We start from the raw sequence: 115,343 nt of genomic DNA on the forward strand, positions 1-115,343 counted from the left end.
CCCAATCCCTACACCTGCAGGACCAGCTCCAACAATAATCACATCATAATAATTCTCTTTTTTCATTCTGTCTCCACCTCTATATAAAACGTAATAATTACGATTTTGTAATTACTATTATTCTCTACTTCCCTTTCTCTGTCAAACAAATCATTTTTATTAAATAGGTAATGATATTATAATATATAAATCAGAATGATTCTTAATTACTATTTGAAAGGAAGACAATATGGAAATGAAATTAATACCAAGTAAAGCCGAGCGCCATAAACGTTTTGGCTCAGTGCCTCCGATTAAAGGAGTTAAACCTTTAAATAAAGAAGAGATGACAGACCTTCAAAACACACCAAATGATTTTTTATTTGCAATCGACTCAGTAGGGATTAGTAATGTCAAGCATCCAATCATTGTACCATCCGATTCAAAGCCAAACCGTCAAACATCGGTTGGAACTTTCACATTAACAACAGGCCTTCACCAAATGAGTAAAGGCATTAACATGAGCCGCTTAACCGAACTTCTTCATGAATACCACTTAGAAGGCTTTGTCATTGATTTTGATCATCTTTATTCTTTTACAAAAGATTTGGTAGAAAGAATGGAGCAGTCAAATACTGAAATAAATGTTCAATTTCCGTGGTTTTTTGAACGAACAAGTCCATCATTACAAAAAACAGGTTTAGCCCATGCTGAAGCATTTATAAACGTTAAATATGATCAAAGTAATGGGTTTAGTCATGAAGTTGGGATAACTGTTGCAGTAACAACACTTTGTCCTTGTTCTAAAGAAATAAGTGAATATAGTGCTCATAATCAAAGAGGTTATGTTACTATTACAGCCGAACTTTATAATCCGATTGAACTAACGACCGATTGGAAAGCTACATTACTTGAAGCAGCAGAATCGAATGCAAGTTCAATGTTATACCCTATATTAAAAAGACCTGATGAAAAGTCTGTAACCGAACGTGCTTATGAAAATCCACGTTTTGTTGAGGACATGGTCCGTTTAGTGGCTGCTGATTTATATGAAAATGAAGAAATCAAGTCATTTACAGTCGAGTGTAGAAATGAAGAATCCATTCATATGCATGACGCCGTTGCAAAATTAACTTACTCAAAATCCTAAATAATGGATTTTTAGCACCTACTAAATACAAAAGTGCAAGTGTTATATTTTCTTAATCTCAAAAAAAGTGACTCATTGCCTTTAGTCAGCTTATAAGCTTTCGGAAAACGGTAATGAGTCACAGCTTTTATTAAAATATATTTACTTGTTATATTCTGGTTCATCGCCTAGTGCTCGGTCGAGTGCTTGCCAGGCCATTAAAGCACAATTGTGACGAGCTCTTAACTTATGAACACCTTCTAATGCTAATGCATCACCTAAATCAACTTCAGTAGATATTTCGCCACTCCGTATCATTTTTTCCATCGCTTGTCGCAAATGGGATGCTTCTTTTAAAGAAATTCCTTTTAGTAGTTCTGTCATCATCGAAGCTGAAGCCATACTTATACTGCAGCCTTCACCAATAAAAGAAATAACTTCAATTACCTTTTCTTCTGAAAGCTTTAAATAAAGGGTCATGACATCGCCACAGGTTGGGTTTTTATAATGCTGCTGTTTAATCCGTTCGCCTTCTAACTTTTTATGATTACGTCTATTTTTCGAATGCTCAACGACAAGTTGGCGATAAAGTTGGTCTAACAATCTAAATTCCCCCTTTAAAATTACTCCATCAAATTAAAAAGTAATGATTACGATTTATAATATATATTATACTAAGTTCTTATTATTAAGTCTAATTAGTATTTTCTATATATTTTATTACAAAAAACCTCATTACTACTCGAGGCTTATTGTATGATTATTGCAGAGAAAATGAGCCACTTATGCGGAGTTTTGAGCCAGTCATTGCGGCGTAAAGAGCCACCCTTTGCGGAATGCTGCGCCACTATAAATAGAATAAAGAAAAGCCTCCTGTATAATAACCTTGCATGCTAGCAAGCATGACATTATTATACAGGAGGCTTTTTATGGTTAATTACCGTAAGATTCTGGAACTTTATCTTGAAGAAGTTAGTCAAAGAACGATTAGTTCTAGCACTGGGCACTCAAGGGATACAGTTTCAGATGTTGTTCAACGTGCCAAAAAACTTGGTGTAGAAAGCTTGAATGACACCATGACCAATCCATGGCTAGAAGCGTTTCTCTTCCCAGAGAAACAGGCTGTTGAGAAAGGGTACTTCCCAATTGATTGGGAAAGAGTGCATAAGGAACTACAAAAGAAGAATGTAACCCTGTCCCTGTTACATCACGAGTATTCCACAGAGGCACGGGAAGGCGGCAAGATTCCCTATGCCTATCGTACATTTTGTGAAAACTATGGGAAATATGCGAAAAAGTATAAGTTAACTATGCCTATTCGTAGAAAGCCAGGTGAAGTCATGGAAGTAGATTGGGCTGGGACGACACTAAAGATAAATGATCGTTCTACAGGCGAAACGATTCCAGCGTATGTTTTTATTGCGACCTTACCTTATAGCCAGTTCAGTTATGTTGAAGCTTTTTTAGATATGAAATCAGCTAATTGGCTTATCGCTCATATTCATGCATTGGAGTATTTTGATGGAGTTCCTGAAACAATGGTTCCTGATAATTTGAAAACAGGGGTTACGAAAGCACATCGGGAAGAGCCTCTTCTAAATGAAGCCTATCGTGAAATGGCAGATTACTACCGTACTGTCATTGTTCCAAGCCGTGTTCGAAGGCCAAAAGATAAAGCGAGTGTCGAAGGCACTGTTGGATATATTTCCAGACAGATTATCGCTCCACTAAGAAACTATCAGTGTTTTCATCTTCAAGATTTAAACCAGAAAATCTTTGAAAAATTAGAAGAAATCAATACCACTGAATTTCAAAAGCGACCAGGTTCGCGTAAAAAGGTGTTTGAGGAAGAAGAGAAATCCTACCTTCAACAGCTTCCTCAAACAAGGTATAAACTTGCGGAATGGAAAACAGCAAAAGTTCAACTGAACTACCACATCCAAGTTGATCGAATGTATTATTCCGTTCCATATGATTATGTCCGAGAGAATGTCGATGTTCGACTGACTACGGATTTAATTGAAGTTTACTTCAAAGAAGTACGGATTGCATCCCATAAACGACAACATGGTGAAATTGGCCAGTTAGAGACCAATCCAGATCACATGCCTGACAATCACCGATTATATTTAGATCATAATCCAGAAAATAACCGGAAGTGGGCAGAAACAATTGGACCATCTATGACTCAATTTGTCTCTCATATCTTAGAAATGAATGTAGAGAAAAAAGCATTAAATAGCCTTAGCACACTGAGGAATATAGCTAAGAAATACCCAAATGAAGAAATAGAGAAAGCAACAGAAACCTTACTTGAAATTTCAACAAACCCAACGGTTTCTGTCTTTAAAAGTGTAGTAGAAAGAAATAAGAAGAAAAAACAAACTAAAAAAACGGATATTAACAGACCTCGCACTACATCTGACGACTATGGATTTGTCCGTGGAGCTAAATACTTTGGGAGGGATACAAAATAATGAACCAAGAAACTTTACGTAAACTAGTAGAAATGAAAATGGGTGCGATGGCGGAATTATATCAGCAGCAAAAGCAGAATAACGATTATAGGGACATGGATTTTGATGATAGGTTCAATCTCCTGGTAGATTATGAATATGATAGACGTAAATCGAATCGACTTGAACGACTAATTAAACAGGCTACACTCAGCGAACCAACAGCAGCTATTGAAGATATCGAATATCATCCGGATCGTAATTTGGATAAGAATCAAATATTAGAGTTAGCAACTGGGAATTACCTTCAAAATCACCATAACATCATTTTAATGGGCGCCTCTGGGAACGGAAAGACATGGATATCCAATGCCTTTGGGGTACATGCATGTCGCCAATTTTATAAAGTGAAATATATAAGGTTACCAGAATTACTAGATGAATTAGCTGTAGCAAAGTATGAAGCAGATGGCAGCTTCCGTAAGTTAATTCAGAAATACAAAAAGATTGATTTATTAATCCTGGATGAGTGGCTACTAACAGAGCTTTCAGAGGAAAATATACTGCATGTGTTGGAGATTATTGAAGCAAGGCTCAAAAGAGCCTCTACTATTTTCTGTTCCCAATTCTCACCTGAGGGATGGCATTCAAAACTAGGACAGGCACAAATAGCAGATGCGATTCTTGACAGAATCGTTCATGATTCATATAAGATTCTAGTTGATGGTGAAGTTTCGATGAGGGAACGTCATGGATTGAGGGTATCAAAATGATTCCACTAGAAGTTGAAAATCGTACAGCTGGATATTTTCTTCATAGGTATTTACCTGATGAGATACAGAAGGCTCTAGAGGCAACACTATTACCCTCCTGCATTTGGAACGACGAAGAGGATAGGATGAACTAGTTAGCCGGGCTATTGAGATTATTGATAAGGAATTAAGAGATAAGAGATAAGAGATTTAAATAATAATATAAACAGCCATTGGAGCAAGTGAAGTTCCAGTGGTTGTTTATATTATTAACTACTTTGATAAAAGTGGCTCTCGCCCCCACACTTAATGGCTCAGTTGACCGCAAATAGTGGCTCAAATCTCCGCACTAATGGCTCAATCTGTCCGCAATACTCATTGTACTTCATTAACTTTAACTTCAACTTTAAATTTTAATTTATTTTGAATAAAATTGATAATTATTATCAATAATAGAAATGTAGGGAAACGGAAATTATTGTCTGCATAGAGGTCCAAGATACTAAAATAAGGACAGCATACATCACTGTCCTCATTAGAAAAAAAAATTATATTTCTGGATCAAACGTCTTACAGTCCGTTTCTTCCTGTTTTTTTGCTTGTTTTCCTGTGTGGGAAACAACGTAAATTCGATCCGCATCGCATTTGTTCCCATTAGCCCAATACCTACAATTATTCACTTCACACAATACATCTACAGCCATTTATCTACACCCCCCCTCGACCCTTATCATTTGCTTTCTTTATTACTTTCATACCTTTTATCATTTCGATTCCTTTACGTTCTATTGCAGAAAAATCATCAACTTTTTAAATTCTTTTTAAAAAGTTGTTAGACCCGTCTTCTTTTGTAAACGAAATATTAATCGTTTATAATACGGAAGGAAACATACTATTGTAGGAAAGTATTTTCACTACCGAGACAATATCTATATACATTATAAGAAGATGTATATTATGTAACAATTCGTGTTCGCTAAGCTCCACCTACCCTACAAAGGAACATGGTATATCAAAAGACAATGAAGCTCTTTATAAAGCATCAAGATCTGGTCCGTAACCAAAGTACAAAATAGCTAACAAAATTGGGAGAAGAGGCCCTTCAGATATCCTCCTCTAAATAAAATCGATTTAAATCAACAACGTGTTTATGCAAAAACCAAAAAAGACCCTGTACTCAGGATCTTTTTTGTAAAAACAATTACTTTTGAACGTTAGCAGCTTGTGGTCCACGTTGACCTTGCTCGATTTCAAAAGAAACTGTTTGACCTTCTTCTAAAGTTTTGAAGCCATCGCCTTGAATAGCTGAGAAGTGAACGAATACATCGTCTTGACCTTCTACTTCAATAAAACCGAAACCTTTTTCTGCATTGAACCATTTAACTGTACCTTGTACCATAATCTTGTTCCTCCTGTATGGCTGTGTGCCACATTGTATTACTATTTTTGCTCTTCATATTCATTCAAGGCGAAAATACTTTTTTAAGACTTTTCTTCCTTCAATCATATCCGAACAACAATAAGTTAGTCTTATTATAACAGGTAAAAGCACAAAAAGAAACAATAAATTAGATAAATGGTAAAATTTAAGTATTTTAATGTAGTGAAAAAAACACATTTTTTTAGAGGATTAACCACCTAAAGTTTGTAAAACACTTCTACTTTCCTTGGATAAATTTTCTTGTCTAAACACATTTGTTATCCATAAACTAAAACAAAGAACTGTCCATAATTTACGACTATAGTCTTTCCTACCTAAGGCATGTTCATCGAGTAGATCTAGAATATATTGCTGGTCAATATATTCTTCTATTCGATCATTTTTGATCCAGTCTTTCGCCCAGTCGTACCACTGATTTTTTAGCCATATTCGGATAGGGACTGGAAAACCTAGCTTCCTCCTGTTAACTACATGACCTGGGATCACAGGACTGAAGGCTTGTCTCAAAATTTGCTTCGTTCCGTATTTTGTAATTTTCTCTACAGTTGATAATTGTTTAGCGATGTTCCACACTTCTCGGTCTAAAAATGGCACGCGAAGCTCAATAGAGTGTGCCATAGACATTTTATCTGCTTTAACTAAGATGTCTCCACGAAGCCAAGTCATAATGTCAATGTATTGCATCTTCGTAAATGAATCTAATTTAGAAGAGTTATTGTACAATTGTTTCGTTATATCTTGATAAGTTGAACATAACTCATGTCGAAGAACCCGCTGCTTCTCCTTGTTAGAAAATATTTTGGCATTACCGACATACCTTTCCTCTAAAGGGGTACAACCTCTTATCATATAATTTCTACCTTTAACACCTTCTGGTATGACTCTAACCAGTTGTACTAAAGCACGTTTCATATTTGGCGATAAATAACGAAACCCATGTAAAGCAATCGGTTCTTGATAAATATTATAACCTCCAAATAACTCATCCGCCCCTTCACCAGACAAAACTACTTTTACATGTTGACTAGCTAACTTTGAGACAAAATAAAGCGGAATTGCAGCAGGGTCTGCAACAGGGTCATCTAAATGCCAAATGATCGAAGGTAATTCCTTAATTACTTCTTCAGCACTTATTGTATAAGGAAAATGCTGAACGCCTAATACAGCAGCTGTCTTTTCTGCAACATCCATTTCACTATAACCTACTTCATTGAAGTCTACACTAAATGTTTTTAAAGATGAATATTGCTGACTAGCTAATGTCGCAACAATTGTCGAGTCAATTCCACCAGATAAAAAGCAACCTACTTCTACATCACTTCGTAAATGATAAGAAACAGAATCCTCAATTGTTCCCCTTACTTTAATAACAAGTTCATTATGATCCTGATTTTTCGGCTCAAACGTCGGATGAAAATATTCTCTTTGTTGAAGAGTGCTGCCTGGTTCCCAATCGAAATAATGCCCAGGTTGAATTTTACTAACACCTTCGATCATCGTATCTGTGTCAGGAACGTATTGAAATGTTAAATATTGCTCTAAAGATGACTGCTTAACTTGAGGTTGGTATATTAAAGGAAGCAACGCTTTCACATCAGAAGCAAAACCAACTCCAGTTTCTACTTCAACCACATATAAAGGTTTGATGCCAAATGGATCTCTTGCTCCAAACAATTTCTTTTTTTCTGTATCCCAAATAAGAAAAGAAAACATCCCACGTAATTTATGTACAACACCTTTACCAATGAAAGAATACAAGGCGACAATCACCTCCGTATCACTATCAGTTGATAGATTTATACCCACTTCAAGTAATTCCTTTTGAAGTTCATGATGGTTATATATCTCCCCGTTAAATACAATCCAATAACGTTCATTTTCATAGGATAACGGTTGTTTTCCTCTATCGATATCTACAATACTTAACCGTCTAAAACCTAATGAAACATGCTCGTCGTGATAAACCCCCTCATCATCTGGGCCCCGATGCATTAATTTTTTAGTCGCTTGCTCAATAATTTCTTTGCGAAAAAACGAGTTCTTACTATGTTCAAAACAGCTTACAAAACCACACATTTTGTAACCTCCTAACCATTTATTGTATATACAATAAATTTAACGCTATTTTTTATCAGATTGTTACAATCAATTTGATTTTTTTTATTTGTAATAAATTAATGTTTTTTATATGAAATAAAATTATTAAGATTGACTTATAAAAAAAATAGATGCTAGTAAGCTAGCAGCATATGTAAGTTTGGTTTGCCATTCTTTTTTTGGTGAGTTGTTTAGTTTTCACTTATTTTTTTAGTAATCTAACTAGGGATGACCTATATACAAAATTATTTCTAAAATGTGCGAATTAGTATAAAAACAAATAATAAGAAAATTATGTATACATTGTTTAATATGGGGAACTCTATGATTATTCTAGGCAGGAGGTAATTTCATGGAAGTAAATATGAGTCCCGAAGAAGTTTTACTTGAAATTCAACAACTTAATGCTAACGGTGAGAATTTAAACAAAAAGTCAGTTAAAAAAACAAACCCTCAACTAATGAGAAGCGCTCTGCATTACTATCCAGATTGGGATAGTGCGATTGAAAAGAGTATAACAGGTTAACATGATCGAAAATAAAAGGCTAACCTCAAAAGGTTTGCCTTTTAAACACCCACTAACGTTATCATTAACTTTTTATCGCGGACAGTGAAGCCGTTATTTCTAGAAATCATTAGCTTCCTATGAATTTAATGGACCTTACACATTTTGCGCCTGTTATCATCGAACAAGCATCCGATAGTCTTTAGTTTGGCTGCAACTTCTCCAACATCCAATCCTCCATTTGGTTATTTTATTATTTGCAATTCTTTTGGAAACGACGTTAAACACTCTGAACTGGTATTAGTAATCAATACATCATCTTCAATTCGAACACCACCAATGCTCGGAACGTAAATTCCTGGCTCAACTGTATAAACCATGCCTGTATACAACAAATCACTATTATTGTCACTCATAGAAGGAAACTCATGCACTTCAATTCCTAAACCATGACCTATTCTATGGGTAAAATATTCTCCATAACCTTCACCTGTAATATAATCTCGAGCAATTTTATCAATCTCTCCTATTCTCGTACCTGGTTTACTTTTCGATAAAGATAAACTTTGAGCCTGTAAGACCGTTTCGTAAATATGTTTTTGTTGGTCTGATACAAATTTATACGCTACAGTCCTCGTAATATCTGAACAATACCCTTCAAACACAACCCCTAGGTCAAATAATACAAAGTCACCTGGAACTATTTCTTTTAATCCAGGGTGCCCGTGAGGTTCTGCTGACTTTGCACCTGATAAAACCATTGTTGAAAAAGACATTTCACGTATTCCTTTTTTCTTTAATTCATATTCAATCGTCGCAATAATTTCCATATCTGTCTTTCCCTTATTGATTTCATGAACACCTACCTCCACCCCAAAGTCCGCAAGTTTAGCTGCTTCCCGCAAAATAGAAATTTCATTTTGATCTTTTATCATCCTTATAGATTGTAGTTTTTCATCTACTGATGCAAATTTTGATTTCGGAAACAAAGAAAGAAGCTTCTCACTTCGACTATAGGACAATCCATCTTTTTCAATTGCAATCGAATTTACTTCTTGTATTCTTTCTTTTACAGCTTTTTGTAATAGTTCCCAAACATCGTCAGAGTCTTTATACCCAATAATTTCTCCCTCCCAACCTGATATTTTTGCTGATACTTTCTCCATATATGGACAAATTAAAAACGGTTCCTTATCTGGAAAAATGACTAAACCTAATAACCTTTCGTTCGGTTCACTATTAAACTTAGACAAATAAAATACATTGTGTTTTGATTGAATAAACGCAAAGGAATAGTTTTGTTCTTTTATCCAACTGGTTAAATTCTGCATTCTATTAATCATTAGGGTCACACCTTCTTCTTATTTATTTTCTTTTTAAACCTAGTTTTCATTCGTTTTATATTTCCTGTCAAAACGAATGAGCAGCACTCCTTTACATCTATTTACATCTATAGTATAATAAATAAATTGCTTATAAAAACTTAAAGTTATGATTTTATTCTTCAAACTTAATACGAATATTAACTATAAATGTATAGAAAAAATCAATCTGGCGTCTTGAAACTTCGTAAGCCTTATTTAAAAATGGCACGGCCAAGGAGCCGTAATGACGAAAGAGAGGTAGGGCTTTCGTTATTTAGGGATTTCAAAGAGAACAGAAAGATATGATCGCGGCAAATTTTAAGTATTCATAAGAATATATGAAGAAGGCGGGCACTTTTTGCCCGCCTTCTTTTAAATAGACTGTACTTCCAATTACCATCCTCAGTCATTAATTCCTTCTTGCATACAAATATGAATGAGAAAGATATACTTCCACCAGTGAGGATTTTTCTCTTCCCCCACTTACCCTTCTTTGATTTCTCGAAGTATTGAAGTTGCGTTATTACCGCCAGTGGTTTCAGGATAAAACTAAAATAATAACTCATACACTTCGTTTAATTCATGAGTTCTTACTTGATCATCTTCATTTCGAGCATGGTTCATTTCGTGCTTAAGAATTAATTCTAGTACTTTTATTTCCTCTTCAGCTAAATCTTCTACAAATTCAACCTCAGTTGAATACTTCTTTTGTTCAAGTTTATTGAAAACACCTTGACAAGTTGGGTATTTCTCTATGTAATTAGATAGCGCTTCCTGTAAATATCCAAGTGATTTGTCCACTCACTCATCCTCCTATATGTAACATATTTACTAAATTAGCTTGTGATAAAAAAGCGATATTATACACTTAACTTGAAACACTATCCAGTGATAAACTACTTTAGTACATTTTCATTTGTATGATATACACGCTTGAACTGAAGACACTTTATATCTTATAAACGTTTTATTAAAACTATAATATCAAAAAAACGGACTTTATTAGTTAAAGTCCGTTTCATTCAATAAGTTAACTACTACTACTGAAGCTCCACGATCTCATCAGGTAATACTGCGCCAGCCTCAACTAACATATCTCTCCATAGAAGTGCCATTTCTTTACCTGCTAGTTGTTGACTTTCTAAGTTATCAATCCATTCAAACCAAGTTTCTACAATCGCATTGTTAATGTGGTCTCTAACCTCAGGATTTAGGTCATCCAAGTGAGTGAATTCCCCACCTTTTTCAATATTTGCTTCTTTTCCTCTTACAGTTCCATCTATCCATTGATCTGAACCGTCAAAAATAATTTCATCCGCAGCCGCTTCGAACTCTTCTTGTACATCAGCAGGGAGACTATCCCAAGTTTCCTGCGTCATTGCAGTATGCCCAATAAAGTGCCCGAGATTTGCGCCTTCAATTGTATGTCTAAATAGTTCATCTAATCCAAAGTTAGCCCAGTCTGGTATACTATGAAACATTCCATCTAGAGCGTTACGGCTTAATGCATCATAAGAATCGGTTACTGGCATTGAGATGGCTGTAACTCCTAAATTAGTAGCTAGTATCTCATGTACTCTTGATGGACTTCTCATTCTTAGACTTTCTGTAAAGTCACTTATTGACTCTAGCTTTTGTCTTGTTGTTGAAATTACATAGGGTTCTGTTAATGGATTCGCAAAAGCAACTAAACCTTTATCAGTAAACTCTAGTTCATAGTATGTTTTCCCATCGGCAATGACACGATCACTCTTCATCATATTTTGCATAGCTGTCGAGGCGATCTTTGCGTCTGATTCTAATAATGGTAACATTGCTACTTCTGAGTATGGAAAGCGCTGTGGATCATAAGGACCCATTAATGATAAAGCAACATCGATCGTTCCTTGACGCAGTGCATCATACTCTGTTCCTAAAGGAACAAGCTCACCAGATGTAAATATTTCAAATGATAAATCCCCAGCGGATTGACTTTCAACCCGTTCCATAAGTGAGTAAGTAAAACCAGTATTCCAAGTATGCTCAGCACCCACTCCAGAAGATGCTCTTAATGTAATCGATTCCCCAGTTTGCGTATTCTCACTATTGTCATTATTAGACGGTGTTGTGGATGTATCCTGTCCACCACATGCTATAAGTGATGCTCCCATTGTCATTAGAAACATCGTACTAACTATTGGTTTTAACATCTTTTTCAATATCTTTTCCCCCTATACTTATAGTTTTATAACTAGTATGTAGGTTCTAAGTTGATGGACCATCATTTGAAAGTGTAAACACCCCCTTTACTTAATAAAATGCTACATCAACACCGTTAAACAACACCTTAAAACGCTTTCATTTTTAAGGTTTACTCAACATTTGCGAGCACAAAGTTACCTAATTGAATTTTATAAATTTTCAGTTTATTAATATCAAAAAAATATTTTGATCCTTGTATCCTATTGACAGCATATATTCTACTTTTTGACTTCGTTATGAAAACGCTAATTTTTTATAATTATAAAATTAGCGTTTTCCAACAACTACTTTTTGTTTCTCTTAACAAATGGTCGGATTGCTGATAATAGAACTTCGATTACTATTAGTCCAAAACCAATAGGAATTAAAAAGTAGACGGGATAAACGGGTGTTAATTTTCCACCAACGGCAACGGCCATTTGATCACTAACACCTGCCATCGCAAATTTCCACCCATAGATTGTTAATAAAGTAAAAATGATGATCTCTATGATAAGGATGACCCACGTCGAAACTTTCTTAAAACCTTGAGGAGCTTTTTCTACTAATTCTCCTAGCCTCGGTAGCACACCAGAACTATACGTATAAGCAAGTGCAGGAAAAATTGCCAATGGCATTAGGAAGAACTGTACAATTTCATACGTACCTGATATTGGAGAAGTAAATACATTTCTCATAAATACATCTGCAACAATAATTAACATCATTGCTACCGCTGCTATTCCTCCTGTATATACTCCAACTAATTTTAATTTTTCATTGATATTTTCAACTCTTTGAAAAACTCCGTTCATCACTATCACCTACTTTCTAATTATAAAATTCTAATTCGATTACTTCATCGTTTGTGGTAACCATGTAGCTAATTGCGGGAAGGCAATAAGTAATCCACCGACCACAACTGCGGCAACTACGGCGAATACTAAAGACGTCCGGAAAAGTTTTTCAATAGGGATTTTCGTTACTCCACCTACTGCGTAAACACTTATTCCAACAGGCGGTGTAATAAGTCCGATTGTGCAAATAACCGAAACTAAAATACCGAACCAAACAAGATCGATATTTGCTGCCGTTAATATTGGTAACAGGACAGGTACAGTCATTAGAATAACGGCAACTCCCTCAATAAACATAAATAGGAAGAAGTAAATCAACATAATAATAATTAATAGTAGCACGGGATAATCCATTAACGGGCCAAGCATATCAATAATTTTTCTTGGAAGAAGGGACAATGATATAAATCTGCCAAATAACGAAGCACCAATAACAATTAACATCGCCATAACCGTAACTTTTGTTGTTTCAATAAGAGAGCTTTTAATGAAACTTTTATTTACTTTACCTAATACAAGCGCTACGACTAAACTGATAAAAGCCCCTACTGCACCAGCTTCTGTTGGCGTAAATTTTCCTGTGTAAATTCCACCGAAAATCGATAAAATGATTAAAGCACCAGCCACAATGATAATAATATAGCGGCTAATTGGCGTTTCTTGTTCTTCTACCTCTGGTGGAGGTAGTTCCATTTTTCCTTGATACATCTTCAAATAAACAACGGTAACTAAAGAAAATACTAGCATCATTAGTATCCCTGGAATAAAGGCTGCAACAAATAATGTACCAATTGAAATTTGTACAGTTACTCCGTAAATAATTAAAATTACACTCGGAGGGATAATAGCTGATAGTGAACCTGCAGAAGCGGCTAGTGCCCCAGCAAGTCCATCTGGGTATCCTCTTCTTTTCAACTCAGGAACGGCAACTTGACCTAGTGACGCTGCTGTTGCTGTTCCTGAACCTGAAACAGCACCTAGAATTCCTCCTAAAAATACTGTTAATACACCTAGCAAACTAGTTTTTCCTTTTGAAAGTTTAAAGACGAGATTATAAAAGTCTTTAACTATCCCCGCTTGCATAATAAACTGTGCCATTAAAATGTAAAGAGGAATAGTCGTCAAAGCATAACTCGCAGCACGATTATAAGGTTCACTTTGTAAAAACCCATTAAGAAGGGACATTCCTCCTAGAATATAAATTCCAAGGATTCCTGATGTTAATAGTAGAGAACTAATATATTGTCCTGTTAATAATAAATATAAGAACACAACAATCACAACAATAATAGCAATATTTTCGACCATTCCTTCACCTCACCATCATATAAATAATGTAAAATTGCAAGTAGACTTTCCTAAGCCCTATCTCATAAGAGTTGCAATCTTTTATTTAGTTAAAAGATTTTGAATTTTAAATTTTAAATACAAGGAGCTGTTACAACAGCTCCTTATGTCATTGATACTATTCTAACTCCATGATTTGATCTGGTAATACCCCACCAGCTTCAACAATCATGTCTCTCCAAAGTAATGCCATCTCTTTTCCTGCATGACCTTGACCTTCTAAGCTTTCAATCCATTCATTCCAAGTTTCTACAATTGCTTGACTGATGAACTCTTGAACTTCTGGGTCTAGATCGTTAAGGTGAGTAAACTCTCCACCTTTTTCCATTGTAGACTCTCTATTTTCTTCAGTTTCACTTTTTGTAAGGTTTGCACCATCAAAAATAATTTCATCTGCTGCAGTTGCGAATTTTTCTTGGACATCTGCAGGTAACTTGTCCCACGTTTCTTGTGTTAATACTGTATGACCAACAAAGTGGCCAAAGTTAGCACCTTCAACAGCATGTTTAATTAATTCATCAAATCCGAATGCCTTCCAGTCGGGAACATTATAGAAAAAACCATCTAAAGCATTACGACTTAAAGCATCATAAGCATCTGTAATCGGCATTGAAATTGCAGTAATTCCTAGGTTATTTGCTAAAATTTCATGTACTCGAGATGCTGTACGAAGTCGAATAGCTTCGGAAAAATCACTAACACTTTCCACCTTTTGTCTTGTAGTCCCCATAATATACGGCTCTGTTAACGGGTTAGCAAACGCTACTAATCCTTTATCAGCAAATTCTAATTCATAGTATGTTTTACCATCTTTTAGTTCACGATCACTTTTCATCATGTTTTGCATTGCTGTAGAAGCAATCACTGCATCTGAATCAAGCAATGGTAACATCGCAACTTCTGAATACGGAAAACGTTGCGGATCATAAGGTGCCATGAATGTTAACGCAACATCAATTGTTCCTTGACGAAGAGCATCAAATTCTGTCCCTAAAGGTACTAATTCTCCTGACGTAAACGCTTCAAAACTGATCGCTCCGTCAGTTTCACTGTCAATACGGTCCATAAGCGGCGTGAAGAAACCGCGATCCCAGAAATGCTGTGCGGTAAGTCCAGAAGACGCTCTTAAACGCATTTCTTCAACCGCCTCAGTTTGTGCATTTTCACCATCATCATTACTATCAGCTGGAGCCGATGCTCCTTCATTGCCACCACCACATGCTACGAGTCCTAATGCCATTGTCGCAGCAACTGCGGCACCAACTATTGGTTTCACAATTCTTTTCATTTTTTTCATCTTAATACCCCCGTATTCTTTTGTCATTTCTATTTATTTATTTGACAAGTACCAATTTTAATAGTATCTAATACCTGAATACTAGTAGTCTACTTTAAATCGTCTTTGTCGTATTGCGTAATTCTGTTTTCAACACTTTTCCACTTGCATTTCTTGGTAGTGCCTCAACAAATTCAATTTCTTGTGGTACTTTATATTTTGCTAAACGGTTTAAGCAATAATCTAAAATTTGCTTTTCGTCTAGTACCATACCTTCCTTCTTTACTACATAACCTTTTGGCACTTCTCCTAGAACTTCATGTGGTACACCGATGATAGCTGCTTCTAATACCTCAGGCATTTCGTAAAGGACTTCTTCGATTTCTATTGGATAAATATTCTCACCGCCACGGATGATCATATCCTTTTTACGATCAACGATATAAAGTAATCCATCTTCATCAAAGCGACCTAAGTCCCCACTATAAAGCCAGCCATCCTTTACAGTTGTTCTTGTAGCTTCATCATTTTTTAAATACCCTTTCATGACTTGTGGCCCTTTTACAACAATTTCTCCAACTTCACCAGTTGGTAATTCTTCTCCATTTTCATCAACGACTCGTACTTGTGTTTGCGGTAACGGTTCTCCAACAGAACCCACTTTGCTAAGCGCATGATGATCCTTTAACGTTGTTGCTGCTGGAGAATTTTCAGTTTGCCCGTATAGATTTTGTACTTTTACATTAGGATAAAATTCCTTTACACGTTTTACTAACTCATACGGCATTGGTGCGGCTCCATAAGTAAGTAAACGTAAGTTAGGTACAGAAGCATCTTTTAAACTTGGAGTATTCAATAAAATGTTATACATCGCAGGTACTCCGAAGAAGATCGTTACATTTTCATTTTCCATTGTTTTAATAGCTTGTTCTGGAGAAAATCCTTCCTCGATAACAAGTGCTCCACCTGCATAGACTGTAGGTATCATAAATACATGACTTGCAGCACAATGGAACATAGGAGCAACTATGTGCATTCGATCATTGTTGTTCATCTCCATTGATTCGCTCCAAATTTTTGCAGTAGAAATTAAATTTTTATTTGTTAACATTACACCTTTTGGTCTACCAGTTGTTCCAGATGTGTAAAAAACAACTGCTGTATCATTATCGTTAGCTATTACTTTTTGCACATTCCGTTCAGGTCCATTTATGATATCTTCTAAACGATTGGAACCATTTTCATACCCAGTCGTTACTACATCCTTAAGAGCAGGAAGGTTAGGAATAATGTCTTGGATCGTTTCTTCAAAACGTTGGTCATAGACTAAAGCATCTGCTTCTGAATGAGTTAAAATATACTCAATTTCCCTAGTTGCCAACTTTGTATTAATTGGCAATACTGCAAAACCTCCAATTTGACAAGCATAATAACATACCATAAAGAAGTCTGAATTTGGAATAAAAAGGGCCACAATATCATCTTTTTTATATCCTTTTTCTTGGAAATATCCCGCTAACTTCTCTGCTTGTTCGTATAACTCTTTATATGATGTTACACGACCTTTATATGAAGAGATCACTGCATTAGGTTGACTTTCGACTTTACTTCTTAATTCATCTGCAATGTACATATAACACCTTCCCCTTTCAAGAAGTTCTATTTAATGTAAGCGCTTAATTTTTAGGTTTTTAAAAAACAACTCCAAAATCCCTTACATATTTACATTCTTCTAAAATTTTGTAATATTCTTTAAACACTGTTCAAAAACAGTGTATAGTATCCCTAGTTTTCAATCATCACCCAAAAGGATGAAAAAAAGGATTATTTGACTATCTTTATTAAATATTCTGAATAAATTTCTGATATTTCTTCTTTACTTCGCTTTCCTGCTGGAGAATACCATTGCTGAACCCAGTTCATTGCACCTAATAACATCATTCTTGCCATCGTTGTTTCTTGTATTTTAAATTCTCCATTATCGATACCTTGTTGAATGATAGCATCAAAAATTCGTGCATAATCTAAACGTTTTTTTAACATTGGATGTAGACGATCTAAAGAAAATGTATGTTCAGGCTTAACAATTAAATTGAACGTTTCTTTTTCCTTTATAGCAAAATCAATATGAGTAATAATTGCCTTTTTGAGTTTATCTTCAGAGGATATGTTTTCTTCTAAATAACTTTCTAGCGTGCAAATAGCCTCAGAAAGAATTAACTCATGACATTGATAAATTAGGTCTTCTTTACTATTAAAATAGTAGTACAAAGCTCCTTTAGTCATTAATAACTCAGCAGCTATATCCTCCATTGTAGCTCCATGATACCCTTTGCAGGTAACTATTTTCGCTGCAGAACGAAGTATTTCTTCCTTTTTCTTTGCATTTCTAATTTCTTTTAGCCCCATTTCTCCCTCCCCTTTATATAACATTAAAGTATCTTCGCAAACCAAACGATTTTAAATTTTGGTTTGAGAAATATAACCTTTATAACTCTAGATTTTTTGCAATAATTAACTTCATTACTTCTGTTGAACCTGCATAAATACTGGCAACTGGAATATCACGAAATCTTCTTGCAATCTCATACTCTTCCATGTACCCATAACCACCATGTAGTTGTAAACATTCAGAAGCTACCCGTTTGGCCATTTCACTTATCCACCATTTAGCCATTGAAACTTGTGTCGTAATATCATCACCATTCATATGTTTGACGATTAAATCATCAAGGAAAGTGCGACCAATTTGAATTTCGGTTGCCATTTCTGCAATTTTAAATTGAGTATTCTGAAATTGACTGATCGATTTCCCAAATGCTTTTCTATTTTTGACGTACTCCATTGTAATTTTTAACATCACTTCAGCTTCAACTTGACATTGTATGGCAACCACGAGTCTTTCCTGTTGGAGTTTATTCATTAAATAATAAAATCCTTTACCTTCTTCTCCTAAGAGATTTGTAGCAGGAACACGCGCATCTTCAAAAATTAATTCACCTGTATCACCACTATGCATTCCAATCTTATTTAACTTTTTCCCGCGAGAAAAACCAGGAGTATCACGCTCAACAACTAGAAGACTGATTCCTTTATATGCAGGACTTGCTTTTGGATCTGTCTTACAGACAACCAATACAAGATCTGCATTATTACCGTTCGTAATAAACGTTTTTTCTCCATTTAAAATATAGTGATCACCATCTCTTACCGCTGTCGTTCGAATTCCAGCAAGATCTGATCCGGCTCCTGGTTCTGTCATTGCTACTGCGGTAATAAGATCACCAGTTAGACAACCTGGTAGCCATCGTTGTTTCTGTTCTTCACTTCCGTATGATGCAAAATATGGGGTGACAATATCATTGTGTAAGCAAATTCCGCTCGATACTCCTTGACCTACTTTCTCCAACTCTTCGTTTAGAATAACAGAGTAAGCAAAATCTGCGTTTAACCCACCAAACTTTTCATCAACCCAAGGACATAGAAATCCATTTTCACCCAGTTTTTTCCAAAATGCTCGTGGTATTTCCCGTTCCTTCTCCCACTGCTCAAAATTAGGATAAGCCTCTTTCTCTAAAAACTTCTTAAGTGTGTTTCGAAAAATAACATGTTCTTCTTGAATATATTGGGACACTTTAAAGCCCTCCTCTAAAGTTTGAAAATTCTTATATCTTATAATAAAACATATCATTTATCATTTTATAAAAAATCACCCATAAGAATGAATTTCTGTTCAACATTTAAAATTTAAACAAGATTCAAATAAATCTGGACATTTTTTTGAACTTTATTATAATAAGGATTATAACCCTTTCTTAATTTAAGTTTATTTTAAATAAACTACTTAATAGAGATAACGTATTTTTTAAAAACTCGTTCAAAAAATTTATTTAAATAGGAGGGGCTGCAAGTTGCTTAAAATAGAAGAGTACGAAAAAGTCTTAAAGTTTGTTTCCTTAATTCAAGACGATCATGAAGATTACTTCCAAACTATTTTAAATTCACTTAAACACGCTTTTGGTTATACTAACTTATCCTTGTATATAAACGACAAGTCCATTCAAAGTTCAACTACTTTTTATTCCGAAATGAATGTGAGTGAAGAAGTTAAAAATTATTATTATAGAGTGGATTGGTTTAACAAGGAAAACATTCAGCATAAAAGTTTAATTTCTATTGAAGAAATTGTGACTTATGCACAGCACCATGGAATTGAATACTATACAAACTTTGTAGAGAAGAAAAAACTCTATCATACTATATTCATACCTTTAAAATGGGAATCTAATATAATTGGGGTTATCGGTATCCATAAAACCATTCAAACTGGTGATTTTACAGAAAATGAAAAAGAAATCCTTGAAAGTGCCTCCAAATTTATTTCAAATAACCTAAAACGTTATATAGAATACAATCAATTAACTTTTTTAAAATCAATATTAAACCATTCGATGAGCAAGCTCCCCCTTGGAATACTCGTACTTGATCATGAATTGTCCATCGTTTATAATAATCAATTAGTTTATGATTACTGTCCAGAATTACACTCAAATAACAGTATCCTACTTACTAAAATCAAAGAAATTCTATTAACAAAACTTCATCTAGAAGACGAATCTTCAATAAAAGATTTACAGTTCAACTTTGAAGAACTTTCAATTAAAATTAGTCCTTGGATGAAAGAAACCCGCGATTTGGTGGAACAGCAATTCGTCATCTATATCTATCCACAAAATCAATTGAAAGAAGACCCTCTGAAGAAAGCAACTATTGAATTTGGGTTATCGAAAAGGGAATCTGAAATCATTGACCTCATCTCAAAAGGATATAGTAATAATGAAATTGCTAGTAAACTTTTCTTAAGTATAAATACTGTAAAGTCTCATCTTAACAACATTTTTAACAAGTTAGGTGTAAATAATAGAACATCAGTTATTCATAAAATATCTGCCAACTTTTAACTTTCCTATCTACTTCATAAAACATGAAACCATTTACTATAGGTAAGTTAAACTAAAGACAGGCTGAACTAATGTTCAGCCTGTCTTTAGTTTATGGGCTTTAAGTAAAAAGTTTATCCCGCAACTCTAGCAGTTAAGACTAAATGAACACAGACTAAAGGCGCCACGTCCTGTGGCCACGTCTGTGTGACCCACATCGTGTGGGCCTCAACTAACCATCAGTGAGGGAAGAGGAAAACCCTTACTGATGGAAATTTTACTTTATCTTATTGTGTCTCTTAATTTAAAGGGATTTTTCCATTCCATTAACACACCATAGTTACACGACTCTTCATCCTCTAAATAACCTCTCACAATATGGACTGGTTTCCTCCCACACTTCATAAGAAAAGAAATGACAGGGTCCTTAATCTTCCCCTTTGTTACTGAGCTTATATATTGTTCTGGTTTCATTTGATCTGACACTTTATGGTAGCCTGGCATTCGACCTCCACCTAATAAACGATCGAGCCCTTCTTGAATTACAACATGATACATCGATTGCATCAACATTTTACCAAGCCCAAGTTTACGGTATTTCGGTCGGACACTAATATCAACAATATAAAGGGTATTCCCGTTCGGATTATGGTTTCGAATATATCCGTTATCCGTAATCTCTTCCCACGTATGATCAGCATTGTTTGGATCAAAGTCAACACATAGTCCTGTTAGTGACCCCGCTAATTGTCCGTTTATTTCCACACATAAAGCACCTTGTTGAAATAATGTAACATGATTTGTTAGTTGTTCTTCATTCCACCATAACTCTGAAGGAAATGGTGGTGGAAAACATTCCTTTTGAATAAGAATAAGCTGATCAAAGTCTTCCTTGCCATAATTACGAATAACAACAGAAACGGGATCATTTTGATCAAACGTATAGAATTCACTTCGATACAACATATTCTATTTATACCCTTTCGTATTCATTCTTTCCCAGTCGGGATAAAGGTCTGTACGACGATCTCTCCAGGTGGTAACTGATCCTTTTTGGCGAACTTCATAAAGGAGGCTAAGATCTAGATCGGCCGTAACAATCATGTCGTTATTTAATTCACCTTCTACCATAATTCCTTGCGGTGGAAAGGGAATGTCATTCGGTGTAATAATAGCTGCTTGCCCAAAATTTGCTCGCATAAAATCGACGGTCGGGAGCGAACCTACTGTACCAGTTACGACAACATACACTTGATTTTCAATCGCTCGTGCATGACTCGTATAACGAACGCGATGAAAACCATGACGATCATCCGTACAAGATGGGCAAAAAATAACATCTGCACCTTGAGCCTTTGCCATTCGTACCACTTCAGGAAATTCTATATCGTAACACGTTAATATCGCAATTCTCCCTTTATCTGTATCAAAGACTTTCACTTCGTCCCCTTGAGACATATTCCACTCATTTACTTCTGTTGGTGTTATATGAAGTTTTGATTGTTGTTCAATTCTTCCGTCGGGGTAAAAGAGATGAGCAACATTATATAAATGATCGTTTTTACGAATTACATGCGTTCCACCGATAATATACATGTTCATCTTCTGTGCAAAAGAGGAAAATAAACTTTGATATTGTTCTGTAAAACCAGGTAATTCGTTAATCGTTAGTGAAGTTCCATTCTCACTACCAATTGACAATAATTGTGTTGTAAAAAATTCAGGAAACAATACAAATTCAGCATCAAACTCTGCTGCAGCTTTTAAATAGTGCTCACTTTGTTTCGCAAACTCCTCAAACGCCTTAATCGACTGTAATTGATATTGCACTGCGGAAACACGTAATTTCATAAAAACATCCCCCTTCTCAGCAATTAATCCTTAGATGATTATCTGTCAAATTCATGAGTTTAACAAGTACGGACTTTTTGGTAAGGAGGTAACTTTTAGGGTACCTTTGAAAATATAGGATTCAAATATGCCTTTTCAGGTCTTCAATTCGCTTTTTTCCCCAATCGTACATCATTACAATGATAGGTAATAATGACTTTCCGACTGGTGTTAAAGAATACTCAACTCTTGGTGGAACTTCAGGAAATACTTCACGATGAACAATTCCGTCTTCCATTAATTCCTTTAATTGATTGGATAACATTTTATGAGTTATTTTTGGTAATGACTTTTGTAGTTCATTAAATCGATAAGGGTGCCCCTGTCCCAAATACCAAATAATCACGATTTTCCACTTTCCACTAATCACTGAAAGTGTTAACTCTTTTTCACAATTAAAATCTCCTTTTTCTATCTTTTCTCTTATTTCTTTTCTTAAAATCTCTGCCATATTATTACCTCATATTTTCTTTAAATTTACCCTTAATCTAAATGAAGAACAGTCAATGCATGTTCAATTTCATCCTTTGTATTTTTATATCTCCATTGGTTCGCATATCCTAAACTACTACAAATATACTCGGTTTCTTTCACTTTTACCTTTTTACGAAAATGTACATGGCCACATAAAGCATAACGGACATTATGGTTACTCACTAACTGTTCATAATCTTTACTACCAAGGAAAGCGTTAAAATAATCCCATATACGATGGGGAGTTGGAACTGTAAACAGATGATGAGAAACTACATGCGTACAAAAAATGATGTTTTTATTTTTACACCTCAATAATTGTTCTTGAAAGCGTTCCATAAAAAATTGATGTATATCTACTGAATGAGTGGCCCAGTCAGTATATTCTTTATCTTGCCACGTACTTCCTTTCATTTTCATATTCATAAAATCCTGAATTTGATATTTTGCATAATTCCCAAAACTAAAATCATACCATCCGATATCGCCAATTATGACCCATTTATCATTTAATTGTTGAGGACCATTTGCTAAATTTCGTTGATTCGCCTTTAAATCATTGTAAATATCCCATGTTCTTTTGCCAGGATAGTGAATATTCCAAAGATCGTGGTTTCCTGCTACAAAATAACATGGTATGTTTAGATCATGTTCTATCTTATCAATGGTAGCTAACGTTTCTTTATAATCATTTGAAATGTCCCCACCAATACAAATTGCCTCAAGTTGTTGTTTTGCAATTTCCTCTAGAAATACATCTAGCACATCACCGCGTTTTCTTTTTTCATTAATATCTAGGTGCAGGTCAGCAATAAACCCTAATTTCACGCCATCACCTTCTCTTTTTTTTTAAACAGTTGTACCTTCAAGTATATCAAACAAGAGATCACGAACATGGATTTCTCTTTTTCTGTTTTAATTTCCTTGATATCACTTAAGTACAACAATTATAAAGGCTGATTCATTTTAGTTAGAATCAGCCTTGTTTTATTAGTTTACAGGATTTCCTGTGTACTTTTCACGTAATATAAACTTTTGAATTTTTCCTGATGCATTTCGAGGTAATTGATCAATAAACAAGAATTTTTTCGGTACTTTATATCCAGCTAAACGTTGGCGGCAAAATGCATTAATCTCTTCTTCGCTTAATTGTTCTCCTTCTTTTACAACAATAACAGCAGTTACAAGTTCTCCCCACTTAGGATCAGGGGTTCCAATGACAGCACTTTCAACAATGTGTGGATGTTCATCTAAAGCATACTCAACTTCCACGGAGTATACATTTTCACCGCCCGTAATAACCATGTCTTTTCTACGATCAACTAGTGAAATATAACCGTCCTCATCTACGGATGCTAGATCACCTGTATAAAGCCAACCATCACGTAGCGTCTTTGCCGTTTCTTCTGGCTTATTATAATACTCTTTCATGATCGTTTCGCCTCGTAAAATTAATTCACCAATTTCTCCAACTTCTACTTCATCACCGTTTTCATTGACTACCTTTACTTCTGTAAATGAAGTCGGCCATTTTCCTGACTTTCCAATCTTAGTTTCGTGGTCATCTGGTGTTAAATATATACCTGTTGGCCCACCTTCTGTTAAACCACAAAGATTATAGAATTGGTCTGTTTTAAATAATTCCATGCTCTTCTTAACTAAGTCAGGTGACATAGGTGCAGCACCATAACCACAACGAGCAATAGAAGACAAATCTAACTGATCAACATTCGGTACTTGAGTAAAGAAGTTATACATTGTCGGAACCCCAAAGAATAATGTAATTCGATTTTTTTCTATTGTTTTTAATGTTTCAACTGGATGAAAGTCCTGTTCGATTACATTTGTGGCGCCGAGGAAAAATCCAGGTAACAAAAATAAACAAAGCTGAGCGCAGTGAAACAGTGGAGCAACATGTAATAATTTATCTTCACACTGAAGCCCTAACAAACCAGTAGTTCCGATCGCCACTTTAACAACGCGTTGGTGATCGAAAAGAGCGCCTTTTGGTTTACCAGTTGTCCCTGACGTATAAAGAATATGAAGGTCATCAGTCCCTAAAACTTCAACATCGGGTTCTTCGAGATTATTAGTCAAAATATTTTCATAACTTAAGTATTCTGGAACTGTTGCTCTAGGTGTAACAATTACATTACGGATCGCTACATCGTCTCTACTTGCTTCCTGAATAATGTCCTCAAACTCTTGATCACAAACAACCATTACACTATCAGATTGATCAAGAATATAGTTTACTTCTCTACCAACCAACCTAAAATTAACAGGGACTATGACTGCACCAAGTTTAGCTGCCGCAAAATAGGTTATTGCAAAATAATCAGAGTTTTTCATCATAATTGCGAGTTTTTCACCTTTTTGTAAACCAATACTCGATAAACCATGAGCAAGTCGATTAACATTCTCATTGAATTGTCGATAAGTATACTCCCTATCCTTAAACGTAACCGCTAATTTTTCTGGATGACGCCGAGCATTAAGAGCTAAACTACTTGTAATATTCACAAAATAACCCCCTAAAAAATTTTAACGTCTTTCCGAAAGAAGTCTCCCTCTTCAAGCGTGTGAAGGGCGTAGCCCAACGGTAAGGGGGAGATGAATTTCGGTTGGGCTTTAGCCCAAAGGCTTTTTTCTTTTGTCTTTTTTCTCGTTATGTTATAATCAGTCTTATAAAGAATAAGGATTGATATAACAATGAAGTTAGATAGTAATAACCATTCAGTATTCTTGATGTATTATCACCTTGTATTAGTTGTGAAATATCGAAGAAAGGTCATTGATGATACTATTTCAAACTATGCAAGAGATAAATTCGTGTCGTTGAGTGAGAAATACAATATTACATTAGTCGAGTGGAACCATGATATTGACCATGTACATATTCTTTTCAAAGCACAACCTAATAGTGAATTGTCCAAATTTATCAACGCCTACAAAAGTGCAAGTTCAAGACTCATCAAGAAGGATTTTCCTCATGTTCGTAAAAAGTTGTGGAAAGAAATGTTTTGGTCAAGAAGCTTTTGTTTATTGACTACTGGTGGTTCGCCTATTGAAGTGGTGAAAAAATATATTGAAAATCAAGGAATGAAGTGAGGTGATTTGATATGGCTAAACAAAACAAGGCTTATAAGTTTCGACTGTATCCAACAGATGAACAGGCTTTGATGATACGCAAAACTTTTGGTTGCGTTCGTTTTGTCTACAATAAAATGTTAGCAGAACGAAAAGAAACGTACGAAAACCTGAAAGATGATAAAGAAGCATTGAAAAAGGTGAAGCATCCCACTCCTGCTAAATATAAAAAGGAGTTTGCATGGTTAAAAGAAGTAGACTCATTAGCCCTAGCAAATGCACAACTAAACTTGAATAAGGCATATAAAGCATTCTTCAAAGGTAATGCAAAGTTTCCAAATTTCAAAAGTAAGCGACATAACCAAAGCTACACAACGAATGTCGTAAATGGGAATATTCAGTTGTTGGAGGGTCATATCAAATTACCGAAACTAAAAATGGTGAAAATCAAACAACATCGAAACATTCCTTCTGACCATACAATCAAATCTTGTACAGTTTCTATGACTTCATCAGGAAAATACTATCTTTCCATTCTCACAGAGTACGAAAAAGAGATTAAGAGTAAGGACATTGAAAATGTTGTAGGTTTAGATTTTGCGATGAATGGGTTATTTGTTGATAGTGAAACAGGTAAGAAAGCCAATTACCCACGTTTCTATCGACAAATGATTGATAAATTAGCAATTGAACAACGTAAACTTTCTCGCAAAAAGAAGGGGTCCTCAAATTGGAACAAACAACGTATTCGAGTGGCTAAAATCCAAGAAAAAGTCGCCAATCAACGAAAAAACTACTTACATCATCAATCGAAAGCATTAGTTACATCTTATGATGCGGTTATTATCGAGGACTTGGATATGAAAGGGATGTCACAAGCTCTAAAATTCGGGAAAAGTGTCGCTGATAATGGTTGGGGAATGTTCACTTCTTTCTTACACTACAAGCTAAAAGAACAAGGGAAACAACTTGTCAAAATAGATAAATGGTTCCCATCTACTAAAACTTGTTCGAGTTGTTGTTCGATAAGAGAAATACGATTATCGGAACGTACCTATCAGTGCGATTGTGGGCTAAATCTTGATAGAGATTACAATTCGGCGCTAAATATCAAAAAAGAAGGCATACGCTTATTAGCAACTGCCTAATGCAAATATAAACTCTTGGAACAAGAGGGTTAGCTTGGTCAAATTCGTCAGCTACCAAAAGTGGCGATTACCCAAGAAGCCCCACTTCAAACAACCCGTAAGGGTGGTAAGTGGTGGGTAGTTCACAAGTTATATAGAGTTCTCATAGATGGCTACAAAACTATATATCTCTATGAAACTTATGCAATTTTTATACCAAATATTAAAAATATTCTAAACAGTTTTATTATAGGGATTCCAACGAATTACTTACACATCCTCGATTGGAATTCAGACGTCCCTAAATGAATGGTTGTTCATTTTTCATACACTTTTTACTTTTCTGCCATAGTTAATAACTAGGTCAACTAAGTTGATTATAGCCATTGAAATGTACCACCAAATGACAAAAAGTGTACAAATGAATGACAGACTGTTTACCAATGCGATTCTTCTAATGATAAAAGATATAAAACCATATGTTATAAAAATGTAATTAATTTTCAATAAATCAGTCTTCTGCAAACGGGACAGACTAACTCTTTTTATTACGTAGTAGACTCATACTGCGCAGCAAACAATCCTTCATGAAAGAATGTAAATAGCAAGAAACTAGTTTAAAAGGTGAAGGTCAGCCGACGTACCTTTGGTATAGCAGGGCTTCAACCTCGGGAGTTCTCCACCAGTTGCCTGTCAGCTACTGAGCGTCTTGGTACTTACTCAGGTTGGACTTTCACCAACTAGCAATTAACGGCTTTTTTTGTTGAATTTTTTATTAATTCGCAATAAAAAGGGGCCTCCATTAATTAAGTGATATTACATATTTCGAGGATTATCTACAATAAGAGGAGATTTTTGATCAACAACAAAAGGTAGGGCCTAACTTTTACGATCACAGAAAGTTTTATCCTTTTGTATGAAGTCCAACCTTATTTAAGATTCCTTTTCTGATTAGAGGATAATTAACTTAACTATAATTATAAATTTGTGAAAGAAGTTAGTTCTTTTTAGTTGGAAGTAAGGCTTCTAGTAAAAAGTAAAACGTCCCATTACTCACTCAATAATAGGACGTTTTTGTAACACTAAAGATGGATTTATAAAACGATAATTTAAAATTGCTGTAGTAGCCCCAGTCCACACCGAAGACTTTCTACATTGCTACGGTCGCACCCATGGGTTGCCTTTAAATTTTGCCCAAAATCGAATCCGATGTTCCAATTACATCAGTTTTTAGCTCCAACCGCCGCGTCGGTAAGGGCTTTCTCCCACAACTGCACGGTGGCCTCAGTTTGTTCAACCATCGGATAGTGTCCAGCGCCATCGATGCCTACTAAAGTACCATCATGCAGGCCATCCATGGTTCTAGAAAGGTAGTCAGGGTTGACTAGTGGATCGTCACCCCCATAGAGAACCGTCGTCGGTCCGTTGAACGCACCAAGGTTGTCTATAAAGTTGGCACCTGTCCAGTTTGCTAGGTATGCCTTCCATGCATTATGATCCATGGTTTCATGACAACGAGATACGATGTTCGCCAGTTGTCGGCTAGACAAGTTAGGAGCCAAGCTATGCAAAGCGGCCCCAGGATCTGACCATGCATTGGCATACTGATTATAGATATTATCGGGTAGTGGCGTTCCTTCTGCTGATACCGGGGTGAGTGCGACCACGGACATGACTCGACCAGGTGCAAGCGTGGCTACGCGGATCGCTGTCGCTCCCCCCATCGAATGACCTAGAACCATAAAGCGGTCCCACCCTAGTTCGTCCGCCGCATTTAATGCGGCTTTAGCCATCGAATCTAAACATTCGCAAGGAGGAATCGTCCGGTTAGTGCCATAACCGGGAAAGTCCATGTAAGCGTATGTGAAATTGTCAAGATCAGTCAATGATCGAGACGCTAACCAGATTCCGCTGTCCAATGCCCAACCATGTAAGACCAGTACACGATTTGGACCCCTTCCTTCAACACAAGCAATACGGGTTTCCATTCTTTTGCTCACACTCCTTTTATAAGAAATAACGTATATCGAAATGAATTAAAAATCACACGTCGAACCATTTCCATCTTAGCGAGTAAGCCAAAGACGGGGTTCCCAGCTTTGACGAAAGACTTCTCGTAGGTGATCAGTTGCATCCTCCAAGGCAGTCTTTCCCTGACCCATAACACCGGCGAGCGCCGTAAAGCCGTGGATCTGCCCTTGGTATCGTTTCAAAGTGACTGTCGTTCCGGCGGCAACCAATCGACTAGCGTAAGCCTCGCTCCCATCCCGGGTTGGATCATACTCTGCTGTGATAATGCGTGTGGCCGGTAGGCCTGATAGATCTGGTGCTCGAAGAGGGCTGACCCGCCAATCTTGTAACATATCTGGGTTGTTAGCATAGTTGTCGAAGAACCACCGCATCATATCCGTGGTAAGGAAATAGTCGTTGCCATATTGATGGTACGATGGAGTTTTTAAGTCGTAATCAACAACCGGGTACATTAGGAGCTGAAACTGCAGGTTGGGGGTGCCGTAATTCCTCGACATCAGAGCGACAACTGCTGCGAGGTTCCCTCCTGCGCTCTCGCCTCCTACAGCAATGCGCTCTGAATCCCCATTGATCAGTGCAGCGTTATCTGAAACCCACTTCGTTGCAGAATAGCAGTCTTCAGCGGCACCCGGGGCTGGATGCTCAGGAGCCAATCGATATGCGACAGAGACTACAACTGCGCCACTCCGTTTAGCTAGAAGAGTGCAAACACCGTCACTCCCGTCAAGATTGCCTAGTACCCAGCCACCTCCATGAAAATATACTAGAATTGGGAAAGCTCCGTTTCCTTCAGGCGTATAGATCCTAATGGGAATATCACCGTTGGGTCCAGGGATAGATCGATCGCTGATGTCCGCTATTTTGCACGGCTTGAGGCTGGAATCAGCGAGGGCTGTTGAGAATACTTCCCGCGCCATAGGAACGGGCATATCATTTAATGGCGGAAGCCCTGAATCCGCCAACCCCCGAAGCCATTGTTCAGCTTGAACGTCAAGTGTCATGATAATAACCTCCTCTTTCCAATTTTAATAAGTATTTGGCTCATAGACCGCCCAAGGGTCGGGCAGTTTTCAGTTCTCGGGTGTAACTAATTATTCGGTGGTACTTGTTAATATAAATTTATTCACATTACCAGCATTACCTTCATCGCAAAGTTGCCGATATGCTGGAAAGCCACCAGCCCAAGACATAAGCAAAAGTCCTTTTCTATTAGGGTCTTTGGTTTGTTTGGTCCACCATGAAGATGTCTGTGGGATCAATGTCCCCTCCGCGATCTGCATATGTTGCTCGAAAAACTCTTCTTCGGATTCTTGTCTTGGCTCCAATGAAGCGTACCCATTCTTACGCATGAATTTGATCCAGTCGACGATCCACTCACCTTGCTGTTCGATTAGCGTCGGAGCATTTGTGAATGGAGCTGGATTATAAGGTCCACAGTATAGCATGAACATGTTTGGAAAAGAGTTGACCGTGATTCCTAAATAATCGTGGGGTCGATCAGCCCACCTCTCCTTAAGTCTTATGTGATTCCGTCCACGTATATCCATGGACAGCATGGAACCCGTATAAGATTCGAACCCCGTAGCCATTACAATGACATCTATATCGTACTCGGTACCTTCTTTGGTTCGGATGCCTTGTTCCGTAATTTGTTCGATAGGTGTACTCTTCATATCGATCAAACTCACATTGTCGCGGTTGCAGGCTGCGTAATATCCATGATCCAGAACGGGTCTTTTAGTAAGCCAAGGTGTTTTCGGGGTAATAATATCAGCAGTTTGTTCATCTCTAACAAGTTGTCGAATTTTTTCTCTAAAAAACTCTTGGGTGGTCTCGTTTGCCTCTTTATCAGCCAATACATCACCAAAGAGGTAGAGAAACGGGAAGCCACCTTGTTTCCAATTTTTCTCATAGATGCGGCGACGTTCCTCTGGCGAAAAGTCTAGTGCGTTACCAACAAAGTCATAGGGGAAGCCACCGAAGGTATTTCGTGAATATTCCCAAATCTCTTGGATATTTCTTTGTACAGCCTCGGTATCCTCATTATTTAGAGTATGATTTCTGCCTGGAACTAGGTGGTACGGATCTCGGATAAAGTGGAAAACCTGATCAGCAACCTTAGCGACCTCCGGTACTATTTGAGTTCCGGTGGCACCGCTACCAATAACGGCTACGCGTTTTCCATCGAAGTCGACACCCTCAGCAGGAAAACGCGAGGAATGGTACCAATCTCCTTGGAACCTATCAAGACCCTTGAGATCTGGGATTTTAGGATGCGACAACGCACCCACCGCAGGAACGAAGTACCGGGCCGCTACCTTTCTTCCAGATGTTGTGGTTATTAGCCAGCGAGTGCTTTGTTCATCGTAGACAGCGGACGAAACACGGGTATTAAATTGAATGTCGCTCCGAAGATCGAGCCTATCGACAACCCATCGGAAATAGCGGAGCAAATCTGACTGCGTCGAGTATCGTTCCGGCCAGGTCCACTCATGGGCGATGTCCTTGTCGAACCAATCAGAAAAGCAATAAACCATGCTATCTGAATCGGTCCGTGCGCCTGGGTAGCGATTCCAGTACCATGTTCCACCAACGTCGTCTCCCGCCTCGTACAATTTCACCGATAGGCCAATATCACGTAGCCGTTTTAGAATGTAGAGGCCAGAAAATCCCGCTCCGATGACGATGACATCGAATTCCTCATCTATTGGGACTTGAACCTTCTCCTTCAATATGAATCTCTCCCTTCTTTTTATAATTGACTGAATATAAAAAAAAATATAAATATTCTATATTATCTGAAAGTATATATCGGAACCGTTTTAATGTCAATATAAGTTAAAAGTTATTAAATCTTGCACTTTAAATTTCAAAACACCTTCCCTATAGATTGAGTTTTCGAACATATATTTAAGGAAGAAAAGAAGATGACAACCATAGAAAGAATGAAAGTAGATAGGAAACGAGGAGCAGTTTGACCTTAGAGTTAATCTTTATATAAAGAATTAAAAATGCAATCGTTTAGTAAATAACATCTAGATTTAAATTGAAGAGAAGTTAAAAAATGTCTAAAAGATGTAAAAAGAGGTAATATTTATAATTACAATCAATCTATAAATAAAAGAATAAATAAACGTTTCTTTTTTTGGGAGGGGGGGGACAGTAGATTTTCCTCTTGCGCACTTGTAATAAAACCAAGACAAAACTTCAAAGAAGATTATTGTCTTGGTTTTATTATTTATAACCCAATACCACTAGCTGCATTATCATCAAAAAGATTTGCCTTCTTTATGTATCGATGCAACGAATCACTTCGCTTATGCCTTGTCTGCTTCATTATCTGATGCTCTGCCTTCCCAGCTTTTGCAGCTTGACTACAAAACCCGCTCCTCAAACTATGTGCTCCATATCGTTTTGGATCGAGACCAACTTCTTCACAACACTTTTTCACAACCAAACGAACCGATTGTAGTGTTAAAGTCCCTTTTACTACATTTCCATGTCGATCCACTCGTCGAAACAACGGACCCTCTGTTAGACCAGAAGCCTCAATCCAATTTCAAAACTACGAACGGGACAGGTTAATGGGTTACTTCCAAAGGGGAGTGCCACATCATTTCCTTCCCCTTTTTGATCCGTTTTGCTTCGATTCAAATGGAGAATCAATCCGTCACGGGTTTTAGAGATGTCTTCAATGTTTAATCCGACCAATTCACTTCGCCTCAATGCCCCAGCCCATCCCATGACCAGTAAAGCTCGATTCCGTATACCACTTCAGTCGAAAGCTCATTCGAGTGTTGTATTTTTAATTCAAAATCAGTGGTCATTTTTATAATCACTCCCTTATTTTCCATCGTGCATAACGTGGTTTACCGTGACCCAATCGGAGTCGTTGGCGCGATTACACCTTGGAATTGTCCATTTTATTTATCTCTGCGTGTCGTTGCACCAGCAATTGCAACTGGAAATAGTATTGTGCTCAAACCAGACGATCAGACGCGGATCTCAGGCGGGCTTGTTATCGCAAAGCTCTTTGAAGATGCAGGATTACCGAAGGGGATTTAAATGTCATTGTTGCAGATCTTGAAGAAATAGGCGATTCTTTTGTCGAGCACCCAATTCCACAAGTATATCTTTTACAGGTTCAACAAAAGCAGGCCAACATATTGGGGCACTAGCAACGAAAAACTTAAAGAAACCAGCACTTGAATTAGGTGGCAATAACGCTTTACGATCAATGATAATACGGTTAATGGCAATACAAATTTGCCCTGAATGCATAAATTTACCAAATGAAGCAGCGGCAACAGCTTGATCAATATCTGCATCATCAAGAACTATAAGCTTTATGAACCATTTGTGGAAAAGCTTAAAAAAGCAACAGCAAAAATTACAGTTGGTAATCCGGGGGAAGATAATACTATTATCGGACCTTTAATTAATAAAAAGCAAGTAGATAGAGCGATGGCACTCGTTGAACAAACAGTGAATGAAGGTGCGACATTACTTCAAGAAGGAAAAGTCGAAGGAAATTTAATTTATCCTTATATCCTTGGTGATGTTACAAATGAGATGGGCGGCCGCTCAAAATGAAGTGTTTGCGCCAATTGCCATCTTGATTCCGGTCGATACAGTAGAAGAAGCAATCGAGGTTGCGAATGGAACACCTTTTGGATTAAGTGGAGCAGTCTTTTCTGGCTCACTTGAAAGAGGCATTAATGTTGCTAGAAAAGTAAAGACAGGGATGATTCACGTCAATGGTCAAACAATAAATGTCGAACCGAATGTTCCATTTGGAGGAGAAGAATTCTCCGGACTAGGCCGTTATTGCGGAGAATGGGCAATTGAAGAACATACAACTGTAAAATGGATATCTGTTCAAAATCAACCTCGTTCTTACCCATTTAGTTAAGGAGATTCACCTGATCGGGTGGTACAGGTTTATTATGGATATGGAGTATAGTATTACCTGGGTTTGGTCAGTTCTTAAACGGAAAAATACTGAAGGGGATTGTCCTTATCTTGTTAGAAGTTTTAGTAAATGTCCAAAGTAATTTTAATTTAACGATTATGTATTCTTTTATGGGAGAAATAAATAGAACTATTAAAATAACTAATTATCAGTGGCTAATGTTTTATCCCTGTTTATTTATGTTTGGCATTTGGGATGCCTATCGAGATGCTGAAGGAGACACTCCTTCATTTGCATATCTTCCTTTTGTGTTCGGGGCATTCTTTATTACAATAGGATTGATATACTCAACTAAATTAACTTTATTTGGAACTTTATGGGGTCCTGTTTTTTTACCGATGGCTTTTCTAATTCCAGGGATACTTACGGGGTACATAATAAAAGTTATTGTTAGACTTTTGATAAAAGAAAAAAAAACAACTTTATCTTTAACTATCAGCTTGAGTTGAACAAGCACTTGGCTTTTTAAGTGGGTCTTTTTACTGCGCAGTCGTTCATGTATTTTAAAACCCGAGATACACCACAGAGAATGAAAATAAGTAGTATAGTTTGTCCATACTGTTTCTACGGCTGGCGAGGAAGGTCGATGTACTGTGGTGCGTGAGAGCCCTTTGCGCAGTCTGACTCCTTCGACCACGGTGCACCACTGATTGTTGCTCCCATAAGGGAAGCACTCATGGTAGATTAATCCTATTCTGGTTGTTGCACCAGCCTCTAATACTATTTGCCGTAGAAAGGATGGTTTCAATGGATATAATCATTGAGAGAGCCTGTGGTATGGATGTACATAAAGACAACATTACTGCTTGCGTCATCACACCAGAAGGAAAGGAAATTAAGACTTTTTCAACAAAAACTGCATCCCTAATTCAGTTGATTGACTGGGTTAAGGAACATAAGTGCACTCATGTGGCAATGGAAAGTACAGGTGTTTACTGGAAACCTATTGTCAACTTGCTTGAAGCCGAGGATATTGAGTTTCTTGTAGTGAATGCTCAACATATCAAGTCCGTCCCTGGACGAAAAACCGATGTAAAAGATGCGGAATGGATCGCCAAACTACTTCGTCATGGTTTACTAAAAGCCAGTTTTATCCCAGACCGAAACCAACGAGAGTTGCGTGAACTTGTTCGTTACCGTCGAAGCATCATAGAAGAACGTGCGAGACAACATAATCGGATTCAAAAAGTTCTAGAAGGCGCTAATATCAAACTTGGTTCTGTTGTTTCGGATGTTATGGGAAAGTCTTCCCGTGATATGCTTCGCGCCATCGCTGAAGGCGAAGATGACCTTGAAATGCTGGCAAATTTCGCAAAAGGAAGGATGAAACAGAAGAAAGATCAGCTAAAACTCGCCCTCCACGGCTATATCAATGATCATCAACGATTCATGATAAAGACGGTTCTAAACCATATTGATTTCCTTACTGAACAAATCGATATGCTAAATCAAGAAGTAGCCGATAGATTGAGTATCCATCAAGATGACATCGATCGCTTAGATTCCATTCCTGGAATCGCAAGAAGAATGGCTGAGCAAATGCTTGCAGAACTTGGGACGAACATAAAAGAACAATTTCCTACCGCACCTCAAATGTGCTCATGGGCTGGATTGGTGCCAGGTAGTAATGAAAGTGCAGGGAAACGGAAGTCTCCTAAAACAAAGAATGGAAACAAATATTTAAAGTCCGCATTAACGGAAGCAGCCCACTCTGTGAGAAATTCAAAAAACTATCTAGGTGCTTTGTATCGTCGTACGGCATCTCGTAAAGGAAGGAAACGAGCAGGTATTGTCGTAGCTCATGCCATTTTACGTATCTCTTACTACCTCTTAACCCGAAAAGAGATGTACGTAGATTTGGGTGAAGACTACTTTGATAAACAAAGAGAACAATCAATTGTACGCCATTCGTTAAGAAGACTCGAAAACTTAGGATACGCTGTTTCATTATCAGAACCAGAAGCCTCTTGATTACAATCTATTTACTATAGTATTAACTTTTTAATTAGGCGCTCTCCCCTAAAAAAAATTAAATGAGCTGCGTCTTATTTAGTATTGCCATTTTACGAGTGCAGTAGAAGTTATTTTCATGGTAGTACAACCATACTATTCAATAGAAAATGATATTCCACAATCGGGCGCTTATCTACAGTATATAAAGAAGTAGTATTTAACGTATTTAAAGTTAAATATTACTTCTTTTTTGTTTCTTTAAAATCAACATATTTTATATGTCTAATATGTTGTGTCATTTTAATTTTACTTACCTCATAACTTTTTATAAACACCTGAATAAGCTACTTTTAATTGTTCTCTTAATTGCTTGTTTTCCTCTCCCAATTTTTGGTTTTTTCTTTTCAGGGATGCAATGAGGGCATCCTTATTGTTTTCATTCATTTCTCGCTTTACTTGTTTCGGTGTAGGTACTTGTAATTGTTGATTTCGCAATGTTATCTAAATACTTTATGTATTTCATAACCGGCATTACAGGGAATCCCTCTTGATCCAGAGGATATATTTAACAAGAAATAAACAGTATAAATCGCACACAAAAACGCTCAGAGTATACATCTGAGCGTTTTTGTGTGTCCTTATTTATCGAAACACCCTTGTATGTTTTATATAATCATCGTGGATTGTAATTTGAGATCGTTTATCTTTTTTACGGGCACTGGAGTCCGCTAAGGTGATTCCATTTTAATGTTAAACAGGGTATATGCGCTGCTGCTATATCAATAAAAATAGAGGAGCTATTCATCATGTGATTTGCACCTCTATTTTCTGTGTTATTTAATATTTTCTCTCCGATAACTGAAGACGTTCACTTAATACAACGTCTTCTTCATCTTACTGCGCCATTACCGTATGTTAAATTAGAAATGAACTCGTGTTTTATTTACTACTCAATTTCAAAGTCTAGTACAAGAATGTCAGTAAGTCCAACTTCTTTTAAATATGAAACTAGTTCTTGATGTTTTGGGTGTGGGCCATAAACTTCGAGCGCCTCTCGATTCTCAAAGCGTACAGTCAACCCAAGTTCAAACCCTTTGCTTCTTTCCGAAAAGTTAGTCCCTACTGCTAAACTAACAATCCCTGGAATATCATCTTTAAGAGTTTTCGCTCTTTTAATAATTTCTGCTTTTTGTTCACTAGTCGTATTTTCATTGAATTTAAAGCCAACGATATGTTCAATCATCAATGATCACTCCTCATCCTATTGTTATTCCAATTTTTTCAATTTTTTTAACTTTCTTCTTTATTGTACTACAGGAATAATAGATTGCAACTAAACTGCAATCGTTTTCAACTAGCTGAAAATTAAGAAAATAGTAGAGATAATAATTCCAGTATAAATTAGCGTAATGACAGTAAACCCCATAATGTCACGGATTTTCAAACCTGCGATCGCTAATAACGGAATTGCCCAAAATGGCTGGATCATATTGGTCCAAGAGTCTCCCCATGCAACCGCCATAACAATTTTTGCTGGATCTACTCCCATATCGATCGCTGTTGGAAGAAAAATAGGTGCCTGGATTGCCCACTGACCTCCACCAGAAGGAACAAACATATTTAAAATTCCTGCTGCAAAAAAGGTAAAGAGTGGTAACGTTTTTTCTGTTGCAATACTAGCAAAGAAGTTTGATAGCCAAACAGCTAGACCAGAAGCAGTCATCATTCCCATAATACCTGCATAAAAAGGGTATTGAAGGGCGAACTGTCCAACACTTCCTGAAGCTTTAATTAATCCACTACCTAGTTCACGAACATTTCCATATAGCAATAAACATGCAGTTAAGAAAATTAAATTCACGGTGTTTAAATCCAAGTTAAACCCATTTAAGTAGAAATGGTTAACTAAATAAGCTAATCCAAATAAACCACCTATCGTAACAATAAAACGACTACGATCTAATTTGTCATTAATAAAGTTTGTTTTACTTACATTTGGTTCTTCCTTCACTTCAACATCCTTTAATAATTCAGGATCTACTAATATACGATCTTCCATTTTTTTAGGATGAATTAACTTCATGACGAATGGAAGTGTTGCAAAGATAATTACGACTATCACGATATTTAGTAGAGAAGTTAATGTATCTGCTGTTGGAATAAGGCCTACTGTCTCCTCAAATGTATGACCAGGTGTCGCAACGAATAGAGCTGGAGACGAGGATAAACCACCTTCCCAAATAACAAATCCCGAATAGCCAGCAGCTACTAGTACACGATAATCTACATCGCGAACTTGTCTTCCTACTAGCTTTGCCATAATCCCTGCAACGACTAGTCCGAATGCCCAACTGATCAATGATGCTGCTAATGCTGTAAATGTAACCACTATAATAGCTACGTTAGGGGTTGTACACTTACTTGCAATTTTCTCAAGACCACGAGCAACAGGAGGAGTTAATGCTAGTGCATAACTCATAATAAATGTTGTAATAATTTGTGCAGTAAAAGCAAGTAACGACCAGAACCCGTCCCCCCAATGAACCATCATCTCATAAGGGGTGTTTTTAGTAATGAAAATTCCACCTAAAAAAGTAATGACTGTTAATAATACAGCAAATACAAATGCATCTGGAAGCCACCTCTCGGCAACTTTAGCAAAGAATAATGCTAGCTTTGAAATTGGATTGTTAGAAGTCTTTTGTTGACTTGTTTGAGTTTGTTTAACCGGTTCCATCGTTTCTCCTCCTTTTTTGTGTAATAGTTTAATAAGAATTATGTTTGCAATCTTTTATTATTTTGCTGTCCATCCGCCATCAACATATAAAATTTGACCTGTTATATAAGAAGATGATTCAGATGAGAGGAAGACGACAGGTCCTGCTAAATCTTCTAATGTTCCTACTCGACCTACCATGGTTTTATCAACAATTGCCTTTAATCTCTCTTGGTCAGCTAACCAATCTTCAGTCATTGGTGTTTTTATATAACCTGGTCCAATAGCATTGACTTGTATACCATATGCTGCTAACTCGTCTGCCCAAACTTTTGTTAGCTGATTAATTCCACCTTTACTTGCAGAATAACTCGTTTGGTTTGACATTCCTGTTGCTCCTAGTATAGAGGAAATGTTTATGATTTTTCCTCCTTCTCCTTGTTTGATCAACTGTTTAGCAACTGCTTGTCCTGTTAGAAAAATTCCTTTCAAATTCGTTCCAATAATAAAGTCCCAATCTTCTTCTTCTACTTCAACTAAAGGTTTTCTAATATTTGTGCCTGCATTATTGATCAAAATATCAAGACGACCAAATTCTGCAACGATAGCTTCAACCAATTGTTCTACTTTTTGTTTGTTGGTCACATCTACTTGAAACCCTTTAACGTTTATACCTTTTTCCTTTAGTTCGTTTTCTGCTTTGACTAAATCTTCCTTACCACGACTAGCTATCGCAACTGAAGCACCGTTCTTTCCTAGTGCTTCAGCCATTCCTAATCCAATTCCTTTACTTCCTCCAGTTACTAACGCCACTTTTCCAGATAAATCAAAAATTGTTGGTCCCAATGTTATCACCTTCCTAGTACAAAATTATTGAGCTTCATTTTCTATTACAATTGCAATTCCTTGACCTCCGCCTATACATAAACTTGCAATACCATAACGCAATCCTTTTCTTCTTAATTCATAGGCTAATGACAACGTAATCCTAGCACCACTCATACCGACAGGATGTCCTAATGCGATTGCACCGCCGTACACATTAGTCTTCTCCCTAGGTAATTCCAATTCTTTTTCAACGGCTAAATATTGAGCAGCAAATGCTTCATTCACTTCAATACGGTCCATATCCTCAAGCGTAAGGTTAGCTCTTTGCAATGCTAGTTTAATAGCAGGAACAGGACCAATCCCCATAATATTCGGGTCCACTCCCACAACAGCCCATGAACGAATTTTTGCTAACGCTTTCATTCCAGAATGCAATTTTTCTTCGCTCGCTAAAATTAATGAAGCAGCACCATCATTTATTCCACTTGCATTTCCTGATGTAACAGTTCCATCCTTTTTAAAGGCAGGTACTAATTTGCTTAGGTTTTCAGTCGTAGTATCTTTTCGAATATGCTCATCCGCTGTCACAAAGGTCGATCCTTTTCTTGTCTTCAATTCTACTGGAACTATTTCTTCTTTAAATACACCCGTTTCGACGGCTTTCATCGCTCGTTGCTGACTTAATAAAGCAAATGCATCCTGATCTTCACGCGATATTTCATATTTCTCTGATAAATTCTCGGCTGTTATTCCCATCCCGCAACCCGTGTATTCATCCGCTAATGTTCGCAACAACATATCTTCAAAAGCAAGTGCACCGTATTTTGTTCCATTAAACCTACTCGTGAAATTGGAATGAGGTGCCATTGACATATTCTCAACTCCACCCGCTAATGCAAGACGAGACTCACCTAACTTAATTGATTGTGCTGCTGAGATAATAGCCTGAAGTCCTGAACCGCATAAACGATTGACTAATAAAGAAGGTGTTTCGATTGGCACTCCAGAATGTAGTGCGATATGACGTGCTACATAGGATGCATTCGTACTTGTATGAATGACGTTTCCATAAATCACATTATCAATATCTGTTGCTTCACAGTTAGAGCGTTTTATAGCTTCTTCTGCTGTTAATCTGCCAAGTTCTGTCGTTGAAACTTGACTAAGTGATTTTCCAAATGCTCCAATAGGGGTACGTGCCCCTTCCACAATATACACTTCACTCATAAAAACTCTCCTTTATAAATCACCTTTTTTTGTTTTTTCAACCCATTTATAAATCAATCCAACACTTACTTCATACCGCCGAGCAATCTTAGACATGTTATTTATAGTCATTGCTTCCTGAGCTAATTTTTTCTTAAAGGCTTCTGAATATATAGTTTTCTTCACATGATCACTCCCTAGGAACTGAACTCATGTTCATTGATTTAATTTACTAAGAATCGTTTTTAGAACTTTTCCACCTGGATTTCGCGGGAGCTCATTAAGGAATTCAACTTCTTTTGGAATTTTATAATCTGCTAGTTTGTCAGATAAGTAAGTTTGGAAATCCTCGGCAGTAACCGAAATTCCGCTCTTTTTTACAATATATGCTTTCACTTGTTCGCCAAATAATTTATCTGGAATACCAACAACTGCTGCTTCTAGTACACCTGGATGCCCATATAAAACATTTTCCACCTCGGCAGAGTATATTTTTTCTCCTCCACGATTAATCATGTCTTTTTTACGATCCATGATGTAAACATACCCATCATCATCAATCATGGCTAAGTCTCCAGATTTCCAGTAACCGTTTTCAAAAGAATTTTTATTTGCTTCTAGGTTATCCCAATACCCTTCAATTACCATTGGCCCTTTAATAAGAAGCTCACCTACTTCATTAGTTTGCAACTGATCACCCTGTTCATTAACAATTTTCACTTCTGCAACAGGCACAGGTAATCCGACTGAATTTGCTTTTGCATCAGAATAGTAAATAGGCATTATGGTTGTCGGTGAAGAAGTTTCTGTCGCTCCATAAGCATTATGTAACCGTGAATTCGGAAACTCTTTTCTCAATTGATGAATTGTTTCATACGACATTGGTGCGCCGCCATAAGCAATAATGCTTACATCGTTATATGCATCCTTCTTAAAATGAGGAGAAGACAATAACATGACATAAATGGTCGGAACATTGAAAAGAAAACTAATTTTTTCTGTTTCCATCGTCTTAAGATAATCTTCAGTTCGATAGCGTTTCAATATAACAGATGTCCCACCTACGAGGAACATATGAATAAGTTGACCAATCAATCCTGTCACATGGAATAATGGAATAGCAATCATAGTTTTAATAGAATCATTTGTGTTCATAACGTATTTGTAATTAAGGGCACTATGAATGATACCCACATGACTACCAATCGCTCCCTTCGGAGTGCCCGTTGTTCCAGACGTGTACATAATAAATAATGGATCTGTTTCTTCTATTTCTACTTTCGGAAAACTTTTCTCTCCCATGTTCGCATTTAAACATGCATACGACTTCGCAGTAGATGAACTATCAGCTTCAAAGTCATCAAGAATAAAAAATACTTTAGTTGACTTAAGCTGTTTACTTTCATGAACGGACTTCAATTTTTGATAATAATCGTTTTCGGTAATTAATATTTTCGAACCTGAATGGTTCAACATAAAAGTAATCTCTTTTTCCGATAATCTAGAGTTTAGCGGAACGATAACAGCTCCTAACTTTGCACAAGCAAGAACAACATGAACAAATTCAAGACAGTTCTCTGCTAATACAGCAATTCGATCCCCTTTTTTTATTTCATAGTTGTAAAAGAGGTTTTTAGCAACTGTAATTGCAATATCATTAACTTGCTTATAGGTTTGCCGTACTTCCCCCATGACTAGTGCTTCTTTTTGAGGATATTCTCTTACAGTCGACTCAAACATGTCTGAAATTGTTTTCGGTCTATCACTGTATACTTTTACATCTCGATTAAAAAGTTGCGATCTTTCAATCACTACAGCACCTTCTTTCATACTCTTATAAATATTAGTACTACCTGTTTTCTTCAATAGAAAACTTTAATATAAAATTCTTAGTTACCTCCTGTAGTTCTAAATATTTAGTAAATACTGAATTTTTGTTTATATTTTAACTATTGCAAAACTTGTGCCAATTTTTATCCAAATGTCTTTCCTCCTAATTGGTGAGATAAAATTCCCAATTAAAGCAACCATTACATACCTAATAAAGAAAGCACATCTAATAGTAAAAATAAGGTTCTTTTAGTATGTTTTCCATGTTACTAAATATCATAATCTTGTTATTCTCTAGCTTACGATATCGTTAAAATAGTAAACTTTAGCGAACTAAATATTTAACATCTATAGAATTAAACTTCTTGCCACAAAAAACGATGACAAAAGTAATCACTGATTACTTTTGTCATCGTTCATTAACTTAACCCTAGTCTCTTCATCTTTTTCACTAAAGCAGATTGACTAATTCCAAGTTCATTTGCTGTTTTTCGAGTCGTTTTGTATTCACTTATTTTTTCTAAAATGACTTCCTTCTCTGTTTGTTCGACAATTTCTTTTAGTGATTGATTATTTTTTACAACCTTTCTTTTGTGTATGATCAATGGCGGAAGGTCGGTTACTTGAATTTCGTTTTTTTCTGTCGTGACTACAATTCTTTCAATAAGGTTTTCCATCTCACGGATGTTCCCTGGCCAATGATATTGTTCCATAAAATAAATCACTTCTGGATTGATTTTCTTATTTAAATTGTATTTACTATTTGTTTTTCTTAAGAAATAATAAGCCAATGGAGCAATATCCTCACACCGTTCTCTTAACGGTGGAATTTGAATCGGAACGATATTTAGGCGGTAGAACAAATCTTCTCGAAACTCTCCTCTTTCTACCATTTTTTCTAAGTTTTTATTTGTTGCACAAACGACCCGAACATCAATTTTTTTTGTTTTTTGCCCACCGATTCTCATTATCTCAAACTCTTGTAAAACACGAAGTAACTTCACTTGTAAATCAAGCGGCGTTTCCCCGATTTCATCTAAAAAAATCGTTCCACCATCAGCTTGTTCAAACAAGCCAGGTTTACCCCTTCCATCAGCACCCGTAAATGCTCCTTTTTCATAACCAAATAGTTCCGATTCCAATAAATGTGGTGGTATTGCCCCACAGTTTACTTTGATGTATGGTTTATGAGATCGTTTACTGCCTTTATGAATGATATTTGCAAATACTTCTTTTCCTACCCCAGATTCCCCAAGCAAAATAACCGTAGAATCCACAACAGCAATCTTTTTCGCTAGATTAAGTGCTCTATTTGTTTTATCACTTTGAGCTATTACACTATCAAATAATCGTTTGAGGTCTTCCCTTTTTTTAAAGCCGTCTATTTCTTTTAAAATTCGCTTCGTATAAGCTTTAGCTTCTTGCAATTCTACCTTTAATTTGTTCAACTCTGAAATGTCCCGAACATTTGTAACCACATGTGTTATTTTACCTTCTTCATTAAAAATCGGGCTTCCTGTTACTAATACTTCTTTTCCTTTTACAATTTGTACAATTGTGGTTGGTTTTTTCTCTTTAAATACTCTTAATGTAACCGATTCAGAAATAATTCCTTTATTAACAACATCCTTTAAATTTCTGCCAAGGAGCTCATCTTCGTGGACACCTGTAATCCGCTTATATGCTTCATTTACTATGATTCCATCCCCATTCCCATCGGCCACATAAATACCATCATAACTAGACTCAATAATCGAATCTAGTAATTTATTTATTTCTAGAACATCATCTTCATTCTTTTTTAATTTAAAACTCATCTAACCCCTCCTATTCTTTAAGATCTATATTTTCTGTCTAAAAGTGTATATGATGAATTATTTCATCAATTGTTTGAAAGTTCAATGTTCTTACACTAAATTTATTTAATATTTTTAATCTTTGTATTTTTGGCACACAAATTGCATGATTTAAATTGAAAGTTATTTTCTTTAAGGAGTGACAATATAGATGTATAATTTCAGCCCTACACCTGAACAAAAAGAAATGATTGATAAAGCGAATGCGTTTATGGATGAATACGTTTATCCAAATGAAAAACATATGGTTCCTCATCGTGGTTTACCTGATGATATTTTGAAACCGCTTCAACAAAAAGTGAAAGACCTCGGTTTATGGGGAGCGCATCTTCCTAAAGATGTTGGAGGAATGGGCACAGGCTTCCTTACGCTTGGTTTACTTTCTGAAGTTATCGGAAAAAGTCCAATCGCTCCTTACATCTTTGGATCAATGGCGCCAGATGCAGGGAATGGAGAAATCCTTTGGCACGCTGCAACACCCGAACAAAGAGAAAAGTACTTAGTTCCTTTAGCTAATGGCGAAGTTCGTTCTTGTTTTGCTATGACAGAACCAGATGTATCTGGGTCAGATCCCCGAATGCTTCAAGCGACTGCTGAATTAGATGGTGATGAGTGGGTCATTAACGGACACAAATGGTTTACAACAGGTGCAATTGGTTCTTCTTTTTCAATTGTGGTAGCGGTTACAGATCCAGATGCCTCTACATACAAAAAAACAAGCTTATTTATTGTAGAAAATGATAATCCAGGCTTTGAAATTGTTCGTGAAGTTCCTGTCATTGGTGACCACTTTGCAGGTGGGCATTGTGAAGTACGCTATACAAATTGCCGTGTTCCAAAAGATGCCATTCTTGGAGAACGAGGAGAAGGATTTAAGCTTGCTCAACTTCGACTTGGACCTGGAAGAATCACTCATGCCATGCGTTGGTTAGGTGTATGTCGCCGTAGTCTTGAGTTAATGCTAGACTATTCAGCAAAGCGTGAAACACGTGGAAAGAAACTAGCAGACTTCCAAAGTATTCAAAACTTTATCGCCGATTCTGCAGCAGAAATTCAGGCTGCTCGTTTAATGACTCTTCATGCGGCTTGGTTAATGGATCAAGGAAGTGAAGCTCGTAAAGAAGTATCATTAATTAAGTTCTATGGAGCCAATGTTCTTCATAATGTTATCGACCGTGCGATCCAAGTACACGGTGCATTAGGAGTAACTGGGGATACACCTCTTGAAGGATTTTACCGTGAGGCACGAACTGCGCGAATTTATGACGGTCCAGACGAAGTTCATCGTTATGTCGTAGCCAGAACATTATTAAAAGCTTTCCAAGAAGGAGAGGAACTCTATTGATTTCCAATATGGATGTGACCAAACAATCTTTGGAGGAAATTAATTGGACCGAATTAGATAACTTCGTAAAAAGCAATATTCCTGAATTATCCAGTTTCTCAATGACCGTCAAGCAATTTACAGCTGGTTATTCTAACTTAACTTATTTATTATCATTTGGTGACAATGAAATGGTTCTGAGAAGGCCGCCTTTTGGTTACATTCCACCGAAAGCTCATGATATGGAAAGAGAATATCGTATTTTAACCAAAATTCATCCGATCTTTCCATTAGCACCAAAACCACTTCTTTATCAGCTAGATCCTAATATTATGGATAAACATTTTTATATTATGGAAAAGAAACAAGGTGTCGTATTAGACGACCACATTCCAGACTGTTATGCTCAAATTGCTAATGTCGGTGAACAAATTTCTACTACATTTGTAGATACATTAGTACAGTTGCACGATATTGATTACCAACAAGCAGGGTTAAATGAGCTCGGTAAGCCTGAGGGCTACTTAAAAAGACAAGTTGAAGGTTGGATCAAACGTTATGAACAATCAACAACAGACAATATTCAACTGATCGATGAGCTTGTTCCTTGGTTACTTGATAATATTCCTAAATCACCTAAAACAACGATTGTTCATAACGACTTTAAACTCAATAATATGATGTTCGCAGCGTCTAATCCTAGCGAAATTGTCGGTATATTTGATTGGGAAATGTGTACGATAGGTGACCCTTTAGTCGATCTTGGACTAGCCATCGCCTATTGGACCGAACCTGGAGATGCTGAAACAGGGCTATCTGCGGTTACTAATCAAGGTGGATTTCTTTCTCGAAAAGAAATTCTCGAATTGTATGCAAGTAAGAGTGAAGTTGACCTTTCGAATATTAATTATTACGTTACCTTTGCCTTTTTTAAAACAGCTGTTGTACTTCAGCAACTCTACTACCGTTGGAAAATTGGCGAACTACAAGATAACAGATTTGAAAAACTGAATGTTGGTATTTATAATTTATTAAAGCAAGCACAGTTAACAAAAGAAAATAAACTTTTATAATAATGTTTATGTCTGCGGCCAGTGGGGGATAATTTCCTCTACTGGTCGTTATCGATAATGAAGATATAAATGGAAAGGGTATTCAATGAGTAGAAAAATTACCGTATTAACTCGAAAAGAAGAAATTGCTGAGGAAAAGCTTAAAGATTGTATTGTGGTAGTCATTGATGTGTTACTTGCCACTACAACTATTTCAACTCTATTAAACCATCGTCCTAAATCAGTCATTCCTGTAAGAGACCAAGCAGAAGCCCATCGCATAGCTAACGGGTTTTCAAAAGACGAGTATTTATTAGTGGGTGAAAGTGCCGGGTATGAAATCGAAGGATTTCTTCGTCCTGATCCATTACAAATCATTAAACAGTCGTTATCAAACAAAGAAATCATCCTGCTTACAACAAACGGCACGGTTGCAATCCGAAAGTCAGCTAACGCTAAACGCGTTTATGCCTGCTCTTTAATTAATACGTCTACTGTAGCTGAGGAAATCCTGTCCTATGATGAAACATCTTCTATTTTAATCGCTTGTGCTGGTAATGATGGTCGCTTTTCTCTAGAAGACTTTCTTTGTGCAGGTTACCTTATTGACGAACTACTGAAACGGACAACAAATTGGACATTATCTGATGCTGCTACTGTTGCTAAAAGATACTATGAAAATAGTACCGATGAAACGATTACGAATGAACTCACTTCATCTGAAACTGGAAAGCTATTGCAAGAATTACAATATGATGAAGCGATAAAGTATGCAGCTAAAAAAAGTTGTATAAAGATCGCTCCTTACCTGGTAGATGGAAAATTCACTTCTTCATAAAACAGTAGAAAAGGCGCCTTATCGAGTAGGCGCCTTTTCATCTATTACTTTTTATGCTTTTATCTCGACATTATAATGCTTCAACCAATGATCCATTTGAATAAAATGAGCGATTAGCTGTGGACCCGTCATCAATTGTCCGAACCAAGGTGTTTTAAACGAAGCCCCACCACTCTCGGCAATTTCCTTCATTTTAGTACGATCTATTAAGTCAAATAATGGTGAGTCATTTTCTTTTAAGATGTTAAGCATTTCTGCTTTCACGGCATTCGTATAATGAGGATTATGCGTCTTGGGGTAGGGGCTCTTTTTACGATATAAAACATCATCAGGTAAAATACCTTCCAACGCTTTACGTAAGATCCCTTTTTCTAATCCATTTACGCGTTTCATTTCCCAAGGTATGTTCCACACATATTCTACAAGACGATGGTCCGCAAACGGGACACGAACTTCAAGACTTGCCCCCATACTCATTCGGTCTTTTCGATCGAGTAAGGTCGTCATAAACCAAATAATATTCAAATAAGAAATCTCTCTCCTACGCGCTTCATCTTTCGTATCTTCATCAAATCGAGGAGTTGCTCCAATCGTTTCTTTATATCGTTCATGAACGTACGACTGCAACTTTAGTTTATTTTTCCACTTATCTTGCAAAAGTGCTTCTCGCTCTTGGGTTGAACGCATCCACGGAAAGCCATTTAGATTCATCACCTCTGGTTTATGGAACCAAGGATACCCACCAAATATTTCATCGGCACATTCTCCTGATAAGCCGACGGTCACATCTTCTTTAATTTTTTCACAAAACCATAATAAACTTGAATCGATATCTGCCATTCCCGGTAAGTCACGCACTTCAACCGCTTTCTTCAAATACCCTGCGAGTTCCTTCATTGAGATAACGTGGTTCGTATGCAAAGTACGAAACTCACTAGATACTTTTTTAATCCAGGGACCATCCGCATTCGGCTGAAAATCATTTGCTTTAAAATACTTATCATTTTCAGCATAGTCGACCGAATAGGTTCTCAGAATTCCTTTGTTATCTCGTTCATACACATTCGCAGCCAATGCGGTTAACGCACTTGAGTCGATGCCACCTGATAAAAACGTACAAATAGGAACATCCGCTACCAATTGCCGTTCAACCGTATCAGTTAACAACCAACGAACTTTTTCGGCTGTTTCATCAAGACTATCTACATGCTCCTTACTTTTTAACTTCCAGTAGCGACTTATTTTCGCCCCGTTTCGGTCATAAAGCATCGCATGTGCGGGACGAAGCTCTTCTATATTTGAAAACACGCCATTCCCAGGTGTTCGTGATGGTCCTAAACCTAATACTTCAGAAAGTCCAGTTTCATCAATCGTTGGTGACATATCACGATGAGCTAGTAGCGCTTTAATTTCAGATCCAAACAATAATCTCCCGTTTTGTACGGAATAAAATAACGGCTTTACACCCAAACGATCTCGAGCAAGGATTAAGCTTTGATCGTGTTCACTCCAAATCGAAAAAGCAAATATTCCGTTTAATTTTTCTAAACAATGAAAACCCCACTCTATATAAGAAGTTAAGAGTACTTCTGTATCAGAATGTCCCTTAAACGTATAGCCTCGTTGCAGAAGTTCTTTTCGTAGATCTTCTGTGTTATAAAGTTCTCCGTTATAGCAAATTGTATATGAGCGATTCCCTTTCTTTCTAGTCATTGGCTGAATGCCACCTTCTGGGTCAACTACGATTAGACGAGTATGTCCTAATGCCGCATGATGAGAGTTCCAAATATTAATATCATCTGGGCCTCGACGGGATAACGTTTTTGCCATCTTTTCTACTTCCGTCTGTTCCTTCATCATATTATGTTTCCAGTCAATCCAACCTGTAATACCACACATCTATATCAACCCTCTTTCGGGAGAATTTTATTTAATTAGGCAACCAGCCTATATCCCATCGTATTCACGGTTATCATAGATTGTGACTTTGGTAATCCTTTGTAACCCCTTACACCTCAACCTTTTTTCCATAACATCATGAAAAAGAGCAATTGTTCAGTTTTATACTAGACCACTTATGAAAAATAGCCTTCGAATAGAAACTCTTTTTCATGATTATGCATAAAGTGAGTAATTTATCATCATAATGAAAACGTAAATTAGAAAAATCTGGTTTGCCTATTAGTGGGGAAGCATTGAAAAGGAGTGGTTAGAAGTGAATGCCCAACGTGCTCAAGAAATCGTAGAATCAATGAAAGATGTTCAAGTAGTTTTTAATGGTATACCTGTCATGATCCAACATGTAGACCGTGATAACGAAACGGCTCGTGTATATGAAAAAAGCCAACCTGAAAATGAAATGACGGTTCCAGTTCAACAACTACTAGAACAATAATAAAAGACTGACTCCAGATCAAGAGATCAGCATCCTATGCGATATATAGTTGACCCTTCAATGGGCAACTATATATCGATTTGTGGAGCTTTATCACTTATGAGTCAGTCTTTTGTTAAATTTTCTCGTTCACAAATGTAAGATAATAAACGGTCACAGCTCTGATTTACAAGTTCGTAAACTTCTTCAAAGTTCCCAGTAAAATATGGATCAGGTACATCGACTACATCACTGTCTGGAAGAAAGTCGAGGAGCCTTGCAACTTTTCCTGTTCGCTCAAACTTTGCCATCGCGTTCAAATTACCTAAGTTTTCAGCATCCATTGCAATAATATAATGAAAGTCTTGAAGGTCAGAAGTTTTTACCTTTCGTGCCTTCATTCCGCTATAATCAATTTTCTGCTGATCTAAAATGGCTCTCGTCCCTTGATGTGGAGGCTTTCCAATATGCCAATCTCCAGTTCCTGCTGAATCAATTTCAAATACATTACTAAGATTAGCTTCTTCGACTTTTTTTCGAAAAACAGCCTCTGCCATTGGCGACCGACAGATGTTGCCTAAACACACGAATAATACTTTTACCATTGCTCTCTTCCTTTCTAGGTCACACTACACAACGTAAATGTTAGCGCAATTCACTATGAGAAGCAACGCCTTATTCATGTAGTAACGGACTTAATCTTGAAACATAAAAAGGTTAAGCCAATCAAATCAGCAAGTACTTCAGCCTCGATAAATGGAGCGAGGAACTTATAGTATTCTCATTTCTCAATTTTTTTTAAATAAAGATTTCTTTATGACTCATCTTTACTTTTGCTAACACCGCCTCTATATCGGGGTAGTCTTTACCAATGCAATAACGCTCTACATTACATAGGGTATCTTCCTCACCCCGAAAAATCTGAATAATTTCTTCTGTCCCTATTTTTTTTATTTGAAACATTCCGTCAACATAGACAGCATCATTATTTTCAAATTTTTCATAGATGACGTGAAAATTTGGCTTTGTTTCCCCGACAAAAAATTCTTTAGTCTCGACTAAATCATGAACGCGCACGTTCCTTCACTTCCTATTCTAAAAAATTTAAAGGTCCTACTACTAAAGCTTGTTTGTAAACTCAACGAAATTATCCCGCATTAACTGGCAGTAATACACCCTCTTCAAGACTTCGAGAAAGAAGGATAAGTGGGGATACACTGCCTCCAACAACTAAATGCGCCACGTCTTGTGGCAACTTCTGTGTGACCACTTCGTGTGGGCTCAACTAACCGTCAGTGGAGGAGCAAAACCCTCACTGATGGAAGTTTCACTTTATAATATTTGCAACTTTCGGTTCATTAACGAGCTAAAAACTATTTTAGGAAAGCTGATCGAAATTTATACATAAAAGTGACATTTTACTTGTACGTTTTCACATTAATAATTTCGTCCAACTTTAAATAACATTTTTCTCCAAATCGATCGATAATGTGTAACTTCCTTTCCACCTCATTAAAATGATGAACAGTACCAACCATACAATGATAGTCATAGTTTTCGTAATACGTAAAAATAAGTGCCTCATTATTTTCCATTCCTTCACAAATCTGTTCATTCATTTCTAGCAATTGTTGTTCATCAAGCTCTGGTTTTGTCTGATAAGTAAGTTCTTTTTTTAACTCATGGAGCAAACTAACATGCTCTGGAAGCATCATCGCTGTCCATTTTATATTTCCACGATCTTTAATCATTTTTTATCCTCCTATGCTTTGTGACCACCAAGAAGTGTACAACGATATTTAGCAGTACCTGCTTTCGTATAAGAAACAGCACGTAATAAGGCATCTGATCCATATTTGTTACGAATCGCATCCATCGCATAACCTAATTCCTTTTTGCGAGGCTTATCAGGATCTAATAAACTAAGTTGAACTTGAACATCGTCACAAACATTGGATAACGCAATCGTAATTTGTCGCACCGTTTCTCCCCGATAATGCTTCTTCATTAAATGTAGACAGGCCTCATAAATATCCATCGTTAAATTGGTCGGTTCGTCAAGACTAATCGAACGGTGAAATCCGCCTCCATACTCTTCCTTACTGTAACCGAGCCCTAAACTTACTGTTCGTCCTGCCTTACTTCTATTTCGAGCTCGCCGCGTTACTTCCTCACACATCTCTAAAATCACACACTCAATTTCTTCTTTTTCCTTATAATCACGGAGTAAAATTTGGCCTTTTGCAAAACTAATTTGCCCTTGCATAATCGGGGCACCAAGTTCTGATAAATCAATTCCCCAAGCATGGTAATACATTTGGTTGCCCATGACACCAAATGCTTTCTCAAGCCGTGAAACATCATATTGAGCAAGTTGTCCTACCGTCCGTATCCCGAGCCGATTTAACCGTTTTTCCATTCTTGAACCAATACCCCACATCTCTCGTAACGGTAGTGGCCACAATTCCTTCTTCAAATCTTCAAAATCCCACTGGGCTACTCCTGACTTTTTTGCCTCAATATCAAGACAAAGCTTAGACATGAGCATATTCGGTCCAATGCCTATTGCACACGTTAAACCAAAATCTCTCAGCATGTCTTCACGGATTCGTTCTGCTAATTGCTGAGCTGTTCCCCAAAGCCGTTCGGTGCCATCTACTTGAAGAAAGCTTTCATCGACACTATAAACATGAATTGCTTCAAAAGGGACATAACGAGTGAAAAACTTCGTCAATTCAACCGAAGTGTCTAAATACATCGCCATTCGTGCATTGACAAGTTGAATCCGTGGATCATCAGGAATTTCAAATAAACGACTTCCTGTTTTAATTCCAAAATCCTTTTTTAGTTTTGGAGTGGCAGCTAACACTACACTACCAGACCTATTTGTGTCAGCAACGACAGCTAAATAACATTCTAATGGATCAAGTCCAAGGGCTAATGCCGAGCAACTCGCATAAAAGCTTTTCATATCAACACAGAGAATGCTCCGCTTTTCAAGCGTTTCATATAATTGTTGCGGCACCACGTGAATTCCCTCCTCGAAAAGGAACTTATGTTCGTATTGTATTCTTTATTATAACCGAATATACGTTCGTTTATCAATTAGAAAAACTTTACATATCCGTATACTTAAAATCTCTTACTTAGTTTATGGTCATTTGCTTATTAGTTACTGGCGTTTATCTCCACAACCTTTGGCAGCCTGTTAAACAAAAAAGAGACAAGACGATTTCTTTAAAATAATCGAAAACCAATTGGGTAATGCTAAACATGGGGTGAACTAAACATGGAACACTATCATGCAGCCAGCTTAAATGACCAACAATTACAAAAGTTAAAAAGGCTTGAACAAGAATTAAATGTTGTATTGATTGCCTACGTTGACGATGTAGACGACCAACCTGGTGGCAAACATACGATCGTAACGGGATAACTGCAAAAAGGAGCGCTGATTGCCTTCAGTGCTCTTATTGCTGTTAAAATTAGAAACAGCATAAATAACCTTTAAAGTTGCATTTCAGTAAAAATAAAGGGAAAATTAACAAAAAGAAAAATACATAGGAGAACTTAGGCAAATGAAATATTTTCAACCTGATTTTGAGTTAAAACATTTTACAGAGATTTCATCAGAATGGCTAAAAAAGAATAATATTAAAACGATTTTATCCGACTTAGATAGTACACTAGCTATTCATCATCAACCAGGAGGAGAAGATGTAGAGAACTGGGTCAACATGTTAAAAGAAAGTGGAGTCGACCTTGCCATCATCTCAAATAATAGTCAAGGGCGAGTTGACCGCTTTTCTGAACCTCTAGGAATACATGGGTTAGGACGCAGTGGGAAGCCCGGTATAAGGAAGATTGAACAGTATATGCAGAAAATAGGAGCAAAGAAAGAAACAAGCTTATTTCTTGGCGATCAACTTTTTACAGATGTTTGGTGTGGTAAACGTCTTAAGATGAGGACCGTGCTTGTTCACCCAGTCGGCGAAGAACATGAGCCGTGGAATATTAGGTTAAAGCGAGTATTCGAAAGGCTTATTCGTAGAAGATGGTAAAGGCGAAGGTAGAAACTGTTGCGGTTTCTACCTTTTCAGTTTATGGGGGTATATTTTGTTTCACTTTGAAAACTCTACTAAAATAAAGAAGACATTTAATTAAGGAGTAGTAATAATGATTGATCGTCAATTCCTGAAAAAGAAGATCGAAAAAATTACAGCAAGCTATGTGCAAGATCCTGATGTTTGTTTAACCGTCGAACAAGTCGACACGCTCATAGATAAGTTTAATAAACAGAGATTAGAAAATCCCAATGAAGACATTCATCATATTCTTCACGATGTCATATACGATTATTTAACCGTTAATTACTTTTGATAAAACTTTTTTCCACCCAACTTCTCAACAAGACGAGGAAACAACTGATAAACAGTTGATCCCACATTCATCCACCATGGTAAGTTTAACTCTCGCTTCGGTTTAATAATAAGTTCGACAATCCGATTTGCCACATCTTCTGGTGATAACATCATCTTTTCAACATTCTTTTTGTAGGTACCACTTTTATCTGCTTGGTCAAAAAAAGCTGTTCGAATAGGTCCTGGGTTAATTAGACTTACATGAATATTTGTCTCGTGCAATTCCATTCGAAGTGCATTCGTAAACCCTCGTACGGCATGCTTCGTTGCTGAATAGACACTTGATTTTGGAGTTGCAATTTTACCCGCTTGCGAACCAATATTCAAAATATGCCCTTCATTCGTTTCTAGTAGGTATGGAAGAACGGCTTTCGTGCACGCCATTAGTCCTAAAACATTGACATGAAACATCTCTTCGATCTGATGAAAATCCGCTTCATGAAATGCATCAAAATAACCGACTCCAGCGTTATTAATAAGGACATCTATATTTTCATGATTTGAAATGACTTGTTCGATTGTCTTTTGCACACATTCAAATGAAGTCACATCTAATGAATAATAATAAGCTTGAACTGAAAATTTTTGGTTAATTTCTATGGAAATCGCTTCGAGCTTATCTACCGACCTCGCAAGTAAAATTGGTGTTGCTCCCATTTCAGCAACGATATAGGCTATTTCTTTACCTATACCACTAGAAGCACCTGTTATAACAATTTTTTTATTTAATAAGAGCTTCGTTGTCATCTTCTCACTCCTAATATTTTGTGTACATATTCGAAATTTTAAAAAAACAATCATCCACACCTTGACGAAAATGAAAGATCGACTTATAATAGTCTCCAAAGTATAATGAGCGTTGATAGGATTAGTAAACAGTATCATGTGTCCAGAGAGCAGTACCCACCGGCTGAAAGGTCTGCCACCACTGAAACTGTTGAACCTACCCTTGAGCTGTCAGGCAAACCTGACCGTCGCCGGCGTTAACGGTCCAAGAGGGCTGGCTTATTAGCTTGCCAACAAAGGTGGCACCGCGGATTTAACTCTTCCGTCCTTTTTATAGGACTTGAAGAGTTTTTTATTTTTTCTATGATCTATTTTATCACTTAAAGCTGACTCTACAAATAAAAAGAGGGATAACGATGACGAGACAACGAATTGTCGTAAAAATCGGTAGTAGTTCATTAACAAATACAAACGGTGGACTATCCATTGAAAAAATTTATGAACATACTGCTGCAATCACAAACCTAAAACAACAAGGACATGATGTGATCCTCATATCTTCTGGTGCAGTTGCTGCTGGATTTACACATCTCGGCTACCCAACGCGTCCCGTCACCATTGCTGGTAAGCAAGCAGCTGCCGCTGTAGGGCAAGGTCTCCTGATGCAAGCATACACAGAAGAATTTCGAAAACATCAAATGGTCACAGCTCAAATGCTACTAACTAGACATAATTTTTCTAACCAAGAACAGTACAATAATGCATATTCTACTTTAACAGAACTTTTAAAACGTGACGTCATCCCGATTATTAATGAAAATGACTCGATTTCTCTTGAAGAATTAACTTTCGGAGATAACGACATGCTTTCAGCTTTAGTCAGTGGACTTGTTCATGCGAACACATTAATTATCCTTACCGATATAAATGGTTTATACGATGACAATCCAAAAACGAATCCGAATGCAAAGAAATTCTCATTTTTACCCGAAATTACAGAAGAACTCATAGCTGCTGCGGGTGGTGCTGGTTCAAAAGTTGGTACGGGGGGAATGCGTTCGAAAATTGAAGCTGCTAAAACTGCCCTTTCTGTCGGTGTTAAAGTATTTATCGGAACTGGAACTGGCCCTGAAAAACTTGTCGACATTATTGCTGGTAAAGGTGATGGTACGTACGTTGGCTACAGTGATCATCACACGATGAAAAATAAAAAACAATGGATCGGAATTCATTCTGAGATTGCTGGAAAAATTACGATTGACCCTGGTGCGGAAAAAGCAGTCATACACAATGGTAAAAGTCTCCTCCCAGCTGGCATCACGGCCGTTGAAGGACACTTCTCAACTGGTGATGTGATTGAAGTTATCAATGCAAATGGTGAGTTAATCGGAAAAGGCCAAGTCAATTACTCATCAAATGAACTAGAACAAATTAAAGGACTATCAAGCGAAACAGCCAAAAAACAGACCAACAAAGAACGTTCTGAAGTTATACACCGAAATTTATGGGTAACGATAAAGGAGAAGATGATCAAATGAGTGAACTCATTCAAAAAGCAAAAAAAGCAAAAGAAATTACAGCAGAACTAGCAGTCTTATCAACAGAACAGAAAAACGAAGCTCTACTGCTAATTGCAGGACAACTAATTGAAGAAACTGACTTTATCTTAACAGAAAATGAAAAAGATGTGATTGCTGGTAGAGACAATGGCCTGACAGAATCGCTTATTGACCGACTAAAACTAACGAGTGAACGAATATTAGATATGGCTGATGGCTTAAAACAAGTTGTTGAACTAGCAGATCCTATCGATGAAGTTCTCGAAGCGTGGGAGCGCCCAAATGGACTTCAAATCAAAAAAGTAAGAGTTCCACTCGGTGTAATTGGAATGATTTATGAAGCAAGACCAAACGTAACAGTAGACGCATCTGGATTATGTTTAAAAGCAGGTAATGCTGTAATTCTACGTGGAAGTTCCACAGCTATTCATTCCAATAAAGCAATCGTTCAAGTAATTCACCATGCCCTTGAAAAAAGCCAATTACCGATTGAAACCGTCCAGCTTCTAGAAGACACCAGTCGCCAAACCGCTTCGGAAATGTTCAAACTTAATGAATATCTTGACGTTCTTATTCCACGTGGTGGAGCGAGTCTTATTCAATCGGTTGTCAAAAATGCTTCCGTTCCAGTTCTCGAGACAGGAGTTGGAAACTGCCATATTTATATTGATAAAGATGCCAATCAGGAGATGGCCATTTCAATTGCTGTTAATGCGAAAACACAACGTCCATCTGTATGTAACGCAGCTGAAACAATTCTCGTCCACAAAGATTGGGCAACAGATCATTTACAAGACCTGCTTGCTCAATTAAAAGCTAAAAAAGTCGAAATCCGCGCGAATGAAACAGCATGCCAAATCGACAATAGTTTGATAGCCGCAACTGAAGAAGACTGGGGAACGGAATACCTTGATTTAACAGTAGCACTTAAGATCGTAGAAAATGTTGATGAAGCAATTCGCCATATCCAAACTTACGGTACGAAACATTCAGAAGCGATTATTTCAGAGGATGCCGTAAGTGTTAGCAAATTTTTGAACTATATAGATGCAGCAGCTGTTTATCATAATGCGTCTACTCGTTTCACGGACGGTTTTGAATTTGGTTTTGGTGCAGAAATTGGAATAAGTACACAAAAACTTCATGCTCGTGGTCCAATGGGACTCCCTGCATTAACCTCAACGAAATATGTCGTTCGCGGCACAGGACAAATAAAATAAAGGCTGGTGCAATTATGTTAGAAAATAAAAAAGTAACTTTTGTAGGAGCGGGCTCAATGGCTGAAGCGATTTTTGCTGGCCTTATTAAAAAAGACTTATTAAGACCTGAGCAAATTATTGCAACAAACAAACAAGATATTAAGCGGTTAGAAGATTTACAAAATATGTACAGCATTCACACAACTACAAGTAAAGAGGAAGCTGTTTCAGAGGCAGATATCGTTATACTGGCAATGAAGCCGTCGACCGTCGTTGATGGAATCGAGTCTATTAAACCTTACATTCATAAAAAACAAATTTTTATTTCGATTTTAGCTGGAGTAACAACCAGTTACCTTGAGGAATTACTAGGTATTAAAGCCCCTGTTATTCGGTCGATGCCAAATACGTCAGCCAAAGTAGGTGAATCAGCTACAGCTCTATCCGCTGGAATCTTCGCATCGGAAAAAGATACAGATATTTCAGCCCAACTATTTAAAGCAATCGGAACAGTTCACATCATTCCGGAAGACAAACAAGATGCGTTTACAGGTGTCGCTGGAAGTGGCCCTGCATATATTTATTATTTTGTTGAAGCTATGGAAAACGCAGCAAAGGATCTTGGATTAGACGATGAAGAAGCAAAAGAAGTAATCATTCAAACATTAAAAGGTTCATTAAAACGTCTAGAGTCTACTTCTAAGACATCTGCACAGCTTTATAAAGAAGTCATGAGTCCTAATGGTGCAACCGAAGCCGCATTAGGTGTGCTCGCCTCCTATCAATTCCAAGAAGCAGTCACGGCTTGTGTTAAACGCTCATCAACAAGAGCAAAAGAATTGGGACAAATTTTTATAGAAACAAAATAATAAAGTGAAACTTCAATCACTGAAGGTTTACCTCTTCCCCCACACGATGTGGATCTCACAGACGTTGCCACAGAACGTGGCAACGTCTGTGCTCATTTAGTTGTTACTAGCAGTTTATCTCCCACTTATCCTTCTTTAATTCCTCGAAGTATTGAAGTAGGGGTATTATTGCCAGTAGATACAGGATAAAAAAATCGCCTTCAACATCTTTCGTAAAGATATTGAAGGCGATTTTAGATTCAACTTTTCTTTTTACAAATGTAAATCAACTGGCTACTATTATTGGATATAGGTGCTTTATCCCAATTCCCATATTGTAGGACAATCGTAAATCCACGATGTTGTAATAGACGTTCCATCTCTTGCGGAAACACATAGCGTAATTGAATTTGTGTCAGACCTTCTTTTTCCGCACTTCTTCTAATTGTCTTATACGTTTGGATTTGTTTAACATCATCATAGTGACTTACTGTATAAACATTTACCTTCTCACCAGACGGTATATAATAAGATCGCCAGTACTCCTCTTTCTCAGGTTGCATAAGCTCTTCTCTAGAAGGAAATCTCGTACCAAACAAAAAAATACCATTTCCCTCCAAATGTTGATGAACCGAGTCGAGTAGCTCGTCTTGAGCTTCATTCGTTAAAAAGTGTTGAAAAGAATTTCCTACCATGAAGATAAATGAGCTTTGTAGACCTAAATCTAACTTGGTACAATCTTGCAATACCCAGCTTAATTCTAGTTCCCTTTCCTTCGCTTTCGATAGCTTTAGTTAACATTTTTTTATGAAAATCAACTCCTACAGTTTCAATTCCTTCTTCAGCTAACCGAATGGCAATTCTCCCCGTACCACAAGCTAGCTCAACAACAGGACCTTCAACTTGTTTTGCAAACTCTCTAATGAGTGGCAAATCTAATAAAAAAGTATCGTTTTCAAAATCGTACAACTCAGGATTATCATATTCCTCAAAATTATCACTTACATTCATAATTAATACCCTCTCATTTCTACCTATGATATCATGACCTTCATATTGATATAAGAAAAGTACCTACTAAAATTTCATAGTTTCAGTCCCTTTCCTCTACTATCCATTCTGCTGCCGCTAACCCTGAAAGAATAGCACCTTCGACTGCTCCCCGTTTAAAAATATCTCCAGCAAAAACAATAGGTCCAGGTAAAGTTGAAGCCACAAATTCTTCTGGATGGAGTTTATCTGGTTTTGAATAACGCCAACGCTTTAACTGTTTATCTAAAATGTTTCCTTCACCAAGTAAAGGACGAGCCGCTTTAATTAGTGTTTCTATAATAACATGATCATCTTGATCATAATGTTCACGTGACCAATATTCATTTCCGTGGATCGTAACGACCGTTGTATCCGAAATGCCTTTTTGTTGATTATCACCAAGGAATGAAATAATTCCCTCTTTGATTTGTATTCCTCCTGGTTTTGGTATATTCGTTGGTGCATCTAAAGCAACTATCGCACACAAACAAGGAAAATAACTTGTCTCTTCTAGTTCTTTCATTACACTTGCCTCTACTAGAATTTCTCCACCATGAAGTAGCTCTATCGATTGCGCGGTAGGTGATGTTAACATTAATCGGTTTGCTGTAAAGGTTAGCTCCTGTGATTTTCCGTCTACACGGACCTTTATGGCCCACTTATCTTCTACCCACTGCACCGTCTCTACTATATGTTTAAGCTGAATATTCAAGCCGTTTGCTATTCCCTGCGTTAATGCATTCATACCTCCCTTGCCTGCATAACGAGGATATCCATCCTGATGTAATGAGAGACTCTCTATTTCCATTACATTTTTCATTTGATGAAAACCTTTCGTCCACGTATGGATAAGACCATCTTGTTCCCATTGCTTTACAAGATGTTTCATTTTCTCACTTCGTGCCGTGAAAAATTGAGCGCCATGATCACTCCTACCTCCATTCATACGTCTCGTTGCCATTCGCCCACCAACACTATTCCCTTTTTCTAAAACGAGATAGTTTACATTTTGCTCCTCAAACTTCTTTGCTGCTATAATACCAGCTAACCCTGCTCCGACGATAATTACCGAGTAATGCTTCATGTCCTTCTTCCTCCATATCAATCCTTTTCCCTCATTGTAGCAAATCGATCTTGTTTCAGGCATGGCAAAGTGTTGAACGGAAGGTTGGTGACTTTCCCTATTCATAAAAATCTAGTAAAATAAGTAGTGTTGTATTGATATTAGAAGTTTTTGGAGGAGAAAAATGGCGTCACAGCAAACAAAGGAGAAAAAAATACCGAATCGCATTTCGGAGTATTGTGCAAAAATCGTTGATCATAAAGCTTTTACAACTACGATCATTACGTTCATTATCATTAACGCCATTGTGGTTGGAATTGAAACGTATCCATCTGTTTATCAAACTTATACAAGCTGGTTTTATTACGCAGACATCACTCTATTATGGATCTTTACGATTGAAATAGCTTTACGGATGATTGCAGCGCGTCCCACCTACTCTTTTTTTAAAAACAGTTGGAACTGGTTTGACTTCCTAATTGTTGCTGCAGGTCATATCTTTGTCGGTGGACATTTCATTACCGTCTTACGTATATTACGTGTTCTTCGTGTTCTTAGAGCGATTTCTGTCATTCCTTCATTACGAAGACTGGTCGATGCGTTATTATTAACTATCCCAGCACTTGGAAATATTATGATTCTAATGAGCATTATTTTCTATATCTTTGCCGTTATTGGAACGATGTTGTTTGCGGGTGTTGCACCTGAGTATTTTGGAAATCTGCAATTGTCCTTATTAACGCTATTCCAAGTCGTCACACTTGAATCATGGGCAAGTGGTGTAATGCGGCCAATATTCGCAGAAGTCCCATGGTCGTGGATATATTTTGTCCTCTTTATTCTCGTTGGTACATTTATCGTGTTTAACTTATTTATTGGTGTTATCGTAAGTAATGTTGAGAAAGCGAATCAAGATGAAAACGAAAGTGACGAGGTTGACACGAAACATGAAGTCCGTGAACTTCGAAAAGAAATTGCTGAGTTGAAAAAGATGATGATCAAAATGAACAAGAGCTGAGGCATTTCTCAGCTCTTGTCTTTATTTAATTTCTATTTTATTTGACACCAGTTCGCCTTCGACCAGTCAAATTCAACCTCTATAATAAAGAAAACAGGTAATAAATTTCTATAACAGTAACCATACTATAACTATATAAGTGACATGGTAGGAGAGTTAAACGATGGTAATACTATGGACATTCATAATCTTAACCATACTGTTAATTACTTCAGTATTCATATTGAAAAGAAAAATGAACGGGTTAAGCATTATCGGATGCTATCTATCATCAAATATTTTCATTGAATTATCAGGTGTTATTATCAATATTAATTTAAAACTAACACAAAGCCCTGATGAAGCAATGAGTTTATGGACACAAAAAATAGCTTCTATTGGAGCTAAACCGCTATTAGTTATTTGGGCGATTTTTATTTTCTATTCTGATTTAAAACTATTCATCAAAGCTACCATTATTACATTTTTTATATTTAGTTTAGTTTCTTTTGAATTACTATTTATTAAATTGGGCTTTTTAGAATTCGTTAAATGGAACACATTTTACGAATTCTTACGCTATCTAGGAATTTTTATATTGACTGCATTATACGTAAAAATTCTTGGAAATTTAATTAAAAAAGAGCTGAATGCCTAATGTTGCTTTACCCACCAGAAAAATTTGATGAAAATGAAATATTCGTCATTATTTTATTAGTGTTTGTCTGGATTTTACTATTTGTTATTCCTAGACACCTTAGTGCACTTGAAATTTTTTTAATATGGACTCTGAACGTATATTTTGTATTTACTGCAGATATGTCGCTTGCAGTTCCCCCAGCCGAATTATATGAGACTATGGACCTTCCAGAACATGAAATCTTTGACTTTTTAATCTTTTTCTTCGGATATTTTCCCTTTGCCTATTTTGCGATAAATTACTTTAAGCCTAGAGCTTTTTCCGTCAAACAAACAGTTCTATTCATTATAGTTTGTGCCTTATTAACAACAATGTTAGAATGGATTGCATTAAAATTAAATGTGTTTACGTTTACTGGTTGGAAAATTTATTTGTCATTTTTCGTATACATTATTGTTTATAGCTTAAACGTGCTCCTCTTCCTGTATATCAAAAGGAATCTTTCCCAAAAATCGCTTTCGATATTTAGGGTCTTATAAAGTGAAACTTTATTCAGTGGGGGTTATCCTTCATCCCCCACTGAATATTAGTTGAACCAATCGGGTTGTTACTGAGGGCCACAGGATGTGGGTCGCACAGACGTTGCCATAGGACGTGGCGACCTTAGTCTGTGTTCAATCATCTCCCACTTATCCTTTATTGATTCCTCAAAGTCTTGAAGTGGGAGTCTTAGCGCCAGTTAAACGGGATAAAAAAGATTGTTAATGTTGATTGGTGATTTTTGGCTCATTATTGAAAATTCAACCTTTCAGTTTACTGAAGGCGTGTGTCAAAATCAACGGTTATCACAATGATCTTAAACATAGTCATAATATAAAAAGATACACCACAATTGATATTAGTGATGCATCCATTCTTATATAATGTGAAACATTATAACTTTACATAGCATTAAGTTGTTTTTTTATTCACCTTATTCAATCGATTCGTCAGCTGCTCCAAAAAACTCATCATACAGTGCACGAACCGCTTTTTCTTCGTCTTCTTGATGAACTCCAAACACTAAACTTACCTCAGATGAACCTTGGTTAATCATCTCAATGTTGACGTTCGCATTTGCGAGTGCAAGTGTTGCACGTGCGGAAAGACCAATGGTATTATGCATGCCTTCACCCACGATCATAATCATCGAAAAGTCGCGTTCTACATACACATCATCAACATCTAATTCTTCTTTAATTCGTGAAATAATACGCTGTTCTTTTTCACCATCTAATTGACATTGTTTTAGAATAACCGATGTATCGTCGATACCTGATGGGATATGTTCGTACGAAATGCCTTCTTCTTCAATAATTTGAAGCAACCTGCGTCCAAAACCTATTTCACGATGCATTAAGTATTTACGAACATACAATGTACAAAAACCTGAATCACTAGCAATTCCAATCACTGGATTTCTTACACAAGCACGCTCAGCCATAATCATTGTTCCACGTGCTTCTGGATTATTTGTATTTTTAATACAAACTGGAATAGACTGGCGGAACGCTGGCATTAGGGCCTCATCATGAAATACAGAAAATCCAGCATACGATAATTCACGCATTTCACGATACGTCATTTTTTTAATATTAACAGGGTTTTCTACAATTTTAGGGTTGGCGGCAAATACAGAATCAACATCTGTAAAATTCTCATATAAATCAGCTTTAACTCCAGCCGCTAAAATGGACCCTGTTATATCTGATCCACCACGAGGAAACGTAACTAACGTGCCTTCTTTAGAGTACCCGAAAAATCCAGGAAATACGATAACACCTGAACGCTCCCTTAATTGAAATAAATGATCGTAGCTTTCTGGAAGTACTTGAGCATTTCCAGGTTCGTCACTTACTAATAATCCCGCTTCATTCGGGTTGACATATTGAGCTTCTATTCCGATACTTTGAAAATAAACTGCTATTAATTTTGCATTATTGTCTTCCCCGCTCGCTTTCATTTGATCGATAAATTTTCCTTCATGGCTAGAATCAAATGCAACCCTTTGTTGTAAATCTGCTTTAATAGTTTCAATAATATCTCTAGATAAATTAAGATCCAATGCGATTTCTTCATAACGGCCAACGACTGCGCGAAGAGCATTGTCAACGTCTCTTTTTTCTAGCACAGCTTCGGCTAATTGGATAAGTAAATCCGTAACCTTTGTATCTGTTGCTTCTCTCTTACCTGGTGCTGAAACGACAACAAACTTTCTTTCCTCGTTCTCACCAATAATCGCTGCCACTTTACGAATTTGCTCTGCGTTCGCCACTGATGTCCCACCGAATTTCGCTACTCTCATCTTGTTTCTCCAACTCCTATAAAGTTTTTTTCTGTTCCCTTAATATTTCAATAATTCATAATTTATCATAGCCACCTGTCGTTTGCAAAGTTGAATAAAATGGATATGGTAGGCTGTGTAAGGATATATCACCAACTGGCCTAGTCAACCTACACATCCTCCTCATTCACGCTAATCGATAGAAAACCCTCCCATATTGAAGGATTTTAATGCGACAGTAATACTTTACAGAAATAAAGAGCTAAAATTAACAACAATATTCGCTATTTTTTGTCATAATTCCTGCTAACTGCGAACGTATTCATGAAAAATTCAAAATTTTATTTGGCTAAATAAAGAATACTGCCACCTTTTATAAAAAAAAAAGGAAAATAGATCCAATGTACTGTTTTCTTTTGAAAATATGTATGTTAGTTTTATAGTACAACTAAAGAAAACGGGAGCTCCAAGCAAAGGGCTGAGAGGACAACTGATACTGTTGTCGACCGTGAACCTGATCTAGGTAATGCTAGCGGAGGGATTTTGTAGAATACGTATGTCCATCCGACCGCTTTCTAGCGGTCTTTTTATTTGTACTGTTTAATGATACCCTTTATAAATGAGCGTTCATTTGTAAAGTAAGTAATATTTTCATGCAAAAAAACAGACATATACTATTCTGTACATATATTTAAAGTCCCCTCCTCCAGGATCGGTTCGAGCAACAAGAACTCAATCAAATTTTAGGAGGATTTTTTTATGTCAATTCTTAACTCATTCCCAAACAGTAAGAAAGTTTATGTGAACGAAAAAAACAAAAATGTATCAGTTCCATTTCGTGAAATAGAACTAAGCCCCACTTCGTTTAACGGTGAAGAAATTGCGAATGAACCATTTAGAGTTTATGACACGACTGGACCTTACACAGATACATCCTACAAAGCAGATGTGAGGAAAGGTTTACCAGAACTCCGGAAACCATGGATTTTGGAGCGTGATGATGTCGAATGTTATGTCGGCCGAAATGTGAAACCCGAAGATAATGGATTTATCGATTTAGAAAAAACAAAAGCCGTAAAAATATTTGATACGACAAATCGAAAACCACTTCGAGCCAAACAAGGGAAAAATGTAACGCAGTTGCATTATGCCAAACAGGGGATCATTACTCCAGAGATGGAGTTTATTGCGATACGTGAGGGATTAGAGCCTGATTTTGTACGTTCTGAAGTGGCAAGTGGAAGAGCAATCATTCCATCAAACATCAATCATCCAGAAAGTGAACCAATGATTATCGGCCGAAATTTCCATGTGAAAATTAATGCAAACATTGGAAACTCTGCGGTCAGTTCTTCCATTGAAGAAGAAGTTGAAAAAATGACGTGGGCGATCCGCTGGGGTGCTGATACAATCATGGACTTATCAACTGGTAAACATATTCATACTACGAGAGAATGGATCATACGAAATAGCCCTGTTCCAGTTGGTACGGTACCCATTTATCAAGCACTCGAAAAAGTAAATGGAGTCGCAGAAGACTTAACGTGGGAAGTTTACCGCGATACATTAATCGAACAAGCCGAACAAGGGGTTGATTACTTTACGATTCATGCAGGAGTGTTATTACGTTATGTGCCGATAACCGCGAATCGCTTAACAGGAATCGTCTCAAGAGGTGGATCGATTATGGCTGCTTGGTGTCTTGCTCACCATCAAGAAAACTTCTTATACACACACTTTGAAGAGATCTGTGAAATTATGAAAACATACGATATCGCCTTTTCTCTAGGGGATGGTTTACGTCCAGGTTCCATTGCGGATGCAAATGATGAGTCTCAATTTGCTGAGTTAGAAACGCTAGGAGAGTTAACGAAAATTGCTTGGGAGCATGACGTTCAAGTAATGGTAGAAGGACCAGGACATGTACCGATGCATAAAATTAAAGAAAATATGGATAAGCAACTTCAAATTTGTAATGAAGCACCATTTTATACACTTGGCCCATTAACAACTGATATTGCCCCAGGTTATGACCACATTACGTCAGCGATTGGTGCTGCGATGATCGCTTCTTATGGAACCGCAATGCTTTGCTATGTTACACCAAAAGAACATTTAGGCCTACCAAATAAAGACGATGTCCGAGAAGGCGTCGTTACTTATAAGCTCGCCGCTCACGCTGCTGATTTGGCTAAAGGCCACCCTAACGCTCAAAAGCGTGATGATGCCCTTTCAAAGGCACGTTTTGAGTTCCGTTGGCGTGATCAATTTAACTTATCACTTGATCCTGAAAAAGCGATGAGCTTCCATGATGAAACCTTACCAGCAGAAGGTGCGAAAACAGCTCACTTTTGTTCAATGTGCGGGCCTAAATTTTGCAGCATGAAAATTTCTCACGACCTCCGTCAAACCGCAAAGGAAAAAGGAATCGATGAACAGACACTATTAAAAGAAGAAATGGACAAAAAATCAGAAGAATTTAAAGAGCAAGGAAGTAAAATTTATACAAAACTGTAATTCATAATGAGATTAAAGGGGCTGAGGATGGTACTAGGTACTATCCTTCGGCCCCCTCTCTAATTTCCAACTCCATCCCTACTATGAGAATACTAAATTAATTAGCTATAACTCTCCTTTGTTTGGCTCCCCTTTCTTCCTTTTACTGAAATTCTATGTATCTATCGGATCCTTTATTAGCTCATATTTCCTTTTACTGGAACAACCTGTGTTTATTTCTCTATTTTCGCCTTATTTTTCTTTTACTAGAACTTTTTGTACCTAAAATCTTCTTTCCTACCAACAAGCTTTACTAGAATTATAAAGTGAAACTTCCATCAGTGAGGGCCCACACGAGGTGGGTCACACAGACGTTGCCACAGGACGTGGCGAACTTAGTCTGTGTTCCTACTTGTTACTGGCAGTTTATCCCCCACTTATCCTTCTTCGATTCCTCTAAGTCTTGAAGTGGGGGTTTTACTGCCAGTTGATGCGGGGAAAACTAACCAAAAAACCCCCAACTTTCAAATAGAAAAGTTGAAGGTTCAATCTACATAACTTTATTGCCACTCACCATCCTGGTCCCACTGCCCTGCTTGCAGCCCTATACCTTCTAATAATTGTGTAATTAATGATCTCGATTCACCGACTAGTGAATCTTCGGTACAGGTAGAGTCAGGGTTATAACCCATATCTAGGGCTTGCTGGAGTGTTACTTCCTCTAAAAAGTTGGTTACTTCAGCATCATTAAAACAAGGTGGTGATACGTAAACATTCAATGAATGGTCAATAATCATTCTCGCATTAGCTGGAGCAACTTCTGTTGTCTTAATTAAAGAACCTACCAAAACAAATAAAATAATAAAAATGGAAATAAGGATTGATATCGTTTTGTACATCATTTATTCATGCCCTTCTCTAGCTAGTAATCTATCCATTATTTTAGTATGAATTGATAGATTGAGCAATGAAAAACGATTGAACAATTATTTATACAACCCATTCACTAGAATATCTAGCGCATATGGAGCACGAACACCTTCTGCTGCTGCTGACAACGAGATCACAATAAAATTTTCGTTCTCAATTGCTGTAACATTTTCAAGAGCTGGATGACGCAGAAGTAATTCTTTCTTTTCCTCTACCGTTGTTTCACCATAATCAACGATAACAATGACTTCTGGATCTCGGTCAACGACTTCTTCCCAACTAACTTCTGCCCAGTTTTTGTCAACATCACTAAAAATATTTTCCGCTCCTGCTAATGTAATTAATGAATTTAAAAAGTTTTGGGCAACGGTAAACGGCGCAGTATCGCCACTATCAAAAACAAACACTCGCTTTTTTTCTGTAACTTCTGGGATGTCATTCTTAATTTTTTCTAGCTCTTCCTTCATTGAAGCAATCAGTTCTTCTCCTCTTTCTTCAACATGAAAAATTCGCGAAATATTACGGATATCAGTATAAATATCTTCTATTGTTGGACCAATTATCGTTGAAGACTCATGTAAATAAGCATTGATGCCAAACTCTTGCAATTGCTCCACAGTTCCAATATTGTCTTCACGAAAGGCACTTGCCCATCCAGCGTACGCAAAATCAGGTTCTTCTGCTAAAAATACTTCTTGCGATGGATAGCGGTCGGATAATACAGGAATAGATTCATAGGCATCTTTAAATTCTGGTAACACTTCATCATCTAGATAGGCTGTACCTACCATAAACTCCTCTAACCGAAGTGCTAACATGACTTCTGTAACATGTTGATTTAAGGTGACGGCCCGCTGAGGTGGTTCTGTAAAGACTAAAAAATGATCATTATTTTCAATCTCAACCGTTTCATTTACACTTTCTTCTTTGACCTCTGCTTGCGCTTCTTCTGCTTTCTCTGCTTCCGATCCAGTTGGTGCTCCTGGTTGGCTCGTACTCGCCTCTTGTCCACAGCCAACTAACATCGTTATTATAAACAGTCCAGATAATATGGTTTTTATCGTATTTAATTTTTTCATTCTTGCATCTCCTTAACTGTATATTTGGCTATGATCGTCCACCGACTACTAAGTGGTTGATGCATCATTTCTCCTTGCATCTGTAATGGGTAACCACCGTTTGCCCAAACATCATTTTCATAGGGGCGTAGCTTACTCATATGCTCATTCAATTTTTTATCAAGCGTTTCGTCTCTTTTTAATTCCACCTCGTTCTTCACTAAGTGCGGCATTAAGCTAGAAGCCGCTGAATGACTAGATGGCTGGTAATTTTCAAACATTCCCATCACTTCAAATCCTTCTACCTTTAAGAGATATCCCAGTTCACGTGGTAAAATAAGACTGTATTCTCGATCTACTTTAAAGCATGATTGTTGAAGATTTTGTTCATATGTTTCATAGGTTAATGTAGTTTCAAAAGTTTGCCGTGATAGTGACGTTTGCCCATGAATCGTTTGATAGATTCTCTTCTTGCCCCATTGTTTACACTGCTGATAATTCCATTTAGTTTCATTCGGTGGAAGAAAAATATCTATTGCTACCAAACCACCATTCACTAAATGATTTTTCACATTTAATAAAACTTGTAACTGTTCTTCTGGTAAAAGGAAATGTTGTAAAAAACCTTCCGTTAATAAAACATGGCTAAACTTTGTTTGAAGGGAAAAATTCAACACATTTTCTTGTAAGAGTATAAGCTTAGATGGATTACTTAATCGCTTCTTTTTCTTCACAGCAATCGATAACATGTCTTCACTCGTATCTATTCCTGTTACAACGATACCTAAATTGGCTAATTCATAAGCGACTCTTCCTGTTCCTACACCAAGCTCTAACACTTGACAACTGGCATCTGAAGCTAACCAATTTTTATAAAACTTCAAACCAACTTTCCCAGTAAACAAATCAAAATACTCGGCTTCGAGCCCAATATAGGGCTGAGAATGTTGCCTTTCATGGCGTTCACCTTGCATCCCGCATCGATTACAAAGTGAACCTGCCAATTCGTGAAAAAGTGTTCCTTTAGGAATCCCGTTTTTAGGATCGCCATTTCTCTCCTCATATTGAAACCCACAAAAGTTACATATAAACTCGCCCATTCTTTCCTCCTATTGGTTAGAAGCTAATGACGGTACATATTTAGTTTGAGACTGATCGAACATCTTAGACGTATATAAAATATGTGTTTTTCCTGTAAGAGGGTGTTTAATAACCGTTCCATTGACATTAAAAACATCGGCTAACAACTGTTCTGTTAAAACTTGTTCGGGTGACCCTTCGGCGACGATCTTTCCCTCATAAATAACAAGTAATCTATCACAATAGGAAGCGGCTAAATTTAAATCATGCAAGGCTGCTAAAGACGTTAATTTTAATCCTTTTACAACATCTAAAAGATGCAGCTGGTGATGAATATCAAGATGATTTGTAGGTTCATCTAAAATAAATAGTTGCGGTTCTTGAGCAAGCGCTCTAGCAATCAACACCCTTTGCTTTTCCCCGCCAGATAGATTTGCAAAATTTTTGCTTCTATAGTGTTCAATCCCGACTTCCCTCAATGACCGTGTGACAATTTCTTCATCATAGGCATTATCTTTTTCTAAAAATTTCTTATGAGGATGTCGACCCATTCTAACAATATCTTCTACTGTAAAATCAAATGGAACCGAACTTTCTTGGCCGACAACAGCCACTTTTTGTGCAAACTTGCGATTAGTCCAGTTTTTTGTATTCGATTGATTGATGAAGATATCTCCAGTATGAGGCGCATAAATTCGGTAAATCGTTTTTAATAACGTTGACTTGCCACTACCATTAGGACCAATAACCCCAACAAATTCACCATCATTCACGGTAAAGTTAATGTCTTCAATGATTTGTTTTTGATCGATTTTCGTTATAACACTTTGAACCGAGAGCTCCATTATTTGTCACCATCCCCTGTACCAAAAGAATAGTTACTTCTTCGTAATAACCAGATAAAAAATGGACCACCACAAATGGCCGTTACAATCCCTATTGGTAATTCTTGTGGAGAGACGACCGTTCTTGCTGCAACATCTGCCCACACTAAAAAAATCGCACCGACTAAACTACTAACAACTAATACTCTGCGGTGGTCTGAACCAACCATTAAACGCACGATATGTGGAACCATGAGTCCAATAAAACCAATCGCTCCACTTACGGCAACCATCACACCTGTTAATAAAGCTGTAAGTAAAATTAAAAATTTCTTGAACACATCAATATTCATACCTAGCGTTGTTGCTGTAGCATCTCCCATTAATAGTAAATTAAGGGGACGATAAGATAAAATTAAAATAACCACACCAATGAATAATGATAAAAATGGGACAGGAAGTTGCTCCCACTTTGCTCCTGCTAAACTGCCCATCATCCAAAACATCGCATCGCGAATTCCTTCTTCACGGGGAGCCGAAATGACTATATAGCTTGTAACGGCCGATAACATCATAGACACGGCTATTCCAGCTAATAATAGACGAACTGTCGAAATTCTGCCACGCACTTGCGCTAACATAAATACGAGTAACACCGAAACTAGTGCGCCTAAAAAAGCTGCTATTGACAGGGCATAAATTCCAAACATTTTGAAAGCACCAAAGATAATGACTAACGTGGCACCGACAGAAGCTCCTGATGATACCCCAAGAATAAATGGATCGGCAAGTGAGTTACGAACTAAAGCCTGAATGGCAACACCAACGACAGCTAGTCCTGCACCTACTACAGCACCTAATAAAACTCTAGGAAACCGAATTTCCCAAATGATTTGTTCCTGAGCTTGTGACCAGTCTTTAACGATAAACTCGCTTATGTACGGTATTTTAGATAAGGCAATTTTCCATACCGCTAATGGCGAAATGGAGACAGGTCCAAGCATTACTGCAGCTGTCATCGAACCTATAAGTACAATGGATAATATAAGTACAAAAAGAAACTGCGACACACGAGAAGCTTCTTTTTCATTTGTTTCTTTTAAAAAGGGATTATTCTTTATGTCAGTTCGCATTTACCTGCCCCCCTCTTTAAATCGTAATTATTACGATTTAAAATGTGCCCAATGACCTCTATTGTCACAAGTTTTTTTATTAAAAACTCTCATTAAATATTTTACAAGTGGTAAACAGTTGCAATTTAACACCAAATATAGACGCAATGCCTTAACATTGCATCTATATTTGGTCGTAAAAAGTGCCTTTTCCTTCACTAGGATGAGACCCCAACTCCACCTTCACTAAACCACTGCATTTTCTCACGGAATGAAACAATTTCACCTACTAGAATAATAGCTGGATGCGAAACGTTTGCTTCACTCGCTGTTTTTTCAATATTTTGTAAAGTTCCAACAATCGTCCTTTGCCTCTCCGTTGTTCCCCATTCAATAATAGCGACTGGGGTTGTTTCCTTTTTCCCATGACGAATGAGCTCGGTACAGATCAATGGTAAATTTTTCACACCCATATAAAAAGCAATGGTATCTATTCCACTAGCTAACGCCTTCCACTTTTCCTCATTATTTTCTTCATGTTGTAGGTGTCCAGTAACCATCGCAAAGCTAGACCCAAAATCACGATGTGTTACAGGAATTCCTGCATATGCGGGTGCAGCAATACCAGACGATACCCCAGGAACAATTTCATACGGAATATCGCACCGAGCTAGTACCTCTGCTTCTTCACCCACTCTACCAAACACACAAGGGTCGCCCCCTTTTAATCTCGTAACCACTTTTCCTTCTTGCGCTTTCGCTACTAATAAATCATTAATTTGCTCTTGCTTTAGCGTATGATGCTTCGGAAGTTTCCCGCAATATATGAATTCAGCATGAGCATGAGCATATTCAAGTAGAGAAGGGTTAGCCAGTCGATCATAAATGATCACGTCCGCTGCTTTTATGCACTCTAATCCACGTACCGTAATTAACTTCGGATCGCCTGGACCTGCCCCAACTAAGTACACCTTTCCACTGTTCATTTCATTCCCACCTCTTTAATGCTTACAAGGGATTTTCGATTGGTTCTTCTTTCTTTTTCTCAATACCAAGATCAGCAAATGTTGCCATCTCAGTTAAAATTCTTGTTGCTGCATCGAGTAGTGGATAAGCTAATGCCGCCCCTGTTCCTTCACCTAATCTTAGGTCCAGTGAAAGTAGCGGTTTTTTATCTAAGTATTCAAATACAGCTTTTTGTCCAGGTTCTACCGATTGATGACTAATGATTAAATAATCTTTTATGGTTGGACAAAGCTCATAGGCAACAAGAGCTGCAGCTGTTGAAATAAATCCATCAACAATAACAGGTATACGATTAGCTGTTGCTTGTAATAAGACACCTGCCAGTGCGGCAATTTCAAGCCCTCCTACACGTGCTAACACTTGAAGAGTAGAAGCTTCACTAACATTGCGTCGCTCTAGTGCTTCTTTGATAATCGCTATTTTTTGTAGCTGCCCTTCTTCCGTTAATCCCGTTCCTCGACCAACTACATCTTGGACATCCGCATTCGTAAACGCAGCAATTAAGGCACTACTTGCTGTGGTGTTACCAATACCCATTTCACCAATAATAATCGCCTCATGCCCTTGATCAATGACGTTCTGAGCTACGTCCATCCCTGCTTCGATCGCTTCGATCGCTTCTTGTTCACTCATTGCATCTTCATTATAGAAATTGTTCGTTCCATTTTTCACTTTTTTCACAACTAACGAAGGATGATTCACCTCACCGTTGACCCCAACATCAACGACCGTTACATTAGCACCAATTTGGTTGGCAAGGACATTAATGGCTGCACGTCCTTTAATAAAGTTATCGATCATTAGTTTCGTCAATTCTTGCGGGTATGCTGATACACCTTCATTGACGATGCCATGGTCGCCAGCACACACAATAACCGCAGGTGACTTTACCGTTGGCCGCTCTTTTCTGGTTATCCCTGCTAATTGAATGGCTAACTCTTCTATTCTCCCTAAAGCACCAATTGGCTTCGTTAATTGGTCAACATGATCGCTTACTAACTTCATTACTTGATCATCAAGTGGTTTTATGCTTGATAGGATTTCATTAATTGGACTCATCTTTATTCTTCTCCTTATACTGTACACATTTTTCTACGAATGACGCGGCAACTTTTGGGTTGGATGCAAAATGAATGTGCGTATAGCCAGCAACGATGTTGTCTGTTCTGTAACCTTCTTCTTTTTCTCCACGAAGCGCTTTAACATAATAAGCTTTTTCGAACTCTTTATCACTTTCAAAAGTAGAATAATGAAACTCATGACCTCTTGCTTCCTCACCTTTTTTAAAAAGGAAGGTTTCGTCGATTGCAGTTACTTGACGGTAGCCTAGTGCGGCTAATCTTTCTTGCATTTTTACCTTTCCTGGAATAACGCCGACCATTGGGAACGTTTCTCCTTCGCTACTAGCAATCGATTCGGTTAAGTACATAAACCCACCACACTCAGCAAAAGTAGGTAGACCATTTGAAATCGCATTTTTTATATCCTCTTTAGCTTGTTCGTTTTCTGAAAGTTCTTTTGCAAACTCTTCTGGGAAACCACCACCAATGTACAAACCATCGACTTCGGCAGGTAGTGTTTCCCCTGCTAGAGGACTAAAGAATATAAGTTCAGCCCCTGTCTTCTCCAACAACTTAAAGTTTTCACGATAATAGAAGTTAAAGGCTGAATCGTAGGCGACTGCGATTTTGACTTCTCGTTCTTGCTCATCCTGCTGTGAAAATAAGTCTGTTTTTAACTCAAGCGTTGGACCTCGTTCAGAAATACGCAATAATTCATCCAAATCGATACGATCAGCGACTACATCACCAAGCTCATAAAAAAACTCATCTAGCTCGCCTCTCTCAATCGCTGGGATTAACCCTAAATGGCGTTCAGGAATCGTAAGACCGTCTCCTTTTAGTAAATAGCCAACAACAGGCACATCACATTCCTCTTCAATCGCCGTTTTACACAGTTCAAAATGCCCTTTACTACCAGCTTGATTTAAAATAACGCCAGCAATATTGACGTTTGGGTCTAACATTTGATAGCCTTTGACGATCGCAGCGGCACTTCTTGCCATACTTGCAATGTTAACGACCAAAATGACAGGAGCTTGAAGAAGTAAACTAATTTCTGCGGTACTCCCGACATTACTTTTGGGACTTTTCCCATCATAAAAGCCCATAACACCCTCTATGATCGAAAGGTCTGCTCCTTGACTTGCGTCAACAAAAATATCGTTCACGATATCATGCTCGAGCATCCAGCTATCGACATTTCGCGATTGCCTACCTGTTACAGCGGTATGGTAACTAGGATCGATATAATCAGGTCCACATTTAAAGCCTTGTACGGTTAGTCCTTTCTTTTTAAAAGCAGCCATTAAACCGATCGTCAATGTTGTTTTACCAACCCCACTATTCGTTCCTGCAATTACTATTCTTCGTTGCATCATGTCACATCCTCTAACCTTACTTTTTCACAGCGATCGAAATCGTTACATTGCCACTTTTCTTTTTTTCTAGTAAAAGTTCATCTACTTCTGCAGCAATCAGTGCTGCTGGTTCACTAACTCCATAAGCTCCAGTGAATTTATAGACCGTTTCAGAAGGATTTTTGATTGGAGCAGCGTTCAATTGTTCTGGAGTATAGTAGACAAAGTCCCATCCAAAATCGGTACAAACCTCTATCAAACCTTCTTCATCTTTTTTCAAGTCAATCGTTGCTATCGACTTAACCGATTGAATAGAGATTCTTTCATCTTTCAACGTTTCCTCGATCACTTGTTTAATTTCTAAAGCACTCGTCCCACGATTACAACCGATCCCTAAATAAACCGATTTCGGTCGGTACAACACACCGTTTGCTAACAATTTGTTTTCTTCTTCTTTTGATAAAATTCGGTGGGTAATGACAAGAGCTGCATTGTATTCGGTTTTGAGTGCTTCTTCAACTGATTGTACCACTTTCATTTGTTTTGGTAGTGGACGATCATGCTTCCACCATGTTTTTTCACCTGATTCTTGTAAAATAACAAGTGGCTCTTCATTCACAACCGCGGCACTCACAGGAATAATATTTGCATAATCTTCAACCGTCCAGCCCAATTCACGTCCGAAAATATCAACTGGAATCGTTTTTTGCACATCAGATGCAGTTGTAATCACAGGAGTTGCATGGAGATATGAAGCGACTTCACGAGTTAAATCATTGGCACCACCAATATGCCCTGAAAGTACACTAATAACAAACTCACCTTTATCATCAATAACGACGACAGCTGGATCGATTTTCTTATCTTTTAAAATCGGAGCAATCATTCGAACAACTGCCCCTAAAGAAATCACCATAATAATACCATCATAGCGTTTGAACATATCGGGTAAAAGGAGTTTGATCGAACCTTCGAATAATTGAATGTTTTTTTCTTGTTCATCACCACGTTCAAACTTCTTCATATAATACAGATTGGCTTTCGGCATGGAAGCACGTAACTTCCGAACAAGATCCACACCGTGCTTCGTAATCGCAACTAAAGCAATGTTATCCATTGACCTTTTCCCCTTTACGGAAGCCGTGAGTGAACGTCTTATCATAAAGCTTTGATTCGTACTTCCCTTCTTCAAAAAGAAGTTGTTCATCGGCAGCTTTACTAATGATCACCATCGCTTGTTTCCGAATTCCTTCTGTCCTCATCGCTTCATCTAGCTGCCCCAATGTTGTTCGAACAACTTTTTGATCTGGCCATGAGGCACGGTAAACGACAACAACAGGATCAGTCTCTAACCAGCCCGCTTCTAAAAACTCGCGAACCACTTTTTTAATTAAGGTTGCACTTAAAAATAAGGCAGTAGAGCAATGATGGCTTGCTAAGTCCTTTAACTGCTCACGTTCCGGCATCGGTGTACGCCCTTCAGCTCTCGTTAATATCACCGTTTGGGTTAGTTCTGGAACGGTTAACTCAATTCCAGCCGCAGCTGCTGCCGCAAATACTGAACTTACACCTGGAATGATTTCATAATCAACTTCCTCGCGTTTTAAGTAGCGCATCTGTTCTAAGATCGCACCATAAACTGCAGGATCTCCTGTATGAACACGAGCGACACTCTTATCTTGACGAACATTTGAAACCATACAATCTACGAGTTCTTCTAAATTCATTCCAGCACTTTTTATAATTTCGGCATCAGGCTTTGCCACTTCCATTAACTGTTCATTCACTAGTGAATCGGTGTATAAAATCACATCAGCTTGCTTTAAAATATTTTGACCCTTTACCGTTATTAATTCGGGGTCTCCTGGACCTGCTCCAACGATATATACTTTTGCTTCTAACAAACGAGTCACCTACTTTCTTACTAACATTAATGTTAAGTATTCTAGTTCCGCCGTTTTCAATTCACGAACATCTTTCCAAATATATTCCTCACCTGAAGTCACTTTTGTCACAACGGTCGCTTTATCAACTAAATCTAACTCTTCTAACAGGTCAATCATCATTGGCAGCACTTTCGCTACTTTAATAAAAACCATTCCATCATGGTCTTGCAGTGCTTTTTTCATTTCTTCTCGATTGTCGGTTGCAGGAATGATCCCCGTCCAATCATCTCCATCCGCAAGCGGAATGCCAAGTCTTGATGCAGCCCCATTTACAGATGAAATCCCAGGAATCGAAACGATATTAACTTCGGGATGAAGCTCTTTCATTAATCGATACAAATGAATGAAAGTACTGTAAAGCATCGTATCTCCTTCTGTTACAAAGGCAACATCTTTTCCTTGTTTGACACATTCCCATACTTGATCAACGATCGTACGCCATTCACGATCAAGTACTTCTTGATCCTTTGTCATTGGAAAGACAAGACCGAGCATTTCTTTATTCTCCGTATCAATATATTGATCGACAATTTGATAGGCATAACTTTTACTACCTTTTCTTTTTTTCGGGTAAGCAACAACATCTGCTTCTTTCAGCATGCGATAGGCCTTAATCGTTATTAATTCAGGATCACCAGGTCCTACTCCGACACCGTACACGGTTCCGATGGTCATGATTGTTCCTCCTTATGTTTCGCTGTGATAATGTAAATTGGATTTAACCCTTCAAAACGGTTCATATGTAAAATCGGTTTACTTCTTGAAATTTGTACGAGCCTAACTGAAGTCTCAAATTCTAGTGCTCTAAAAGTTTCATTCGCTAGATACAGCGTTTCAATCGTTGCTGCATTCAAGACAATCCGCCCACCTTTATTCAGGCGACTTGCACAAACTCTTAACAAGTCCTGCATTTCTCCACCAGTCCCGCCGATAAAGATCGCATCAGGATTCGGGAAATCTTCAAGTCCTTCAGGAGCTTTACTACATTTGACAGTAATATCTGCTCTAAACTTTTTCGTGTTTTCCAAGCAGTTTTCATAGTCTGCTTGATTTTTTTCCATTGCATATACTTGACCATGCCTTGCGATTCTTGCACTTTCTATCGCAACAGAGCCAGTACATGTACCAATATCCCATACAACAGAATTTTCATGTAAATTTAATTCAGCTAAACTTAGAACGCGAACTTCTTTTTTTGTAATTAAACCTTTATCTGGTTTTCGTTGCTTAAATTCATCATCAGATATTCCTAATGACCAGTTTGGACCTTGTCCAGTTCGTTTTAAGATGACGATATTAAGAGGATGTCCTTCATAATCAGTCATTTCTTCTAATGATAGTTGAACAACCTTCTCATTTTCACCGCCAAGCGCTTCAGCTACATACGAATCATATTCTTCTATACCGTAAGAAAGAAGATACTTTGCAATTGTAGCTGGTGTATTATTTTTATCTGTTAATAGGCACACTTTAGCACGGCCGTCGACTTTTTGAGCGAGTCCTTTCATCGTTCGGCCATGTAAACTAATGAATGTACAATCTTGCCAACTTTCTTGAATTTTTGCAAAAGCCTCTTGGATGGAACTTAAATTAGGATAAATCTCTACTGGTAACTTTTTAGAAAGATAACTTCCTATCCCAAAAAAAAGAGGGTCACCAGAAGCTAATAAAACACAACGTTTGTCCGTCGCTTGAAGTTGTTCTACTGCTGTCTTTAAATTGCCCTTTAGTACAATTCTATCGCCATTGTACTCTGGAAAAAACTGTAGTTGCCTTTCTCCACCTATTAAACATTCACTTTCATAGATCCATTTTTCATAGATCGGTAAAAGACTAGACTTTCCACCATCTGTTATTCCGATAATTTTAATCGGTTGTCCCATTTTACTACCTCTTTTCCTAACACTTCTTTACTCATGGAGATAATATAGACTTCAATGTCTAAGCCACCTCTAATTTCTTGTAAGCTCTTTTGCCCAATTAATTGACAAAGTTTTGAGAAGAAGCCATGGTATCCATGTTCTAACATCATCGTTCCAACTTGTGATGCTGTATTGGCACCGCGAATCTCCTCTAGCAAATTGTTTGGTACCCCTGCACCTTTTGCTACTTCAGAGAGAAAATTAAAATCGACAGGTGCACTTTTGGAATGAACCATCATGACACCTTGAGCGACTTTAGAAAACTTCCCCATCATGCCGACGAGTGTTATTTTCTTTACTTTTTTGGCTTTACATTGCTTCAAAGCAAAACCGACGAAATCGCCCATTTCAATAAAAGCCTCTTCCTTGGCATCAGGATGAGTTTCAATCGCAAATTTTTCACTTCTCCCACCCGTTGTTAAAAATAAATGGTCACAACCATTGGTAACAGCTACTGAGATGGCTTGAGCAATACTCGCTTTAAATGCAGAAGTAGAGAATGGGACCACCGTACCTCTTGTTCCTAAAATCGAAATCCCACCAATAATTCCGAGTCTACTGTTTAATGTTTTCTTAGCAATCTCTTCACCTTCAGGAACGGAAATAATAATCCGAATACCTTGTGTTAGCGAGAATCGTTCCAAGACTTCTAAAGCCACTTCCATAATCATCTTTCGAGGAACTGGATTAATCGCAGCTTCACCAACAGCAACAGGCAATCCTGGCTTTGTAACTCGTCCCACCCCAACACCACCATCAAGGTGAATTCCTTCGTCTTTTGTAAAGCAAACAGTCGACACAATTTCAGCTTTATGAGTCGCGTCTGGATCGTCTCCAGCATCTTTTATAACCGTTGCCGTTGCTTCAAGTTTGGTAAACGTCACTTCTTTCATATGAAAAGTCACAACTTTACCAACTGGTAAGCGAATCGATACTTCGTTTACTTCGCGTTGCTCTAAAAGGGAGAGTAGGGCAGCTTTTGTGGCTGCCGTTGCATTTGCTCCCGTTGTGTACCCATACCGCATATCCTTCGGGTCTTTTTCCACTTTCTTTTTCATCGTTTACCCCTGCTTTTCAGCCATGATAGACAATGCATTTAACGCCGCAACAGTAACGGGACTTCCTCCTTTACGTCCGATATTTGTAATAAAAGGAATATCCAGCTTTGCTAGCTCTTCTTTTGATTCAGCTGCAGAGACGAAGCCAACTGGCATACCAATTACAAGTCCTGGACGCGCTTCACCGTTCTTAACTAAGCGAATCAACTCCAGTAAGGCAGTCGGTGCATTTCCGATGGCAAAAATTCCTCCATCTGCTTCTTTGATCGCTTTGCGAATAGACACGATTGCACGAGTAGTATTTAACCGTTTCGCTTCTTCAATAACATCTTGGTCAGAAATATAAACTTGAACACTACCACCGAATTTTTCAAGACGTGGTTTACTAATTCCGACTTGAACCATTTGAACATCAGCAACGACTTTTTTACCTGAGCGGATCGCTTGAATTCCCGCTTGAACGGCATCTGGATGAAACACGACACTTCTTCCTAAATCAAAATCAGCAGACGCATGTATGATTCGTTGGACTACTGGATATTGTTCTTCTGTAAACGAGTGCTCCCCTAGCTCATCTGTAATCATTTGAAAGCTTAACCCTTCAATCTCTTGTGGTTGTACGGTTAATGGTTTGAATTCTGTTTGAAAATCCATTTTTTACACCTCGAGTTTTTGATTTATTGTTTTTAAAACGTCCTTAAATGATCTACACATCATTCCGTAGTCAATTTTCGGTCGAGTAATCATAATTATTGGTATGTTTAATTCCCTTGCTGCTTCAACCTTCTCATCGACAGACCCAACTTTTCCACTTTCTTTTGTAATCATGAGTGTTACATCAAATTGTTTGAACAACGCGATGTTTAACTCTTTAGAGAAAGGACCTTGGATTGCCACAATATTTTTTTGTTCAACACCTAATTCCTCACATTTTTCCATGTTATCTTTTCGTGGCAACATTCTAGCGATTAAGCGTATACCCTCGGCATTTAAAAGATGTTTTGTGAAGATTTGTAATGTTTTACTCCCTGTCGTTAACATCACCACACCCTTTTGTTCTTTTGCGAGGAATGCTGCGTCTTCATAAGATGAAACATACGTAATGAGTTCATCATCTTCTTGATAATTCTCACGTTCATAGCGAACATAAGGAATTTGAGCAAGCTGTCCTGCTTCAACTCCATTTTTCGAAGCTTCCTCAGCGAATGGATGCGAAGCATCTACAATCATCTTGATACCTCGCTTTTGAATCAATACTGTCATTTCTTTAGCCGTTAATCTCCCAACGATCGTTTCAATGTTCGCTTTTCGTAATGAAATCGCTGCATTTTCCGTTACAACAGACGCCAACACTTCATAGCTTGCATCTTTCACTGATATCGCTAACTCTCTAGCATCACTCGTACCTGCTATAAGATAAATCATTTCATTACCTACCTTTGTAACTCGTGATCATGATGATGGTGGTGTTCATGGTGGTGTTCATGACCGTGGTCGTGATGATGATGATGAACATCCATATGTTCTATCGCATGAAGACGGAAAGAACAAACATCACAATTCAATTTCGCTTCCCCAACTAGTGCTTCATTGGCACGCTCAATAAAAATTGTTTTTAATTCAGGGTGGAAGCCAAAAAACTCCGTCATTGCAAACTGTAGGTTAGGATGGGCGTTTTGAAAATTTTCAAGCTTTTCAGTCATGCGGTCCATCAAGATCCCCGTAAAGAAGAAGTAAGGGATAATAAAGATCTTTTTTGCCCCTAACTTAATGGATCGATTAACTCCTTCTTCTACAGTAGGAGATGTTACACCAATAAAAGACAACTCAACATTAACCATATTTACTTTTTCAGATAAAAGTCTACCAATCTTATATAGATCACTATTTGCATCAGCATCACTACTACCACGCCCGACTAGTAAGATACCGACATCCTTCTGATCTTGAAAGAAACCTACATCCTTCAAACGTGATTGCAAAATATCAAAGACTTTGTCATGAATCCCAATAGGTCTTCCGTAAGTAAATTGGACGTTAGGATACATTTCTTTTGCCTCATCAATTTCTACAGGAATATGAATTTTTGCATGTCCCGCAGAGAAAAACATCATCGGAACAATTGCCACTTTCGTCGCACCACGTTCGATACAACGTTTAATTCCTTCTCGTATTGTTGGATGAGAAAACTCTAAAAAGCATGTCTCAACAATCGGACAGGAGATATCATCTTTCATAGAGTCAACAAATTGTAAAAGTTGTTCATTCCCTTCTCTTTTTTTCGTACCATGGCCGATAAATAAAATAGCATCCATTTTAATTCCTCCTCTATTTGTTAAACAATCTCTCATTAATCACCACAAACCATATCGACTACCACTTGTTCTGGAACTTCTCGATAAGTAAACCCTTCAACATCCTGAACCCGCTTAAAAAATTTATGGAAGCGTTCGTTCGGTAGTCCACGAGATTTATAATCATTTACAACGCGAACGACTAAATCTACAATTTTATCAGGCGCTACTTCTTCAGCTACTAACTGTCCAACATGAGCATTTCTTCCCGTTGTTTTTGCTCCTAAAAAGAGATCAAAACCTTTCTTGCGATAAATGATTCCGATATCATTTGTCGGTGCACCGTAGCATGCCATCCCACAGCCATTAAAACCGATATTCATTTGTTTAGGTACGGCCACCCCACCAATTCTTTGCTGAAGTTCCTCGACTTGCGGAATGGAGTCCCCTTTATCACCGTCACAAAAATCACAAGCTTTAATATTGACAACATCACCTATTGGAAGCAGTAATAGCCCTACGCTCGATAAACGTTCTGTAATTTTATGAGGAGTAGCTGTTTTAACCGATACTTTGATGACATGATCAGGTGTATATTCAAGATCAGCCTTTTCACCGACCGTTTCTGCTAATGTCATCATTTGTATTGGCGTTAGCTTTTTATTAGCAATACCAGGAGAAACTGCAAACTCAAAAATATCTTCTTGTTGAAATAAGTCACTTTGGCTCGTTGTCTTTTCTGAAGTTCTCGTTTCAATGTTTAACTTTTGTAATGCTTCTTCAGCTAACATACGAGGATTGAGCAGTCTGTCAGTCACTGTTTTCTCTTCTTCGACTCCTCCGTGTAGCGCCCAAGGCTCTGCTTTTTCTTTTAACCGTTCATGAGGTTTAAGCTGTTGTTCACTTTCACTTAGCGTGTATTTTCGTTGATATCCTCTAGGCGTAATCATCTTTCCGTCATATATGAACGTAGAATTGTTTCCAATAATGACGGTCGTTAACATTCCAATTTCGTGATCAAGCATATGCGCTAAATCGGTAATAACGATATGTTCTCTTTCTCGATAGGCACTTTTCACTAATCCAACAGGTGTGTTAGGAGAACGATAGTTTAAAAGAATTTTTTGCGTTTCAACAATTTGTTTTGTTCTTTTTCCACTGCGTGGATTATATAAGGCAATGACAAAATCTGCTTGAGCAGCAGCATCAACACGCTTTTTTATTAAATCCCAAGGTGTTAAATGGTCACTCAAACTAATTGTACAAGCATCATGCATGATTGGTGCACCGAGTAATGACCCGCACGAATTAATTGCTGAAATACCTGGAATAATTTCCACTTCAACTCCTGACTCTTCTCGCCATTCTTTTTCAATTAACACTTCATAAACAAGTCCAGCCATTCCATACACACCAGAATCTCCACTAGAAATCACCGCAACCGTTTTACCTAGTTCCGCTTGTCGAACTGCTTCTTGTGCCCTGCTCACTTCTTCTGTCATTCCTGTTCGAACAATTTCTTGATCCGTTATTAACGGTCGAATTAAGTCAACGTATGTACTGTATCCGATGATCGAATCAGATTCTAAAATTGCTTCTTTTGCTCGGAAGGTCATATGTTGTTCACTTCCAGGACCAAATCCTATTATTAGTAATTTACCTCGTTGCATTTTTACCATCTCCTTCTTTATGCCTCTACTCTAAGTGAGGATTAATAAAGCAACACCGAAACCAATACTTAAAGCGCCAATACCATATAAAATCATCTGTTGAAGTTTCGCCGTTTTCGCCACTCGAAATGGAAAACTCAATATCATCGCAATGATAAACATTCCAAAAATCGACCCGATACCGAATAAAAGTAAGAACAGTACTCCTTGTCCAATATGCGTTACTTGACTAACCATTAAAATCGTTAACGCTGCACTCCCTGCTAAACCATGAACTAAACCCACTACAAAAGAGCGAAAATTGTATTGTTGCAATGAAATTTCTTTCGTTGCTGCGGTTTCAGATTTTGCATCTAATACTGTTCTGATCCCTAAATAAATAAGGATGACGGCAACGATCCATTCAAAATACTGATCGAGTTGCGCTGGAATACCTAACCCAAATAAAAGTACGATAGCTCCAATTAATAAAATAGTGAACGTATGACCTAACCCCCAAAAAACTCCTGTAATCCCTGCTTTTAATGGATTTTTTGTACGAGTTGCAATTGTCGAAACCGCGACAACATGGTCTGCATCAAGTGAATGCCTTAAACCAATAAGTAAACCTGTTCCTAATATGGACCATAATCCAGCTTCCATCTTCATGTCTCCTTTGATATTTTTCACAAATAAAAAAGCACCCCTAACCATAGTAGATGGTTAGAGATGCTTATATTTTCACGTAAATAAATATCCAACATGGTTGAATACTAGCAGAAAATCCGCTCTCTAACACCTCCCTATCTCCCGTAGGTCAAACAGTGTTGTTAGAAAAGGCAGGTCTCCTGGCTTATGGTTATCGTACACTATTCCTTCCCATTCATATTGAACAGTGGATTAATAGAGTACAACCAAATTACAGTGGCGGGACCGCGTCGGACTTTCACCGAACTTCCCTATAAAAGAATTACCATCATTTAAAAAGTCAGCTACGTTCGCTTCCTTTTTCATACCATTTAGGTAATATCTTTACCCTTTCCCAACATATGTGATTGTCATTAATAGGTTAATAGAAAACTTAAATGTTTGTCAATCTATTTTTTTATTTAACTAAATTTGTCGATCTCTTACAAAGCGCATTCTTCAATTTCAAAGCCTAGGTCTTCAATGATATTATGATCTTCTGTTACGGCTTGACCTTTCGTTGTTAAATAATCGCCAACGAATATGGAATTGGCCGCATATAACGCTAATGGTTGTAAGGTACGTAAATTCACTTCTCTTCCTCCAGACACACGAATTTCTTTTGAAGGATTAATAAAGCGCATTAAAGCCAAGACTTTTAATGATTTCATCGGTTCAGTACGTTTATAGTTTTCTAACGGTGTTCCTGGAATTGCATGTAAGAAATTCACTGGTATCGAATCAGCATCAATTTCTCTTAGAGAATAAGCAATTTCTACAATTTGCTCATCCGTTTCTCCCATTCCGATAATACAGCCAGAACAAGGTGACATACCTGCAGCCTTCACTTCTTCGACCGTATTTACTCGATCATCATACGTATGAGTGGAAGTAATATTGGCATGATTGTCTTTGTGAGTATTTAAGTTATGATTATAACGATGTACGCCTGCCTCTTTCAGTTTTTTTGCTTTTTCATCACTTAAAATGCCTAAGCATGCACAAATTTTTAATGGCATCGTTGAAGTAATCTCACTAACTGCATCAATTACTTGGTCAACTTCTTTATCTGTGGGACCTCGTCCGCTAGCAACAATGCAGTATGTACCCGCTTTCCGATTCATCGCTTCTTTCGCACCTGCAATTAGAGTTTCTTTATCTAAGAGCGAATACTTTTCTACTGGAGCCGATGATACAATAGACTGTGAGCAATAGCCACAATCTTCTGGACACAATCCACTTTTTGCATTAAAAATCATATTCAGTTTCACTTTTTTACCATAATAGTGCTTTCGAACACGAAATGCAGCTTGCATAATTGGTAAAACTTCATCATCATCTGCTTGAAGAATACTTACCCCTTCCTCAATTGTTAATAATTCTCCGTTTAATGCTTTTTCTGCATACTGTTCCCAAATGCTATTTTTCGATGTTAATGTAGTCATTTCCTCCAACCTTTCGTTAACTATATTTTTATTTAAGTTAACATTAATTCAAGAAATTGACAAGATTTATTTACCATTTAATAGAATCAAAAAAAAGAAATAGCTTAAAAACTATCTCTTTTCCTCAACTCATATAGTATTTCATTCGCTCAGAAAACCATTGTTCTCTCATAGGGTTATTGATAATCTCATCACCAACTAATTCCTTCAAAAATTGTTGACATTTTGTTTTATCACTTATACTTTCTAGTATGCTTTTTCTTGCATGATATAAAAATTCAACATACTCCTCATATTCTTGTCCGTATTTTTCACTTAATTGGTTGACAATAGTTTTAGCTAGAATTGGACTTGCTCCATCGGTTGAAACTGAGATCGAAAGTTTTCCTCTATGAAAAGTAGATACCATATGAAAATCACTCAAACTAGGTTGGTCTACAACATTTATCAATTGGTACGGTTTTCTGTCTTTATGAATCGTTAAATTCACCAATGGATCATTCGTAGCCGCGATAATCAGAAACGCTTCTTCTAAAAATTTTTTATGATAATCAGAAGGTACCCACCGTATCGAATGATTATGAACAAAGTCCATCATCTCTTTACTTATTTGAGATGAAATGACCTTTATTTGAGCATTATAACTTAATATCTTCCTAGCTTTTCGCGTTGCAATTTTACCACCACCAATAATAACAACTTGTTTTCCTTTTAAATTGATATTAATTGGCATTAAACTCATGATATTGTCCTTCCATTAGAGCTAAAGTTTTTGAACGAATAACATCTTGTACTTGTTCATGATAACCGAGAAAATTACATAAATGAATTGGTTTTGTATGTGTTTGTTGCAACTCTTTGATCTTCCGGCCCATCGTTTTCATTAATACACCCGTAAATAATAAATAAGGAAGAACATAAATTACCTCATGATCTTCAGTTAACATTTGATTTAAACCTTCTTCAAAAGTTGGGGTCGTAGCCGCTAAATAACATGTCTTAACTTCTTTTAATCCTAATTTGACTTTTAATCTATATGCAATTTCTTCAAAATCTGCCTTTGCTTCCTTGTCACTACTTCCTCTTCCGACCAGTAGAACAGAAACATTTTTTTTCCCAATTTCATTTTTCCATAATCCTTTTTCATTAAGGCGATCAAATACGATATCGACCATCCGGTTATCTACCCCAATTGGTGATCCATATATAAACTGGACTTCTGGATACTTTTCCTTTGCTTTTTCTATTTCTTTAGGAATATCCTTTTTCGCGTGCCCTGCTTCTAGCAATAATACGGGCTGAACAAAGATTTTTGTAGCCCCTTGATCGCTACAACGTTGAATACCTTCTAATATTGTCGGTTGGGTTAATTCAATAAAAGCCACCTCTTGAATTGGAAGAGGGAGTTTTGCCATCACTCTATTAATAAAAGATAAAAATTGTTTATTACCTGCTTGAACTCTTGAGCCATGTCCAATAAATAGTACTGCCTCCAAATGATCCTCCTCCTCTTCTAGCTTTCAATCAGAGATGATTGTGTAATAAAATACTTAATTAAAGCCTCTTGACTTGGTTCTTCTAAAACATGATCAACCGAAAAGCCAGCACTCGTTGCTGCTTGAGCAGATTTTGATCCAAAACAGATTACATTTAATTTTAGTAGATCTTTTACATGTTGTGGAGAAACTTGTGCTGCACCGTTTTGTAACTCTACTACCGATTTTGCACTTGGAAAGACAATTGTTGATAAAAGATGGTCTACCATTAATCGTTGGAATACAACTTGTGAAGTATTTGTGATGTTCGTCTCATGTGTAGCGAATGTATCGCCCTCATCATACTTTGCCACTGATTGTTTCTCTCCCACGATTAATTGAAAAGGTCCAATTTCAAATTCACTAACCTTTTCTGCAATACACCCAAATTTTTGAAGCTGTTTTAATGATTTTTCAGATAGCACTATAAATCTTGCTTGTATAGATCGGATATCAAGTTGTTGTATATTTAGCCATTCAAAAAAATAACGAATACTATCAGGCGATGTAAAGCCAATTGTATTATAACGACTAATTTTTTCATTCAATTTTTCATTCTGATTAAACTGAAAAAGTGAAGTATCTTTAAAAAGAGGATAACTAAAAACATCTGCTCCTAAATCACGAATACGTTCTTCCATTGAACTTTGTTCAGAACTTGTTCTTGCTAATAATATTTGTCTACCCACTAATGGCTTATCCTCAAACCATTTGATCTTCTCTCGCAATGAGACAATATCACCAACTAAAGTAATGGCAGGATTTTCAAAGGCAGTTCTTTTTACTTCATGAGCTATCGTTTCTAACGTTCCTTTTAACGTTTTTTGTCTACCGTATGTTCCCCACTGAATTAAAATAACAGGCGTTTGCGGTGAACGACCATGTTTCATCAACTGAGTAGAAATATGAGTAATATTACCTACTCCCATATAAAATGCAATGGTATCTATCCCTTTAGCAAGAGAACTCCAATTAATTAACGGTTCTCCTATTACTGACTTATCATGACCTGTTACTACTGCAAAATTCCCACCAAATTCACGGTGGGTCACTGGAATACCAGCATAGCTCGCAGCAGCAATACTCGACGTAACTCCAGGAACAATTTCAAAAGGAACTCCCGCTTGAGCTAGACTTTCAGCTTCTTCACCTACACGACCGAAAACGCTTGGATCTCCACCTTTTAATCTAACTACTATTTTTCCAGCTTGTCCTTTGTCCACAAGTGTTTCATTAATCTTCTCTTGTCGCATAATATGACGATTCGGAAGCTTTCCTGCGTAGATCAATTCAACATTCGGTTTAGCGTATTGAAGAAGTTTTGGATTAACTAAACGATCATAAACAATGACATCCGCTTCTTCAATTTTCCTCTTTGCTTTGATTGTAATTAAGCCCTCGTCGCCTGGTCCAGCACCTACCAAATAGACTTTTCCATTTTGCATTTTCATTTCAGCTTCCCCTTTACCGGTTCGATCTAGTAATTAGTTTATTTATGTACTTTAACATCATTCATATACACTAATCTCAGAAAATTATTGTTAATTACTAACGCTTCAAACTTTAATAGACTTATATCCGAGTTTTTTTATATGTTTTATAAAGTATATTAAAAATTAAAAGAACGTGCAACATAAAAAATTTAAGTTTCACTCTAAAAAAAACAGACAAAAACAGCAAAAAAGTGTCAGATACCCTAATCACGAATGCAGCATCTCCAAAAGTAGATTTGCCATAAATTCATGATAAGGAATACTAACACTCCAATCATTAAAAAAATAATTGTTCAAATTCAGTCGAAGATACTGGCTTACTAATAAGATAACCTTGAATTTGATCACATTGATGAGCTTTTAAGAACTCTAACTGATCACTTTCTTCTACTCCTTCAGCAATTACCGACATTTGTAGACTATGAGCCATGGCGATAATAGCACGAACAATTGATGAATCACCACTTTTTAAAATTTCATCCACAAATGATTTATCTATTTTTAACGTATCGATCGGGTAATCTTTTAAATAGCTTAAAGAGGAATACCCTGTTCCAAAGTCGTCGATCGATATTTTTATGCCTATATTACGAAGAGTATGAAGTTGACCATTTACATAGTCCTTTTCATGTACAGCGATCGTTTCTGTAATCTCAAGTTCTAAATAGACCGGTGCCAGTTGGGTTTCTTTTAAGACTTTAGTTATTGTATCTACAATTTTAGGATTTAAAAATTGACGCGCTGATAAGTTTACAGATACTGATATTGGCTTAAAACCACGTTGTTGCCAGTCCGCCGTCTGTTGACAGGCTGTTCTTAAAACCCAATCTCCTATCTCGCTGATCATGCCCGTTTCTTCTGCAATCGGTATGAATTCTGCAGGAGATACCTGTCCTAACTCACTACTATTCCAGCGAATCAATGCTTCCATCCCAACAATTTGTTGTGTCTTAACATCTTGTTTTGGTTGATAATGCAATGAAAATTCATTTTGTTCTAACGCTTTTCTCAAGTTTTTTTCAATTTGCAATTCTCTTGAAAGTCCATGATCCATATCCGATTTAAAAAATTGAAATGAATTTTTCCCTAACTTCTTCACACGATTTAAAGCAATGTCTGCTTTTTGATATAATTCCTCGTAAGTATTTCCGTCTTGAGGATATATACTTATGCCCATACTTATCGTGGCAAAATGGTCACTTTGATCTAATCGAATTGGAATTCGCAGTGAGTTCATACAATTTCTAACCACAAATTTGATTTCCTCATAGGTGACATCTCGTAAATAGATTAGAAATTCGTCACCACCATGACGAACAATGACATCTTCAGGACGAAGGTTCATTTTCAAACGATTAGCAACAGCTTTTAGCAAAAGATCTCCATACCGATGCCCAAGTGTATCATTTACAATTTTAAATCGATCTAAATCAATACTAATAACTGCAATTTGTTCATCTGTGCCTTCAGCTAACGTCTTTTTTAAATGTTCTTTAAAGTATGTACGATTGGGTAACAAAGTTAGTTCATCATAATAAGCTAAAAAATGCACTTTCTCTTCAGCTAATTTCCGTTCACTAATGTCCGTTCTTATTGAAACATACTGATATGGTATACCGTTTTCATTTAAGAACGGTACAATGGTCGTATGCATCCAATAATACTCGCCATCCTTTGCCCTATTTTTTACTTCCCCCTGCCAAACTTGTCCATTCCTAATAGTAACCCACATTTCTCGAAAAAACGTTCTAGAATGATGACCAGAACTTACAATCCGATGGTTTTGACCTAAAAGTTCATTGCGGCTAAACTTAGAGATTTCACAAAACTTATCGTTAACATACCTAATATTCCCCACGGGATCGGTTATGGCAATAATAGATGCTTGATCTAAAGCAAACTTTATATCGTTTAACTCCTTTAATGATTGCTTTAACTCTGTTTCTGCTTTCTTGCTTTTGGTTATATCTTTTGACATAAATAATATGCCAACCCATCGATTGTTTTCATATAAATGAACTGATGAATAGGTAACATCAATATGTAAACCTGACCGTTTCTTCAAAACAGCTTCTTGATTTTCAATTATTTCTTCTGACCTCATCTGATCAAAAATGGTTTCTTTATCTTCAGTTACAAAAGCAGGAAATTCTCTTCCAATCAATTCACTTTCTTGCCAACCAAACAATGTCTCTGCTCCAAAATTTAACAAAGTCACTTTTCCATTAATATCTAAAACAGCAATTGCTAATGGTGAAGATTGGACAATTGATCTAAGAAGGTTGCAATTTCCCCACAGATGATTTTTTGCAATATGTGTAATTATTTCAGGGCCGTTAGTTACCATGATGCATCCTACTTTCATTATGGAATCTCCAATTAATGATCTCTAATAGTTGCCGATAATTCTCTCCTTTTTATATTTTACATTTTTTTTAATTTGAATCTCAAAAGCAATTTTTACAAATTCTTAAACCTTTATAAGTTAGATTAACAAATCTACATGTTAGATTATCTCACATTTACGCTAATTTTTGTTTTCTCTTATGGTATAGTAAATAAAAAGAAAAATATGAATTTAAAGAAAGTTGCTTTAATGGAGAGGAGTAACGCATGTCTTATAAAGATAAAAAAGTAATTACGATTGGTATTGTAAGTGAGCTGACTGGGCTATCTGAACGGAAAATTCGCTATTACGAAGAGCGTAAACTAATCTTCCCAGAGCGCTCCAAAGGTGGTACTAGAAAATACTCATTTCTTGATGTAGAACGACTCGTCGATATTGCCAACAAAATGGAAGATGGAATGCAAACGTTTGAAATTCGAAAAATGGAACAAAAAGAACTCAAGAAAAAGGAAGTTCGCGAGCGTATGTTACGTGGCCAATTAAATGCCGCTTTCAATATGAGGAAATAAGCAATTGAACGATACCGTTTCAATTGCTTATTTTTTTTGTTCTTTTATCGCTTCTAAAGCAAATTATAGGAAAATACATTTCCTCTTTCTACGATTAATTCTTTTTTCTAATCATAAGAAGTTAAGTTTATGGAAAGATATTATGGAACTACTTAAACAACTTGATTTATTTGCATTTTGAAAGGGCTGACTTTTATGTCTTACGACTGTATTATCATCGGCGGTGGAATTGCAGGACTTCAAGCCGCAATTCAATTAGGTCGATATAATCACAATATCGTTATTATTGATAATGGTAGAGGCCGTTCAACTTTGTGTAAAGAATATCATAATTTACTCGGATGGCCAGATGGTGTTAGTGGGGATTATTTTCGAGAAATGGGCAGAAAGCAAACTTTAACTTATGGAGTCGAAATTATTAACGACACCGCAAATACAATTTCTAATGAAGAAAATGGAACTTTTGTGGTTCAATTAAAAAATGGACCATCACTTCACGGAAAAAAACTATTACTTGCTACAGGAATGACGGAACGAATTCCCGATCTTGATGGAATTTATGAGTGTCTAGGAAAGTCCATTTATATTTGCCCTGATTGTGACGGTTATGAAGTATCTAAACAGAAAACGATCGTTATTGGGTCGGGTAATAAAGGAGCTCATCTCTCACTCATATTAACCTATTGGACAAATGATATTATCTATGTGAACTACGACCTTGAAGACATTGATCAAGAACTAAAAGTTAAACTCAAAAATAAACATATTCCACTATATCAAGAAAGTATTAGTGAAATGCATTACGAAAAAGAAGGGTATATTTCAGGGGTTACGTTATTAAATGGTTATAAAATTGAAGCTAACCGTGCCTTCTTAGCCATGAAAGGAACAAAAGTTAATTCTGACATAGCAGGTCATATTGGCGTTGAACGATTAGAGAATATGCATATCAACGTTAACCCTCGTACAAAGGAAACAAATGTCCCCAATGTTTGGGCAGTTGGAGACTTAATCAATCACTCCCAATTATTAAGTGTTGCTATTGGAGATGGAGCCCAGGCGGCAATTTGGATACACAAAAGTTTAGTATCTTCCTAAAAGAGGAGCTGGTACATAAATGAAAAAGGTTATTTTGTTTATAGCATTATTAACTGTCCTAACTTACTTGCCATCACAAATATTTGCTAAAGATAATATTTCTTATGAAACTTCAGATAACAAGCCGATACGAGCCGCGATCATTATTGATGATTTTGGTGGAGATGTAAATGGAGTCGATGAATTTTTCGCCTCTAAAATCCCAATTACCGTAGCCGTTATGCCTTTCTTAAAGAACAGTGAAGAACAAGCCATAAAAGCACATGAACTTGGATTAGAAGTAATGCTTCACCTTCCTCTTGAACCTAAAAAGGGAAAAAAATCGTGGCTTGGTCCTAATCCCATTACAAGTGATTTAAGTGACGATGAAGTCAGAAAAAGAGTCAAGGCAGCCATTGAAAGCATTCCTCATGTAGCTGGGATTAATAACCACATGGGTTCAAAAATTGTCGAAGACGAAAAGATAATGCGAATTATACTTGAGGTTGTAAAAGAACATAACCTATACGTAATTGATAGTGGTACGAGTGGTAAATCTGTCATTCCTAGATTAGCAGAAGAAATGAATATCCCTTGGGCTACCCGAGATACATTTCTAGATGATACGCATTCTCCAAGTAGTCACGTTTATAAGCAAATGCTTAAAATGGCTAAAGTAGCCAGCAAACGTGGAAAAGCTATCGGTATAGGACATGTAGGAATAAAAGGCCAGGAAACTGTAAAAGGAGTCCAATCTGCTTTGCCATACTTTAAAGAAAACGGAATCGAAATTGTACCTGCTTCTCACTTATTAGAAACAAAAATTGACAAAGATCCTGAGAATTTCTGGAATGCGGATGAATGAAGGAGGTTTTCCCTTGTTGCTTAAAGAACTATCCACAACGATTGAACAGTTTGAAGCCAAAGATGGTACTACAGTAACCTTTCGTCCTGCTACAATTCAAGACAGCAAAGGTATTGTTAACGCCGTAGAGGAAATTGTTGCTGAAGGTACTTACTTACAAAAGGAAACGGTTCGCAGTGTAGAGGAAGAACGCCAATTTATTAATGAAATGAAATCCAATGAGAATATGTATATTGTCGTTGATATAAATGGAAAAGTAAGTGGGTTAGCTCGAGTCCTTCGCGGTTCACTTGAAATGAAGAAACATACTGGTTTATTTCGTACTTGGTTAACACCTGATGCTCAAGGAAAAGGGATCGGGAAAAAATTAATGTCATACACACTTCATTGGTGCAAATTAAATAAATTTCATAAATTATGTTTAACGGTCTTTGCATCCAATCATGTTGCCGTTGAATTATATAAGAAAGTTGGCTTTGTTATTGAAGGAATACAAAAGGAACAAGTTTGGTTAAATGGAACTTTTGATGATGAAGTATTTATGGCTTACTTTTTTCAGTCAGGTGGTGAAGAAAAATGAAAAAAATCTATCAAGCAGCATTTCTCGTAGGCGGATTTATTTTTTTAGGTTTAGTCATTCTCGTCCTTTCAAACGATGACGAATTAGGAATGCAACAAACTCCACCATCTACCCAAAATTTAGAACGACTTGAACAAAAGGGGATGGACCAAGTGTTAGCTGATGACCTTTCGAAGACGACATCGATGTTCCTTTCACAACTCTCCTTACAACTTGATCGTTGGGCTAAGCAAGATAAAAGTGACCATGAATTACAAAGTGCATTTGCAAAAGAAGTTCGAGAGCACCCACATTTTCATTCTTTTGCAATTGTTGACAATGGAAAGTTATCTGAGACAGTCGGTGAGATAAATGCGAAGAGAGTCAAGCAACTACACCATCAACGTGGTGACTTGTCCTTTTCTGATCCATACAAAATAGATGGTGAAGATTATTTTATGATTGGAAAAAAATTAGAAGATGATAAGATCGTCGCTGGTGAAATCGATCTAACTTTTGTGAAAAACTTTATTAAAGACATGGCATCCGTGGCAGATGCCAATGGAAACTTTTTTGTTTCTGGTAACAATCCAGATGTGCAATGGAAAACAACAAAAGACTTACCCAAAGGAGTATCGGCGCAAACTGTCCCAGAGCTCGATTGGCAAATTGTCGTTCATTCTGACGCTGAAGATGGTGAAGAGCAGCATTACATTGAAGGACAAGCTGTCATTAAACTAGTTGATCAGGAAAACAGTGAATCTTGGATTAAAGAACAAGCCGACTTGTCACTGATCAAAAATAGTGATCCTTATTATGTAATACAATCAGAGACTAAAACAACAGACCAGCTCCTAAATGAATTATCTGCTCACCCAGATATTGAGTTTGTTGAACCAAACTTTTTATTTACAAAGCAAGCAAATGTGACTATACCAAACGATGAATTCTTTCAACCGTATCAATGGAACTTAAGTCAGATTTCTGCAGAAGAAGGCTGGGAAGTAACAGACGGTTCAGAAGGAACAACGATTGCTGTATTAGATACAGGGGTTGACCCTGAGCATCAAGATCTAAAAGGCAAAGTTCTCCAAGGGTATAATGCATTTGATGGTACAGCTAGGTCCAATGATCAGCACGGACATGGAACACATGTTGCAGGCATCGCTGCCGCTATCTCTAATAATGTAACAGGAATTGCTGGTGTAGCCTGGCAAAATAACATTCTGCCTGTGAAAGTTCTAAATGAACATGGAGAAGGTTCATCTTTTGAAGTTGCACGAGGAATACGTTGGGCTGTTGACAATGGTGCACAAGTGATTAATATGAGCCTAGGAGATTATCACAACTCTTACATCTTACATGATGCTATCAAATATGCTCACAACAATGATGTTGTATTAATTGCAGCTAGCGGCAATGATAACGTCAGTGATCCTATGTATCCAGCCGATTATAAAGAAGTACTTACTGTTGCAGCAACTGACGACAAACGTGAACGTGCATTTTTCTCTAATTATGGTCACCATATCGATGTTGCAGCACCAGGGGAACATATACCGAGCTTATTTCCAAATGATAACTACGTGATTATGTCAGGAACTTCGATGGCCGCACCCCATGTCGCAGGTTTAGCGGGTTTAATCCGCTCTATTGATCCTGAACTAACGAACGAAGATGTCTATGAACTCATAACGTCAACGGCAATCGATTTAGGTCAAAGCGGTCGTGATCCGTATTATGGTGCAGGAGAAATTAATGTCGGTGATGCGTTACGACAGTTAACCAACTAAACACAACAAATGAAAAACAAAGAATATCGCCTTTTATTAATTCTTTTACCATTTTGCAAAGCGAAAAGCTTTTTGTCAGAATGAGACAAAAAGCTTTTCATATGATAAATCTATTTAACCATAAATCCCGTTCCGGTTCGTACTGGCTTTTTCTCAACGAGAACGACTTCTTTTATCTTTGGTAACTTTAAATACTCTTTCTCTACCTCTATCTCAGCTAAGTTAAATGCTGCTTCTTCCTCTTTAGCCGCTACAATTACAGTGACAATGGTATCTTCCAACGTAACTTCAAAACGAAATAGATACATCGGTTTTATGCATGTGCCGTAAGAATTTGATCTAAACTTTCTTGAATGGCATCAATACCAACTCGCTGACTAAACTGATAGAAGTTTTCTTTTGGTTGTTTCTTTTCCTTAAAGATAGACAATAATTGTTCAAGTACTACATTAAGCTCATCTGCATCCACTTTTCCTTTAAGCTTCTCATTAAATTGAGCGACCTCTTTTTCTAACGTACCGCCAACATAAATTTCAAACGCTTCAACCATCCCTTTATCTGGGGTTTTCATTTTGACACCTTGGAGTCCTATATCTGCAATTTGACGTTGACCACAGGAATTCGGACAACCCACCATATGGAAACGTACTGGAACATCAAGCTCTATTTTAGTATCTAGATATTCTGCAACTCGTCTCATTCTTTCTTTCGTTTCAACGATTGCAAGATTACAATATTCAATTCCTGTACAGGAAACAGAATAACCAATAAAACCTTTAGGATTTACATGGATACGTTCGAACAATTTTTCTCGCAAAAGCAGATCTACCTTTTCGTTTGGTACATTTGGCACAATCAAATTTTGCGAATTACATGTGCCGATTTCACCATTTCCATATTCTCTTGCAATTCGGGCAAGGTCAAACCATTCAACCGAACTCATACGACCTACTGGTACATTAAACCCTACATAACTTAACCCTTCTTGTTTTTGCGGGTACGCACCATAAAAATAGCCTGCGTTCCAATCTTTTACTTGACATGTTCCTTTTGCTGGTAATTCACCATAATACTCAACGAGCTTATCTTTAAATTTCTCAACACCCCAATCAGCAATTAAGAACTTTAAACGGGCACGATGACGTTTCTCACGGTAACCATGATCACGGTAAACCGAAGTGATCGCAATTGCTACATCTTTAACTTGCTCAGGTCGAACAAAAACATCAAGCTCTTCTGCTAAGTATGGTTTCGCAGATAGTCCCCCACCTACTTTAACATGGAAACCAACGACTTCTTCACCATCGATTTCTTTAGTTGCTGGTGTAAATGCTAAACAGTTGATTTTGTCATTTCCTGCATTATGTACATTTGCTGAAATTGACATTTTATATTTACGTGGTAAGTTCGAAAAGTCTTCATTTCGCTGGAAGAAACGGTATACGTCTTCAACAATTTCACGTGTGTCAAATAGTTCATTTGGATCAATGCCCGCTAATGGATTACCAACAATCGTACGAGGAATATCTCCACAAGCTCCTACCGATGAAAGGCCGACACTTTCTAAACGTTTAAAAATATCAGGCATTTGTTCAATTGTTAACCAGTGATATTGAATCGCTTGTCTCGTTGTAATATCAATGACATCTCGACCATAATCACGCCCAATACCAGCTAAAACTTCAGCTTGTTCGTTTGTAATAATTCCAGATGGAATGTTCACTCGCATCATAAAATAACCGTCTTCTTTCGGCTTTTGCAAATAAAGACCCGCCCATTTAAACAGGCTCCACTCTTCTTTTGGTATTGATTCAAAGCCTTCCTTTGCATATTTATCAATATCATTTAAGATTTCGAGGCCATCTTTGACTAACTTTAACTTCTCATCTTTACTTATCTTCTCATCGTTAGCCCACGTTTTTTCATAAGCCATTCTTTCTTCCCCCTAAAACTTCTGTATTATATAATTTGTTTGTCCTCTAAGTATTGTACGACACGGTTAGCTGCTTCTTCAATTGTTAATTTATCCGTTTCGATTAATAACTCTGGAGAAATTGGCTCTTCATACGGTGAACTAATCCCAGTAAATTCTGGGATTTCTCCTGCTCTGGCCTTTTTATATAACCCTTTCGGATCTCTTTCTTCACACTTTTCAAGTGAGCATTTGACATAAATTTCTACAAACTCATCTGCTTCAACGATATGCCGAACGTTATCGCGGTCTTCACGAAAAGGAGAAATAAACGCAGTACTCGTAATGACACCTGCATCTACAAAAAGTTTTGCTACTTCGCCAATTCGACGAATATTTTCTTTACGATCATCATCACTAAAACCTAGACCTTTATTCAAACCGAGGCGGATGTTGTCCCCATCAAGAACATAACTATTGATATTCCGTTTGTATAGCAGATGATCTACAGCATTCGCTAACGTAGATTTACCAGAACCCGAAAGACCCGTAAACCACAAAATAGCACTCTTATGTTTATTTTTATCTTGTCGCTGAGATTTTTCTATAGTCGATTGATGCCAAACGATGTTATTACTCATTATTCCACTCCTCATATATATAAATTCATATCGTTTTACTATGTTTTAAAATCAAGTAAAGGTTATCATAGTCATTGACTGATCTTATATTCCCCCACCTTGATCATGTAAGGCACGCTTTTCCTTTTTAACAGCCCGAGCCAAGCTTATCGAGCCTACTGTTGCAATAAATACACTTACAATGACGACAGCTGTGTAAAAATCAGCTTGTAAGAAGACGAGAATTAACCCATAACTCATTACTAATGAAAAAACCGGAGAAACTATCCATACTTTAATAATTTTTTTTATGATTCCCTTTTGCCATAATTGGAAACCGTTATCCGCAGTACCAATTCCTACAATTGCAGACGTAGTCACTTGTGTTAACGGTACAGGTAATCCAAATAGAGAAGCGACAATAACTAACGTACCACCTGTCGTTGAAACAGCCGTTCCTTGCATTAAAGAAAGTTTTGTAATCTGCTTTCCATTCGTTTCTAATACTCGACCACCTAAAAAAATAGCTCCTAAACCTACAAACAATCCACCAACGATTACTGCTGTATTAATATCAATTAGTCCAGCTCCAACTAGTGGTCCTACAGCATTTGCTACATTATTCATTCCTGCTGCATAGGCTTCTAAACACCCTGCTAAAATTAACAAGACTACCAGGACTTTTTTCCACTTTCCTTTTCCTGTTAAGCTAGGATACTTTTTCTCTAGTTTTGTAATAAACTTTCCTGATACATAAGCTAATATAAAAGCAACAATAGGTACTATTACCCAGAACGATACGATAACTAGTAGTTTTTGAAAATACAGTGCTTGAAAGGCAATACCAGCACCTACAATTGCACCAACAACAACTTCACTTGTGGAAAGAGGTATGCCTAGTAAATTAGCTATAAACAAAGTTAAGCAAGCTGATCCTAAAATGATGATTACTAACTGAACGTCTATGATCGAGGAGGGTATAATTCCCCCACCAATCGTTTTTACCACTTCACCACCGGCTAAGGCCCCAACAAATGCACTTATTGCAACTAATATCATCGCTACCCTCTTTTTAGGAATAGCTCCACTTCCGTAAGCAGGTCCCATCGCTGCAGCTGTACCACTTGCACCAATATTCATAGCAAAGAATAAAGCAATAATATAAGCAATTGAAATTAGTAACATATTCCAATCACCACCTCAGCGCGATGATGAACTTTTCTCATACTAATCTCTTCTCCTTATGCATGAATCTTGCTCATGCCACGAATTAATACTTCTACAACCTCTTTACGACTAAACTCAGGTGGTGGAGTTTGACCATTGCTTAACATTTCGCGCACCTTTGTTCCTGATAAAATGGCATGAAGTTCTTTACCGTGCGGGCACGTTTTCGTACTCGCCATATTACCGCACGCTTTGCAATAAAAACTATGTTCAAAGAAAAGTGGTGTAATTCCCAGTTCTTCTGAAGTAAAGTTTTTAAATATTAATTGTGCGTCATAAGTACCATAATAATCACCAACACCTGCATGGTCGCGCCCGACAATGAAATGTGTGCAACCATAATTTTTACGAACCATCGCATGGAAGATCGCTTCTCTTGGACCTGCATAACGCATAGCTGCTGGGAAAACACCTAAAAACACACGATTTTCAGGATAGTAATTTTTTAATAGCACCTGATAACTTTCCATTCGAACATCCGCTGGAATGTCATCTGATTTCGTTTCACCTACTAGAGGGTTTAAAAATAAACCATCCACAATTTCTAATGCTGATTTTTGAATATATTCATGAGCCCGGTGTACAGGATTTCGTGTTTGGAATCCGACAACTGTTGCCCATCCTTTTTCTTGGAATGTTGCTCTCGTTTCTATAGGATCAAGGTAGAACTCCTTAAATTTCTCACGCTCAATCCGTTTGACAAGCGTTATTGGGCCAGCAACGTATACATTTGGACGTGAAAATAGTTTAGCGACACCAGGATGAGCTTTGTCTGTCGTACGATACACATTTTCAGCCTCTACTTCTTTATTAGGTTCATACAGTTCAGTTACTTCAATCACACCGTATACTGAGCCGTCCTTCACAAGCTTTACTTGTTCACCAATCACGAGTTGTTGACTTTTTTCTGTTGTTACAGGTAATGTAATTGGAATACTCCAAACATTTCCGTCTGCTAATCTCATTTTTTCTACAACAGATTTATAGTCTACTTGATTCATAAATCCTGTTAGCGGGCTAAATGCACCGTTAGCAATTAATTCCAAATCCGATAAAGAAAAATCATCTAATTCAATTTCCTTTGAAATATTAGAAAAATCGAATGTTTCGTCAATTAAATTGATAAGTTTACCACCATGTGCTTGAATTGTAGTCATTGTCTACTCTCTCCCTTTATTTTCAGATAAATGTAAACCACATTCTGTTTTAGCTGAATTCGCCCAACGGCCACTTCTTGGATCCATTCCTTCAGCTACTTGTGAAGTACAATGAAAGCAACCAATACTAGGATAGTTGTTATCATGTAATTCGTTATATGGAAGGTTATGAAGCTTGATATACATCCAAACTTCTTCTTCTTTCCAGTGAATAAGTGGACATACCTTAATTGAATGAAATCGCTGGTCGATATTCACGTACTGCGTATTACTCCGGGTGGGGGACTGTTCTCTGCGCAAACCTGAAATCCAAGCTGTGTACTTCGAAAGTTCCTTTTCTAATGGTTCAAGCTTACGCAACTGACAGCAACGGTCTGGATTTCTTTCCCATAACTTTTCTCCGTACTCTTCTTGTTGCTGATCAACAGTAAGAGGCGGTTCTATCATTTGGATATTCAACTTTGGATATTTTTGTTTTGCTTTTTCAATTAGGTCATAAGTTTCTTTGAAATGAAAGTTAGTGTCCAGAAATAAGATTGTTGCATCAGATTTCACCTTACTTATTAAATCAACCAATACAACTCCTTCAGCACCAAAACTACATGAATATACCAATTGATCTCCGTACGTTTCATATGCCCACTTTAAAACATCTAGTGTGTCTTTTCCTTTTAATACTTCATTGTTTAAATGTTGTAGTTCTTTTTCAGAAACAGTTTGAAAAGTAACCATTCAACACCTCTCCTCTCAATTGGACTATGATAAAAGGGTTTCTTTAAACAAAACCTTTAAATAAGTACTTTAACACATATTAAATACAGTGTTTTACTATGTTTTTTTTATAAAAATAGGCGGCATTCAGCAAGGAATACCCACAACTGAACGCCGCCTCTAGTTTTTCTAGTCAGCAAGCACTTTTATCGGTTTTATTTTAAGCGAACTTTTTCATTTTTTTCAATTTGAATTATTTTTTCATCTTGAACGACAAGCGTTATTGAGCCATACTTTAAGTCGTTGAGGAGAAGCTTTATTTTTTCAAATACTTTCTCTAGATCCTGATCATTCCTTTTCCCCATCGGCTCTTCCTCCCTATTTTTAATTCCGTGTATCTTTATCAGATTTATATGTTTAATAGCATTATATACATCTTATAACAGGGTGTCAACCGACTTTTTCGAAAAATAAAAAACTGGACTTCAAAATAAAATGTCAGCCACCTCAGCATGAAAACTGGAGTGCCTGACACCTTTTTATTAAGCCCTATTTACTGATTAATTTCACCTGTTACATTGGTAATTTCAATCGTTCCACTTCGATTTTCTAAGATGTGAACGTCACCGTCGACTTGATCAACAAATATCGATCCAGATCCACTTCGTATTTGAATCATTCCTGTTATATTTTCAATATTAATTTCTCCAGAACCGCTAATTAATTTAATATCTCCTGTGCTTTCCATAATATGAACTACGCCTGAATTATTATTAATACTTATGTTCCCTATACTATCCATTAATTCGATCGCACCAGTACCGTCTGTAATAGAAATATCACCTTCAATACTTTCAAGCGTAATTTTTCCAGCACCCTGGTTAAGTGTTAATGAATTAGTTAAGTCTTGTAATCTTAAATTACCACCATCATGGTTTATAACGACTTCAAGATCATCTGGAATAAATGCCTTAATATGAATTCGAGCTTCTACCGGGGACTCATTTCCACGATAGATGTTTGTAATTAAATGAGCACTATCTCCTTCTTGCTCAATTGAAACCGACATGTTATCATCTTGAAATTTCTGCGCCAGCTCTTCTTCTTCACTTCTTGAAGCGAAAGTAGCAACCACTTTAATATCGTCTCGTTTTTCGCCTGTAATTTCTATTTCACCCTCATCCAAATCCATGATTATGCTAGTTAATTCTGATGCGTTTAATGATAATTCTTGTTCTTCTTGTATCATCGTTAAATTACAACCAACTAAAAATAGTAGACCAATTAATACGAATAAAAAGCCAAGTTTTTTCATTGAAAAATAACCTTCTTTCACCCTTTATCTATAACGGCTATACAATACCACAAGGTAAATTACGTGTACAGTGAAAACTTAGCGTCTTTTTATAAGGTCAGAAAAATGAACAATCTCAGCTGGTTGTTTTTTCATAGCAATAAATTCCGTTCGAAATCCGTCTTTTTCTCTTTTCAAAAACGTTTCTTTTGTAATAGGTCTCGGCGCTGACCAAGTTAATGATTTAATATTTTCCCACGAATCATGAGTAATAATCTCTTGTTTATAGTAGTAACAGTTACCTGAAGGATACTGCTTACATATATACTTCACTGTTTGTTTGGTATGCATTAGTCGTTCAGCTCTCTTTTCGTTATTTCATATAGTCTAGTCTGACCAGCTTTATGCATTTTCAAACGAACACTTCCTTCTCTTTCAAAACTGCTTCATTAAGGCTTTATCAGATTTAAAGTAATTCATATTTTTCTTATCATCAGTCAACCCTTTACCTACATATAATAATTGCGGAAGCGCTTTCTATTGTTCTTGACAAAATTTTCTGTTCCTCATAGTATTAAATTGTGCACAATTACTTCGATTGACAATTTTTATAGAGAAGAAGTGATGCTGATCATGCTACAAAAGTTAAAGAACAGTAATATTATGGATAAAGAAATCCAAGAGCTAATGATTTCAGCGGACAAAGTTGCTAACGTCCAATTAGGAAACCCTCTAGAGCACGCCCTTCTTGTACTTATTAAATCTGGTTACTCTGCAATTCCAGTTCTAGATTCCTCAAATAGATTGCATGGACAAATTAGTAAGGCACTTATTTTAGACTCTATTCTAGGACTCGAGCGAATTGAATTAGAACGACTAAATGAGCAGCGTGTAGAAGATGTAATGGAAGTCAAAATACCATGGATTAATAAAAACTCTACATTTTCTAGAGCATTAGCGATGTCTATTAACCATCCATTCATTTGCATACTTGATGATGATCGCTCGTTTATCGGAATATTGACCCGCAGATCCATCTTAGCTTTAATTAATCGCTATTTACAAAAATAAACATTTTAATAAACTGATCCTCTTCAAAGTGATCAGTTTATTTTTTACGTGGTTGGAGATAAAGGACATCCCCTCTTATTTATTGTTAAATTTATCATTTCAATTGTATTTCCAGAGATGGTCCTAGGATTAGAAACAATTTTAACCTTTGGAAAAGAGGTGATTTGAGATAATTATCAGCTGTCTTAAAAAAATCCCAAACTTCTGTTAGCGGAGTGTCAATCATTGTTTCATATATAAATCTCCTATTACCCAAAGATAACCCCCTCAATCGTTTATCGTTATTTGTAATTTTATAGTACAATACATGTTAGAAAACACTATTTTTATATAAACGTTAGTGATGTTATCACATTTCCTCTTTTCCTAAAAAAAGAACTGAATAGTTAACATACAGTATGAACGGAGGTTAATCATGAGTTTTCGATTTCAAAAACGTGTGCGAGTGGCACCTGGTGTACGTCTAAATATAAGTAAGCGAGGTATCAGTACTTCTATTGGACCTAGAGGTACTAGTTTAACGTTAGGAAAACGTGGTCTATACGGTAATGTTGGTATTCCAGGAAGTGGACTTTCGTACCGAACACGAATTGATCGTCGTACTGGTAATCGATTATTTAATGTTTCTCATCGCCAAAACACGTATGAAGATGTTCAATTATCGTTAAATCAACAAGATAATAACATTCAATTTATGACTAAAACAGGTGACCCTCTACCAAGTTCATTAGAAAAAAAACTTTATAAAGAGTTTTCATCTGAAATTGAGGAGGTGTATCGGGAAAAAGAACAACAAGTTAACGCACAAACTGAGCAACTATTACAATTACATCATCAAGTATTCCACCCTTTTACCTTTAAAGAATTACAACAATTAATTAATAAGACTGTTTCATTTGACGAACAGCCACCTGATCAAAAAACTATATACCAAAAAGTGAAACAAGAACATGAAAACCAACTAAATTTACTAACAAGATTATCTTTATTCCTCCCTTCTAAAAGGAAAGAATTTGAAGAAACCATTTCAACAGAAACTGAACAAATTTTCCATACTGAAATGGAAGATTATCATGAACAAAAAACACTATATATAGAGGAAAAACAAAAACGTGAACGTCTTCTGAATGCTATTTTACAACATGATTCACAAGCTACCGAAGAGTGGCTCGCATTACATTTAGAAGAACTTGATTTTCCGTTAGAAACAAATGTAGACTTTCAAATGTTAAACGAAACAACCATTTATTTTGACGTTGATTTACCCGAACTTGAGGAGGTACCATTAGAAAAAGCAACTATTCTAAAATCAGGGAAACTTAAGGTGCAAGAAAAATCACAACGGGAAACGAGAGAGCATTACGCGTTAATGGTGGGAGGTACAGCACTGTATTTATGTTCGTTTGCCTTTGCATTTGTTCCAAACATTGATACCGTTGTAATTTCTGGATATACTCAACGACTAAATGAGTCAACTGGTCATAAAGACGATACATACATCTATAGCTTAATCGTAGAACGTGATCGCTTCTATTCATTAAACATGAGCGCTGTTCACCCTATATTAGCTTTCGAAAATTTTAAACATCGGTTAAACACAACAAAAACGTTTATATTTAAGGAAATTGTTCCTTACTCTCCAGACGAGTTTGTAGAGTAGATATATATCATGAATAATCACTTTAAACATCTATTTTTGGGGATGATTAGTGCTCATCTATTATTATGGGCAAGTTTTTATTGGCAACCTTTCACATTTTGGATTGTCTTTCCATGCTCTTTATTTATTTTAATTGGAATAGCTATCTTTTTAACCCCTGTTGATATGCGTACTGTAACACCATTTGACTATATACTAGCTATTGGTTCAGGCGTTGGTCTTTATATAATTTTTGTTTGCGGGAAATTTTTGATTGAGTGGCTTAATCTACCCTTTCTTGATCAACTTACAACTCTTTATACGCTCGTACAACCTAAAGAGTGGTGGCAGTTTGCATTACTCTTTCTAATTGTTATTCCAGGGGAAGAAATATTTTGGCGAGGATTTGTATTTCAAAAATTACTCAATTGGTTGAGGCCTACTTTTGCCATTGCCTTGTCATCGGTTCTGTATGCTTCGGCACACATTTATGCAGGAACAGTTCTCTTGTTAGTTGCCGCCCTCGTTGCAGGTCCAGTCTGGGCATATCTTTATTATCGAACAAAGAATATCGCCATTGTAATATTATCTCACCTGATATTTGACCTCCTCTTGTTAGTTTGGTTACCACTCCTTTAAGGTTTTTTGTGTAAAAAAGAAAAGAAGAGGATGGCTCGCGAGTAGTCATCCTCTTTTTTATGCATAGATATTAACAAGTAACCCTTTAATTTCTCCAACCATATCTAAAATTTCTAACCCTTTTCTTTGCTTATCTAAAACGGCATTCGTTAAATCAAGAAGTTTTCGATCAACCTCTTGTACAACTTTATATACTTTCGTTCGACCCCGACGATTAAAACCACGTTTCTCCTCTAAACGCAGTCCCAGCTCCACCGCGTCTTCCATAAATTCTTTTATAAGTGCCTTGTATTTTCGAAGTTCATCTACAGTCCGGGTTTCAGCTAATACCTTTCCTTGATCATCAATCTTTTGCATCAATTGATGGACACGCTCGTACGCTTTTTCATCCCGCTGTTTGCCCATTACTTCAGAAAATGAAACAGAAGCGGTTGGTCCTTGGTTTTTGGGCTCGACTTTATTTAAATTCGCTCTGCCAATTCGTTGAACGTCCATGACTTTACCGCCTTCACTTCGTTTTCTTTTCTCATTTTATCACATGTTTGTCGAAACGATAAGTTCAAGAAAAATGAAGACTTGACCTTTTTTGACCAAGTCTCCAGAAGTATCCACTATTGTAGTAATTGAAGAACACCTTGTGGTAATTGATTAGCTTGAGCAAGCATTGCCGTAGCCGATTGGTTAAGGATATTATTCTTCGTAAACTCTGTCATTTCAAGTGCCATATCGGCATCACGAATACGTGATTCTGCAGCGCTTAAGTTTTCATGCGTTGTTTGTAAATTGTTAATCGTATGTTCAAGACGATTTTGGATTGCTCCTAACTTAGAACGATTTTCTGAAACAGTTTTAATAGCTGTATCGATTTGATCTATTGCATTATTAGCATTTACATGACTGTCAACCGATATATTTGCAACTCCTAATGTTGTGGCATCCATTTTATCTATTTGGAGGTTAACCTTCTGATTACTATTTGCTCCGATTTGGAAGTCTATCCCTGGAGCCGCCATAGTTCCACCATCTAGTATTTTTTTCTTATTGAACTCCGTTTTCTCAGAAATACTTTTAATTTCATCAACGAGCTCATCAATTTCATTTTTTATGGCTTGTCTATCCTCTGCTTCATAAGTATCATTTGCTGCTTGCACCGCAAGTTCACGCATTCTTTGTAACATTGCATGAATTTCCTGCATCGCACCTTCTGCTGTTTGAATGAGAGATACTCCATCTAATGCATTTCTTTCTGCTTGTTTTAATCCACGAATTTGTGATCGCATTTTTTCAGAGATTGCAAGGCCTGCCGCATCGTCTGCTGCACGATTTATTCTTAGGCCAGAAGATAACTTTTCAAGGTTTTTCGATGTAGAGAATTGATTTTGATTTAAGTTACGATAAGCATTCAATGCTTGAATATTGTTATTAATTTTCATAATATTAGAGCTCCCTTTAAAATTTAGTTATCGTAAATTGAATTTTGCTCATAAGCATTCGCTTTTTGTTTAATCGTTTTTGATTGAATATCCCTATTGTCTACCAATGCTTTAGACCATGCAGAAGAAATGTTAGTTAAAAGTATTATAACTTCATCTATAATAGCAACATCTTTGTATATATTAGCTTTTATTAAACACTCTGCCATATAGTTATAAACTGCTTCTAATTGATCCGCAATAATACCTGCTTCATAATTTAAACCAGAACCTAAACGGTGTAGTATATCGTTCGCCTTTTGAAGCTTACTATTTGCTAGACTATAGTTTTTTTCTATAATGGCCTCTTTGCTTTCTTCAAGATTAACAATGCATGCTTCATAAAGGAGTGCCGTAATTTCTTGTGGGGATTTCTTATGAAGTGCTTCCTTTGTAATAAGTGACACGCATGCCCCTCCCAACTTCAATTATCAATTTATATATGCTTATTATCGGTAGAATTTTGTCAAAGTTTAATACTTTTTCTCCATTTCTTCGATAAGAAGTAAAATTTCAGCCATAACCGAATACAATTGTGGTGGAATATTATCGCCTAAATCCATATCTAGCAAGTTCTCTACTAATAAAGGATCTTCTTGCATATGAATATTATTTTTTTTAGCTAGATTAATAATTTGATTAGCGACATCTCCTTTTCCTTGAGCCACTACTTTTGGAGCACCCCCGTCTTCCTTATCATATTGAATCACTGCAGCTGTTTGTCCATTCGTTGCACGCCGCTGTTTATGGTTAAAGTGTTTAGAGATCATCATATTTTGAAATCAAAGCCTTTCTCTGTATATATTGGTTGTTGGGTTGTTTTTTGTACATCATTAGCATCGGATGTAGACGCTTGGTTTTCTTGAGTTGAAGACAGTTTCGTATATTTTATTCCATTTACGCTATAGCCAATCTCTTGAATATTATCTATACATTGATCTACGAGAGGTTCCATGCGCGTTTGGAACATCGGTTGATTATTCTTTAACGTAACAGATAAGTTTCGATCAACGACAGAAACCATAATTCCAACTTCACCTAGTTTAGGTGTATCTATTAAAAAGTATAGATTACAGTTTTCCCAATCGACTTGCTGTCCTTCATTTCTTGAATTAATAAAAACTTGCAGATTCTCTACTTGTTCTTCTAGTAAAAATGGTAAGTTAAAAAACATACTTTGTAAGTTTCCTTGGTCAGACTTACTCAAAAGCTGTTGACCCGTTATATTGTTTAAGACCTGATTAGCTTGTTGACTGAGGCGACTACCTTCCTCTTCTCCTCTCATCAGCGTCATTAATGCTGTCTTTAAGTTACGCTGATTGGCTTCTTGTTGAGCTTGATCGCGTGGATTAGTTAGCATCAATCCAAGTTCACTGTCACGATTTAAGCCTAGACTTCGAACCATTTCAAAAGCTTGACGAGCCGACGCTTCTTGCCCATATGAAGGCTTGAGAATATCATTCATTTGATTCATAATGTGCTGAGTTGGCGATTTGGAATCAAGGTGTTGACGTTCATTACTAATAAAGTGCATTACTTTTGTTTCTGAAGGTTTAAATTGCAAGCGTTCAACAAGTCCCTTTACCTCTTGAACGATCCGATTTGCTTCTTGAAATTGTCCTTTTGAGAGCAACTTTTTAGCTTCAGCCAATTGACTACTAGCTTGCATTAACCTTTTTTCTGTTTTCATGTCCGTTAGTAACATCATTTCACTTTTTAAAATAGCGTTATCTAGTTGTTTTATCGATGTCTCTAGCAATGGCTTCACTTGATGTTGTGCTTGGTTTTTAAATTGATCAATTAGTCTATTGGCCACATCTAAATTTCTTGAAATCTCCCGTTGAAGATTTTTAAAATCAGCAGCAGCTTGAGCTAACTTTTCAGTAATCGTTGTTACCGCAATATCTTTACTATTTAATTGCATACTGGTCTGGAAATGCTCATGATTTATATATTGATTTTGCTCAACGGGTTGTCTATTCGATTCTGGTGTAGGAACTTGCTCGCTGGCAATCGCTTGTTTTTCAAGTTGATTTAATGTTTCTAATAATTGTTGTCTTGCTGCCATTTCTCTTCCTTGACTTAGTAGCTTTTTACTTTCCTCAGTTGCTTGTATCACTTTTTCAACAATTTGTACATCACGATTCGAATTTTGATTGATTTGTACTTTCACTTGTTCAATCACTCGTTCAAAATTCGCTTCTCTTTGAAGTAGTTGTTGCATTTGCTGGAGAGTTTCACTGAGTCGCTGATCAGTAGGTTGACTTTGTACAGTTGAATTCACTGAAGCTTCTAATCGATTAAAACCTACAGTTTCAGTTTTCCCTGTAGCACGCTCGATATTTTGTAGAGCTTTTAATATGCGCTCCCTTGCAACGGTTTCAATTTGTTGAGTTTGATTAATCACTCTTTCTACTTGAAACTGTATATTACGATCTACCGATTGATTAGAAATATGATGACGAAGTTGTTCTACACTTCTTTGCATATTTTGATCCCGTCCAAGTTGTTCTCTCACTTCTCGTATAACTTCGCGTGATCGAGTGTTATCTGCCGTCTTCGGTTGATTGTTTAGCTGCCTCTCTATCGTTAGAAGAGATTGAACCATGCGATCTTGACTCACTTGTAAAAGTTGTCGTGTCTCTCTACTCGCTTTGTCGAGAACTTGTACTGTTTCACGACCGACCGCTGGGTTATTTACGATTTGTTGGCGGACTTGCTCCACCGCTCGTTGTACATTCGGTTCTCGTTGAACTTGCTCACGCACTTGACGGGTTTGATCGCTCACTCGTCGGTCCGCTGCGAGTCGTTGTTCTACATTTCTCAGATTTTCTGTTGCTTGTTGACGAGAAGCACTTCCTTCTATACGATTTTCACTTGGTACAGACCCTCTTGAACTTCCTTCGTTACGCTGATGTTGTTCAAACTTTCGCACGGCTTCATTTACTTGACGTTCTCTATTTTGCCTTGCTTGTTCATTCTCTCGTTCAAGTGTACTATTTGGAGTGACCTCTTTTGAAATTTCAGATAAAACTTGACCAATCGGCCGTCCATGGATGGCTTCATGAACAGCACGAATTTGTGCAGAATTTACTTCTAACCTTTTATTTCCCATAACCTCAATCGTTTGTTGCCGTTGTACTAATGTACCCTGCTTCGAATTAAGATATCGTTGCAACTCTTGAACTGCTTCTCTAGTTAAAGGTACACCTTTGTCAAGTAATACCTGTGCAGCTTGACGTACTTCGGTTGTAGGAGGTTGAGCCGCTCCAAGGTTTCGTAGAACACGATTGATATCTTTTTGATCACCTTGTTGAGAAACTGTTATACTTCGTTCTTCACCGATGGAACGAACAGAAGGAATATCTTGTCTATTCTCCCTTACTTGAATAGTTACTCGGTCCCCAGCAGGTGCACTCCCTTCCCATCTTGTATGAACTTCTCGTCCACGAATTTGTAATATAGCCTCATTTCCAGGCAAACGCTCTTTAACTGTTGCTCGATAAACTTCGCCTTCACGTAAGTTTAGCGTACGATCTGATGTCTGTTGTGCAGCGTTTGTTTGATTAGTTATTTGCATCTTAGTTCCTCCCGTACATTATCTCTATCTCTAATATCGGTCTAACTTTCAAAAAGGTTTATGAACAATTTTTGGAGGATTTTTATTTATGCTTATTTTTTTACTTTAAAAAGGAAGACCCTCTTTAAAATATAGTAAAAATGGGTGTCATGCCTTACTTTAATTTCTAAAAAAACAATAAAGATTAACAACTCAAAAAGGATGCGAGTTATACAATTTAACTCACACCCTTTTGTTCAACACCCACTTATACAGTTAGAAATTGTTTCGATTCTTTCTATACAACTGCTCGTGCAACGTGTACTCCATTTGCCAACTTGTCCTAATCCACGTGTAATACCTGCCCCATCTCCTCCAGCTACATACAAGTGTTTATTAAATCTTGCATAATTACATTTGACGTTTCAACTCGAACACCTTTAACTTTCAAACCCTGCTGGTGGTGGGTACTTTTCTATTTTCTTTTCATTAATTAAGCATCTTCTACTATAAATGAAATGACCTTTGTCTATTAAATAAAACTCCTAAGTTAGGATTTGAGTTTAATAGTTCGTAAGCAGTAAAAATACCAGCTGGCCCTGCGCCAACGATAATTACATCGTAGTTATTCATCATCCAGTCACCCTCTTCTCTCATATTCATAACCCTTAATTATACTATTAAATGAGGAGCTGGATTTTAATCTTTATCCGAACGTTTTTTTATATCAATATAAAATCATTCGTTTTTCTCACTTGTAATGCTTGAGTTACTCGTTCTTTCCACCCATTGTACAAATTCTTGACCATAATAATGTTTACAAAAATCCTTCACAAACTCGAATATAGCTTCTAGTCTTTGTTTTTTTTCATCATCTTCGTTCATATAGTCTTCAATAAATTTTGAAAAATGATATGTAAATTGCGATGTTTCCTGGCGTTTCTCTTCCCCTTCTGGTGTTAACATCACGTATGAGACACGTAGATCATTTTCGTCTTTTATCGTTTGAACGAGTCCTTTTGTTTTTAAACGTTTAATCACTTGCATTACTGTTGATAGATCCCACAACCCAACCTTAGCAATTTGTGACATCGAAACTTTTTTTTCAAAATAGATGATCCAGATCATATGCTGTTCTGATTGTGTAATTCCAACTTCTTGAGCAGATTTTTGCCAATCCTCATCTACTACTTTGTAAGTCGCTCGAAAATAATTTAACATTTGATGTATAGTGTTATAATCCAAATTTCCTAACCCCTTTCTCCTATCACTTATATTAAGTATTTATCTATATTTTACTTTTATTCACTTACTTTTCCAGTATAGTGTACCGGAAAAACGCAAAAGAGCCCAAAATATTTGGACTCTTCTGCAAATTTATTTCTATTTCGTTGTTATCGTTTTAACAATTGAAACAACTGCTTCTGCTAACTTAACTAATTCTGAAATTGGCATACGTTCATTTTTCGTATGTATTTCTTCGTAGCCAACTGCAAGGTTGACAGTCGGAATGCCAAAGCCAGCAATGATGTTTGCATCACTTCCACCACCACTTTGTAATAAACGTGGTGTCCTGCCTATAGAAGACATTGCTTGTTTTGCAACTTCTACAACTTCATCACCGTCTCCTAACTTAAAGCCTGGATACATAATATCAATATCAACATCAGCCGTTGTGCCAAAATCTTTTGCCGTATCTTCAAATGCTGCTTTCATCGTTTCCACTTGTTTTTCCATTTTCTCAGGTAGAAGTGAACGGGCCTCAGCTAAGATCTTTACATAATCACAAACAATATTCGTTTGTGTACCACCTTCAAATCTTCCAATGTTAGCAGTTGTGTCTTCATCAATACGACCAAGCGGCATTTTAGAAATGGCTTTAGCAGCAACAGTAATTGCTGATATTCCTTTTTCAGGGGCCACCCCTGCATGAGCTGTTTTTCCATTAACGACAACATTTACTTTTGCTTGAGTAGGTGCTGCTACAATGATATCACCGACAGGTCCATCACTATCTAAAGCAAAACCAAACTTAGCTTTTAGCAAAGATGGATCAAGTTCTTTTGCCCCAACTAATCCTGATTCTTCACCTACTGTAATAATAAATTGTATCGTACCATACTCTATACTTTGTTCCTTTAGAACTTTAATTGCTTCAAGCATAACCGCAATCCCAGCTTTATCATCAGCACCTAAAATCGTTGTCCCATCTGTTACTACATACCCTTCTTTAATCGAAGGTTTTATTCCTTTACCTGGGACTACAGTGTCCATGTGAGATGTAAAGTAAATCGTATCAACACCTTCTTTTGTACCATGTAATGTACAAATGAGGTTACCAGCACCGTGACCTGTTTTACCAGTCGTATCATCTTCATACACTTCAACACCAAGATCTTCGAATTTCTTCTTCAATACTGGCGCAATCAATTGCTCATGTTTGGTTTCGGAGTCAATTTGAACGAGCTCTAAAAACTCATCCACGAGACGTTGTTCATTAATCATTTATCTGCCTCCATCTATCAAGTATCATTCACATTAAATGGTACATGATTTTTTCTTCCATTTCACCTTTTGACGAGCACAATGAAAGAAAAAAATTATTCAGACTTATTCTTTTCACAAAACTCAAACAGAATACCACCTGCAGATTTCGGGTGAATAAAGGCCACTTGGGCACCACCTGCGCCTTTTACGGGTTCATTATTAATCATCTGAATACCCTTTTCTCTAATTTCGTTTATACGTTCTTGAATTCCTGCTACCCCTAACGCAATATGATGAATTCCTTCTCCTTTTTTAGCGATAAACTTGGCAATCGGACTTTCATCATGTAATGGTTCTAATAATTCAATTTTAGACTCACCAATTTTAATAAAAGCTACTTTTACACCTTGTGATGAAACTTCTTCTATCGCTAATAACTCAAGGTTTAATTGCTCCGTATAAAACGGCAATGTTTTTTCGATTGATTGAACTGCAATTCCAATATGATCAATTTTTTTAGGTGCATTTTGTTTTTGCATTTTCTTCGACTCCTATCAAATGATTAATAATAGATTACTACACTATGAATAAATCTAACATGTAGAATATTCTCTAACTTTTGAAGTTTTCCTGCTTTTT

At 37.0% G+C, this 115,343-nt stretch carries 113 protein-coding genes, 3 pseudogenes, 2 riboswitches and 1 other annotated feature (1 of these 119 cut by a window edge); of the genes and pseudogenes, 33 read left to right on the top strand and 83 right to left on the bottom strand.

The genetic code is table 11. The features are described from left to right. Positions 1 to 66: the 5' portion of an NAD(P)/FAD-dependent oxidoreductase gene (locus tag BK574_RS10830; protein WP_078428613.1), read on the bottom strand. 1,059 nt of this gene lie to the left of the window's left edge; only the first 66 of its 1,125 coding nucleotides appear in the window; it begins with the start codon at positions 64 to 66; the stop codon falls past the left edge of the window. 163 nt (positions 67 to 229) lie between these two features. Here BK574_RS10830 and folE2 point away from each other — a divergent pair, with 163 nt between their 5' ends. Next, entirely contained in the window at positions 230 to 1,129 is a 900-nt protein-coding gene (gene folE2, locus BK574_RS10835) for a GTP cyclohydrolase FolE2 (RefSeq protein WP_078428614.1), read from the top strand. A 141-nt stretch (positions 1,130 to 1,270) separates the two neighbouring features. On the opposite strand, the gene sufU is transcribed toward folE2, so the two are convergent. Further along, complete coding sequence (sufU, locus tag BK574_RS10840; RefSeq protein WP_078428615.1) at positions 1,271 to 1,711, bottom strand: Fe-S cluster assembly sulfur transfer protein SufU; 441 nt, start codon at positions 1,709 to 1,711, stop codon at positions 1,271 to 1,273. Between the two features lie 326 nt (positions 1,712 to 2,037). On the opposite strand from sufU, the gene istA reads away from it, so the two are divergent. Beyond that, positions 2,038 to 3,585, top strand: a complete 1,548-nt coding sequence (gene istA, locus BK574_RS10845) for an IS21 family transposase (RefSeq protein WP_078428143.1) — start codon at positions 2,038 to 2,040, stop codon at positions 3,583 to 3,585. Further along, positions 3,582 to 4,337: an IS21-like element helper ATPase IstB gene (gene istB / locus BK574_RS10850; RefSeq protein WP_420796988.1), complete on the top strand. Its 756-nt coding sequence runs from the start codon at positions 3,582 to 3,584 to the stop codon at positions 4,335 to 4,337. The genes istA and istB overlap by 4 nt, the downstream gene beginning before the upstream one ends. Positions 4,338 to 4,864: 527 nt before the next feature. On the opposite strand, the gene BK574_RS10860 is transcribed toward istB, so the two are convergent. The 3 genes from BK574_RS10860 to asnB (BK574_RS10870) form a co-directional block, all read right to left on the bottom strand. Next, positions 4,865 to 5,020, bottom strand: coding sequence for a DUF1540 domain-containing protein (locus tag BK574_RS10860; protein WP_078428616.1), 156 nt, complete (start codon positions 5,018 to 5,020; stop codon positions 4,865 to 4,867). A 497-nt stretch (positions 5,021 to 5,517) separates the two neighbouring features. Then, positions 5,518 to 5,715, bottom strand: a complete 198-nt coding sequence (locus BK574_RS10865; RefSeq protein ID WP_075384919.1) for a cold-shock protein — start codon at positions 5,713 to 5,715, stop codon at positions 5,518 to 5,520. Positions 5,716 to 5,946: 231 nt separating this feature from the next. Then, positions 5,947 to 7,833, bottom strand: a complete 1,887-nt coding sequence (gene asnB / locus BK574_RS10870; RefSeq protein WP_078428617.1) for an asparagine synthase (glutamine-hydrolyzing) — start codon at positions 7,831 to 7,833, stop codon at positions 5,947 to 5,949. A 373-nt stretch (positions 7,834 to 8,206) separates the two neighbouring features. Here asnB (BK574_RS10870) and BK574_RS27865 point away from each other — a divergent pair, with 373 nt between their 5' ends. Continuing rightward, a complete protein-coding gene (locus tag BK574_RS27865; RefSeq protein ID WP_169917344.1) occupies positions 8,207 to 8,380 on the top strand; it encodes a hypothetical protein in 174 nt (57 codons plus the stop codon). Between the two features lie 224 nt (positions 8,381 to 8,604). On the opposite strand, the gene BK574_RS10875 is transcribed toward BK574_RS27865, so the two are convergent. The 9 genes from BK574_RS10875 to BK574_RS10920 form a co-directional block, all read right to left on the bottom strand. After that, positions 8,605 to 9,702, bottom strand: a complete 1,098-nt coding sequence (locus tag BK574_RS10875) for a M24 family metallopeptidase (protein ID WP_078428618.1) — start codon at positions 9,700 to 9,702, stop codon at positions 8,605 to 8,607. A gap of 570 nt (positions 9,703 to 10,272) precedes the next feature. Beyond that, the gene (locus BK574_RS10885) at positions 10,273 to 10,524 is read right to left on the bottom strand and encodes a sporulation protein (protein WP_075384923.1); all 252 of its coding nucleotides are present in this window, start codon (positions 10,522 to 10,524) and stop codon (positions 10,273 to 10,275) included. A gap of 239 nt (positions 10,525 to 10,763) precedes the next feature. Continuing rightward, on the bottom strand, positions 10,764 to 11,912 hold the full coding sequence (locus tag BK574_RS10890) for a type 2 periplasmic-binding domain-containing protein (RefSeq protein WP_238458129.1): 1,149 nt from the start codon (positions 11,910 to 11,912) through the stop codon (positions 10,764 to 10,766). A gap of 336 nt (positions 11,913 to 12,248) precedes the next feature. Continuing rightward, the gene (locus tag BK574_RS10895; protein WP_142247946.1) at positions 12,249 to 12,758 is read right to left on the bottom strand and encodes a TRAP transporter small permease; all 510 of its coding nucleotides are present in this window, start codon (positions 12,756 to 12,758) and stop codon (positions 12,249 to 12,251) included. 39 nt (positions 12,759 to 12,797) lie between these two features. Then, a complete protein-coding gene (locus BK574_RS10900) occupies positions 12,798 to 14,108 on the bottom strand; it encodes a TRAP transporter large permease (protein WP_078428621.1) in 1,311 nt (436 codons plus the stop codon). Positions 14,109 to 14,265: 157 nt separating this feature from the next. Beyond that, positions 14,266 to 15,444 (bottom strand): TRAP transporter substrate-binding protein DctP, encoded by a 1,179-nt coding sequence (gene dctP / locus BK574_RS10905; RefSeq protein ID WP_158211620.1) that lies wholly within the window; start codon positions 15,442 to 15,444, stop codon positions 14,266 to 14,268. Positions 15,445 to 15,538: 94 nt separating this feature from the next. Continuing rightward, positions 15,539 to 17,056, bottom strand: coding sequence for a class I adenylate-forming enzyme family protein (locus tag BK574_RS10910; RefSeq protein ID WP_078428623.1), 1,518 nt, complete (start codon positions 17,054 to 17,056; stop codon positions 15,539 to 15,541). Between the two features lie 191 nt (positions 17,057 to 17,247). Then, complete coding sequence (locus BK574_RS10915; RefSeq protein WP_078428624.1) at positions 17,248 to 17,832, bottom strand: TetR/AcrR family transcriptional regulator; 585 nt, start codon at positions 17,830 to 17,832, stop codon at positions 17,248 to 17,250. Between the two features lie 79 nt (positions 17,833 to 17,911). Beyond that, on the bottom strand, positions 17,912 to 19,057 hold the full coding sequence (locus BK574_RS10920; RefSeq protein WP_238458002.1) for an acyl-CoA dehydrogenase family protein: 1,146 nt from the start codon (positions 19,055 to 19,057) through the stop codon (positions 17,912 to 17,914). 277 nt (positions 19,058 to 19,334) lie between these two features. Between BK574_RS10920 and BK574_RS28800 the strand changes: the two genes are divergently transcribed. Next, positions 19,335 to 20,384 (top strand): helix-turn-helix transcriptional regulator, encoded by a 1,050-nt coding sequence (locus BK574_RS28800; protein ID WP_078428626.1) that lies wholly within the window; start codon positions 19,335 to 19,337, stop codon positions 20,382 to 20,384. 261 nt (positions 20,385 to 20,645) lie between these two features. Here the strand turns inward: BK574_RS28800 and BK574_RS10930 are convergent, their stop codons facing one another. The 5 genes from BK574_RS10930 to BK574_RS10950 form a co-directional block, all read right to left on the bottom strand. After that, positions 20,646 to 21,329: a GNAT family N-acetyltransferase gene (locus tag BK574_RS10930; RefSeq protein ID WP_078428627.1), complete on the bottom strand. Its 684-nt coding sequence runs from the start codon at positions 21,327 to 21,329 to the stop codon at positions 20,646 to 20,648. Between the two features lie 3 nt (positions 21,330 to 21,332). Beyond that, a complete protein-coding gene (locus BK574_RS10935; protein ID WP_078428628.1) occupies positions 21,333 to 22,214 on the bottom strand; it encodes a carbon-nitrogen hydrolase family protein in 882 nt (293 codons plus the stop codon). 121 nt (positions 22,215 to 22,335) lie between these two features. Then, positions 22,336 to 22,704: a winged helix-turn-helix transcriptional regulator gene (locus tag BK574_RS10940; protein ID WP_078428629.1), complete on the bottom strand. Its 369-nt coding sequence runs from the start codon at positions 22,702 to 22,704 to the stop codon at positions 22,336 to 22,338. A gap of 32 nt (positions 22,705 to 22,736) precedes the next feature. Next, entirely contained in the window at positions 22,737 to 23,555 is an 819-nt protein-coding gene (locus tag BK574_RS10945; protein ID WP_078428630.1) for a metallophosphoesterase, read from the bottom strand. Positions 23,556 to 23,717: 162 nt separating this feature from the next. Then, the gene (locus BK574_RS10950; protein ID WP_078428631.1) at positions 23,718 to 25,250 is read right to left on the bottom strand and encodes a class I adenylate-forming enzyme family protein; all 1,533 of its coding nucleotides are present in this window, start codon (positions 25,248 to 25,250) and stop codon (positions 23,718 to 23,720) included. Between the two features lie 189 nt (positions 25,251 to 25,439). Here BK574_RS10950 and tnpA point away from each other — a divergent pair, with 189 nt between their 5' ends. After that, positions 25,440 to 25,838: an IS200/IS605 family transposase gene (tnpA, locus tag BK574_RS10955; RefSeq protein WP_078428632.1), complete on the top strand. Its 399-nt coding sequence runs from the start codon at positions 25,440 to 25,442 to the stop codon at positions 25,836 to 25,838. An 11-nt stretch (positions 25,839 to 25,849) separates the two neighbouring features. Continuing rightward, a complete protein-coding gene (locus BK574_RS10960) occupies positions 25,850 to 26,965 on the top strand; it encodes an RNA-guided endonuclease TnpB family protein (RefSeq protein ID WP_078428633.1) in 1,116 nt (371 codons plus the stop codon). Between the two features lie 1,202 nt (positions 26,966 to 28,167). On the opposite strand, the gene BK574_RS10970 is transcribed toward BK574_RS10960, so the two are convergent. From BK574_RS10970 to BK574_RS10985, 4 genes are all read right to left on the bottom strand, one after another. Next, positions 28,168 to 28,932 carry an alpha/beta fold hydrolase gene (locus BK574_RS10970; RefSeq protein ID WP_078428635.1) on the bottom strand — a complete coding sequence of 255 codons (765 nt, stop codon included), beginning with the start codon at positions 28,930 to 28,932 and terminating at the stop codon, positions 28,168 to 28,170. A 78-nt stretch (positions 28,933 to 29,010) separates the two neighbouring features. Continuing rightward, on the bottom strand, positions 29,011 to 29,976 hold the full coding sequence (locus BK574_RS10975; protein ID WP_078428636.1) for an alpha/beta hydrolase: 966 nt from the start codon (positions 29,974 to 29,976) through the stop codon (positions 29,011 to 29,013). A gap of 90 nt (positions 29,977 to 30,066) precedes the next feature. Beyond that, positions 30,067 to 31,707, bottom strand: a complete 1,641-nt coding sequence (locus BK574_RS10980; protein ID WP_158211621.1) for a flavin-containing monooxygenase — start codon at positions 31,705 to 31,707, stop codon at positions 30,067 to 30,069. 506 nt (positions 31,708 to 32,213) lie between these two features. Next, positions 32,214 to 32,486, bottom strand: a complete 273-nt coding sequence (locus BK574_RS10985; protein ID WP_218970572.1) for a site-specific integrase — start codon at positions 32,484 to 32,486, stop codon at positions 32,214 to 32,216. Between the two features lie 344 nt (positions 32,487 to 32,830). Here BK574_RS10985 and BK574_RS28805 point away from each other — a divergent pair, with 344 nt between their 5' ends. Beyond that, positions 32,831 to 33,040 carry an aldehyde dehydrogenase family protein gene (locus tag BK574_RS28805; protein ID WP_158211622.1) on the top strand — a complete coding sequence of 70 codons (210 nt, stop codon included), beginning with the start codon at positions 32,831 to 32,833 and terminating at the stop codon, positions 33,038 to 33,040. A 165-nt stretch (positions 33,041 to 33,205) separates the two neighbouring features. On the opposite strand, the pseudogene BK574_RS28810 reads toward BK574_RS28805, so the two are convergent. Beyond that, positions 33,206 to 33,316 (bottom strand): annotated as a pseudogene (locus BK574_RS28810) (aldehyde dehydrogenase family protein); the annotation flags it as partial. An 18-nt stretch (positions 33,317 to 33,334) separates the two neighbouring features. Between BK574_RS28810 and BK574_RS28815 the strand changes: the two are divergent. The 4 genes from BK574_RS28815 to BK574_RS11010 all read left to right on the top strand — a co-directional run bounded on the left by BK574_RS28815 (position 33,335) and on the right by BK574_RS11010 (position 35,918). Continuing rightward, positions 33,335 to 33,568 (top strand): aldehyde dehydrogenase family protein, encoded by a 234-nt coding sequence (locus BK574_RS28815; RefSeq protein ID WP_158211623.1) that lies wholly within the window; start codon positions 33,335 to 33,337, stop codon positions 33,566 to 33,568. Beyond that, positions 33,543 to 33,887 (top strand): aldehyde dehydrogenase family protein, encoded by a 345-nt coding sequence (locus BK574_RS28820; protein ID WP_218970573.1) that lies wholly within the window; start codon positions 33,543 to 33,545, stop codon positions 33,885 to 33,887. Before BK574_RS28815 ends, BK574_RS28820 begins: the two co-directional genes overlap by 26 nt. Positions 33,888 to 33,997: 110 nt before the next feature. Continuing rightward, positions 33,998 to 34,396 carry a hypothetical protein gene (locus tag BK574_RS11005; protein ID WP_338020592.1) on the top strand — a complete coding sequence of 133 codons (399 nt, stop codon included), beginning with the start codon at positions 33,998 to 34,000 and terminating at the stop codon, positions 34,394 to 34,396. 298 nt (positions 34,397 to 34,694) lie between these two features. After that, the gene (locus tag BK574_RS11010) at positions 34,695 to 35,918 is read left to right on the top strand and encodes an IS110 family RNA-guided transposase (protein WP_078428641.1); all 1,224 of its coding nucleotides are present in this window, start codon (positions 34,695 to 34,697) and stop codon (positions 35,916 to 35,918) included. Between the two features lie 297 nt (positions 35,919 to 36,215). On the opposite strand, the pseudogene BK574_RS11015 reads toward BK574_RS11010, so the two are convergent. From BK574_RS11015 to BK574_RS11045, 8 genes and pseudogenes are all read right to left on the bottom strand, one after another. Then, positions 36,216 to 36,398 (bottom strand): annotated as a pseudogene (locus tag BK574_RS11015) (DUF6262 family protein); the annotation flags it as partial. A 448-nt stretch (positions 36,399 to 36,846) separates the two neighbouring features. Next, positions 36,847 to 37,143: a Dabb family protein gene (locus BK574_RS11020; RefSeq protein WP_078428642.1), complete on the bottom strand. Its 297-nt coding sequence runs from the start codon at positions 37,141 to 37,143 to the stop codon at positions 36,847 to 36,849. A 111-nt stretch (positions 37,144 to 37,254) separates the two neighbouring features. Further along, positions 37,255 to 38,637 carry a short-chain fatty acid transporter gene (locus BK574_RS11025; protein WP_078428643.1) on the bottom strand — a complete coding sequence of 461 codons (1,383 nt, stop codon included), beginning with the start codon at positions 38,635 to 38,637 and terminating at the stop codon, positions 37,255 to 37,257. Positions 38,638 to 38,694: 57 nt separating this feature from the next. Further along, positions 38,695 to 39,462 (bottom strand): SDR family NAD(P)-dependent oxidoreductase, encoded by a 768-nt coding sequence (locus tag BK574_RS11030; protein ID WP_420796934.1) that lies wholly within the window; start codon positions 39,460 to 39,462, stop codon positions 38,695 to 38,697. A gap of 24 nt (positions 39,463 to 39,486) precedes the next feature. Then, positions 39,487 to 40,671, bottom strand: coding sequence for an acetyl-CoA C-acetyltransferase (locus BK574_RS11035; RefSeq protein ID WP_078428644.1), 1,185 nt, complete (start codon positions 40,669 to 40,671; stop codon positions 39,487 to 39,489). A 12-nt stretch (positions 40,672 to 40,683) separates the two neighbouring features. Next, positions 40,684 to 40,836, bottom strand: coding sequence for a transposase (locus tag BK574_RS27025; RefSeq protein ID WP_142247952.1), 153 nt, complete (start codon positions 40,834 to 40,836; stop codon positions 40,684 to 40,686). Between the two features lie 30 nt (positions 40,837 to 40,866). Then, complete coding sequence (locus BK574_RS11040) at positions 40,867 to 42,516, bottom strand: class I adenylate-forming enzyme family protein (protein ID WP_238458004.1); 1,650 nt, start codon at positions 42,514 to 42,516, stop codon at positions 40,867 to 40,869. A gap of 383 nt (positions 42,517 to 42,899) precedes the next feature. Beyond that, the gene (locus BK574_RS11045) at positions 42,900 to 44,297 is read right to left on the bottom strand and encodes a sigma-54 interaction domain-containing protein (RefSeq protein WP_078428645.1); all 1,398 of its coding nucleotides are present in this window, start codon (positions 44,295 to 44,297) and stop codon (positions 42,900 to 42,902) included. Positions 44,298 to 44,487: 190 nt separating this feature from the next. Between BK574_RS11045 and BK574_RS11050 the strand changes: the two genes are divergently transcribed. The 3 genes from BK574_RS11050 to BK574_RS11060 all read left to right on the top strand — a co-directional run bounded on the left by BK574_RS11050 (position 44,488) and on the right by BK574_RS11060 (position 47,550). Continuing rightward, complete coding sequence (locus BK574_RS11050) at positions 44,488 to 45,681, top strand: acyl-CoA dehydrogenase family protein (protein ID WP_078428646.1); 1,194 nt, start codon at positions 44,488 to 44,490, stop codon at positions 45,679 to 45,681. Then, positions 45,678 to 46,733 carry a phosphotransferase family protein gene (locus tag BK574_RS11055; RefSeq protein ID WP_238458005.1) on the top strand — a complete coding sequence of 352 codons (1,056 nt, stop codon included), beginning with the start codon at positions 45,678 to 45,680 and terminating at the stop codon, positions 46,731 to 46,733. The genes BK574_RS11050 and BK574_RS11055 overlap by 4 nt, the downstream gene beginning before the upstream one ends. An 85-nt stretch (positions 46,734 to 46,818) precedes the next feature. Continuing rightward, complete coding sequence (locus BK574_RS11060; protein ID WP_078428647.1) at positions 46,819 to 47,550, top strand: 2-phosphosulfolactate phosphatase; 732 nt, start codon at positions 46,819 to 46,821, stop codon at positions 47,548 to 47,550. Between the two features lie 51 nt (positions 47,551 to 47,601). Here BK574_RS11060 and asnB (BK574_RS11065) read toward each other — a convergent pair whose 3' ends face one another. Next, positions 47,602 to 49,449 (bottom strand): asparagine synthase (glutamine-hydrolyzing), encoded by a 1,848-nt coding sequence (gene asnB, locus BK574_RS11065; RefSeq protein WP_078428648.1) that lies wholly within the window; start codon positions 49,447 to 49,449, stop codon positions 47,602 to 47,604. Positions 49,450 to 49,765: 316 nt separating this feature from the next. Here asnB (BK574_RS11065) and BK574_RS11070 point away from each other — a divergent pair, with 316 nt between their 5' ends. After that, the gene (locus BK574_RS11070; RefSeq protein WP_078428649.1) at positions 49,766 to 49,945 is read left to right on the top strand and encodes an H-type small acid-soluble spore protein; all 180 of its coding nucleotides are present in this window, start codon (positions 49,766 to 49,768) and stop codon (positions 49,943 to 49,945) included. 104 nt (positions 49,946 to 50,049) lie between these two features. Here BK574_RS11070 and BK574_RS11075 read toward each other — a convergent pair whose 3' ends face one another. The 4 genes from BK574_RS11075 to BK574_RS11090 all read right to left on the bottom strand — a co-directional run bounded on the left by BK574_RS11075 (position 50,050) and on the right by BK574_RS11090 (position 52,895). Then, a complete protein-coding gene (locus BK574_RS11075; RefSeq protein ID WP_078428650.1) occupies positions 50,050 to 50,529 on the bottom strand; it encodes a low molecular weight protein-tyrosine-phosphatase in 480 nt (159 codons plus the stop codon). Positions 50,530 to 50,722: 193 nt separating this feature from the next. Next, positions 50,723 to 51,001, bottom strand: a complete 279-nt coding sequence (locus BK574_RS11080; RefSeq protein ID WP_075384944.1) for a hypothetical protein — start codon at positions 50,999 to 51,001, stop codon at positions 50,723 to 50,725. Positions 51,002 to 51,342: 341 nt separating this feature from the next. Further along, positions 51,343 to 51,675 carry a YolD-like family protein gene (locus tag BK574_RS11085; protein ID WP_078428651.1) on the bottom strand — a complete coding sequence of 111 codons (333 nt, stop codon included), beginning with the start codon at positions 51,673 to 51,675 and terminating at the stop codon, positions 51,343 to 51,345. Positions 51,676 to 51,686: 11 nt separating this feature from the next. Further along, on the bottom strand, positions 51,687 to 52,895 hold the full coding sequence (locus BK574_RS11090; protein WP_078430845.1) for a Y-family DNA polymerase: 1,209 nt from the start codon (positions 52,893 to 52,895) through the stop codon (positions 51,687 to 51,689). A 318-nt stretch (positions 52,896 to 53,213) separates the two neighbouring features. Here BK574_RS11090 and BK574_RS27470 point away from each other — a divergent pair, with 318 nt between their 5' ends. From BK574_RS27470 to BK574_RS11100, 3 genes are all read left to right on the top strand, one after another. Continuing rightward, positions 53,214 to 53,360, top strand: a complete 147-nt coding sequence (locus tag BK574_RS27470; protein WP_158211625.1) for a hypothetical protein — start codon at positions 53,214 to 53,216, stop codon at positions 53,358 to 53,360. 142 nt (positions 53,361 to 53,502) lie between these two features. After that, entirely contained in the window at positions 53,503 to 53,985 is a 483-nt protein-coding gene (locus BK574_RS11095; RefSeq protein ID WP_078428652.1) for a YqeG family HAD IIIA-type phosphatase, read from the top strand. Between the two features lie 115 nt (positions 53,986 to 54,100). Then, the gene (locus BK574_RS11100; RefSeq protein WP_075384947.1) at positions 54,101 to 54,304 is read left to right on the top strand and encodes a YqzH family protein; all 204 of its coding nucleotides are present in this window, start codon (positions 54,101 to 54,103) and stop codon (positions 54,302 to 54,304) included. Here the strand turns inward: BK574_RS11100 and BK574_RS11105 are convergent. Beyond that, the gene (locus BK574_RS11105) at positions 54,295 to 55,092 is read right to left on the bottom strand and encodes an SDR family NAD(P)-dependent oxidoreductase (RefSeq protein WP_078428653.1); all 798 of its coding nucleotides are present in this window, start codon (positions 55,090 to 55,092) and stop codon (positions 54,295 to 54,297) included. The genes BK574_RS11100 and BK574_RS11105 overlap by 10 nt on opposite strands. 103 nt (positions 55,093 to 55,195) lie before the next feature. Next, positions 55,196 to 55,404: a binding site (T-box leader), on the top strand. 83 nt (positions 55,405 to 55,487) lie between these two features. Between BK574_RS11105 and proB the strand changes: the two genes are divergently transcribed. The 3 genes from proB to proC are packed head-to-tail and all read left to right on the top strand — an operon-like array spanning position 55,488 to position 58,698. Then, a complete protein-coding gene (gene proB / locus BK574_RS11110) occupies positions 55,488 to 56,609 on the top strand; it encodes a glutamate 5-kinase (RefSeq protein WP_078428654.1) in 1,122 nt (373 codons plus the stop codon). Beyond that, a complete protein-coding gene (locus BK574_RS11115) occupies positions 56,606 to 57,850 on the top strand; it encodes a glutamate-5-semialdehyde dehydrogenase (RefSeq protein ID WP_078428655.1) in 1,245 nt (414 codons plus the stop codon). Before proB ends, BK574_RS11115 begins: the two co-directional genes overlap by 4 nt. 14 nt (positions 57,851 to 57,864) lie before the next feature. Next, positions 57,865 to 58,698 (top strand): pyrroline-5-carboxylate reductase, encoded by an 834-nt coding sequence (proC, locus tag BK574_RS11120; RefSeq protein WP_078428656.1) that lies wholly within the window; start codon positions 57,865 to 57,867, stop codon positions 58,696 to 58,698. Positions 58,699 to 58,937: 239 nt separating this feature from the next. Here the strand turns inward: proC and BK574_RS29055 are convergent, their stop codons facing one another. From BK574_RS29055 to BK574_RS11130, 3 genes are all read right to left on the bottom strand, one after another. After that, on the bottom strand, positions 58,938 to 59,372 hold the full coding sequence (locus BK574_RS29055; RefSeq protein ID WP_338020593.1) for a hypothetical protein: 435 nt from the start codon (positions 59,370 to 59,372) through the stop codon (positions 58,938 to 58,940). Next, positions 59,335 to 59,688, bottom strand: a complete 354-nt coding sequence (locus tag BK574_RS29060) for a methyltransferase domain-containing protein (protein WP_338020594.1) — start codon at positions 59,686 to 59,688, stop codon at positions 59,335 to 59,337. Before BK574_RS29060 ends, BK574_RS29055 begins: the two co-directional genes overlap by 38 nt. Positions 59,689 to 59,770: 82 nt before the next feature. Further along, complete coding sequence (locus BK574_RS11130) at positions 59,771 to 60,793, bottom strand: NAD(P)/FAD-dependent oxidoreductase (protein ID WP_158211626.1); 1,023 nt, start codon at positions 60,791 to 60,793, stop codon at positions 59,771 to 59,773. Between the two features lie 163 nt (positions 60,794 to 60,956). Here BK574_RS11130 and BK574_RS11135 point away from each other — a divergent pair, with 163 nt between their 5' ends. Both BK574_RS11135 and BK574_RS11140 read left to right on the top strand, forming a co-directional pair. Continuing rightward, positions 60,957 to 61,790, top strand: a complete 834-nt coding sequence (locus BK574_RS11135) for an ion transporter (protein WP_078428658.1) — start codon at positions 60,957 to 60,959, stop codon at positions 61,788 to 61,790. Positions 61,791 to 61,953: 163 nt separating this feature from the next. After that, positions 61,954 to 62,427, top strand: coding sequence for a hypothetical protein (locus BK574_RS11140; protein WP_078428659.1), 474 nt, complete (start codon positions 61,954 to 61,956; stop codon positions 62,425 to 62,427). A gap of 955 nt (positions 62,428 to 63,382) precedes the next feature. Here BK574_RS11140 and BK574_RS11150 read toward each other — a convergent pair. Continuing rightward, positions 63,383 to 64,753, bottom strand: coding sequence for an aspartate kinase (locus BK574_RS11150; protein ID WP_078428661.1), 1,371 nt, complete (start codon positions 64,751 to 64,753; stop codon positions 63,383 to 63,385). A 426-nt stretch (positions 64,754 to 65,179) separates the two neighbouring features. After that, positions 65,180 to 65,290, top strand: a riboswitch (TPP riboswitch). Positions 65,291 to 65,491: 201 nt separating this feature from the next. Between BK574_RS11150 and thiC the strand changes: the two genes are divergently transcribed. Continuing rightward, on the top strand, positions 65,492 to 67,249 hold the full coding sequence (gene thiC, locus BK574_RS11155) for a phosphomethylpyrimidine synthase ThiC (protein ID WP_078428662.1): 1,758 nt from the start codon (positions 65,492 to 65,494) through the stop codon (positions 67,247 to 67,249). 539 nt (positions 67,250 to 67,788) lie between these two features. Here the strand turns inward: thiC and BK574_RS11160 are convergent. The 23 genes from BK574_RS11160 to BK574_RS11270 form a co-directional block, all read right to left on the bottom strand. Continuing rightward, a complete protein-coding gene (locus BK574_RS11160; protein ID WP_238458006.1) occupies positions 67,789 to 68,130 on the bottom strand; it encodes a hypothetical protein in 342 nt (113 codons plus the stop codon). A gap of 84 nt (positions 68,131 to 68,214) precedes the next feature. Further along, positions 68,215 to 69,237 carry an ABC transporter substrate-binding protein gene (locus tag BK574_RS11165; RefSeq protein WP_078428663.1) on the bottom strand — a complete coding sequence of 341 codons (1,023 nt, stop codon included), beginning with the start codon at positions 69,235 to 69,237 and terminating at the stop codon, positions 68,215 to 68,217. Then, complete coding sequence (locus tag BK574_RS11170) at positions 69,234 to 70,316, bottom strand: methyltransferase domain-containing protein (RefSeq protein WP_078428664.1); 1,083 nt, start codon at positions 70,314 to 70,316, stop codon at positions 69,234 to 69,236. Before BK574_RS11170 ends, BK574_RS11165 begins: the two co-directional genes overlap by 4 nt. A gap of 9 nt (positions 70,317 to 70,325) precedes the next feature. Continuing rightward, entirely contained in the window at positions 70,326 to 71,141 is an 816-nt protein-coding gene (locus BK574_RS11175) for an ABC transporter ATP-binding protein (RefSeq protein ID WP_078428665.1), read from the bottom strand. Continuing rightward, complete coding sequence (locus BK574_RS11180) at positions 71,141 to 72,139, bottom strand: FecCD family ABC transporter permease (protein WP_238458130.1); 999 nt, start codon at positions 72,137 to 72,139, stop codon at positions 71,141 to 71,143. Before BK574_RS11180 ends, BK574_RS11175 begins: the two co-directional genes overlap by 1 nt. A gap of 311 nt (positions 72,140 to 72,450) precedes the next feature. After that, positions 72,451 to 73,218, bottom strand: coding sequence for a uroporphyrinogen-III C-methyltransferase (gene cobA, locus BK574_RS11185; protein WP_078428667.1), 768 nt, complete (start codon positions 73,216 to 73,218; stop codon positions 72,451 to 72,453). A gap of 22 nt (positions 73,219 to 73,240) precedes the next feature. Continuing rightward, a complete protein-coding gene (cobT, locus tag BK574_RS11190; protein ID WP_078428668.1) occupies positions 73,241 to 74,317 on the bottom strand; it encodes a nicotinate-nucleotide--dimethylbenzimidazole phosphoribosyltransferase in 1,077 nt (358 codons plus the stop codon). Next, positions 74,304 to 75,698: a cobyrinic acid a,c-diamide synthase CobB gene (locus BK574_RS11195; protein WP_078428669.1), complete on the bottom strand. Its 1,395-nt coding sequence runs from the start codon at positions 75,696 to 75,698 to the stop codon at positions 74,304 to 74,306. The genes cobT and BK574_RS11195 overlap by 14 nt, the downstream gene beginning before the upstream one ends. A gap of 16 nt (positions 75,699 to 75,714) precedes the next feature. Then, positions 75,715 to 76,794: a cobalt-precorrin 5A hydrolase gene (locus BK574_RS11200; RefSeq protein WP_078428670.1), complete on the bottom strand. Its 1,080-nt coding sequence runs from the start codon at positions 76,792 to 76,794 to the stop codon at positions 75,715 to 75,717. Beyond that, the gene (gene cobM / locus BK574_RS11205; RefSeq protein WP_075384968.1) at positions 76,787 to 77,581 is read right to left on the bottom strand and encodes a precorrin-4 C(11)-methyltransferase; all 795 of its coding nucleotides are present in this window, start codon (positions 77,579 to 77,581) and stop codon (positions 76,787 to 76,789) included. The genes BK574_RS11200 and cobM overlap by 8 nt, the downstream gene beginning before the upstream one ends. Positions 77,582 to 77,590: 9 nt before the next feature. After that, positions 77,591 to 78,298 (bottom strand): precorrin-2 C(20)-methyltransferase, encoded by a 708-nt coding sequence (gene cobI, locus BK574_RS11210; protein WP_075384969.1) that lies wholly within the window; start codon positions 78,296 to 78,298, stop codon positions 77,591 to 77,593. Next, a complete protein-coding gene (gene cbiE, locus BK574_RS11215) occupies positions 78,295 to 79,506 on the bottom strand; it encodes a precorrin-6y C5,15-methyltransferase (decarboxylating) subunit CbiE (RefSeq protein ID WP_078428671.1) in 1,212 nt (403 codons plus the stop codon). Before cbiE ends, cobI begins: the two co-directional genes overlap by 4 nt. Then, positions 79,476 to 80,603: a cobalt-precorrin-5B (C(1))-methyltransferase gene (locus BK574_RS11220; RefSeq protein ID WP_078428672.1), complete on the bottom strand. Its 1,128-nt coding sequence runs from the start codon at positions 80,601 to 80,603 to the stop codon at positions 79,476 to 79,478. Before BK574_RS11220 ends, cbiE begins: the two co-directional genes overlap by 31 nt. Positions 80,604 to 80,606: 3 nt before the next feature. After that, complete coding sequence (locus BK574_RS11225; RefSeq protein ID WP_075384972.1) at positions 80,607 to 81,257, bottom strand: precorrin-8X methylmutase; 651 nt, start codon at positions 81,255 to 81,257, stop codon at positions 80,607 to 80,609. Positions 81,258 to 81,260: 3 nt separating this feature from the next. Then, positions 81,261 to 82,028: a precorrin-6A reductase gene (gene cobK / locus BK574_RS11230; protein ID WP_078428673.1), complete on the bottom strand. Its 768-nt coding sequence runs from the start codon at positions 82,026 to 82,028 to the stop codon at positions 81,261 to 81,263. Positions 82,029 to 82,036: 8 nt separating this feature from the next. Further along, complete coding sequence (locus tag BK574_RS11235; RefSeq protein WP_075384974.1) at positions 82,037 to 82,918, bottom strand: sirohydrochlorin chelatase; 882 nt, start codon at positions 82,916 to 82,918, stop codon at positions 82,037 to 82,039. Between the two features lie 35 nt (positions 82,919 to 82,953). Beyond that, positions 82,954 to 84,567 (bottom strand): precorrin-3B C(17)-methyltransferase, encoded by a 1,614-nt coding sequence (gene cobJ, locus BK574_RS11240; protein WP_075384975.1) that lies wholly within the window; start codon positions 84,565 to 84,567, stop codon positions 82,954 to 82,956. Between the two features lie 30 nt (positions 84,568 to 84,597). Then, positions 84,598 to 85,209 carry a hypothetical protein gene (locus tag BK574_RS11245; RefSeq protein WP_078428674.1) on the bottom strand — a complete coding sequence of 204 codons (612 nt, stop codon included), beginning with the start codon at positions 85,207 to 85,209 and terminating at the stop codon, positions 84,598 to 84,600. Between the two features lie 158 nt (positions 85,210 to 85,367). Further along, a riboswitch (cobalamin riboswitch) is annotated at positions 85,368 to 85,539 on the bottom strand. A 137-nt stretch (positions 85,540 to 85,676) separates the two neighbouring features. Next, positions 85,677 to 86,678 (bottom strand): biotin synthase BioB, encoded by a 1,002-nt coding sequence (gene bioB, locus BK574_RS11250; RefSeq protein ID WP_075384977.1) that lies wholly within the window; start codon positions 86,676 to 86,678, stop codon positions 85,677 to 85,679. Positions 86,679 to 86,802: 124 nt separating this feature from the next. Beyond that, complete coding sequence (locus BK574_RS11255) at positions 86,803 to 87,420, bottom strand: precorrin-2 dehydrogenase/sirohydrochlorin ferrochelatase family protein (protein WP_078428675.1); 618 nt, start codon at positions 87,418 to 87,420, stop codon at positions 86,803 to 86,805. After that, on the bottom strand, positions 87,401 to 88,174 hold the full coding sequence (locus tag BK574_RS11260; protein ID WP_078428676.1) for a sirohydrochlorin chelatase: 774 nt from the start codon (positions 88,172 to 88,174) through the stop codon (positions 87,401 to 87,403). Before BK574_RS11260 ends, BK574_RS11255 begins: the two co-directional genes overlap by 20 nt. 17 nt (positions 88,175 to 88,191) lie before the next feature. Next, positions 88,192 to 89,664 carry a uroporphyrinogen-III C-methyltransferase gene (gene cobA, locus BK574_RS11265; RefSeq protein ID WP_238458007.1) on the bottom strand — a complete coding sequence of 491 codons (1,473 nt, stop codon included), beginning with the start codon at positions 89,662 to 89,664 and terminating at the stop codon, positions 88,192 to 88,194. Positions 89,665 to 89,983: 319 nt separating this feature from the next. After that, positions 89,984 to 92,071 (bottom strand): EAL domain-containing protein, encoded by a 2,088-nt coding sequence (locus BK574_RS11270; RefSeq protein WP_078428677.1) that lies wholly within the window; start codon positions 92,069 to 92,071, stop codon positions 89,984 to 89,986. Positions 92,072 to 92,319: 248 nt separating this feature from the next. Here BK574_RS11270 and BK574_RS11275 point away from each other — a divergent pair, with 248 nt between their 5' ends. The 5 genes from BK574_RS11275 to BK574_RS11295 all read left to right on the top strand — a co-directional run bounded on the left by BK574_RS11275 (position 92,320) and on the right by BK574_RS11295 (position 96,916). Next, a complete protein-coding gene (locus tag BK574_RS11275) occupies positions 92,320 to 92,622 on the top strand; it encodes a MerR family transcriptional regulator (RefSeq protein ID WP_075384981.1) in 303 nt (100 codons plus the stop codon). 195 nt (positions 92,623 to 92,817) lie between these two features. Then, on the top strand, positions 92,818 to 93,720 hold the full coding sequence (locus BK574_RS11280; protein ID WP_078428678.1) for an NAD(P)/FAD-dependent oxidoreductase: 903 nt from the start codon (positions 92,818 to 92,820) through the stop codon (positions 93,718 to 93,720). Between the two features lie 19 nt (positions 93,721 to 93,739). After that, a complete protein-coding gene (locus tag BK574_RS11285; protein ID WP_075384983.1) occupies positions 93,740 to 94,564 on the top strand; it encodes a divergent polysaccharide deacetylase family protein in 825 nt (274 codons plus the stop codon). A 13-nt stretch (positions 94,565 to 94,577) separates the two neighbouring features. Beyond that, positions 94,578 to 95,144 carry a GNAT family N-acetyltransferase gene (locus BK574_RS11290; protein WP_238458008.1) on the top strand — a complete coding sequence of 189 codons (567 nt, stop codon included), beginning with the start codon at positions 94,578 to 94,580 and terminating at the stop codon, positions 95,142 to 95,144. After that, entirely contained in the window at positions 95,141 to 96,916 is a 1,776-nt protein-coding gene (locus tag BK574_RS11295) for a S8 family serine peptidase (RefSeq protein WP_078428680.1), read from the top strand. Before BK574_RS11290 ends, BK574_RS11295 begins: the two co-directional genes overlap by 4 nt. A 110-nt stretch (positions 96,917 to 97,026) precedes the next feature. On the opposite strand, the gene BK574_RS11300 is transcribed toward BK574_RS11295, so the two are convergent. The 9 genes from BK574_RS11300 to BK574_RS11340 form a co-directional block, all read right to left on the bottom strand. Continuing rightward, the gene (locus BK574_RS11300) at positions 97,027 to 97,224 is read right to left on the bottom strand and encodes a DUF3906 family protein (RefSeq protein ID WP_078428681.1); all 198 of its coding nucleotides are present in this window, start codon (positions 97,222 to 97,224) and stop codon (positions 97,027 to 97,029) included. 5 nt (positions 97,225 to 97,229) lie between these two features. After that, entirely contained in the window at positions 97,230 to 98,849 is a 1,620-nt protein-coding gene (locus BK574_RS11305) for a nitrite/sulfite reductase (protein ID WP_078428682.1), read from the bottom strand. A 26-nt stretch (positions 98,850 to 98,875) separates the two neighbouring features. Then, entirely contained in the window at positions 98,876 to 99,469 is a 594-nt protein-coding gene (gene cysC, locus BK574_RS11310) for an adenylyl-sulfate kinase (protein ID WP_075384988.1), read from the bottom strand. An 84-nt stretch (positions 99,470 to 99,553) separates the two neighbouring features. Further along, the gene (locus tag BK574_RS11315) at positions 99,554 to 100,633 is read right to left on the bottom strand and encodes an inorganic phosphate transporter (protein ID WP_078428683.1); all 1,080 of its coding nucleotides are present in this window, start codon (positions 100,631 to 100,633) and stop codon (positions 99,554 to 99,556) included. 56 nt (positions 100,634 to 100,689) lie between these two features. After that, positions 100,690 to 101,832: a sulfate adenylyltransferase gene (gene sat / locus BK574_RS11320; protein ID WP_078428684.1), complete on the bottom strand. Its 1,143-nt coding sequence runs from the start codon at positions 101,830 to 101,832 to the stop codon at positions 100,690 to 100,692. Positions 101,833 to 101,835: 3 nt separating this feature from the next. After that, entirely contained in the window at positions 101,836 to 102,564 is a 729-nt protein-coding gene (locus BK574_RS11325) for a phosphoadenylyl-sulfate reductase (RefSeq protein WP_075384991.1), read from the bottom strand. Between the two features lie 194 nt (positions 102,565 to 102,758). Beyond that, positions 102,759 to 102,908 carry a YezD family protein gene (locus tag BK574_RS11330; protein WP_075384992.1) on the bottom strand — a complete coding sequence of 50 codons (150 nt, stop codon included), beginning with the start codon at positions 102,906 to 102,908 and terminating at the stop codon, positions 102,759 to 102,761. A 188-nt stretch (positions 102,909 to 103,096) separates the two neighbouring features. Continuing rightward, entirely contained in the window at positions 103,097 to 103,858 is a 762-nt protein-coding gene (locus tag BK574_RS11335; protein WP_078428685.1) for a DUF4097 family beta strand repeat-containing protein, read from the bottom strand. A 78-nt stretch (positions 103,859 to 103,936) separates the two neighbouring features. After that, complete coding sequence (locus BK574_RS11340) at positions 103,937 to 104,170, bottom strand: hypothetical protein (protein WP_338020595.1); 234 nt, start codon at positions 104,168 to 104,170, stop codon at positions 103,937 to 103,939. A gap of 300 nt (positions 104,171 to 104,470) precedes the next feature. Here BK574_RS11340 and cbpB point away from each other — a divergent pair, with 300 nt between their 5' ends. The 3 genes from cbpB to BK574_RS11355 all read left to right on the top strand — a co-directional run bounded on the left by cbpB (position 104,471) and on the right by BK574_RS11355 (position 107,186). Beyond that, positions 104,471 to 104,908 carry a cyclic-di-AMP-binding protein CbpB gene (gene cbpB, locus BK574_RS11345; protein WP_078428686.1) on the top strand — a complete coding sequence of 146 codons (438 nt, stop codon included), beginning with the start codon at positions 104,471 to 104,473 and terminating at the stop codon, positions 104,906 to 104,908. A 415-nt stretch (positions 104,909 to 105,323) separates the two neighbouring features. Further along, on the top strand, positions 105,324 to 106,568 hold the full coding sequence (locus BK574_RS11350; RefSeq protein ID WP_078428687.1) for a DUF4236 domain-containing protein: 1,245 nt from the start codon (positions 105,324 to 105,326) through the stop codon (positions 106,566 to 106,568). Between the two features lie 9 nt (positions 106,569 to 106,577). Further along, positions 106,578 to 107,186 carry a CPBP family intramembrane glutamic endopeptidase gene (locus BK574_RS11355; protein WP_078428688.1) on the top strand — a complete coding sequence of 203 codons (609 nt, stop codon included), beginning with the start codon at positions 106,578 to 106,580 and terminating at the stop codon, positions 107,184 to 107,186. A gap of 57 nt (positions 107,187 to 107,243) precedes the next feature. Here BK574_RS11355 and BK574_RS11360 read toward each other — a convergent pair whose 3' ends face one another. The 9 genes and pseudogenes from BK574_RS11360 to mce form a co-directional block, all read right to left on the bottom strand. Then, positions 107,244 to 107,681, bottom strand: coding sequence for a YaaR family protein (locus BK574_RS11360; protein ID WP_075384998.1), 438 nt, complete (start codon positions 107,679 to 107,681; stop codon positions 107,244 to 107,246). A 116-nt stretch (positions 107,682 to 107,797) separates the two neighbouring features. Beyond that, the gene (locus BK574_RS11365; protein WP_075384999.1) at positions 107,798 to 108,619 is read right to left on the bottom strand and encodes a flagellin N-terminal helical domain-containing protein; all 822 of its coding nucleotides are present in this window, start codon (positions 108,617 to 108,619) and stop codon (positions 107,798 to 107,800) included. A gap of 23 nt (positions 108,620 to 108,642) precedes the next feature. Next, positions 108,643 to 109,065 carry a flagellar export chaperone FliS gene (fliS, locus tag BK574_RS11370; protein ID WP_075385000.1) on the bottom strand — a complete coding sequence of 141 codons (423 nt, stop codon included), beginning with the start codon at positions 109,063 to 109,065 and terminating at the stop codon, positions 108,643 to 108,645. Positions 109,066 to 109,131: 66 nt separating this feature from the next. Next, complete coding sequence (locus tag BK574_RS11375; protein WP_075385001.1) at positions 109,132 to 109,431, bottom strand: EscU/YscU/HrcU family type III secretion system export apparatus switch protein; 300 nt, start codon at positions 109,429 to 109,431, stop codon at positions 109,132 to 109,134. Next, on the bottom strand, positions 109,428 to 112,238 hold the full coding sequence (locus tag BK574_RS11380; RefSeq protein WP_078428689.1) for a hypothetical protein: 2,811 nt from the start codon (positions 112,236 to 112,238) through the stop codon (positions 109,428 to 109,430). Before BK574_RS11380 ends, BK574_RS11375 begins: the two co-directional genes overlap by 4 nt. 431 nt (positions 112,239 to 112,669) lie before the next feature. Beyond that, positions 112,670 to 112,853: pseudogene (locus BK574_RS11385) on the bottom strand (lycopene cyclase family protein); the annotation flags it as partial. Positions 112,854 to 112,955: 102 nt separating this feature from the next. Continuing rightward, on the bottom strand, positions 112,956 to 113,462 hold the full coding sequence (locus BK574_RS11390; RefSeq protein WP_075385003.1) for a MarR family transcriptional regulator: 507 nt from the start codon (positions 113,460 to 113,462) through the stop codon (positions 112,956 to 112,958). 138 nt (positions 113,463 to 113,600) lie between these two features. Further along, on the bottom strand, positions 113,601 to 114,722 hold the full coding sequence (locus BK574_RS11395) for a M20/M25/M40 family metallo-hydrolase (RefSeq protein ID WP_075385004.1): 1,122 nt from the start codon (positions 114,720 to 114,722) through the stop codon (positions 113,601 to 113,603). A gap of 95 nt (positions 114,723 to 114,817) precedes the next feature. Continuing rightward, positions 114,818 to 115,243: a methylmalonyl-CoA epimerase gene (mce, locus tag BK574_RS11400; RefSeq protein WP_075385005.1), complete on the bottom strand. Its 426-nt coding sequence runs from the start codon at positions 115,241 to 115,243 to the stop codon at positions 114,818 to 114,820. Between the last annotated feature and the right edge of the window lie 100 nt (positions 115,244 to 115,343).

The sequence above is a fragment of the Alkalihalobacterium alkalinitrilicum genome (assembly GCF_002019605.1).
In the GTDB taxonomy this organism is placed as follows: domain Bacteria; phylum Bacillota; class Bacilli; order Bacillales; family Bacillaceae_F; genus Alkalihalobacterium; species Alkalihalobacterium alkalinitrilicum.

Bases quoted from the DNA above. Each gene is read 5' to 3' on its own strand.
- folE2 (WP_078428614.1), top strand. From the start codon at position 230: ATGGAAATGAAATTAATACCAAGTAAAGCCGAGCGCCATAAACGTTTT.
- istA (WP_078428143.1), top strand. From the start codon at position 2,038: ATGGTTAATTACCGTAAGATTCTGGAACTTTATCTTGAAGAAGTTAGT.
- BK574_RS10860 (WP_078428616.1), bottom strand. From the start codon at position 5,020: ATGGCTGTAGATGTATTGTGTGAAGTGAATAATTGTAGGTATTGGGCT.
- BK574_RS10865 (WP_075384919.1), bottom strand. From the start codon at position 5,715: ATGGTACAAGGTACAGTTAAATGGTTCAATGCAGAAAAAGGTTTCGGT.
- asnB (WP_078428617.1), bottom strand. From the start codon at position 7,833: ATGTGTGGTTTTGTAAGCTGTTTTGAACATAGTAAGAACTCGTTTTTT.
- BK574_RS27865 (WP_169917344.1), top strand. From the start codon at position 8,207: ATGGAAGTAAATATGAGTCCCGAAGAAGTTTTACTTGAAATTCAACAA.
- BK574_RS10875 (WP_078428618.1), bottom strand. From the start codon at position 9,702: ATGATTAATAGAATGCAGAATTTAACCAGTTGGATAAAAGAACAAAAC.
- BK574_RS10890 (WP_238458129.1), bottom strand. From the start codon at position 11,912: ATGTTAAAACCAATAGTTAGTACGATGTTTCTAATGACAATGGGAGCA.
- BK574_RS10895 (WP_142247946.1), bottom strand. From the start codon at position 12,758: ATGAACGGAGTTTTTCAAAGAGTTGAAAATATCAATGAAAAATTAAAA.
- BK574_RS10900 (WP_078428621.1), bottom strand. From the start codon at position 14,108: ATGGTCGAAAATATTGCTATTATTGTTGTGATTGTTGTGTTCTTATAT.
- dctP (WP_158211620.1), bottom strand. From the start codon at position 15,444: ATGAAAAAAATGAAAAGAATTGTGAAACCAATAGTTGGTGCCGCAGTT.
- BK574_RS10910 (WP_078428623.1), bottom strand. From the start codon at position 17,056: ATGTACATTGCAGATGAATTAAGAAGTAAAGTCGAAAGTCAACCTAAT.
- BK574_RS10915 (WP_078428624.1), bottom strand. From the start codon at position 17,832: ATGGGGCTAAAAGAAATTAGAAATGCAAAGAAAAAGGAAGAAATACTT.
- BK574_RS10930 (WP_078428627.1), bottom strand. From the start codon at position 21,329: ATGTTGTATCGAAGTGAATTCTATACGTTTGATCAAAATGATCCCGTT.
- BK574_RS10935 (WP_078428628.1), bottom strand. From the start codon at position 22,214: ATGAAATTACGTGTTTCCGCAGTGCAATATCAATTACAGTCGATTAAG.
- BK574_RS10940 (WP_078428629.1), bottom strand. From the start codon at position 22,704: ATGGCAGAGATTTTAAGAAAAGAAATAAGAGAAAAGATAGAAAAAGGA.
- tnpA (WP_078428632.1), top strand. From the start codon at position 25,440: ATGAAGTTAGATAGTAATAACCATTCAGTATTCTTGATGTATTATCAC.
- BK574_RS10960 (WP_078428633.1), top strand. From the start codon at position 25,850: ATGGCTAAACAAAACAAGGCTTATAAGTTTCGACTGTATCCAACAGAT.
- BK574_RS10970 (WP_078428635.1), bottom strand. From the start codon at position 28,932: ATGGAAACCCGTATTGCTTGTGTTGAAGGAAGGGGTCCAAATCGTGTA.
- BK574_RS10975 (WP_078428636.1), bottom strand. From the start codon at position 29,976: ATGACACTTGACGTTCAAGCTGAACAATGGCTTCGGGGGTTGGCGGAT.
- BK574_RS28820 (WP_218970573.1), top strand. From the start codon at position 33,543: ATGAGATGGGCGGCCGCTCAAAATGAAGTGTTTGCGCCAATTGCCATC.
- BK574_RS11010 (WP_078428641.1), top strand. From the start codon at position 34,695: ATGGATATAATCATTGAGAGAGCCTGTGGTATGGATGTACATAAAGAC.
- BK574_RS11020 (WP_078428642.1), bottom strand. From the start codon at position 37,143: ATGATTGAACATATCGTTGGCTTTAAATTCAATGAAAATACGACTAGT.
- BK574_RS11025 (WP_078428643.1), bottom strand. From the start codon at position 38,637: ATGGAACCGGTTAAACAAACTCAAACAAGTCAACAAAAGACTTCTAAC.
- BK574_RS11035 (WP_078428644.1), bottom strand. From the start codon at position 40,671: ATGAGTGAAGTGTATATTGTGGAAGGGGCACGTACCCCTATTGGAGCA.
- BK574_RS11045 (WP_078428645.1), bottom strand. From the start codon at position 44,297: ATGAGTTTTAAATTAAAAAAGAATGAAGATGATGTTCTAGAAATAAAT.
- BK574_RS11050 (WP_078428646.1), top strand. From the start codon at position 44,488: ATGTATAATTTCAGCCCTACACCTGAACAAAAAGAAATGATTGATAAA.
- BK574_RS11060 (WP_078428647.1), top strand. From the start codon at position 46,819: ATGAGTAGAAAAATTACCGTATTAACTCGAAAAGAAGAAATTGCTGAG.
- asnB (WP_078428648.1), bottom strand. From the start codon at position 49,449: ATGTGTGGTATTACAGGTTGGATTGACTGGAAACATAATATGATGAAG.
- BK574_RS11075 (WP_078428650.1), bottom strand. From the start codon at position 50,529: ATGGTAAAAGTATTATTCGTGTGTTTAGGCAACATCTGTCGGTCGCCA.
- BK574_RS11085 (WP_078428651.1), bottom strand. From the start codon at position 51,675: ATGATTAAAGATCGTGGAAATATAAAATGGACAGCGATGATGCTTCCA.
- BK574_RS11090 (WP_078430845.1), bottom strand. From the start codon at position 52,895: ATGAAAAGCTTTTATGCGAGTTGCTCGGCATTAGCCCTTGGACTTGAT.
- BK574_RS27470 (WP_158211625.1), top strand. From the start codon at position 53,214: ATGGAACACTATCATGCAGCCAGCTTAAATGACCAACAATTACAAAAG.
- BK574_RS11095 (WP_078428652.1), top strand. From the start codon at position 53,503: ATGAAATATTTTCAACCTGATTTTGAGTTAAAACATTTTACAGAGATT.
- BK574_RS11100 (WP_075384947.1), top strand. From the start codon at position 54,101: ATGATTGATCGTCAATTCCTGAAAAAGAAGATCGAAAAAATTACAGCA.
- BK574_RS11105 (WP_078428653.1), bottom strand. From the start codon at position 55,092: ATGACAACGAAGCTCTTATTAAATAAAAAAATTGTTATAACAGGTGCT.
- proB (WP_078428654.1), top strand. From the start codon at position 55,488: ATGACGAGACAACGAATTGTCGTAAAAATCGGTAGTAGTTCATTAACA.
- BK574_RS11115 (WP_078428655.1), top strand. From the start codon at position 56,606: ATGAGTGAACTCATTCAAAAAGCAAAAAAAGCAAAAGAAATTACAGCA.
- proC (WP_078428656.1), top strand. From the start codon at position 57,865: ATGTTAGAAAATAAAAAAGTAACTTTTGTAGGAGCGGGCTCAATGGCT.
- BK574_RS29055 (WP_338020593.1), bottom strand. From the start codon at position 59,372: ATGGTAGGAAATTCTTTTCAACACTTTTTAACGAATGAAGCTCAAGAC.
- BK574_RS29060 (WP_338020594.1), bottom strand. From the start codon at position 59,688: ATGAATGTAAGTGATAATTTTGAGGAATATGATAATCCTGAGTTGTAC.
- BK574_RS11130 (WP_158211626.1), bottom strand. From the start codon at position 60,793: ATGAAGCATTACTCGGTAATTATCGTCGGAGCAGGGTTAGCTGGTATT.
- BK574_RS11135 (WP_078428658.1), top strand. From the start codon at position 60,957: ATGGCGTCACAGCAAACAAAGGAGAAAAAAATACCGAATCGCATTTCG.
- BK574_RS11140 (WP_078428659.1), top strand. From the start codon at position 61,954: ATGGTAATACTATGGACATTCATAATCTTAACCATACTGTTAATTACT.
- BK574_RS11150 (WP_078428661.1), bottom strand. From the start codon at position 64,753: ATGAGAGTAGCGAAATTCGGTGGGACATCAGTGGCGAACGCAGAGCAA.
- thiC (WP_078428662.1), top strand. From the start codon at position 65,492: ATGTCAATTCTTAACTCATTCCCAAACAGTAAGAAAGTTTATGTGAAC.
- BK574_RS11160 (WP_238458006.1), bottom strand. From the start codon at position 68,130: ATGATGTACAAAACGATATCAATCCTTATTTCCATTTTTATTATTTTA.
- BK574_RS11165 (WP_078428663.1), bottom strand. From the start codon at position 69,237: ATGAAAAAATTAAATACGATAAAAACCATATTATCTGGACTGTTTATA.
- BK574_RS11170 (WP_078428664.1), bottom strand. From the start codon at position 70,316: ATGGGCGAGTTTATATGTAACTTTTGTGGGTTTCAATATGAGGAGAGA.
- BK574_RS11175 (WP_078428665.1), bottom strand. From the start codon at position 71,141: ATGGAGCTCTCGGTTCAAAGTGTTATAACGAAAATCGATCAAAAACAA.
- BK574_RS11180 (WP_238458130.1), bottom strand. From the start codon at position 72,139: ATGACAGCTGCAGTAATGCTTGGACCTGTCTCCATTTCGCCATTAGCG.
- cobA (WP_078428667.1), bottom strand. From the start codon at position 73,218: ATGAACAGTGGAAAGGTGTACTTAGTTGGGGCAGGTCCAGGCGATCCG.
- cobT (WP_078428668.1), bottom strand. From the start codon at position 74,317: ATGAGTCCAATTAATGAAATCCTATCAAGCATAAAACCACTTGATGAT.
- BK574_RS11195 (WP_078428669.1), bottom strand. From the start codon at position 75,698: ATGATGCAACGAAGAATAGTAATTGCAGGAACGAATAGTGGGGTTGGT.
- BK574_RS11200 (WP_078428670.1), bottom strand. From the start codon at position 76,794: ATGGATAACATTGCTTTAGTTGCGATTACGAAGCACGGTGTGGATCTT.
- cobI (WP_075384969.1), bottom strand. From the start codon at position 78,298: ATGACCATCGGAACCGTGTACGGTGTCGGAGTAGGACCTGGTGATCCT.
- cbiE (WP_078428671.1), bottom strand. From the start codon at position 79,506: ATGGGACAACCGATTAAAATTATCGGAATAACAGATGGTGGAAAGTCT.
- BK574_RS11220 (WP_078428672.1), bottom strand. From the start codon at position 80,603: ATGAAAAAGAAAGTGGAAAAAGACCCGAAGGATATGCGGTATGGGTAC.
- BK574_RS11225 (WP_075384972.1), bottom strand. From the start codon at position 81,257: ATGGATTTTCAAACAGAATTCAAACCATTAACCGTACAACCACAAGAG.
- cobK (WP_078428673.1), bottom strand. From the start codon at position 82,028: ATGATTTATCTTATAGCAGGTACGAGTGATGCTAGAGAGTTAGCGATA.
- BK574_RS11235 (WP_075384974.1), bottom strand. From the start codon at position 82,918: ATGGATGCTATTTTATTTATCGGCCATGGTACGAAAAAAAGAGAAGGG.
- cobJ (WP_075384975.1), bottom strand. From the start codon at position 84,567: ATGCAACGAGGTAAATTACTAATAATAGGATTTGGTCCTGGAAGTGAA.
- BK574_RS11245 (WP_078428674.1), bottom strand. From the start codon at position 85,209: ATGGAAGCTGGATTATGGTCCATATTAGGAACAGGTTTACTTATTGGT.
- bioB (WP_075384977.1), bottom strand. From the start codon at position 86,678: ATGACTACATTAACATCGAAAAATAGCATTTGGGAACAGTATGCAGAA.
- BK574_RS11255 (WP_078428675.1), bottom strand. From the start codon at position 87,420: ATGAGTTTAATGCCAATTAATATCAATTTAAAAGGAAAACAAGTTGTT.
- cobA (WP_238458007.1), bottom strand. From the start codon at position 89,664: ATGAAAATGCAAAATGGAAAAGTCTATTTGGTAGGTGCTGGACCAGGC.
- BK574_RS11270 (WP_078428677.1), bottom strand. From the start codon at position 92,071: ATGAAAGTAGGATGCATCATGGTAACTAACGGCCCTGAAATAATTACA.
- BK574_RS11275 (WP_075384981.1), top strand. From the start codon at position 92,320: ATGTCTTATAAAGATAAAAAAGTAATTACGATTGGTATTGTAAGTGAG.
- BK574_RS11280 (WP_078428678.1), top strand. From the start codon at position 92,818: ATGTCTTACGACTGTATTATCATCGGCGGTGGAATTGCAGGACTTCAA.
- BK574_RS11285 (WP_075384983.1), top strand. From the start codon at position 93,740: ATGAAAAAGGTTATTTTGTTTATAGCATTATTAACTGTCCTAACTTAC.
- BK574_RS11295 (WP_078428680.1), top strand. From the start codon at position 95,141: ATGAAAAAAATCTATCAAGCAGCATTTCTCGTAGGCGGATTTATTTTT.
- BK574_RS11300 (WP_078428681.1), bottom strand. From the start codon at position 97,224: ATGTATCTATTTCGTTTTGAAGTTACGTTGGAAGATACCATTGTCACT.
- BK574_RS11305 (WP_078428682.1), bottom strand. From the start codon at position 98,849: ATGGCTTATGAAAAAACGTGGGCTAACGATGAGAAGATAAGTAAAGAT.
- cysC (WP_075384988.1), bottom strand. From the start codon at position 99,469: ATGAGTAATAACATCGTTTGGCATCAATCGACTATAGAAAAATCTCAG.
- BK574_RS11315 (WP_078428683.1), bottom strand. From the start codon at position 100,633: ATGTTACTAATTTCAATTGCTTATATTATTGCTTTATTCTTTGCTATG.
- sat (WP_078428684.1), bottom strand. From the start codon at position 101,832: ATGACTACAATTCAAGCACATGGTGGTAAACTTATCAATTTAATTGAC.
- BK574_RS11325 (WP_075384991.1), bottom strand. From the start codon at position 102,564: ATGGTTACTTTTCAAACTGTTTCTGAAAAAGAACTACAACATTTAAAC.
- BK574_RS11330 (WP_075384992.1), bottom strand. From the start codon at position 102,908: ATGGGGAAAAGGAATGATCAGGATCTAGAGAAAGTATTTGAAAAAATA.
- BK574_RS11335 (WP_078428685.1), bottom strand. From the start codon at position 103,858: ATGAAAAAACTTGGCTTTTTATTCGTATTAATTGGTCTACTATTTTTA.
- cbpB (WP_078428686.1), top strand. From the start codon at position 104,471: ATGCTACAAAAGTTAAAGAACAGTAATATTATGGATAAAGAAATCCAA.
- BK574_RS11350 (WP_078428687.1), top strand. From the start codon at position 105,324: ATGAGTTTTCGATTTCAAAAACGTGTGCGAGTGGCACCTGGTGTACGT.
- BK574_RS11355 (WP_078428688.1), top strand. From the start codon at position 106,578: ATGAATAATCACTTTAAACATCTATTTTTGGGGATGATTAGTGCTCAT.
- BK574_RS11360 (WP_075384998.1), bottom strand. From the start codon at position 107,681: ATGGACGTTCAACGAATTGGCAGAGCGAATTTAAATAAAGTCGAGCCC.
- BK574_RS11365 (WP_075384999.1), bottom strand. From the start codon at position 108,619: ATGAAAATTAATAACAATATTCAAGCATTGAATGCTTATCGTAACTTA.
- BK574_RS11375 (WP_075385001.1), bottom strand. From the start codon at position 109,431: ATGATGATCTCTAAACACTTTAACCATAAACAGCGGCGTGCAACGAAT.
- BK574_RS11380 (WP_078428689.1), bottom strand. From the start codon at position 112,238: ATGCAAATAACTAATCAAACAAACGCTGCACAACAGACATCAGATCGT.
- BK574_RS11395 (WP_075385004.1), bottom strand. From the start codon at position 114,722: ATGATTAATGAACAACGTCTCGTGGATGAGTTTTTAGAGCTCGTTCAA.
- mce (WP_075385005.1), bottom strand. From the start codon at position 115,243: ATGCAAAAACAAAATGCACCTAAAAAAATTGATCATATTGGAATTGCA.